Genomic DNA, 115028 nt, shown 5'->3' with positions numbered 1-115028 from the left:
TAGACCCGCCCCGCCCCAGCCGCTCGAGCCGCCGCGAACCGCCCGGCCGGGACACTCCAGCCCCCACCCGCCGCCGGGCCTCGGACTCCCAAGACCCTCGCCACTCAGCCAAACGCTACGACGAACCACCAACCCGACGCCGCGACCAGCCGTCGAAGACGCGCCGAAGAGCGAGCGATCGGTGGGATGCGGAGTCGGACCCCCATGCGGATAGAACACCGGGTGATCGCCGGGACGCACCACCCAGTGACCATTGGGACGCACCACCGAGCGACCATCGCGGCACAGCACCGAGCAATCACTTGGACACACCTCCAAACGACCAGCGGGACGACGCATCGAGCGACAGTTGGGACGTACCACCAAGCAACCAGTGGGATGGTCCACCAGCACGCTCCACCCGACCATCGGAAGCATCCCGTTACGAGCCCGGTAGCCGGATCGATCCGTCGGCCGCCAGCCGTGGCGCGTCACCGACCCGACACCGCGATCAACCACCGTTCGAACCAGGCGCACCAACACACGCCCGCCGCGCGGCCCGCGTGGATTTCCCTCGATCCGAGCCTTCAGGTGAGGGCTCGGACGAACCGTCCACAAGCCGAGGTACACAACCTGAACGACGCCGCGCCGAGTCGCCCCGCGACGAACTGGGCGCACCGACGCACGGCCGCCGCGGAACCCCTGTAGACCCACGGTGGTCGGAGCCGTCGAGCGATCGCTGGAACGAACCGCCAGCGACCCGCCTCAGGGAACAAGTGGACTATCGCCAGCCCACCGGTCGGCCCGGGGACGAAGGTTCCGGCGCACACCGGCACGTGCTATCCGGCGCGCACCCCAGCGAATCGCCTCGCCGACGGCGCGAACCGCAGGGGCGGCAGGACGAGTCACCTGACCGACGTCACCGCAGGTCATAGGCGACATCCAGAGCTAAAAAACCGAGACGAGCTGGCGTATCGCCGGGAACCCCGTGGATCTACGGCAGTCCGAGCTGTCGCCGGAGCGAACATCAATACCCGTCGGCATGCGCAATCCCGCGCACACCCCGGCGAACCGCATTGGCCGAGCGGGCGAAAACAACTGGCACAGTGGTGAACCCGGCACCGGTCTGACATCACCCAGGTCATCGGCCGTGCGGCAGTTGACGCACAGTAGCCCATCTCATCGCGGCATAGCCCACCTCATCGAGGCGGCGACAGCCCCACCTCCAGCACTCATCGGTGTTGAGGCAACTGACCGTGCAGACCAGGCGTCTCTGCAGGTCATCGGCCGAACACAGTGCAGAGTGCGTCCAGGCCACGGCAGCGGCCGAAGTCTCGTACTCGTCGGTGATGGCCAGCACAATCGCTACCTCACCCGAAGGCTTGACATTCCACATTGGAGGGTGCATCCTGATTTCACCTTCCAATGTGGAATATGGAACTAGTCGTTAGGAACTGGACATGGAAATCTCGCCTGGTACTCGGGCCTCCGATGCGGAGCGCGAGAAGGTTGTGCGGCTGCTCGGACGGCACATGGCAGACGGTCGGATCGACCTTGCCGAATACGATCAGCGCGTCGCCCGCGTCTATGAGACCGGCGTTCGCGACGATCTGCAGCTGGTCCTGTCGGATCTGCCGAAGTTGCCGAAAGAGTCTGCCGTACAGAAGAATTCGATGAATCGCTTCCCGATCTGGCAGCAGATCGAAGGCACCTCGTGGCTCGGAGTGAGCGTGCTGGTGCTCACCATCTGGGCCGCGATCTCGATCAGCGTCGGAGAATTCACCTACCCGTGGCCGATCTGGGTCATCGGCCCGTGGGGCGCCGTACTCGCCTTCCGCATGCTGGCAGGTTTCGAATCGGGCCGATTCGGACGCCACACCAACTGACACCCGCCACGGTCAGCGATCGAGCCCTGGAACCATTGCTCGATCGCTGCCCCCTCCTCGAGCCTTCGCACCTTTGCTCCCCACTTGGACCCCCGATCACTATGCGCTGACGCAGGCAAACACCCGAGAGCCCCTCTGCACCAAAGCATTCTCGACGTCGAGGGGCAGGGAGTGGGGCACTTGATCACCATGCGCTGGTGGAGGCAAACAGCGAGATACCCACTCCACCAGTACATTATCGACGACAGAGGGCGCGGGTGGGGCGGCTCGGAAAGGGACGCCGAGCGGGGCGAGTGTGGGACCGAGCTGCCTTGGACGATTACCGGGGATGGGCGACGATGAGTCCTGGGGTTGTGGTGGCGTGGAGTGGGTGGTTTTGGGGTGTATTCCGAAGATGTTGGTATGCATTGGGTTTGCGGCTTGATAATTGGTGGTATTGCGGAATGGTGAGGGCTTCAAGGGTTTTGGCCTCGCTCGTGGGTGTGCTGGTGGCCGGTTTCGCAGTTTCTGTTCTGTCTGTGTGTCCTGCTGCTGTTGCGGCGCCGCAAGTGGTCGGTGAGACGCCGCTGGACGGTTCGGTTTCGCAAGTGGACGTTTACTCCCCCGCGATGGATCGGGTGGTGAGCAACAGGGTGATTCGAGCCGCGGGTGGTCCTGCGCCGACGCTGTATCTGCTCACTGGAATCGGTGGCGGCACCGATGGCATCTCGTGGTGGGACGATACGGATGTCCGGGAGTTCTTCGCCGATAAACACGTCAACGTGGTGATGCCGATCGGCGGCGCGTACAGCTTGTACACCGACTGGCTCAACGACGATCCGGCGGTCGGCCGGAACCGGTGGCAGACCTATCTCTCCCGGGAACTTCCGGCCGTCCTCGATACCCGGCTCGGCAGCACCGGACGCAATGCGATCGCGGGTGTGTCGATGAGCGCGGGGTCGGCGGTGGATCTGGCGATCCAGGCGCGCGATGTGTACAGCGCGGTGGCGGCCTACAGCGGATGTCCGTGGACTTCGGATGCGCTCGGAGTCGCGATGGTCAGCGCGCAGGTGATCCGCGGCGGTGCCAATCCGGTGAACATGTGGGGTGAACTGGGCCAAGGGATCTGGCGGATGCACGACGCGTTCGCCAATGCGAGTGCCTTGGCAGGTAAGACGATCTACCTCTCGGCAGCCACAGGAGCCCCCGGCGCGATCGATGAAGGCGGACTAGGCTTCCCGCCGGTCGAAGCCATCGCCAGCTCGTGCACCGATGCATTCGCTGACCGGCTCAGCGAACTCGGCCTCCCCGCCATCCACGTCAACCGCCCCGAAGGCTCCCACACCTGGGGCCAGTTCGAAACCGACCTCCACGACTCCTGGCCCCACCTGGCCCGAGCCCTCGGCGCATAACCAAGCCCGCCCCGTCGCGCTGACCGATCAAGATCAGGTGGAACTGGTGGCGGGGGCTTCGCGTTTTGCCGCCGCCAGTTCCACCTGATCGCCCGTCCAGCTCCGGGGGGGGGCGAGGGTGTCGGGTGTGTGAGGGGGGATACTACGGTGGGGTGGTATGGATGCCGTCGCGGTGCCGGAGGTGGTCGACGTCGCGCCTGTGCGGGTGGGTGCGGTGGGGCGGGGTGTTTTCGGCGCGGTGGCCTTTCTCGTGGTGGTGCAGTTGGTGGTTCGGGGGTGGGTGGCGGGGAGTGGATTTTTTTATTGGGATGATCTGATTCTGGTGGGGCGGGCGGGGAGCTATTCGCTGTGGTCTGCGGACTTGCTGTTGTACAACCACGATGGGCATTTCATGCCGTTGGCGTTCGCTACGGCTTGGGTGGTGACTGCGGTTGCCCCGTTGACGTGGGCTGGGCCGGTGGTTTCGCTGGTGGTGCTGCAATTGGCGGCGTCGGTGGCGGTAGTGCGGATGCTGGTCGTGCTCATGGGGGTGCGGTGGGCGATTCTGGTGCCGCTGGGGTTCTATCTGTTTTGTCCGCTGTCGCTTCCGGCGTTCGCGTGGTGGGCTGCTGCGCTCAATGCGCTGCCGCTGCAATTCGCGCTCGCGTGGGTGATCGGTGATGCGATGCGGCTGGTCGAGACGGGGCGGCGGCGGTATGCGGTATCGGGAGTCGTGGTGCTGGGGGTGGCACTGCTGTTTTTCGAGAAGTCGGTGATCGTTCCGTTCGCCGCGTTCGCTGTTGCGGTGCTCGTTCGGCACGTCGACGGTCTCGGATCCGCGGTGGGGGGCGTGGCGCGGCGTGGGGCGGCGCTGTGGGGCGGATCCGGTGTGGTGATCGCCTGTTGGCTGGCCGGATATCTGACGGTGGTGAATGTTTCGGCGGTGCACACAAGTCCGGCGGAATTGCGCGACTTATTGCCCGGCGCAACGTCATTGGGGATTGTGCCGACGCTGTTCGGCGGACCGTGGAGTTGGGAGCGCTGGCTGCCGTCTACGCCGTGGGCGGATCCGCCGAGTTGGGCGGTCGTGGCGGCATGGGTCGCATTGTGTGCGCTGGTGCTGCTGTCGCTGCGGGCGCGGCTTCGTGTGGGACCGGTGTGGGTGACAGCGGCGGCGTACGTGCTCGTCGCGCAGTTGCCGGTCGCGCTAGCCCGCAGCGGACCGAACACCGCCGCCGAACTCATGCAGTCCCTGCGCTACTTCGCCGATATCGCCGTGGTGTTGGCCGCAGCGGGTGCGCTGATATTGCGTGCCCGACCGCGTGACCACACTCCCGAGTTGCTTCCAGATGAGCGCAGCCGCACCGCTGAATTGTTTCCCGGTCTCCGCGATCTCATACGCGTGCCGCTCCCCGGCCGAACTCCTGTGCCGTTCGCGGATTCGCGTCGCCGCACTCCAGCCGTGCGAGGGCGCATTCGTGTGCTGTTTGCCGGTCTCCACGACCGCGCCGCTGCGGTGCTTCCCGACTCGCAACACGACGCGACCAACCCTCATGACCACGCTGCGGCGGCGGCGCCCGATCCTGGAGAGGAAGCGGCTGTCCCACACGGCCAGGCTCCCGATTCGCGCGGCGTGGCGAGCACGTCACGTGGCCACGCTGCTGCGGTGCTTGCCGACTCGCAACACAACACGACCAACCCTCATGACCACGCTGCGGCGTCGCACCCCGATTCGCGCGGCGACGCAACTACGCCGCAGGACCGCGCACCCGCGTATCGGGCAGATCTGCGAGAAGACGCGACCGAGCTGGATGGGCGTGCACCCACGCCTCCTCCCGACTCGTGGGGGGACGCAGCTGTGGCACATGACCGCACCGCCGTAGTGGGTCCCGATCCGGGAGGCACTGCAACTGTGATGTGCAGTGAAGCTCCTGCGTCGGCTTGCGATTTGCGGGGCGAGATAGGGATGTCACGGGGGCGGGCTTCTGTGTTGCTTGCGGGGTCGAGCGGCCGGTTGGCCGGATGGGTTCTCGGAACAGGCAGGCGCAGAACGGTATTGGGTGGGCGCGACCAGGGTTTCATCCCTGGATCGCGGGCCGCGGCTGTGTTCGGGGTGGTATTTCTGGTCAGCAGTCTTTGGTCTACCGCGTCGTTTGTCGAGTCCTGGCGAGTTAATCCGACGAGGACGTACGTGACGAATGTGACGGGGGCGCTGGCGGGGAGTGATGGGGTGCCGTTGCTGGAGCAGGAGGTGCCGTGGGATGTGTTGAATCCGACGGCTTATCCGCAGAATTTGGTCAGTCGGGTGCTTGCGCCGGTTACGAAGCCGACCACCTTTGCTGATTCGACTTCGCGGCTGCGGATGATTACTGATAGTGGGGAAATCGTCGAGGCGGCGGTTTGGTGGAATCGCAGTATTCTGCCTGGGCCTGAGCAGGGCTGTGGGTATCGGATACGGGGGCCGCAGCCGAGTGATATTCCGCTCGACGGACCGATGCTCGAACACGAATGGACTGTGCAGCTCAACTATCTGGCCAACGAAGACGGACGGATTACCGTCTCGTTCGAACACGGCGAGCCCGTGGGCGCGCCGGTTCGCAAGGGGTTGAGCAGCGTCTACCTTCGCGTGGTCGGCAGTGGGTCCATGCTCCGAATCAGTCCTCGCACACCAGGACTCGACCTCTGCCTGGGGGTTGGGCCCGTAGGAGTTGCCTCCTACGACAACTGACGTCCGGGCACATGTGCCTATGGTCTGGTGAATTCGCAGCCTTCTCACACCCTGTAGGGAACGCATCCACTCAGCCGGAGTGAAACAACGAGTTCTTGGAGTCACGCACCCTGACGTCGGACAACTACTCGGCTTGCTCGGTCTCGGGCGTCCATTCGATGTCTACGCCGCAGCGGGTCGATTGCGCGAACGCCCGACCGCCGACGAAATCTGCGCGGCAACAATTTTCGACGCATGCGGACGCGAATACACATCCGCGCTCTATATACACATGCCGGAGCTGGGACCAACGGTATGGGAGAGCAACACGCTCGATGGCACCGACTCGATCCGCGCATGGATCGACCGCTTCGACGAGGGCACCGTCTCGGCTCATGTATGGGTCGCCACAATCGCCCTCGATCCCGACCGGAACCGGAACGTGCTCAACCGATTACGGGCGCACACATCCGATATCCGATAGATCAGATGTTGAATCCGCCACCACAGACCAGCGTCTGCGCACTGACGTAATCCGATTCCGGCAGGCACGCAGATACACCGCACCTGCCGCCTCGGCCGGTGTACCGGCGCGACCGAGCGGGATCATGTGCTCGATGGCCGCGAGCAGATCAGGATTCACACCGACCTTGATCTCCTTGCCCTGCACATCGATGGTCGAGCCACCGGCCGGGGCTTCGGTGAGCCGGGTCTTGATCATGCCGAAGGCAACGCTGTTGACGGTCACGTTGTAGCGGCCCCACTCCTTGGCGATCGCCTTGGTGAGTCCGATGATGCCCGCCTTGGCCGACGAGTAATTGGCCTGTCCGGCATTGCCGCCGGTGCCTGCCATCGAGGAAATGTTCACGACCTTGCGGCACGGCACCGGCTCACCGGCGGACTTGGCCTGCTTCACCAATCCGCTGATCACCGGCTGTGCAGCACGCAGAATCCGGAACGGCGCCTTGAGATGGACGTCGAGAATGGCGTCCCACTGTTCATCGGTCATCTTCTGAACCACCGAATCCCAGGTGTATCCCGCATTGTTGATGATGATGTCCAGCCCGCCGAACGCCTCGACGGCCGTCTGCACGAAACGTTCGGCGAAATCGTCGTCGGTGACGCTGCCGATACACGAAACCGCCTGTCCGCCCGCGGCTTCGATGGCCGCTAAGGTGTCTTTGGCCGGTTCCGCATCGAGGTCGTTGACCACTACCTTCGCGCCCTCCCCCGCCAGCTTCAGCGCGATTTCCCGCCCGATGCCGCGCCCCGAGCCGGAGACGATCGCGACCTTGTTATCCAGTGTTCCCATGGGTGCCAGAACCTTTCGCCAGTGCCGGAATATCGGATTTCAGTGTGATCCGCCGCACCGGGATTGCACCCGAAGAACTACAGAATGGCGAAGGCGACAACCAGACCGAGCGCGAAATGCGCCGCGGCAACCACGAGAACCTCGGTGGTGTAGACATCGGATGCCAGCGCCGCGCCGATATCGATGCCGAGTGCGCGCTCGATGACCCGCACCGAAATCACCTGCGCGATGATGCCGACCAACCCGTAGACGCTCGCCGCGATGAGGCCCTCGGAGAGTTTGCCCGCCGAGGCATAGGTCGCCAACACCACGATCAAGGCCATGCTGACCATGCCCGCTGCCGTGACGATGATGGCATTGGGCTTACCCGCGGCGACCAGCGCGCGCAACTTGCCGGGTGTGGTCAGATCGATGGCGTAGAAGCCGACGAGCATGAGGGCCAAGCCGACGATGGCGTAGAGAACGATGGCTCCAACGCCGGTGCCGAGCGAGTTCCAGTAACCCGATTCGAGGGCAACTGCGGTCATCGTGATCCTTCCGAGGTGAGGTCGCGTAGTTACTGCGTAATGCGGTGCGGGACAAAGGCCGAGCCGTCGTCAGTGATCAATCCGGCGGTTTCGCGAATCCCGAGTCCGGCCGCGTTGTCGCCGACGATCCAGGCACCGAGGACCGGGCGCATATCGTCGAATTCCGGCAGCGGGTCGAGCAATTGGTAGACGAAACCCTCTTCGCCGTAGACCCCGCCGGTGGCCGTCTCCAGGCCCGCGCCGACGATGGTCATATTCGCGCCCTCGCGCCCGAGCTTGGGCTTGCGAATGTATTCGGTGAGCTCATTGGGCTGATCGAGGTAGGCGGGCAACAGATTCGGGTGCCCGGGATACATCTCCCACAGGATCGCGAGGATCGCCTTATTGCTCAGCAGGGTCTTCCACAGCGGCTCGACCCACATGGTCTGCGGCAGGCTCGCGACCACGCGCTTACCGAAATCGTCGTCGAGCACCCACTCCCACGGATAGAGCTTGAAGATCGCATCGATCGGCCCTTCGGCCAGATCGACGAAACGCTCCAGCTCGCTGTCGAATCCGACCTCCTCGATCGGTAGCGCGATGGTGTCGAATCCGGCCTCGGCGGCGGTCTCCTGCATATACGCGGTGGTGACATTGTCCTCGCCGGTGGCATCCGCGCCGGACCAGGTGAAATGCAATTGCGCCGAGGGCAGGATGTCGCGCAGCTCGGTCCAGCGCTCGACCAGCTTCTCGTGCAGGGAATTCCACTGATCGCCGTCGGGGTAGAGCGCGGTGAGCCAGTGCCACTGCACAATTGCCGCCTCCAGCAGTGAGGTCGGCGTATCGGCGTTGTACTCCAACAGTTTCGCAGGGCGGCGCGCGTCGTAGCGCAGATCGAAGCGCCCATAGACGTATGGGTCATTGCGCTTCCAGGATTCCGCGATCGGCCCCCAACTCCATTCGGGCAGACCGAAATCCTTGTACCGCTCGGTGAGCACCACATGCTCGACGGCATTCAGGCACATCGAATGCAGCAGTTCGACATCGGCCTCCAACGCGAGGATCTCCGACATCTCGAACTCGTAATACACCGATTCATCCCAGTACGGCCTGGGCAGACCGCTCGCATCACGGCCGGGCGAGCCGTAGACCAGGCCCTGGCCCTCGATGATCTGCTGCCAGCCGGGCCGCGGTGTGGCGCGCACGCGTCGCATTACGAACCCCCGCTGCTCTTGCTGCTGGTACCGAGACCGCCGCGGGTGACGGTGCTGCCGCTCTTGGTCGAGATCTGAGCGCCCTTGGGCTGCACCGTGGTTCCGCCGCTCGGCGGTTTGCCGACGGTGTTGTTGCCGCCGTAGTAATAGCGGTACTGGTGCCCGTTGTAGATGAAGATCCCGTTGGTACCGGTGTACGCGCCGGTCGACCCGGATCCGACAGCGGTCGAGGCGACCTCGCAGTCGTCGTCGGGCGCGACGACCTCCTGACCGTTCTGATCGATCACGGTGCAATACGCAGTCACCTGATCGGGTTTGGTGAGCGCCCGATATGCGAGATAACCGCCACCGACCAGACCCGCGACACCGACGATGGCGACACCGCCGATGAGTACGCGCTTGCGAGTGCGCTTCTTTTGCTCGGCGGCGGCCGTAGCGGCCCGCTGCGCCTCCTCGGCGCGCTTACGTGCCTTGTCACGCGCCCGCGCCTCGGCCACCGTGGGCGGACGCGGCTGAGTGACACCGGCCTCTTGGCGCTGGATACTGCCCCTTTGCGGCGGGGTACCGAACCGCCGCGGCCCGGTGCCAGGCGGAACCGGCCCGTCCCCCGGCGCACCAGGGCCAGGGCCACCACCTGGCGAAACAGGCCCGCCGTCCGCGCCGGACCCGGCATCCGTGGAACCAGATCCGCTACCCGGCAAACCCGATCCGCCCTCCGGGCTAGACCCCGCACCCGCCGAACCAGATCCAGCACCCGCCGCACCGGAGCCGCCGCCCGGCGAACCGGCCCCAGCGCCCGCCGAACCAGATCCACCGCTAGCCGAACCAGACCCGGCATCCGCCGAACCGGACCCACTGCCAGGCGAAAGCGGTTGCGGCGGTGTGGCTTCAGAGCCTGCGTCGCCGCCGGACGCGGACGTAGACGACCCCGACTCCGGATCGGGCGCAGTCCGACCCAGGTCGTCTCCCGCCCCCGGACCTCCCGTACTCAACGATCACATCGCTCGGTCGTCGAAACCACTACCGCTCCTCGAATCCGGACAAATCTCCCCGCGCGGGCTCCCAGCTTTCCACAACAAGGTCGACCCGACCAGGAGTATCTCCAGAACGCAGAAGATCCAGCAACATTTCGCACGCGGGTCGCGGACCTTCGGCCACCACATGCACCCGACCGTCGCGGGCATTGGTGGCGCTTCCGGCCAATCCGAGCGCCAGCGCCCGCGAGCGCGTCCACCAGCGGAAGCCGACGCCCTGCACGAAGCCGTGCACCCACGCGCTGAGCCGAACCGATTCCGGCATCACGCGTCGATGGCGTCGATATCGAATGTCAGCGTGACCTTGGTGCCAGCCTTCAGCGTCCGGCCCACGGTGCAGACCTTGTCGATGGCGCGCTGCACGGTGACCAGCAGCCGCTCGCGGGCCTCCTCGTCCAATTCGCTGAGGTCCAGCTCGAATACCTCGTCGAGCTGCGGGTACACCTCGTTCTCGCGGTCGGCGTCGCCGGAGACGCGGATGGTCGCGTCGAAGGCGTCACCGAGCTTGCGCGAGAGCGGGAAGTCCGCGCTCAGTCCGGAGCAGCCCGCAAGGGCGATCTTCAGCAGCTCACCCGGGGTGAAGGCCCCTGGCACGCCCTGCGATGCGATCAATACCTCGGCCCCGCGCGAGCTGCGGCCGGTGTACGCCCTGGTCCCGGTGCGCTCGACCCACAGGGTGGTCGGCTCGGTCGCGGCGGCGGTGGTGGTGGTCGCGGATGCGGTGGTCTGGTCAGCCATGGTCACGATCCTGCCATTCTCGAAACGGAACTCTCACCCCCGCCAACGCGGCACGTGCCCGAGCCCTTCCGCGAATCGCCGGTGATCTCCCAGACATCACTCTTGGAAGCGGTACCCCATTCCGGCCTCGGTCAGCAGATGCTTCGGATTCGACGGGTCGATTTCGAGCTTGCGCCGCAACTGCGCGAGATACACCCGCAGATAATGCGTTTCGGTGGCGTACGACGGCCCCCACACCTCACGCAGCAGTTCGCGCCGCCCGACGAGTTTGCCGCGGTTGCGCACCAGCATCTCGAGCATGCCCCACTCGGTCGGGGTCAGGTGGACCGTTTCACCGTTCCTGGTGACCTTCTTCGCGCTGAGGTCGACGGTGAACGATGAGGTCACCACGACCGGATCGGTGGCATCGGTATCGGTCGCGCCGCGCCGGACCGCGGCCCGCAGCCGGGCCAGCAGCTCATCCATGCCGAACGGCTTGGTGACGTAGTCGTCCGCGCCCGCGTCCAGCGCCTCCACCTTGTCGGTCGAATCGGTGCGAGCCGAGAGCACGATCACCGGGGCGGCGGTCCAGCCGCGCAATCCAGCCAGTACCTCGATGCCGTCCATATCGGGCAGACCCAGATCCAGAATGACCACGTCGGGATGTTTGTCGGCCGCCGCGCGCAATGCCGCCGCGCCGGTCCCCGCTGTGATCACCTCATAGCCGCGCACCGACAAATTGATGCGCAGGGCGCGCACGATCTGCGGTTCGTCATCGACCACAAGCACCTTGGTCGACGGTGCTTCCTGCTTCTTGTCGGTCATTACGACTTCCTGTGCGGTCCGCGGTGTCGTTGTGCTCATCATCGGCTGCTCACCTCGGTTTCATCGGCAGGCAGGTCCACGATCATCGTCAATCCTCCGCCCGGTGTCGGTTCGGCGTGCACGGTGCCGCCCATCGCCTCGACGAAACCGCGCACCACCGACAGGCCGAGCCCGACACCCGTGGTGTTGTCACGATCGCCGAGCCGCTGGAACGGCTCGAATAATTGCTCCTCGGTGCCCGGCGGAACACCGGGACCGACATCGATCACGGCAATCGACACCCGCTCGCCGTCGTGTTCCGCGGTGACCCGCACAGGCGTATCGCGCGTCGAATGCCGCAGCGCGTTATCGATCAGATTGGCCAGCACCCGCTCGAGCAGGCCGCTGTCCGCCCGCACCGAGACCTCGCCGACCTCCACCTTCACCCGATCCATCGCCGCACGCCGCAGCCCGCGCGCACCCATCCCGACGCTCACCAGTGCCTGATGCACGACCTCGTCCATGTACACCCGACGGAACTGCGGCTGCACCACGCCGACCGCCAGGCGCGACGAGTCGAGCAGATTGCCGACCAGCGCGGTCAGCTGATCCACCGATTCCTCGATGGTTTCCAGCAGTTCGACGGTGTCCTCGGGCGAGAACTCGATGTCGTCACTGCGCAGACTGGAAACCGCGGCCTTGGCGCCGGCCAGCGGCGTGCGCAGATCATGGCTCACCGCGGACAGCAACGCCCGGCGCAATCGGTCGGCCTCGAGCAGGGCGGCGGCGGCGCTGGCCTCCTCGGCCAACCTGGACTGCCGGACCAGCCCGGCCGCCTGGTTCGCGACCGCGTTGAGCACCGGACGGTCGACCGCGGCGAGCGGCCGTCCGGCCAACAGCAGCCAGCTCGTCGCATCGCCCGCCTGAATCGCGGTCTCGGCCTCGGACGCTCGCTGCGGCGGACTCGTGCCGACCGCAGCGATCACCTCGTCGCCGAACTGCATGCTGACCGCGCGCAGTCCGTAGGTCTCGCGGACCTGCTCCAGCAGCTTGGGCAGGTCCGCACCGTGCAGCACGGCTCCGGCGAACAGGGTCAGCAATTCGGCCTGCTGGGAGGCTCGACGCGCCTGCCTGGTCTGTTTGCCTGCCACATCCACCAGCGCGGCGACCGCCACCGCGACGATCAGCAATACCACCACCGTGATGAAGCTGTCCGGTTCGGCAATGGTCAGGCTGTAGCGCGGATCGACGAAGAACCAGTTCAACAGCATGCCCGACAGCAGCGCCGAAAGTGCCGCGGGCACAACGCCACCGAGCAACGCCACCGCGACGACGCCGATGAAGAACACCGCGCTGAGCCCACCGAGCTGCAGATAGCCGTCCAGGAAAGAACAGATCACCGAGACGGCTGCCGGAACCAGCACCGCCGCGAGCCATGCGCGGATCGGCTGGCGCGGCATCAGCGAATAGCGGCGCAGCCCACGATTGGCCTCCTCGTGCGTGACCATGTGTACATCGATCTTGCCGGATGCCTGCACCACGGCGGAGCCGATCCCCTCGTCGAGCATGCGTGCCCAGCGTGAGCGCCGGGACGTGCCGAGCACCAGCTGGGTCGCGTTCACCTCGCGGGCGAATTCCAGCAGCGTATTCGGCACATCGTCACCGGTGACCGTATGCAGCGAGGCATCCAGGCTCGCGGCGAATTCCCGCAGCCGGGTCAGCCGTTCCGTCGATACTCCGGCAAGTCCGTCGCCACGCACCACGTGCAGCAGGACCAGGTCGGCGCTGGATTTGGTGGCGATACGGCTGGCCCGGCGCACCACCGTCTCCGATTCGGGACCGCCGGTCACCGCGACGACCACGCGTTCGCGCGCCTCCCACAGCTCGGTGATCTTGTGGTCGGCCCGGTATTTCGCCAGTGCCGCGTCGACCTGGTCGGCCAGCCACAGCAGCGCCAATTCGCGCAGGGCGGTGAGATTGCCGGGCCGGAAGTAGTTGCGCAGCGCCGCGTCGACCTTGTCGGCGGCGTATACGTTGCCGTGAGAAAGCCTGCGCCGCAACGCCTCCGGCGTGATATCGACCAGCTCGACCTGGTCGGCGCTGCGCACCACCGCGTCGGGCACGGTTTCCTTCTGCTGGATGCCCGTGATCTGCTCGACGACATCGTTGAGGCTCTCGAGATGCTGCACATTGACCGTCGAGATCACGTCGATGCCCGCGGCCAGCAAATCCTCGACGTCCTGCCAGCGCTTGCCGTGTTTGCTACCCGGGGCGTTGGTGTGCGCGAGTTCGTCTACCAGCACCACGGCCGGTGCGCGGCGCAGCACAGCTTCCACATCGAGCTCGGGCAGTGTCGTCCCGCGATACGCCACCATGCGCGGTGGAATCCGCTCGATGCCCGCCAGCAGTTCCGCGGTCTTGGCTCGGCCGTGTGTCTCCACTACCGCAGCTACCACGTCGCGGCCGCGTTCGAGTCGGCGATGGGCCTCGCCCAACATGGCGTAGGTCTTGCCAACCCCCGGTGCCGCACCGAGGTAGATGCGCAGTTGCCCGCGTTTCACTCGTCCATCATCGCGCGATACGGCGTGTCGCCGAAGATCCGAACCCGTTCCGTCGCGATCTCCGAATCCTGCCGCTGACCCATTATCGACAGCGCGCGAATGATCAGCGCGCAACAGACGAATCCGATGAGCACCGCGACCGTGACAGCCGACATGACGATCCTTTCACCGACCAATAGGACCCCGGTCGCGCTGGCATCCCCCGCATGGCCGGTCGATGAATTTCTACTCCCGTATCGGCGGCCTATCTGGATCTTTACGGTGTGTTGACGGGTTGACCCCCTACCTTGACGGCATCCTTTCACCCAGCGCCCGAGCCGTACCCGTAAACGAAGCGTCAATGCTCGTCGATGGGCCGCCAAGAACCCGTAAACAAGCTCCGCACCAGCTCGAATGACCGCTTGACTCGCCATGTCGCGCGCCATACCTGGAGCGCCAATGGAGGTTGTGTAAATGTCTGTCGTGGTGTTCACGGTGCTCACCGTGGCGATCTTCGCGCTACTGGGCCTGATCCAGCGTGGGGTGGAAAAGCTGTGATCGCGAACCTGATCGGTCTGGTCCTCGCCGTCCTCATCGCCGTCTTCATGGTGGCGGCGCTGCTCTTCCCCGAGAGGTTCTAGTTGAACACGACCACCGCGGGAATCGCGTTCGTCGCATCCCTGATCATCGCGCTGGCCCTGGTGCATGTGCCGCTCGGCGACTACATGTTCCGGGTGTACAACGCCGAGAAGCACTCCCGTGCCGAGCGGGTCATCTACAAAGCCATCGGTGTCCAGCCCGAGGTCGAACAGACCTGGGCCGTCTACGCGCGCAGTGTGCTGGCGTTCTCGGCGGTCAGCATTCTGTTCCTGTTCTTCCTTCAGCTGATTCAGGGCAAGCTGCCGCTGCATCTGCACGATCCGGCCACCGAGATGACCCCGGCGCTGGCCTGGAATACCGCGGTCAGCTTCGTGACGAATACGAACTGGCAGAACTACTCCGGTGAGTCGACCCAGGGGCACCTGGTGCAGATGGCCGGGCTCGCAGTGCAGAATTTCGTCTCCGCGGCCGTCGGCATCGCGGTGGCGGTCGCGCTGGTGCGCGGCTTCGCCCGCAGGCATACCGGCGATCTCGGCAACTTCTGGGTGGATCTCGTGCGCGGCACCATTCGCATCCTGCTGCCGCTGGCCTTCGTCTTCGCGATCATTCTCGTCGCCGGTGGCGCGATCCAGAACTTCCACCTGCACGATCAGGTCGCGCAGACATTGAACGGCACCGAGCAGACCATTACCGGCGGGCCGGTGGCCAGCCAGGAGGTCATCAAGGAACTCGGCACCAACGGCGGCGGCTTCTACAACGCGAACTCCGCGCATCCCTTCGAGAATCCGACGACCTGGACCAACTGGCTCGAAATCTTCCTGCTGCTGGTGATCAGCTTCTCGCTGCCGCGCACCTTCGGTCGCATGGTCGGCAGCAAGAAACAGGGCTACGCGATCGTTGCGGTAATGGGCACGATCGCGCTGATCAGCGTCACCTTGCAGAATCTCTTCCAACTGCAGCACCACGGCACGGTGCCGACCGCGATCGGCGCATCGCTCGAGGGTGTCGAAACCCGTTTCGGTGTGGCCGATTCCGCGACGTTCGCCACCACGACCACACTGACCTCCACTGGTGCGGTGGATTCGTTCCACGATTCCTACACCAGCCTCGGCGGCATGATGACGATGTTCAATATGCAGCTCGGTGAGGTCGCGCCGGGCGGTACCGGCTCGGGGCTGTACGGCATGCTGATCCTCGCGGTGATCACCGTTTTCGTCGCGGGTCTGATGGTCGGTCGCACACCGGAATATCTGGGCAAGAAGATCACGCCGCGCGAAATCAAGCTCGCCGCTTCATACTTCCTGATCAGTCCGCTGATCGTGCTGGTGGGTACGGCGGCCGCGATGGCCATGCCGGGCCAGCGCGCGGGCATGCTCAACGCCGGACCGCATGGGCTCTCGGAAGTGTTGTACGCCTTCACATCCGCGGCGAACAACAACGGTTCGGCGTTCGCGGGGCTATCCGCAAATACCGAGTGGTACAACACCGCGCTGGGCCTTGCCATGGTCTTCGGCCGCTTCCTGCCGATCATTTTCGTACTGGCACTCGCCGGTTCGCTCGCTCAGCAGGGTCAGACCCCCGAATCGATCGGCACGCTGCCGACGCACCGGCCGCAGTTCGTCGGCATGGTCGTCGGTGTGACGGTGATCCTGGTCGCGCTGACCTTCCTGCCCGCACTCGCACTCGGGCCGCTCGCCGAAGGAATCCACTGATATGTCCACTACGACAGCCGAACCGGTCCAGCACAAACGTGGCGTCCGCAAGGGTGTGCTCGATCCGAAGATGCTGCTGACCTCCATCCCGGAAGCGGTGCGAAAGCTGGATCCGCGCACCATGTGGCGCAATCCGGTGATGCTCATCGTCGAGATCGGCGCGGTCTGGTCGACGGTGCTCGCGCTGGCGAAGCCGACCTTCTTCGCCTGGGCGATCGTCGTATGGCTGTGGCTCACCGTCGTATTCGCCAATCTGGCCGAGGCGGTCGCCGAGGGACGCGGTAAGGCGCAGGCCGATACGCTGCGGAAAGCCAAGACCGACACCATGGCTCGGCGTCTGATCGACTGGTCGCCGGGTGCGCGGATCGTCGAGGAGAGCGTCGGGGCTCCGGCGCTGCAACGCGGCGACTACGTCATCGTCGAGGCGGGCCAGGTGATTCCGGGCGACGGCGATGTCGTGGAAGGCATCGCATCGGTGGACGAATCGGCCATTACCGGCGAATCCGCGCCGGTCATCCGGGAGTCCGGCGGCGACCGCTCAGCGGTCACCGGAGGTACCACCGTGCTGTCCGATCGGATCATCGTCAAGATCACCCAGGAGCCGGGCGCGAGCTTCATCGACAAGATGATCGCGCTCGTCGAGGGCGCGTCGCGGCAGAAGACGCCGAACGAGATCGCGCTGAATATCCTGCTCGCCGCGCTGACCATCATCTTCGTCTTCGCGGTTGCGACACTGCAGCCGTTGGCGATCTTCTCGAAGTCGAACAACCCTGGGGTGGCGGATACCTCGGCGCTGGACGCGCACGGTGTCACCGGCATCGTGATGGTCTCGCTGCTGGTGTGCCTGATACCGACCACCATCGGCGCGCTCCTGTCGGCCATCGGTATCGCGGGCATGGACCGCCTGGTGCAGCGCAATGTGCTGGCCATGTCCGGCCGTGCGGTCGAGGCCGCCGGTGATGTGAACACCCTGCTGCTGGACAAGACCGGCACCATCACTCTCGGCAACCGGCAGGCCTCGGAATTCGTGCCGATGCCCGGCATCTCGGATGACGAATTGGCCGATGCCGCACAACTTTCCAGCCTCGCCGATGAGACCCCCGAGGGGCGCTCCATCGTGGTCTACGCCAAGCAGGCGTTCAACAAGCGCGAACGCACGCCTGGTGAGTTGACCGGTGCGACCTGGGTGGAATTCACCGCCCAGACCCGGATGTCCGGCGTAAATCTGCAGGACGGGCACCAGTTGCGCAAGGGAGCCGCCAGCGCGGTCACAGACTGGGTTCGCGCACAAGGCGGGGAGGTCCCCGGCCATATCGGCGTGATCGTCGACGGGATCTCCGCATCCGGCGGCACCCCGCTGGTCGTCGGTGAGGTCGATGACGGAAAGGCCCGGCTGCTCGGCGTCATTCACCTGAAAGACGTTGTGAAGCAAGGCATGCGGGAGCGGTTCGACGAAATGCGCCGAATGGGCATCCGCACGGTGATGATCACCGGCGATAACCCGTTGACCGCCAAGGCGATTGCCGATGAGGCCGGTGTCGACGACTTCCTCGCCGAAGCGACGCCCGAGGACAAACTGGCGCTGATCAAGCAGGAGCAGGACGGCGGTCGCTTGGTCGCGATGACCGGTGACGGCACCAATGACGCACCGGCCCTCGCCCAAGCCGATGTGGGCGTCGCGATGAACACCGGCACCTCGGCAGCCAAGGAAGCCGGAAATATGGTCGATCTGGATTCGGATCCGACCAAGCTCATCGAAATCGTGGAGATCGGCAAACAGCTGCTCATCACCCGCGGAGCGCTGACCACCTTCTCGATCGCCAATGACATCGCGAAGTACTTCGCGATCATTCCCGCGCTGTTCGTCGCGCTGTTTCCGGGCCTCGACCTGCTGAACATCATGCGGCTGGCCAGTCCACAGTCGGCGATCCTTTCGGCGGTCATCTTCAACGCGCTGGTCATCATCGCGCTGATTCCGCTGGCGCTGCGTGGTGTGCACTACCGGCCGAGCAATGCCTCGAAACTGTTGAGCCGCAACCTGACCATCTACGGTCTCGGCGGCATCATCGCGCCGTTCATCGGCATCAAACTGATCGACCTCGTCGTCCAACTCCTCCCCGGGATGTCCTGATATGCGTATGTCGACTTGGATCCGGCAGCATCTGGCCGCGTTGCGCGCACTGCTGGTGCTCACCGCGATCACCGGAATCGTCTATCCCGTAGCGGTTTTCGTGGTCGCCCAGATTCCCGGCCTGCACGATAGGGCGGACGGGTCGCTGATCACGGTGGACGGCGAGGTCGTCGGTTCCAGCCTGATCGGACAGTCGTTCACCGATCAGGACGGCAATGCACTCGTGCAGTATTTCCAGAGCCGTCCGTCGGCGGCGGGCGACGGCTACGACCCGCTGTCCACCGCGGCGTCCAACCTCGGCCCGGAGAGCATCGTCGATACGCTCGACGCCGATCCGGCCAATGTGAAGCTGAGCCTGCTCTCGACGGTCTGCGCGCGAAGCAAGGCGGTCGGCGACCGTGAGGGGGTCGACGGCAGTCGTCCGTTCTGCACCAAGGACGGTGTCGGCGCGGTGCTTTCGGTGATCGGACCGCGCGACGCGGACGGCGAGGTCTCGCACCCGGTGCAGGTCGTGAGCGTCAACGAGGCGTGCCCGGCGAAGCCGTTCCTGGCCACGTACATGGGTGTTCAGGTCGAATGCGCCAAGCCTGGTGAGGACTACTCGGTCGGCCGGATCGTTCCGATCATCGGCGATGCCTCGACCGACACACCGGTGCCCACCGATGCGGTCACCGCCAGCGGCAGCGGTCTGGACCCGCATATCTCACCGCAATACGCGGCCCTCCAGGTCGCGCGAATCGCCAAGACCCGCAGTATCTCCGAGGATCAGGTGCGCGCACTCGTCGACGCGCACACCGAGGGCAGGACTCTCGGCTTCCTCGGTGAACCGCGTGTGAATGTGGTCGAGCTGAATCTCGATCTCGATAAGCGGTACCCGTTGCGCGGCTAGCGAACCGAGCGCTCATTCCCGAACAGGAATGGGCGCTCGGCCGATTCGTTCAGTTGTCCTCGACGCAGGCGAAGCAATACGCCGACGCGGCGAGATACTGGCGGCAGTCCGGTCCGTGGCCAGCATGCGTACTACAGATGAAGCGCGCCAGATCCAGATCGAGATCCATCGGCTCGGCACTGCAATCACGGTGCTGAGTGCTCCACAGATCCCGGCGATCCAGTGATGTCTGCATTGTGCACCTCCAGCCTGTTGGTATTCAGTGGAGAAGCGAACCAATGTCCTTACAGTGGTGGATTACCCGATCCAGCGCCGTTCATCGCGTGATCTGCCAATCGTCGGGCAGCCGCACCGTGGTGACCTGATCGCCCTCGGCCACGAGATCCACCGTCGCCGAACCCAATCGCAGATCGCTCAGCGTGACCGTGCCCCATTGCGGCGGCAGTTGCGGTCTGACGGTGAGCGTGCGCGATGGCGCGGCCGGATCCAGTCCGAGGAACGAGCGCACCAGCAATAGCGGTGCCGCGCTGGCCCACGCCTGCGGTGAACAGGACGTGGGATACGGGACCGGAACCGCGAACTGATCGCGCGGAAATCCGCAGAACAGCTCGGGCAGCCGACCACCGAAAGATGCCGCCGCATCGAGTAATCCGCCCGCCAGCCGGGTGGCGAGCTCGACCGCGCCCGGCACCTGCCGGTAGCGCAGCAGGCCCGCGACGGCGATCGCGGTATCGTGCGGCCAGACCGATCCACAGTGATAGCTCATCGGGTTGTAGGCGCGCATCGACGAGGCGAGGGTGCGCAGCCCGAAGCCGGTGTCCATTTCCGGACCGGAGAGCCGGCTGACCATTTCGGCGGCGTGCTCGTCGCTGGCGATACCGGTCCAAAGACAGTGCGCCACATTGCTTGTCAGCGCATCGACTTGCCGTTTGCGGCCGTCGAGCGCGACCGCGTACCACCCCTGCTGCGGCAGCCAGAACTGTTCGGCGAATTTGCCGCGCAGTTCGGCGGCCCGCTCACGCAGCCGGGTCGCCGCACGCTGATCGTCGAAGGCCTCGGCCAACTCCGCCCGGGACAGCAGTGCGGCATACGCATAGCCTTGCACCTCGCACAGCGCGATCGGCGCCTCAGCGAGATGTCCTGCGGCATCGTTGATTCCGTCGAAACTGTCCTTCCAACCCTGATTGATCAGCCCGCGATCGGTGGCACGGCGGTATTCGACGAAGCCGTCGCCGTCACGATCGCCGTAATCGGTGATCCACCGCACCGCGGCGTCGGCGGCGGGCAACAGTTCCCTGATCACCTCCGAATCCGCACCCCACCGATGACATTCCGCGAGCAGCATGACGAAAAGCGGTGTGGCATCGGCGGTTCCGTAATAGGTACTGCCACCGAGCACATGCCCGCTCGCGGGGCCGCGCCGCATCTCGTGCATGATCCGCCCCGGCTCCTCCTCGGTGAGCGGATCGATCCGCTGCCCTTGCAATTCGGCCAACTGCTGCAGTGTGCCCAACGCGAGATCCACTTCCAAAGGCAGCGCCATCCACGCGGTGAGCAAACTGTCGCGGCCGAACAAGGTCATGAACCAGGGCGCACCCGCGGCCACGAACGGGCGCCCCTCGCCGGATTCGTCGTGAATCTGCAACGCGCCCAAGTCGCTTTCCGAGCGGCGAAGCACCTGGGTGAGCACCGGATCCGCGGAAGTGATCTTCGTCGCGGTGTGTCGCCACGCCGCCATCTTGCGGCTCGGTGCGCTGAGCCCATGGTGCTCCCCCGGCGCCAGTGGCGCCTGGACGCGCTGATTGCCGACGGTCGGCTGGGCCACGATCTCGGTCTGCCAGCGCTCGCCGGGCAGTACGACCACCCGCCACAGCAGGGTGCCGGGCAGAACGGCGGGCTCGACAGTCGCCGAAACCGTGAGCCCGCGCACCCGATCGGTGCGGTCGTGCAACAGCAACTCGCCTTCGGCCACGGTGACCTCGGCGCGGCCGTGCGCCGCGCGGCCCTCCTTGACCGCGAACAGATCGACGAAATCCGCGTCGACATGCAATTCCAGAGTGACCGCGGTGGCCTCCCGGCCCATATTCTCCAGGGTCAGAATCTCGTGCATGCCATCGGCGATGAGGCGTTCGCGCACCAACAGCAGGGTGCTGTCGGCCTGTCCGGCCTGCGGTGGCCGGCGCAGCACGAATCTGGCGGCGAACGCCTCTGGGCTGAGCACCGACAGCGATTCGGCGGGTTTGCCGTCCACCAGCAGTTCCCAGCGGGAGATGACGCGGGCGTCGCGGAAGAACAACCCGTGCGGATGTCCCGGTTCGACATCGCCGAGCCGATTCGACAGGCAGAAGGTACCGCCCTCGACCAAGGTCACCGAATTGCCGCAACCGCCGAGACCGGTCGGCTCACCGGAATTCAACGGCGCGGGATTCGACGCGGCGCCTGCGTCTGCGGTCATACTCGTTCGCTGGCGGGAATACGGACCGGCACCGTCTCATCGAGCAGCAGTGCCGCGCGCGCATGGCGCCGCGAACGCAGGAGCTGGTGATAGACCTGCTCATACCCGCGCCCGAGCGTGCCCGCGCCGAAGTTCGCCTCGACGTGCGCACGGCACGCGGCCGGATCCAGCTGGCTCGCCTCGTGGATCGCTGCGGGCAGTTCGGAGGGATCGTCACAGATCCGACCGGTCACGCCATCGACGATGACCTCGGCAACGGCGCCGCCGCGTAGCGCGACAACCGGTGTGCCGCAGACCATCGCCTCGATCATCACCATGCCGAACGGTTCCTCCCAATCGATGGGGAACAGCAGGCATCGCGCATTCGCGAGCAGTTTGCGCTTGGCCGACGCATCCGCGAGTCCGAAAAGGTGATCGCGCTCGGTGATCAGTGGGCGCACTTGTTTCTCGAAATACGCCCGCTCGGGGGCCTCGCTGCATTTACCCGCGAGCACCAGCGGAATTCCGGCCTCGTGCGCGGCTTCCAATGCGAGATGCGTGCCCTTGGTTGCGGTGAAGCGGCCGAGAAACAGTGCGTAGTCGCCTTTTTCGGTTTGGTAGGGCCACTGGTCGACATGCAGTGCATTGTGTACGCGACCAACCCAATTCAGATCGGGCGCCAATTCGCGCTGCCGATCACTGATGGCGACCAGCGATACCTCCTGGCCCAATTCGCGGTAGTAGTGATAGCAGTCGCCCTCGTCGACCGGCCCGTGCACGGTCACCACTGTTGGTAAGCCCAATCCCATATACGCCGGGGCATTCAGTGGTCCGGCAAAAGTGTGGTCGTGCACCAGATCCACGCCGGAGGTCGCGGCGACCTGTTCGATCGCCCTGCGCACCTTCAGAGCGTGCACGACCTCAGGAAACGGCTCTCCGAGCCGTTCGGGTAGTGCGCGATCCCACACCGGAACGAATTTCGCGGTGGTGCCGGGTTCACCGGCGCCGAACAATGTCACGTCGTGCCCGCGTGCGACCAATGCGTCGACCAAATCGGCGACTACCGCCTCGACTCCGCCATAGGCCTTCGGCGGTACGTCGAAGTAGGGCGGAACAACCATCGCAATGCGGAATCGTTCGCCGACGTGATCGGTAGACAGCAAATCCGAAGCGGCAATGTGCGCCGAATTCGGCGCGATCAGACCTGCGCTCATGACCATCCTTCCAGGGACAACCTTGTGCACATCCACCCAGCACTTCGGTGCGCTGGGCGCCGAACGTGTTGGCCGCCGCGGCGGAGGTGAAGACTGGAGCCTGCACCGCCGTCCATGAAGGCTTGGTTGGCCTGGTCACGCCGATCGGCGTGAACAGGGGGGCCGCACACAGACGTACCTTATTTCTGGGTGTTCAAACCACGCAGTCCGTGTGAAATCTCAGCATTTGGGATGAAATGGCCCATTATCCGGTGTCGATATCGCGGAGATTTATCCGACTATTGACGGTTCCGAGGTGACCGGGCGAGTAAACGAATCCGGTGTCCGATTGCGCTACCGCCTCTTTATACGCATACATATAATAGACGCATGTTCGATCCCATCACTCTTGCCGCCGGGGCCGGAATCGCCGGAGTCGGCTGGGCCGTCGGGCGGTTCGGCAGGCGCTCGCCCGCTGGATCCACAGTGGCCCGGTGCGGCTGTGGTCACGACCTGGCGCTGCACGATCCGGAGGCGGGCACCTGCCATGCCGAGCTGGTCCGCAAGACGTACGGCGGGCCCGTATGGGTGCAGTGCGGTTGCCGACGCTACACCGGTCCGGTCCCGGTCGAGGATTACTTCAGCAGACCGATCATGCCCTCGGACGACTGACTCACGACTCGGCCGCCGAGGCGGGCTGCATGCGCAGCGGCACCCCGATCCGGTTCCACAGGTTGATCATCGCGGTGACCGCGACCAGACCGGCCCGCGCGCCCTCCTCGAAGTTCTTCTCCACCTCGGCCCAGATCTCGTCGCTGACACCATGTTCACCGAGTCGGGTGACCGCTTCCGCGTAGGCGAGGGCGGCTCGTTCGGCGTCGGTGAACTTCACCGACTCGCGCCAGGCATTGAGGTAGTAGATCCGCTGTTCGGTCTCGCCCGCCATCCGCGCGTCGGTGGTGTGCATATCGATGCAGAACAGGCAGCCGTTCATCTGGGAAACGCGGATCTTCACCAGCTCGCGCACCGTCGAGTCCAGCGGCCCGCGGCGGATCGCCTGCTCTGCGGCGTACCAGGCCTGGTAGATCTCGGGCGCCACCTCGGCGAGTTGCATGCGTGACATGGGTCGTCCTCTCTCGAAATCGCTTACCCGAGTAGGACGAGACAGCCGCCGAATCTGTGACAACGTCACGAAGACGGCAGGCAGCGTGCCCGATCGGGCAGCTCACCACACGGCTCGTTGCCATGCTCACGCAGCACATCCTTACCGGTCAGATCGGTCAAGAAATGCAGGAAGCTCGCGCCGAGCGAATCGCCGGGGAGTTCGCCGTAACTGTAGGCGTATTCGACGCCCCAGAACGGATAGCTGCGGTTGACGGCAGCATCGCGGCCCGGTGTTACGCCATTGATGGTGAGGGTCGTGGCTCCCGCCTTCACCGCCTCGGAGAACTCGCTGTAGCCGATCGCGCCCGGAATATCGCCGACAGCCTTCTGCATATCCTTGGTGACCTGCACATCGCAATATCTGGCCGTCGCGGGCGCGCCATCCTTGATCGCGACACAGCTGACATGCGGCCGATCGGCCTGCGGACCGCCGAGCACCCTGCGCTCCAACGTATTTCGAGTGCCCGATCCCGGTATCCGATTGACCAGTACGACCGGCAGGTCGGCACCGCCGACATCGCGCCAGTTGGTGATGCGGCCCTGATACAGATCTTGGATCTGCGCGACAGAAAGGTTGGCGACGCCGACACCCTTGTGCACGATCATGGTGAACAGCGACAGCGCCAGCGGACGGGCCAGCAGCGGTTGGTAGCCATCACCTTTCGGGCCGTCACTGATCGTGAGCAGATCGGGATCGTCCTTGCCCTCCTCGGCGAGCCGGTCGAGGCCGCGTTCGGTGCCCTCGAAGCCGAAGGTGAATTCCGCTCCGGTGCAGCGCTTCCCGTACTGTGCGGCCGCATCGCGGATGACCGGTTCGAAGGCCGACGAGCCGACCACCGTGAGTTTGCCCGCGGCACAATCCAATGGCGTCGGATCGGGCGACAGCACGGAGACCAGAAGCTGGACGACGATCACCACGACCAGAAAGGCCGTGAGCGCCACCATCACTCGCGAAATGCCGGTGCGGCTCTGGGTTTCGATGATCCTTCCACCCTTGATGCCCCCGCTCAGTACCGGATCCGCATACTCCCCCGTCCCCTCCGAACGTTGCAGAATGGCCAGGATCTTGTAGTGATCACCGCGATTGAGTGGAACCCTCGGCAGATCGATGGCACCGATATGTCCTTCGGTATCCTCGCGAACCGCGATACCCGAATCACGCCCCAGCGAATCGGCCAGACCCTCGTCACTCAGTTCGGTCACCGCCATGCCGATGATCCTGCGCTGCGAAAAGTTCAGATGCAGGCCGACCCGCCCCGCCTCGGGTGCCCGGTAGTCGTGCGTATCGATCGGTGTCGCACCGCTGTTTTCGATGCGGACCAGCACCACCGATAGATCCTTCAGCGGTGGACTCACACCTTCGTGCTCGGGGCGCAGCTGCGGCAGTACACCGGGAAAGACCGATTCGATCTCACCGGTGACCGGCGTATCCATCTGCACCCGATAGCCGATTTCCTTGCGTCCGACGAAGACGAACTCCCAGAGGAACGCGATGATCGGCACCGCGATACCGATGAGTCCGAGCACGATTTCGATCGGAAAACCACCCACCGGTGCCGCCACCCCCAAGAGATCTTTTGTGTCAACCATTCTCGAACGTCATCGGGCATCCTCCCAGATCCCGCACGAGTGTTCGGCAACAGTTAACCCGGCGGTCAGCAGCTGCCGCCGAGTCACCTCCGACCGGGTCGGCCCGCTCGCGCCGAGGCGACGATCAAACCATGTCCCCAGCTGCCGATTTCGTCCAAGCGAGCAGCTTCTCGGCTGGCCAAGTGTTGATAACCCGTTCCGCCGCAACATCATTCGCGATAGCACGCTCGCAGCCGTAACCCAGCCAATCCAACTGACCGGGGGCATGCGCATCGGTGTCGATCGAGAAATAGCACCCCATCTCGACCGCCATCCGCAGCAGTCGCGACGGCGGATCGAGCCGCTCAGGACGACTGTTGATCTCCACCGCCGTGCCATAACTCCGGCACGCCTCGAAGACAAGTTCGGCATCGAAACTCGACTCGGGCCGCAGACCCCGCTGCCCCGCGATCAGTCTGCCGGTGCAGTGGCCGAGTACATCAACATTCGGATTCGCCACCGCGTACACCATGCGCTTGGTCATCGTCTCGCTGTCGGCACGCAGATGCGAATGTACGCTGGCCACAACGATATCGAGTTCGGCGAGCAGATCGCTTTGCTGATCCAGGGTCCCGTCATCGAGGATGTCCACCTCGATCCCGGTGAGAATCCGGAACGGCGCGACTCGTTCGTTCAGCTCCGCGACCACATCCAGCTGCCGCCGCAACCGGTCCGCCGAAAGCCCGTTGGCGACGGTCAACCGTGGCGAATGATCGGTCAGCGCACAGTATTCGTGGCCGAGCGCGGCCGCGATGCCCATCATCTCCGCGATCGGACTGCCGCCGTCGGACCAGTCGGAGTGGGTGTGCAGGTCGCCGCGCAACTGGGCCCGCATGGGTTTGCCCGGTGACCCGATGGGCTGCGCGGCCTTGCGGAGCTCGCTCAAATAGTCCGGCACCGCACCGGAATACGCCTGTTCGATGACGGCGGCGGTCTTCGGCCCGATCCCCGCGATTTGTTGCCAGCTGTGCGCGGCGCGATGGGCTGCCTGGTCGTCCTCGGACAGTTGGTCAACGATATCGGCGGCCCGCCGGTACGCCTTCACCCGATGTGTCTGCGCCCGTGCGCGTTCCAACCAGAAGCCGATCTCGCGCAGCGCCTCCACCGGACCCAGAGCGTTCCCCGGATCCGGAGCGACGATCGAATCGTCTTCCGCCACGGCGGTTATCTGATCCGGCTGTACTTCACGAAGGCGACGCCGTCCTCGAACACCCGGCTGGTGATCACCCGGAAGCGGGCCGCCTCGGGCAGGCGCGCGCCGGAACCGAATAGCGAGCGGCCGCGGCCGAGTACGACCGGGTACAGCTTCAGGAAGATCTGGTCGATCTCCGGCAGCAGCTCCTGCGCCAATTCCCCACCGCCGCACAGCCAGATCCCGAGCCCGTTGTCCCGCTTCAACTCTCGCACGGTGGCGAGCGGATCGGCCGAGATCAGCTCCACCGAAGGATCCGGACTCTCCGGCAGCGTCGTCGATACGACGAACTGACGCAGATGCGAATACGGGCTGGAGGTTCCGGTCCGCACGCCGAAGTCGTGGGTCTTGCGACCCATCAGCACGGTGTCGAAGTATCGGTTGCGCTTATCGATGCCGAGGGCCTCCCGCACCTTCGTCGGCAGGGTCTCGGGGTACTGCGCGGTGATCGCCGGGCCGTGATCGCCACCGACCGGGAAGAAGTCGACCGACCCCTCCTCGGTGGCGATGAACCCGTCGATAGTCGAAGCGACGTAGTAGGTGAGCTTGCGCATAAGTCCTTCCTCCACGACCGGTCGGCTCCCGAGCCGCCTAAAAGAACGGTAGCTCGTCAACGCTGATCTTTTCGAGCGACCTGCAAGCAGTCGCTACGGAAAGCGGCGACGGGCCTTCGGTTGGCAGCGCGGGCAGGAATAGGAAGAACGATTCATGAACTTCTCCCGCACGATGGGCGCACCGCAGCGACGGCACGGTTCGTCCTCGCGGCCGTAGACCGCGAGCGAGCGTTCGAAGTAGCCGGATTGGCCGTTGACGTTGACATACAACGCGTCGAACGAAGTGCCACCGGCCGCGAGCGCCTCCCCCATCACCGTGCCGACCTCGGTGAGCAGGGTGCGCACGGCGGGTCTGGTCAGCCCGGACGCCAGCCGGTTGCCGTGGATCTTCGCCCGCCACAGCGATTCGTCGGCATAGATATTGCCGACGCCGGAGATCACGGTCTGATCCAGCAGCACCCGCTTGATCTCGGTCTGTTTGGCGCGCACCGCGGCCACCACGACCTCAGGGTCGTAGCGCGGGTCCAGCGGATCCCGGGCGATATGGGCGACAGGCTGGGGCACCGGGGTCCCGTCGACCTCGACCAACGGTGCGAGCGCCCAGCCGCCGAAGGTGCGCTGATCGACGAAGCGCAATTGCGCACCGTCGTCGAGGGTTGCGAGGATATGCGCGTGCTTCTCCACCGGAGCGTCGGCGGGCTGCACCAACATCTGCCCGCTCATACCGAGATGGACGACAAGTGAGGTGTCCGGATCGTCGAAGGTGAGCCACAGGTATTTGCCGCGCCGCTCGGCGGCGGCAACTCGCAGCCCCTTCATCCGAGCCGTCAGATCATCCGCGCCTTCGAGATGGCGGCGAACCGATCTGGGATGGCTCACCGTGACGGATTCGACCACCCGCCCGACGACATGTGCGGCGAGTCCGCGCCGGACGACCTCGACCTCGGGAAGTTCGGGCACGTCAGGCTTCGTCTGTCAGCGCCTGATAGGCGGCGCCCGCGGCCTTCTGCTCGGCTTCCTTCTTGGAGCGGCCGACGCCCTGACCGTACGGACGACCGCCGATCACGGTGGTCGCGGTGAATTCCTTGTCGTGGTCGGGACCGGTCGAGGTGATCTCGTAGCTGGGCACGCCGAGGCCACGTTCGGCGGTGAGCTCCTGCAGGCTGGTCTTCCAGTCCAGTCCGGCGCCCATCCGCGGTCCGCGCTCGAGCAGATCGGCGAACAGCCGCAGCACCACCTCACGCGCGACATCGATACCGTGCTCGAGGTGGACCGCGCCGAGCAGCGATTCCATGCCGTCGGCGAGAATGCTCGGCTTATCCCGGCCGCCGGTGAGCTCCTCGCCCTTACCGAGCAGCAGGTGCACGCCGAGCCCGCCCTCGCCGAGCCCGCGCGCCACCTCGGCGAGCGCGTGCATATTCACCACGCTCGCCCGCAGCTTGGCCAGTTCGCCCTCGGACTTGTCCGGGTGCTCGTGGTATAGCCGCTCGGTGATGCTCAGGCCGAGGACCGAGTCGCCGAGGAATTCCAGACGCTCGTTGGTCGGCAGCCCGCCGTTCTCGTACGCATACGACCGGTGCGTCAGCGCCAGCCGCAGCAGATCGGCCCGCACGTCGACGCCGAGCGCCGCGAGCAGGCTCGCATGTTCACCGGACGCGCCGGATTCGTCCTTACTGGCGGTCACGTCGATACGACAGGTCGAACGATCAGACAGCAGCGGTGACCTGGCGGCCCTTGTAGGTGCCGCAGGAGGGGCACGCGATATGCGGCAGCGTCTTCTCGCCGCAGGCGCGGTTCGGGCACGTGATCAGGGTCGGCGCGGTGGCCTTCCACTGGCTGCGCCGCGACCTGGTGTTGGAACGGGACATCCGGCGCTTCGGAACGGCCACGACTACTTCTCCTCTTGTCCTATTGCTTGCCGGTACGGCAGCACTGTCTCGGTCTTAATGGTCTGTGTTGGTTGCACCCGAATCGGGGCTGCCATTGCCGGGCGACTCGCCGGCGAACTTCGCCAACCCAGCCCAGCGAGGGTCAAGTATCTCATGCCCATGGCCGGAACCCGCAATCGCCATCCGGACACCGCATTCCGGGCACAGGCCCGTGCAGTCCGGAGTGCACAGCGGCTGCAGCGGCAGCTCCAAGCCGATCTGGTCCGTGATCACCGGTTCCAGGTCGATCTTGTCGTCGACGATGCGGTAGATCTCGTCGTCCTCGGTGGTCTGCTCGGTCGCGCTGTGCGGGTAGGCGAACAGTTCGGTGAGGTGAATTTCCACCGTTCCGGTGAACGGTTCGAGGCAGCGCGCGCACTCACCGGCCGTCGGCCCGGAGACCGTCCCGGTGACGAGCACACCCTCGGACACCGCCTGCAACTGCAGATCGAGGTCCACCTCGGCGCCCACCGGAATGGCGATCAGATCCAGCCCGATCCGCCCGTCGGTGGTGACGACGCGATGCATCTCTTTCATCGTGCCGGGGCGACGGCCCAGGCTGATGACATCCAGCACGAAACCCGCGTCCGGCGCACGGCGCGAGGCCGAACGAGGGCGCGAATCGGGACCGGAACCGGCGGACATCACGAACTCACTTCACATTCGAGGGGAAATGGGCAACCACTCCACAATACGCGAGGGCCCGGCGCGGACCCAAACCGTCAGCGACGGTAGTCGGCCGCGTAATCCGGAGCGCCCGCACCCGAGCGCAGTTGGTGACGTCCGCCGCGCACGGTCCGCAGAGTGGAGTTGAGGGTCTCCTCGAAGTCGGCGAGCCTGCTGTCGACGTAATGGTCACATTCGTCGCGCATCCGATCGGCCTCTTCGTTCGCACCGTCGATCAACCGGGCCGATTCGGCATGCGCGGCACGCACCACTTCGGTCTGCGTGACCAAGCGGTCGCGCTCGACCTCACCCTCGGCGACCGAGCGGTCATAGGAGGCCTTGCCCGCCTCGATCATCCGCTCGGATTCGATGCGGGCCCGACCGGTAACGGCCTCGAATTCGGCATTGCCGTCTGCGACGATGCGGTCGGCCTCGGCCTGTGCGGTATTCACCAGGTGGTCGGCATGCGCGCTCGCCTCGGCGACCATGCGGTCTGCGTGCGCCTTGGCGTCGGCGAGAATCCGATCAGCTTCCTCGCGGGCCGATCCGATGGTCTGGTGCGCCTGGTCGTTGGCGGTGGTCACGGTCGTCTCGGCGGTATTGCGGGCGTCGGAGACGATCTTGTCGCGATGATCGAGCACATCCTGGGCGTCGTCGAGTTCGCCGGGCAGTGCATCGCGCACGTCGTCGAGCAGTTCGAGCACATCACCGCGCGGCACGATGCAGCTGCGGGTCGGCGGGATGCCGCGTGCTTCTTCGACAATGGCGACCAGCTCGTCGAGAGCTTCGAATACGCGATACATGCTCCTACCCCACTCTCGTGCAGACCTACGGCGAAACTTTCCGCCGTCGCCCAGTGTGCCCCTCGTCACGGCTCGTGCCGAGTCCCCCACCGGTGTGTCGTGTAGGTGTCTCGTACGCCACAAAAACAAGTGGAGGATATGTCTCCACTTGGTGTTACATTTATCGGGAAGGTCGCAACAAGATCTTCTTAAGTGGATCGCAGGCCCTGACCGGGACTGTGGGGTTAGAGGAGGCCGACCGGGCGGATTGCGATGACCATCGCGGTTGTCCGTACCGAAGGCTCGTGTGGGATCGGAAAGACAATGACCGTACTGGAACTACCGCGAACGGCGGTTCTGCCGACAAGCAGCCTGTACACGCCGTGGGTGGGGCCCTACCCCGTGCTGCAGCCGGGGACGGCCGCTCGGTTCGGCCAGTTGATGCAGTATCTGCGTGGCGACCGCGCGCTGGCTCAGCTGATCCGCTTCGCCCTGGTCGGTGGTTCCAGCAATATCGCCTACGTACTGCTGTTCTTCGCGATGCACGGCGTCGGTCCCCTGGTCGCCAATATCGCGGGCTCGGTCGTGAGCACCGTGATCGCCAATGAAATGCACCGTCAGCTCACCTTCCATGCCGCGGGCCGGGTCGGCTGGTTCACCGCTCAGTGGGAGGGCGGCGGGCTCGCGCTGGTCGGACTCGGGATCACCACCGCCGCGCTGGCCGCTCTCGAACTGTGGGCACCCGGCATGGGCGGTACGTTCCAGGCCGCTGCTGTCCTGGTCATTACCGCCGCGGTCGGCGGTATGCGCTTCCTCGCCCTGCGTGGCTTGGTCTTCTGATCAACAGCCCATACAAATCCGCCCCGGTTCTTCGGAACCGGGGCGGATTTCGTTGGGGGCGTTCAGCCTTTGCGTTCGGCGAGGCGATCGAGCAGGCGCTTGTGGACGGCCGGTGGGAGCATGTCGGTGACATCGCCGCCGTAGGTCGCGACCTCCTTGACCAGTGAGCTGGACAGGAAGCTGAAGGTCGGGTTGGTGGCGATGAAGAAGGTGTCGACGCCGCTGAGCTTCTTGTTCATCTGCGCCATCTGCAGTTCGTAGCCGAAGTCGGTGGCATCACGCAGACCCTTGACGATCGCGCCGATCCCCTCCTGCTTGGCGAAATCCACCGTCAGCCCCTGCCAGGACTCGACCCGCACATTGGGCAGGTGCGCGGTGGCCTCGCGCAGCATCTCCATGCGCTCCTCCACGCTGAACATGCCCTGCTTCTTGGGATTGACCATGACGGTCACCACGACCTCGTCGAACTGAGCCGCGGCCCGCGCGAAGACGTCGATATGTCCATTGGTCACCGGGTCGAACGAGCCCGGGCACAGCGCTCCTGCCATGAACAGACGGTATCAGGAGGCCGGATCCGCACCTCGAATGCCGCGACGGCGGAGTTACTCCGGGGCGAATTCGGCTAGTTCGATACGGGTTTCACCGTATTTGCGCGCCTTGGCTGGGATATAGCCTGCGGGCCAGACGATCTCGGGTGAGCGGATGGAACGCTCCACCACGACGAGGGCCTCCGGTGCCAGCCAGTCGTGTTCGGCGAGGGCGCGCAGGTCGGCGATGACCGTCACCGTGTCGACGTCGTAGGGCGGGTCGGAGAAGACCACGTCGTACTTGCCCGCACCGCCGCCCGCCAGGACAGTGGCGACGGAGCCGATGCGGAGTTCGGCGCCCGGCAGGCCGAGGTCGGCGATATTGCCACGCACGATGGCCGCGGCCTTGCGGTCGGATTCGATGAGCATGGCGTGGGTGGCGCCGCGGGAAAGCGCTTCCAGGCCCAGGGCGCCGGATCCGGCGTAGAGGTCGAGTACGCGGACGCCGTCGAAATCGATGCGGGCGTCCAGGGCGCTGAACAGCGCCTCGCGCACCCGATCGGAGGTGGGCCGGGTACCCGCGGGCGGGACGCGTAGCCGCCGCCCGCCCGCGGTACCCGCGACGATCCGGGTCATTCGGCCGCGGACTCGCGCACCGTGAGTTCGACCAGCAGGTCACCGCCTTCGACCTGCTGCACCTTGCCGATCGCGACCCGGCCGACGATGCCCGCGCGCGGCGCGGTGATCGCGGCCTCCATCTTCATCGCCTCGATGGTGCCGACGATATCGCCCGCCGCGATCGAATCGCCTTCGGACACAGCCAGTGTCACCACACCGGCGAACGGGGCGGCGATATGGCCCGCGTTGTTCTTGTCGGCCTTCTCCGCGGCCGGGATATCGCTGGCGATGGAGCGGTCGCGCACGGCGACCGGACGCAGTTGGCCGTTCATGATGCACATGACCGTGCGCATACCGCGCTCATCGGGTTCGGAGATGGCCTCCAGTCCGATGAGCAGGGTGACGCCCTTCTCCAGTTGCACGCGGTGTTCCTCACCGCGGCGCAGTCCGTAGAAGAACTGGTTGGCCGACAGGCCCATGGTGTCGCCGTACTTTTCCCGGTGCGCGAGGAATTCGGCGGTGGGACCGGGGAAGAGCAGGCGGTTGAGTGTGGCGCGGCGCAGTTCGGAGGACCCGGCGAGTCCGGCCTCGTCAGCGGGGGTCAGCGGGGTCTCCGGCTTGGCCGGTCCGCGTCCGGCCAGTGCCCGGCTGCGGAACGGTTCGGGCCAGCCGCCCGCCGGGTTGCCGAGTTCGCCACGCAGGAAACCGATGACCGAATCCGGGATGTCGTAGCGGCCCGGATCGGCGGCGAAGCTTTCGATATCGACGCCGGTGCCGACCAGTGCGAGCGCGAGGTCGCCGACCACCTTCGAGGAGGGCGTGACCTTGACCAGTCGGCCCAGCAGCCGGTCCGCCGCAGCGTATTTCGCCTCGACCTCTTCGAAACGGTCGCCGAGGCCGAGTGCGATGGCCTGCTGACGCAGATTCGACAGCTGACCGCCCGGGATTTCGTGGGTGTACACCCGGCCGGTCGGCGCGGGCAGCCCGGATTCGAAGGGCGCGTACACCTTTCGCAGCGCCTCCCAGTACGGCTCCAGATCGCAGACGTTCTGCAGGTTGAGACCGGTGTCGAATTCGCTGTGCGCGGCAGCGGCGACGATCGCGGAAAGCGCTGGCTGACTGGTGGTTCCGGCCATGGCTGCACTCGCGCCGTCGACCGCGTCGGCACCGGCCTGCCAGGCGGCGAGGTAGGTGGCCAGCTGACCGCCGGGGGTGTCGTGGGTGTGCACGTGTACCGGCAGGTCGAAGTTGCTGCGCAGCGCGGAGACCAGGGTCGCGGCCGCCGGAGCGCGCAGCAGGCCCGCCATATCCTTGATGGCCAGCACGTGCGCGCCCGCGTCGACGATCTGCTCGGCGAGCTTGAGGTAGTAGTCGAGGGTGTAGAGGTTTTCGTCCGGGTTGGACAGGTCGCCGGTGTAGCTCATCGCGACTTCCGCGATGGCCGTACCGGTTTCGCGCACCGCGTCGATGGCCGGACGCATCTGGTCGACATTGTTGAGTGCGTCGAAGATGCGGAAGATATCAATACCGGTGTCGGTCGCTTCCTGCACGAACGCGCGCGTCACCTGCTCCGGGTACGGCGTGTAGCCGACGGTATTGCGTCCGCGCAGCAGCATCTGCAGACAGATATTCGGCACCGCCTCGCGCAGTGCGGCCAGCCGCTCCCACGGGTCCTCGAACAGGAAGCGCAGCGCCACATCGTAAGTCGCGCCGCCCCATGCCTCGATCGACAGCAGTTCCGGGGTCAGGCGCGCGACATGTCCGGCGACACCGAGCAGACCATTGGTACGTACCCGGGTGGCCAGCAGCGATTGGTGCGCGTCGCGGAAGGTGGTGTCGGTGACGCCGACGGCCTTCTGCTCACGCAGCGCCTGCGCGAAACCCTCCGGGCCCAGGCGCAGCAGCCGCTGACGGGAACCGTCCGGCGGCGGCACGCTCAGATCGATGGCGGGCAGCTTGTCGTGCGGGTACACCCTGGTCGGACGCTCGCCGTGCGGCTTGTTCACGGTGATATCGGCGAGGTAGTTCAGGATCTTGGTGCCGCGGTCGGCCGAACCGCGCAGGGTCAGCAACTGCGGGCGCTCATCGATGAACGAGGTGGTGACCCGGCCGGCCTTGAAGTCCGGATCGTCGAGCACCGCGAGCAGGAACCCGATATTGGTGGTGACGCCGCGGATGCGGAATTCCGCGAGTGCGCGGCTGGCCCTGGCCACGGCGGCGTGCAGATCGCGGCCGCGGCAGGTGAGCTTGACCAGCATCGAGTCGAAGTAGGCGCCGATCTCCGCGCCCAGGTTCGCGCCGCCGTCGAGGCGGATGCCCGCGCCGCCTGGGGTGCGGTAGGCGGTGATGCGGCCGGTGTCGGGGCGGAAGCCGTTGGCCGGATCCTCGGTGGTGATCCGGCACTGCAGGGCCGCACCACGAATGGCGACCTTGTCCTGGCTCAGACCGAGTTGATCGAGGCTCTCCCCCGCCGCGATGCGCAGCTGGGACTGCACCAGATCGACATCGGTGATCTCCTCGGTCACCGTGTGCTCGACCTGGATACGCGGGTTCATCTCGATGAAGACGTGGTTGCCGCGCTCGTCGAGCAGGAATTCGACGGTGCCCGCGCAGCTGTAGCCGATCTGGCGGGCGAAGGCCACGGCATCGTTGCAGATGCGTTCGCGCAGTGCCGGATCCAGGTTCGGGGCGGGCGCGAGCTCGATCACCTTCTGGTGGCGGCGCTGCACCGAACAGTCGCGCTCGAATAGGTGCATGACATTGCCGTGCTGGTCGGCCAGGATCTGCACCTCGATGTGGCGCGGGTTCACCACGGCCTGTTCCAGGAAGACGGTCGGATCACCGAAGGCCGACTCCGCCTCGCGGGACGCGGCCTCGATCGATTCGCGCAGCTGCGCGGGATCGGCGACCCGGCGCATGCCGCGGCCACCGCCACCCGCGACGGCCTTCACGAAGATCGGATACTCCAGCGCCTCGGATGCGGCCAGCAGCTCGTTCACATCGGCCGACGGCGCGCTGGACTTCAGCACCGGCAGACCCGCCGCCCGCGCCGCCTCGATCGCGCGGGCCTTGTTACCAGCCAGTTCGAGCACTTCGGCCGACGGACCGATGAAGGTGATGCCCTCGCGCGCACAGGCCGCCGCGAGGTCCGGGTTTTCGGACAGGAAGCCGTAACCGGGGTAAATGGCATCGGCGCCCGCGGACTTGGCCGCCTCGATGATCGCCTCTATCGACAGGTATGCCCGGACCGGGTGTCCCTCTTCGCCGATCTGGTAGGACTCCGCGGCCTTCAACCGGTGGACCGAGTTGCGGTCCTCGTACGGGAAGACGGCGACCGTCCCGATGCCGAGTTCGTAGGCCGCGCGGAAGGCGCGGATGGCGATCTCGCCACGGTTGGCAACCAAGACTTTCGAGAACATTGAACTAAGGTACCCGGCCCGGAATCGTGGTCTGACAGGGAAGTCCCATTAGCGGAATATTCACAACGAGTCCTAGCAGAGTTGCAAAGTTTTGTTCACCTCACCGACACATCTCACCGTCCGTCGCGGTCACAAGTGCGGGCGGGCGCCACTGTCGGCTCGAACGCATCTGGCGACAACTTCGCAAACGCGCGATACACCGAGTGCGGTGCAATTCGATTGTGCGGCCACCTATGCTGGTTAGCGCAGCTGGTTCGCCGTGCGTAGACGAGATGGAGCCCCGACGTCGCGTCACGGAGTCGAGTTCGCGGATCGGTGTAACCGGTGCGCGGACGAGAGGGAACCCGGTGAGAATCCGGGACTGTCCCGCAGCGGTATGCAGGAACGACCGCCGTCATCAGCACTGGGTAAATACCCGGGAAGCGACGGCCAGTAGGTGAGCCCCGTACGGGGTCGGCCAGAAGGCCCGTGCCCGCAAGTCCGAAGACCTGCCAGCCGTGTCGGATACGCCGTATCCGGCGGCCACCGCCTCGTGGATTGGGCGCGCGGACCTCTGTGCGATTGTCGGGCTCCATCGGTGCGCCGGCACGTCATTCGGTCTCCGCTAGCTCGTAGGGCGATGGTCTTCGATCTCAGCACTGGAGAAATTCGTGACTGTTACGCATAACCCGTTCACCGCGACGGTTCTCGGTCTCCCGCGGGTGGGGCCGCACCGTGAGCTCAAGCGCGCCACCGAATCCTACTGGGCCGGACGCATCGACGCGGAGCGACTGCACGCGATCGCCCGCGACCTGCGGCGCGCTCAACTGACCGAATTACAAAGCGCCGGAATGGATTCCATCCCCATCGGCACCTTCTCCTATTACGACCAGGTGCTCGATACCGCAGTACTGCTCGGCGCGCTGCCGCCCCGGGTGGCCGGAATCGCCGATCCGCTGGATCGCTATTTCGCGGCGGCACGCGGCACCGACACGGTCGAACCTCTGGAGATGACCAAATGGTTCGATACCAATTACCACTATCTGGTGCCGGAAATCGGTCCGGAGACGGTGTTCTCGCTGGATCCGGCCAAGGTGCTGGACGAGCTGCGGGAGGCGCTCGCACTGGGGGTTCCTGCGCGACCGGTGGTGGTCGGACCCGTCACCTTCCTGAAGCTGGCGAAGGCGGCCGGCGGTGCGGCACTGGATCGCCTCGACGAGTTGGTGCCGCTCTATCGGGAGCTGTTGCGGCTGCTGGCCGTGGCGGGCGCGGAATGGGTACAACTCGACGAGCCGATCTTGGTCACCGATCTGACCGCTGACGAGGTCGAACTCGTGCGGCGGACCTACACTGAACTGTCGGCCACGACGGATCGCCCCGCGCTGCTGGTCGCCACGTACTTCGGCAGGCCAGGTGCGGCGTTGAGCGGCTTGGCCGAGACCGAAATCGAAGGTATCGCACTGGATTTCACGGTAGACGCCGATCTGTCCGGTGCGCCGGCGCTGGCGAACAAGCTACTGGTGGCGGGTGTGGTCGACGGCCGAAATGTCTGGCGGGCCGATCTGGAAAAGGCTTTGGCGACGCTCGGCACGCTGCTGGGATGCGCGAAATCCGTTGCGGTGTCGAGTTCCTGCTCATTGCTGCACGTGCCGTACACCTTGGCGAACGAAACCGGCCTCGACGAGCGGCTGCGTTCGTGGTTGGCGTTCGGTGCGGAGAAGGTCGCCGAGGTGCGGTTGCTCGCGACCGGACTGAGTGCGGGACCCGAGGCGATCGCCGACGAATTGGCCACGGTCCGTGCCGCCCTCGCCACCAGGCGCACCGATCCTCGGTTGGACAATTCGCAGGTGCGGGCGCGGCTGGCCACGCTCGGTGCGGATGCGACTCGGCGGGCACCCGCGCAACAGCGACGGGCATTGCAAGCCGAGCGGCTGCGGTTGCCATCGCTGCCGACCACGACGATCGGCTCGTATCCGCAGACCTCGGCGATCCGGCTGGCGCGTGCGGCACTGCGCAAGGGCGAGATCGACCAGGCCGAGTATGTGCGACGGATGCGGTCCGAGATCGCGGATGTCATCGCGTTGCAGGAGCAGCTGGGCCTGGATGTACTGGTGCACGGCGAGCCGGAGCGCAATGACATGGTGCAGTACTTCGCCGAGCAATTCGACGGATTCGCCGCCACCGAAGCGGGCTGGGTGCAGTCCTACGGCACCCGTTGCGTGCGGCCGCCGATTCTGTTCGGCGATGTGGCGCGGCCCGCGCCGATGACCGTGGACTGGATCGGCTACGCGCAATCGTTGACCGATAAGCCGGTCAAGGGCATGCTGACCGGCCCGGTGACGATTCTGGCCTGGTCGTTCGTCCGCGATGATCAACCGCTGGCGGATTCGGCACGTCAAGTGGCGCTGGCGATCCGGGACGAGACTGTCGATCTACAGGCCGCGGGCATTCGGATCATCCAGGTCGACGAGCCCGCGCTGCGGGAACTGCTGCCGCTGCGCGCGGCCGATCAGGGCGAGTACCTGGAATGGTCGGTCGGCGCTTTCCGGTTGGCGACCTCCGGGGTATCGGATGCCACGCAGATCCACACCCATCTCTGCTATTCGGAGTTCGGTGAGGTCATCGATGCGATCGCCGGATTGGATGCCGATGTGACCTCGATCGAGGCGGCGCGCTCGCATATGGAGGTGCTCGACGATTTGAATGCCGCAGGCTTCGATCTCGGTGTCGGACCGGGTGTGTACGACATCCACTCACCGCGGGTGCCGAGCGTGGAGGAGATCACCTCCGCCCTGCGCGCCGCACTGAAGGCCGTTCCCGCCGAACGGCTTTGGGTCAATCCGGATTGTGGATTGAAGACACGTGGACCAGTCGAGGTCGAGGCGTCACTGCGCAATCTGGTCGCTGCTGCGGCAGCGGTGCGCTAAGCGGATAGTGCGCTCGTCCTCTCGAGGCGGGGGCGAGCGCATCTGCCCGGGTTCGCGCCATCTGGCAGGCCCCCAAAGCCCGCGCAGCCTGATAGCGCGGTGTGTTCACCGCGCTATCAGGCTGCATATCAATGAGATTCGGCCCCGGGGAAAGGCCGGAGCCGACGGCGCGGCGTGTACCTCTCACAACTTTCGCCGTTGCGGACCATCGGCCGCAGGCGCGACCGTGCGCTCAGTCCCCGCCGCCAGGCCGTATGACATTCCGAGCAACGATCCATGCGTAACCCCTCCTCATACGTCGCCATCAGATATCACCCCCGATGTCCTATTCGACGCATGGCCGACCGATTCGGTTCCGCCGATTCCCTCGACTATTCGGCCTCGGTTCCGAATGCGCGATTGATGGCGGCCATATCGAAGTAGTCGCGCCAGGCGGTGATGGCGCCGTCGGCGACCTCGAAGACGCCCACTACCGGCAGCGGTGTGTCTTTGCCCAGGCCACGCAGGATATCGGTGCGTTCGTTCATGACAATATTCCCGGCGGCGACCTGGTGGTGCACGTCGAATTCGATGGATTCGAAGGTGCTGAGGAAACCGGCGATGAAATCGCGGATGGCAGCGCGACCGTTGATGGGTTCCATCGGAATGTTGTGGTAGACGGCGTCTTCGGCGAAGAAGGCGCTGATCCGGTCCGGGTCGGGATCGGCCCAGCTGCGGCACATGGCGGTGACGATTTCGTCGGGGCTCGGCATTCGGTTCGCTCGCTTCCTTGCGCAGATGCGATCGGGCACATCGGTCGATTCGATCGCCCCGATTACACCAAACAATTGCTTGGTTGCGCCAGGATCAGCCCTGGCCCAGCAGTTCGCGCTGCGGCACCCCGACGTATTCGGACAGCGGACGGATCAGGGCATTGGCGGCGGACTGCTCGATGATGTGAGCGGTCCAGCCGGTGATGCGACTCAGCACGAAGATCGGCGTGAACATCTCGATGTCGAAGCCCATCAGGTAGTAGGCGGGTCCGGCCGGGAAGTCGAGGTTGGGTTCGATGCCGGTGGCCTCGGCCATGGCCTGCTCCAATGCGGTGTACATGCGCAACCAGCGCTGGCCACCGGTCACCTGTACGACGTGGTCCAGAGCCTCGCGCATCGTCGGCACCCGCGAGTCGCCGTTCTTGTACACGCGATGCCCGAACCCCATGACCTTCTGTTTGCCGGACAGCTTGGCGCGCAACCACTCCGCTGCCAGTTCGGGCTCACCGATCTCCAGCATCGTGCGCATGACGGCCTCGTTGGCACCGCCGTGCAGCGGACCCTTGAGGGCACCGATCGCGGCGGTGATCGCACTGTACATATCCGACCGGGTCGAGGTGACCACACGCGCGGCGAAGGTGGATGCGTTGAAACTGTGCTCCGCGTAGAGGATCAGCGAAATCTCGAAGGCGCGCACAATGCGCGGATCCGGCACCTTGCCGAAGCACATGTTCAGGAAGTTCTCGGCGAAGCCCAGATGTGAATGCGGCGCAATAGGATCCAGTCCACGACGGCGGCGCATGTCAGCGGCGACGACCGTGGGCAACACCGCGGTGAGCCGTAACACCTTCGCCAGCAATGCCCGATCACCTTGTCCGGCATCGAGTTCCGCATCCTCCGCGCCGAGGTAGCTGACCACGGTCCGGACCACGTCCATCGGATGACAGTTCTGCGGCATCTTCTCGATGAGCGACAGGATCGAGCGATCGATGCGTCGCTGGGCGCGTTCACGCTGACACAACAGTTGGAGTTGGGCGGCGTCGGGGAGTTCGCCGTACCACAGCAGATAGGCAACCTCCTCGAAACCGCAGTGCCGGGCCAGATCCTGCACGGTATAGCCGCGATAGGTCAGCGAATTCGTCTCGGGCACAACCTTGGAGATGCTGGTGGTATCGACCACCACCCCGGCCAGGCCCTTCTTGATTTCAGTCATCGGTCAACTCGCTCACTCCTCCGCCTCGCTGGCGCTCGGCTCCGTCGTGCGCCAAGCGCGCTGTGCTTATGGTTCGCTCGCTACGCTCGCTCACGGTGAAATTGAAGATTCCGGAATCGAAGTCGTTGTACTGCTGGTAGTCGAGTAATTCGTAGAGTCGCGCCCGATGCTGCATCTCACCGACCAGCCCGGATTGCGTTCCGGTGGCGGCGATTTCACGCAGGCCGCGCTCTACCGCGAACATCGCCAAGCGCAGCGTGGTCACCGGATAGATGACGGCGTTGTAGCCGAGATCCGCCAGGATTGGAGCCGATAGCAACTCCGACTTGCCGAATTCGGTCATATTCGCAAGCAGTGGAATATCCACCGCCGCACGGAACTTCGCGAATTCGGAGGCATCGGCGAGTGCCTCGGTGAAGATGAGGTCGGCACCCGCGGCGGCATACGCCTCAGCCCGATCGATCGCCGCATCCAGGCCCTCGGTCCCGCGCGCATCGGTGCGCGCGCAGACGACGAAGTTCGGGTCCCGGCGGGCCGAGACCGCGGCACGCAACCGACGGACCATCTCGTCTACCGGAACCACGGCTTTGCCGTCGAGATGCCCACAGCGCTTGGGATTGACCTGGTCTTCGATATGGCAGCCCGCGAGCCCGGCATCTTCCAGCAGGGTCACCGTGCGCGCCGCGTTCATCGGCTCGCCGAAGCCGGTATCGGCATCGATCAGCACCGGCAGGTCCGTCACCCGCGCGATCTGCTGTCCCCGAGCAGTCACCTCGGTGAGGGTGGTCAGGCCGATATCCGGCAATGCGAGTTCGGCAGATACCACTGCGCCGGAGACATAGACGCCCTCGAAGCCGAGCTCCTGAATCAGCTTGGCCACCAACGGGTTGAAGGCTCCCGGCCAGCGCTGGATTTGCCCGGAGGCCAACCCGGCGCGCAGTGCCACACGTTTGTCGGCAGCGCTCGTGGCGGCGGCGAGCAGTCCGGTCATCGCGACCACCGTCCTAGGCTGTGCACATGACCGAAGATCGTCCCCTGCGCTATCGTCTGATCACCAGCGTCGACGACGCCACCTTCTGCGAACGGATCAGCGGCCTGCTCGATCAGGGCTACCGGCTGCACGGATCGCCCGCCGTCACCTTCAACGGCACCGATGTGATCGCCGCACAGGCGCTGATCTGGGGCGAAGGGTAGCGCCGACATCAGAAGATCCCCGCGCGCACTTGCGGTGCCCGCCGCATAACCTCGGGCGAAACCGTGAACGTCAGCTGATCCAGTTCCCCGGGGGCCAACTCCGGCGTGCGCTGCACCATGTCGAGGAAACGGTCCTGCTCCGCGGGTTCGATCACGCCCTCGGCCAGCGTGCGGAACTTCGCGATATACTGCTCGCGCGCGAACGGCCGCGCACCCAGCGGATGTGCATCCGCCACGGCGAGCTCATCGACAATCGTCTCGCCACTCTTCAGCGTCACGACCGCCCGTGCCCCGAAGGCCTTTTCGTTCGGATCGGTGGCGTGGTAGCGGCGCGTCCATTCCGGATCCTCGACCGTCGAGATCTTGCGCCACAGCGCGACGGTATCCGCCCGACGTGCGCGCTCGGGCGCATAGGACCGCTCATGATGCCAGCCGCCGTCCTGTAGCGCGACCGCGAATATATAAGGAACGGAATGGTCGAGAGTCTCGCGGCTGGCGTGCGGATCGAACTTCTGCGGATCACCGGACCCCGTGCCGATGACCACGTGCGTGTGATGGCTGGTATGCAGCACGATGGTGGCGATCTGATCGAGATCGCCGATGCGCACCCGCATTCGGCGCGCGAGATCGATGGGCGCTTGGCTCTGGTACTCGGCCGAATGCTCTTTGGTGTAGCTGTCGAGAATGGCCCGCTTCGCCTCGCCTGGGCTCGGCAGCGGCACCTGATATTCCGCTTCCGGCCCACCGAGCAACCACGCGATGACGCCGTCCGCCCCCTCCCAGATCGGTGCGGGCGCACCCTCGCCGCGCATGGCCCGATCGACTGCCTCCACCGCCATCTTCCCGGCGAATGCGGGGGCATACGCCTTCCAGCTGGAGATCTCGCCCTTGCGCGACTGCCGGGTGGCGGTGGTGGTGTGCAGCGCCTGCCCGATCGCCTGATAGATCGTCTCGGTGTCCAGGCCCAGTAGCGTCCCGATGCCCGCGGCGGCCGATGGACCGAGATGTGCGACGTGATCGATCTTGTGTTCGTGCAGGCAGATTCCGCGCACCAGGTCGATCTGGATCTCGTAACCGGTGGCAAGGCCGCGGATCAACGCGGCGCCACCGCGACCGGTGTGCTGGGCGACGGCGAGGATCGGCGGAATATTGTCGCCCGGATGGGAGTACTCGGCGGCGAGAAAGGTGTCGTGAAAGTCGAGTTCGCGCACCGCGACTCCGTTCGCCCACGCGGCCCACTCCGGTGACACCCGGCGCTGCGGCGGCAAGCCGAAAACCGTGGCGCCCGACCGACGCGCATCCGGCTGTGCGAGTGCCTGCGCCCGCGCATTCGTCACGGGGCGGCGGACCAGCGCGGCCGCCGCGACGGCGGCATTGTCGATGATCCGGTTCACGATCATCGCGCTGACCTCAGCGGTCACCTCGACCGGATCCGCGGCGACCTCGGCAATTCTGGTGGCCAAATGTTCTGTGCGCGGAAAGTCCGCGGCGGCGGCGCGGGCGCGTACGATGTGGGTTTTCATCCATCCTCCGGTTCCAGACGGGCCAGCGGCCCTACTTCGCACGCTACGCAGGATTGATCTTCGGCAAAATCCCTTGCAATAGCAGATTTCTGCGGGCGAGAATCCTCCATTTTGCGATGATTGCGAATTCCGAGGGCTACCATCTTGCGGTGCGCAAGATGTACGCGGGCGCCCGACTGAGACGGTTGCGCGAGGAACGGCGAATGACCCAGGCGGCACTGGCGAAATCCCTGGATCTATCGCCCAGCTACCTGAACCAGCTCGAGCGCGACCAGCGACCGCTCACCATTCCGGTGCTGCTGAAGCTCAACTCCACCTTCGACCTCGACGTGCAATTCTTCGCGGCCGACTCCGATGCCCGGCTGGTCTCGGATCTGCACGAGGTGCTCGTCGATGCGGCGGGCGGTGACAGCGCGCCACTGACCGAGGTGGAGGAACTGGCGACGCGACTGCCGGAGGTCTCCCGAATCGTCGTCGCGATGCATCGGCGATTACGCGCGGCGACAGATCAACTCGATCTGCTCTCCGCACGGGTGGCCGCGCCGACGGGCGCACCCGGCGTGCCCATGCCGTACGAGGATGTGCGGGATTTCTTCTACGACCACCACAATCACATCGCGCAACTCGATCATGCGGCCGAACAGCTCTTCGAGGAGTGCGGCCTGAGCATCGGGTCACTCGATCGGCAACTCGCGAGAGTGGCCGAGGAGCGCGCCGGGGTCACCGTGCTGGTGCGCGGTGACGGCGCGGATCCGTCCATCCCGAAACGGCATTACGATCCGGACAGCCGCACGCTGACGCTGGCGCGGCGGCTGCGTCCCGGGCAGCGCGCATTTCAAATAGCCACGACCCTCGGTTTTCTGCTGTACGGCAAGGATCTGGATGCCGTACTCGCCGAAACACCGTCGCTCACCGGCGAATCCAGGACGTTGGCGCGCATCGGGTTGGCAAATTACTTCGCGGGCGCGCTGGTGCTGCCGTACGGCCGCTTTCTGCGGTCGGCCGAGGAACTGCGCTACGACATCGATCTGCTCAGTCTGCGTTTCGAGGTCGGCTTCGAGACCATCTGCCACCGGTTGAGCACCCTGCAGCGGCAGGGGCAGCGCGGCGTTCCGTTCTTCCTGGTGCGCACCGACCGGGCGGGCAATATCTCGAAACGCCAGTCCGCCACGGCATTCCATTTCTCGCGGGTCGGGGGCAGCTGCCCGCTGTGGGTGGTGCACGAGGCATTCGCCAATCCTGGTCGCATCCTGACCCAGATGGCGGCGATGCCCGATGGCCGACGCTACCTCTGGATCGCCCGCACCGCGCTGGCGGGACCCCACGGATTCAGCACAGCGACAAAGGATTTCGCGATCGGTCTGGGTTGCGATATCGAATACGCCGACCGGCTCGTCTATTCGAACGGCCTACACCTCGACAGTCCGGCCGCAGCGGTGCCGATCGGCGCGGGCTGCAAGGTCTGCGAGCGCCCCTCCTGCCCACAGCGCGCCTTCCCTCAGATCGGCAGCCCCCTCGCAGTCACTGAGCACATCAGCACGGATCTGCCCTACCCCCGAGTCCTGCGCTAGTTCCGGACAATTGATCACCGTGCGCTGGTGCAGGCAATCGTCGAGAAGGCCACTCATCAGCGCATTCTCGATCAGGACTTCGCGAGGTATTCGAGGCGTTCGGCGTCTACGGCGGCGTGCATCATGGTGGCCAGGCCTGGGTGGTGGTGTAGGCCCGGATCGGATTCGACCAGTTGGCGGGCGAGGTCTTGGGCTGCGGTGATGACTTCGAGGTCGTCGAGTAGGGAGAGCAGGCGCAGGGAGCGGGCGGTGCCGGATTGGGCGGCGCCGAGGACGTCGCCTTCGCGGCGTTGGCGCAGGTCGAGGACGGCGAGTTCGAAGCCGTCCGTAGTGGCGGCGACGGCGTCGAGGCGGGCCATGGCGGTGCCGGTCGGGCCCGCGTCGGTGATGAGCAGGCACAGGCCGGGGTGTTTGCCGCGGCCGATGCGGCCGCGCAACTGATGCAGCTGGCTGACACCGAAGCGGTCCGCGTCCACGATGACCATGACGGTCGCATTCGGCACGTCGACGCCGACCTCCACGACCGTGGTGCAGACGAGCACATCGATATCGCCATCGTTGAATGCACGCATCACCTGGTCTTTTTCATCGGTCGGGAGCCTGCCGTGCAGCAGGCCGACCCGGACGCTCGCGAGCGGACCGGTGCGCAGCATGTCGAAGACCTCGAGGGCGGCGGCCGTGGTCGGGCCTTCCTTCTCCTCTGCCTTACCCGGCTTCTTGCCGCTGCGGCTCTTGCCGTTCTCCTCGTCGTCACCGATGCGCGAGCACACCACATAGGCCTGCCGACCGGCGCCGACCTCCTCGAGGATGCGCTCCCAGGCCCGATCGACCCAGTTCGGATGCTGTTTGCGCGGCACCACCTTCGACACGATCGGCGAACGGCCGCGCGGCAGCTGGGTGAGGGTCGAGGTCTCGAGATCACCGAGGGTGGTCATGGCGATGGTCCGGGGAATCGGGGTCGCGGTCATGACGAGCAGATGCGGACTGGTGCCGGACTTCGCCTTGGCGCGCAACGCATCCCGCTGTTCGACACCGAACCGATGTTGTTCGTCGACGATCACCATGCCGAGATCGAAGAACTCCACCGCGTCCTGGATGAGCGCGTGCGTGCCGATCACGATGCCCGCCTCGCCGGTGACCGCATCGAGTAGCGCGGCCTTCTTCGCCGACGCCGACATCGAGCCGGTCACCAGCACAACCTTGGTCGCGTTGTCGGCGGCGCCGAGTTCACCGGCGGTTCCGAGATCGCCCAGCATGGCACGCAGCGACCGATAGTGTTGGGCAGCAAGGACTTCCGTGGGCGCGAGCAACGCGCACTGCTGACCGGCGTCGACCACCTGCAGCATGGCGTGCAGTGCGACGATGGTCTTGCCCGAACCCACCTCCCCCTGCAGTAGCCGGTGCATCGGATGACTGCGCGCGAGATCGTCGGAGATCTCCGCGATCACCTGCTGCTGCCCCTCGGTCAGTTCGAAGGGCAGGCGGGTATCGAAAGCCGCTGCGATACCGTCGGATCGGGGCGGACACGGCCGGGCCGTTCGCGCCTCCGCGTCGTGTCGCCGCTCGGCGAGGACCAGTTGCAGGGCCAGCGCCTCGTCGAAACGCAAACGCTCCCGGGCCTGTTCGATATCGGACTTGTGTTCGGGCAGGTGGATCAGGCGCAGCGCGTCGGAGATCTTCATCAGCGCGCGGTCGTCGCGCAGCGCGCTCGGCAGCGGATCGTCGATCGGGTCGAGCTGGTCGAGTACCTGCCGGACGCAGGCGAGCAGATCCCAGCTCTGCACTTTCGCGGTCGCCGGGTATACCGGGATGTACTCCCGTTCGAAGAACGAGACATCCACTCCCCCTTTACCTTTCGCGCTCTGCGCCAATCCGCGCAAGGCGCCCCCGCCGCGCACCGAGGTGAGGTTCTCGATCGAATCCTCTTCCTTCTCGGGCAGGATCAGATAGTCGGGATGTGAGAGGTTCCAGCGGTCCGGGCGCCACCAGTGCACGGTGCCCGACATCATGGCCCGGACTCCTTCGCGGACAAGGTAACTCACCTTGTCTCCGTTGAAGAAGGTGATATCGATCGGGGCGACCGAACCGGTGTCGAGGGCCACCTTGAGCAGTCGCCCCCTGCGGTTCTTCATCGGGCGCAGTTCGGTTTTGGTCACCCGGCCGATGACGGTGATGTGCGCGCCCTCTTCCGGCTGCTCCTGGGTGAGCGGTTGGCCCTGGGTGGCGTAGCGCAATGGGTAGTGCCGCAACAGATCCTCGACGGTGTGCATGTCGAAGGCATCGGCGAGCGGCTCGGCCGCCTTCACGCCGAGCAGGTGGTCCAGCCGATCGCTGAGTGTCGCCATATCCCTATTCCACCCCTATCTGCACCAGATCCGCTTGCTGCCCACCGGAATACACACTCACCTCGACGCCGGGGAAGCCGTTCGCGATATGCGCGGCCAGTTCGTCCGCGAGTTCGTCGGGGGCCGCCACACCCATCAGCAGGGTGACCAGCTCACCACCGAAGGCGAGCATCCGGTCGAGCAGGGTCCTGCCAGCGGTCGGCACATCCCGGTCGATCACCACGACATCGTGACCGACCAGCCCCAGCCCATCACCGGCCTCGCAGGTGCCGACCATGGTGAGCGCCCGTTCTGTCGCGGCACGCAATGATCCCCAGCGGGTCGCGGCCGCCGCTTCCGACATGGCGAACGCGTCGTCCACCGCGATCCGGCCGCAATCGTGCACCGCCAGCGCCGCCAACCCTTGCACCATGGACCCGCTCGGCAACAACAAGACGTCCCGATGCGCGTCACGAGCCGCAACACCGACCGCAACCAACTCGTGCGCGGGCAGCGCACCATTCGGCAGCACCAACACCTCCCGATTCGGCAGCCGCCGAATCGCCGCAAGCAGCGCCGCACTGGTCACCGGCCCGTCCCCACCGAGCACCACCGCGCCCCCGGCCTCGAACAGCGCTGCGGCGCCATCCCCCGATGCGACGGCCAGGACAGCGCGGTCTGCGGGACCGTCGTGATCGGGACCGATGGGCGCGGTTGTGCCGGATCCGATGGTCGTGCCGAGAGCCTCAGCACGCGCGGGTGTATCAGTGCGACCAACGCCTCCAAGCTGCACGGCGGCATCAGCGCGACCCGCAGCATCGGCGGCGACCCCATCAAGGCGACCAGCACCAATACGCGTAGTCGCGGCAACACGACCCGGCTGCGCGACGGCATCGGCCTGACCCACAACGTCGGCGGCGACCCCATCAGAGCGACCAGCACCAATACGCGTGGTCGTGGCAGCGCACCCGGGCTGCACGAGGGCATCAGCGCGACCCGCAGGGGCTACATCGCGGTGCCCAGCATCATCAGTACGTGCGGGCGCGATCGCGCGTTCGGCGCCACCAGGCTGCGCTGCGACACCGGTGCGATCCGCGGCATCGGCGGGGGCTGCGTCACGGCGCCCGACAACCTCGGCGCGGTCGGCAAAGTCGGCGTGCGGGAATCTGCCCGAGTGCGCGGCCGCGTCGTAGTGCGCGGGTATCGGGCGGGCGGTGACGGTGAAGCTTTCGATGCGGATGGCGCTCAGGGTGCCGGTGGCGATTCCTGCTTCTACGGCGGCGCCCGCGTCGGCGCAGTGGACGTGCGCGGACCAGGAGCCCGCGCCGTCGCCGACGACCACCACTGAGTCGCCGAGGTCGGCGAGGCGATCGCGGAGGCGGGCGATTCGTCGGTCGTCGGTGTCGGAGAGGAGGTACATCACCTCGAAGTGGGGTTCGGCACTGTTCAGAGGTTCGGCACAGGTGCCGCGCGGTTCGGTGTCGGTTCGCGGTGCGGAATCGGCATGCGCAGGGACGGTGGCGCGATCGACACGCGACTCGAATGCGAATTCGCCGCGCGCGTACTCCGGTCGATCGGGTGTCCGGCCGAGGGTGACCGCGACCAGACTGTCGAGCAGCACGACCAACCCGCGCGCGCCCGCATCGACAACACCCGCCTCGCGCAGCACGCCGAGCTGGGCAGGCGTATCGCCGAGCGCCTCGGCAGCACCGTCGGCCGCCGCCACCGCCACCTCGGCCAGGGCTGATCCCGGAGAGGCCGCGGCACATTCCGCTGCCCGCTCCAGGACGGTCAGGATCGTCCCCTCGACGGGCACACTCAACGATTCCCGAACCAGCGCCGATGCCGTTGCCAGCGCGTCACGCAACGTCTGGCCCGTCAGCGGACCCCCGCGCGCCGCCTCGGCGATCCCCCGCAACACCTGCGACAAGATGATCCCGGAATTCCCACGGGCCCCGAGCGTCGCCCCGCGCGCCATCGCCGCGGCCACATCGTGCGTCGAGAGCGCGTCCGGTTCGAGATACCCGTCCACGGTTCCACCCGACGGCGCTGCGCTGAAGCCATTCCGCGAGCTGCCCCGCCCGGCAAGATCAAGCGAGTCGGGGCGATCAAGGCCATTCCGGGCGATAACCCGATCCGTGAACTCCCCGGGCGACTCCGCCGCGGGTTGCGACACCGCGACCCCGCTGTCCGCTCCGGCGTCCGATATCGCCCCATTCCCGACCGCCCCGGCATCCGCAGCAAAACCACCGACCGCCTCGGCATCCACTGCATGACCGTCGGCCGCGAAACCGTCCGATTGCTCGGACCCGCGCGCCGAGATCACCGCGGCATCCGCGGCCTGCATGGCCGCTCGCATGGTGGCGAGCATGTTCGTACCCGTGTCGGCGTCGGCGATGGGGAAGACGTTGAGGGCGTTGATCTCCTCGCGGCGCTGTCGCAGGCCTTCGAGGCAGATGCGGCCCCAGCGCAGCAGGGCCGTGCCGTTCAGTTCATTCGGACCGGCAACGGCAGGCAGACCCGCGTCAGGGCCGTCGCCCATCATGTCCCGCACTCCGGGCACCGCCACCTCTCTCCGCGATCGTTCACACCGCCGTGCCACCCGCACCCAAGCGACTGCTGGCAGATCGCTCGAAAGGTTCTGCCACCGTTGGCCAGGTTAGCTGGCGATACCGACAGTCGATCGGCGACACCGATCCACTACCATCGGGTGTGCCCACGGGTCGTCGGTTCATGACCCGGTTTGGTGGATCAGGGCGCCGCCAGCTACCCTTGCAGGGTTGCCTAGCGCGGCCGAGAGGGTTCGCGCTGGCCGACATCAGTCGGCAGGGCATTAAGACATTGTTTCCGGACATGCTGCCGACGTGCGGCGGTCCCCACATGACATGAAGGAGTTCGCGACTATGGCTGCCGTCTGCGACGTCTGCGCCAAGGGCCCCGGCTTCGGGAAGTCGGTCTCGCACTCGCACCGGCGTACCAACCGTCGTTGGAACCCGAACATCCAGACCGTGCGCGCACAGGTCGCGCCGGGCAACACCCGCCGCATGAACGTGTGCACCTCCTGCCTGAAGGCGGGCAAGGTCGTTCGCGGCTGATTTTCCAGAGACCGACATACGCCCCGACGCCACCAGGCGGTCGGGGCGTAGTCATCTGCGGACCCTGGTCATCGGCGATCGCCCTCGGCAACGATGGTTTCTATGACCCAGCCCGCCTGGCGCATAGCCCCGCTCACCGCCGAATACGTCCACGGCCTCGCCGAATGCCATATCGTCTGCTGGCGTGAGGCCTATCGCGGCCTGGTCCCCGACCACATCCTGGATGCGTTCGAGGTCGACCGCCGCGCGGAGCAATGGGAACGCGTCCGGGTCCGCAACCCGGGCAGCGCCTATGTCGCCCTCGTCGACGACGAGGTGATCGGCTTCTCGTGTGCGAGCGCGTCACGCGACGAATCACCGGTCACCCCAACCGAACTCAATGCCCTCTACGTCCGCGCCGCCTGGTACGGCACCGGCGTCGCCCACGACCTCATCCGCGCCGCCGTCCGACCCGACATTCCGTGCTCTCTCTGGGTCTTCGAGAAGAACCCACGCGCCCAGGCCTTTTACCGCAAACACGGCTTCGAACTCGACGGCACCAGCCGCATCGAGGCCTTCACCCCCGCCATCGAAGTCCGCATGGTCCGCCTCTGACCGGAAGACGGCTCGGGGCGGGGAGCTAATGTGCTGGTCATGACTTCCACGCAGACCGAGTACGTCACCGTCGTCGACGGCGTACTACAGATCACCATCTCGACCGCCGCGAACGGCACTTCCCTGGACTTCGCAGGCGTCAACGCGGGCACCGAGGCATTGCGGTCGGCCGACCGCGAGATCGGAGCCGTCCTGCTGACGGGCGCCGGGCCGAACTTCTCCGCGGGTGGCAATGTGCGTGGTTTCGCGGCGGCCGAGGATCGGGCCGGTCATATCTACGGCCTCGCCACGGATCTGCACGAATTCGTGCGCGCGCTCGACGAGACCATCGTGCCCGTCGTCGCCGGGGTGCAGGGGTGGGCCGCCGGTGCCGGGATGAGCCTGGTGTGCGCGGCGGATATCGCGATCGGCGGCCCGAGCACCAAGCTGCGCCCGGCGTATCCGGGCATCGCGTTGAGCCCGGACGGCGGCATGTCGTGGACGCTGCCGCGGATCGTCGGCGCCGGACGCGCCCGCGAAATCCTGCTCACCGACGCGATTCTCGACGCCGAAACGGCGGTGCGACTCGGCATCCTGAGTCGGCTCGTCGATGACGAGCAGGTGCGGGCCGAGGCACTGGATGTGGCCCGAACCCTCTCCACCGGACCGCGATCCGCCTACGCGAGCATCAAATCGCTACTGGCACGGTCGAATTCGTCGACGCTGAGCGACCAGCTCGACTACGAGCGCGATGCCATCAGCGCCGCGGCGAACAGCCCGGCCGGACGTGAGGGCGTGGATGCCTTCGTCGAGAAGCGCAAGCCCGACTACCGGAACCGGTAGCTAACCACGCACCTGGAGCACGAATTTCGCGACCGCGTCGGTGAACGAATCGTTGTCGTCACCGGCTGCGGTATGCGCCGCGCCGCCGATCTCGACCAACTGCGCATGCGGCACCAGTGCCTGGAATTCGGCGGCGCCTTCCGGCGTCACCACATCGGATTGCATGCCGCGCACCAGCAGCACGGGAATGGTGAGGGCGCGCGCGGCGGCCTCGAGCTGCTGCACCATCTCGCTCGGATCCTCGACGCGGTGGGTGAGCATATCCGGATCCCAATGCCAGTACCAGCGGCCGTCGCGCTGGCGCAGATTGCGCAGCAGGCCGTCGGTGTTCTTGGGCCGTGGCCGGTGCGGCATATATTCCGCGACCGCGTCGGCGACCTGCTCGAGGCTGTCGAAGCCGTCGCGATGCTTGCCGAGGAAGTCGATCACCCGCGCGACACCGGCGGGTTCGGGACGGGTGACGATGTCGACGAGCACCAGGGCGGTGATCGGCGCGCCGCCCGGATCCGCGGTAGTCAGCAGGCCGGTCATCCCGCCCATGCTCGCGCCGACCACGACCGCGGGGGTGGCCAGCTGTTCGAGGACCGCGACCAGGTCGGCGACCATCGTGGCGCGCCGGTAATCGGCGTTCGGCGACCATTCGCTGTCGCCGTGGCCGCGCGCGTCCAGCGTGACGACCCGCATCCCGGCGGCGGCCAGCTTCGCACCGGTCTGCTTCCACGAGTGCCTGGTCTGACCACCACCGTGCAGAAACAGGACGAGCGGGCCGTCCGCCGGGCCGAACTGGTCGGCGGCCAGCTCGATCCCATCCGAACCGCGCAGCCGCAGCCGGATCGGATCGAGAAGGTTGTTCGCATTACTCACGATCCGAGGATCGCACAGTTACCGCTGGGGCTCGTGCGAGCCCCGGTCAATGAGACCTCAGCAGTCCCACTTGCCCTGCGCGCTGATGGTGTTCTGCAGCAGGCACGCGACCTTGGCATTCACCGAGGACGAGATGGTCGAGGAGCCATTGGAGGTGAATTCCTCGCCGACCGGAGCGGCGGTCTTCGGCGCGGAGGTCTCCGTGGCGGGCTCGAGCGGCAACCCGGCCGCATTCGCCGCCGCACTGCCGCCGGCCAGGGCCGCGCACAGGGCCAGCGTGGCGGTGGTGCCGCGCAGTGCGCCGCGAACGGTCTTGTTCTGCATGTAATTGTGCTCCTCTACTGTGTTTTAACCTCGACGCCCGAGATCTAGGGCAGGCGCCAGTCAACAGGCTCGGCACCCAATTCGTCGAGTAGTTCATTCACTCGTGAGAAGGGTCGCGAACCAAAAAAGCCGCGCGAGGCCGACAGTGGTGACGGGTGCACGGATTCGATATAGGGCACCTCGGCCGCGGCCAGCTGCGGTTTCAGTGTCTGCGCGTCCCGACCCCACAGGATCGCGACCAGCGGTTCGTCCCTGGCCACCAGCGCACGAATCGCCTGATCGGTCACCGCCTCCCAGCCTTTGCCGCGGTGCGAGGCGGGCTGTCCCGGCGAAACCGTCAGTACTCGGTTCAGCAGCAGTACGCCCTGATCCGACCACGGGCTCAGGTCGCCATTGGACGGAGTCTCGTGGCCGAGGTCTTTACTGTATTCGGCGAAGATATTGGCGAGGCTGCGCGGCACCGGCGAAACATCCGGGGCGACAGAGAAACTCAGGCCCATCGGATGTCCGGGCGTCGGATACGGATCCTGGCCGACGATGAGCACGCGCACCGCGTCGAACGGGCGTTGGAAGGCGCGCAGCACATTCTCACCGGCAGGTAGATATCCGCGGCCCGCCGCGTTCTCCGCGCGCAGGAATTCGCCCATCGCCGAGATCTGTTCGGCAACCGGTTCGAGAGCCTTCGCCCAACCCGGATCCATGATTTCCATCAGTGGTTTCGCGCCCATGACCGCACAACCTATCGTGGCTCGGGCTCGGATGCCGAGTCCACCCCGCTGAACGATTCCCAGCCCCCACTGCCCGGATGCCGCACACCGTCGACGGTGATGCCGTGACCTGCCAGCACCCGTCCGATCGGCACCCAGCCGGGCGGCAAATCCCGGTGCGCGGGCCACGTTCCGACGAACGCGTGATCCTCGCCGCCGGTCAGAATCCATTGGGCCGCATCGGTATCCAGACGCCGCGCGATCGTCGCCAGAGCCGGATCACGCAATGTCTTCGATTGGATATCGATGGCGACGCCGGACGCCTCGGCGATATGGCCCAGATCCGCGAGCAATCCGTCCGAAATGTCGGTTAGCGCGGTGGGTATCGCGGGCAATTCGGAGTTGTCCACTTCGGCAGCGGAATCGGCGACAACAGCGAGCACAGCCGAATAGGGCGGCTGTGGGACCCGATGGGCCGCAAGCACTTCGGCGAAGAGTTCGTCTGCCGGATCGAATCCGGCGGTCAGCACGGCCAACCCGGCTGCGGACCAGCCCAGGCGACCAACCACCGCGACCGTATCCCCCACGCGTGCACCGGCTCTGGTGATCGGCGCGCGGCCGTCCAGATCGCCGAAAGCGGTTACCGAGATGACCAGCTGCGGGCTGCGCACCACATCGCCGCCCGCGATGGAACCGCCCGCGCGGCGCGCCTCGGCCCACATCCCGTCGGTGAGCCCATCCACCAGCTCGAGCGGCGTATCGGCCGGACAGCCGAACGCCACCACGAATGCGGTCGGCACCGCACCCATAGCGACCACGTCGGCGGCATTCTGCGCGATGGCCTTGCGCCCGACATCGCGCGGACCAGACCAGTCGAGCCGGAAATGTCGATCCTGGATCAACATGTCGGTGGTGACCACGAAACGGCCGTCCGGCGCGGCCACCAGGGCGGCGTCGTCACCGGGGCCGAGCAGCACGCCTGGCGCCTGCACCCGCCCCGAGTTGATCCGCTCGATCAGCGCGAACTCCCCCAGCTCACGCACTGTCTTCGGCCGTGTGCTGTCGCTGATGACCTGGCCCCTTCCCGGCGTCGTGCTGGCTGAAATCGCCCCGAGGGTACCCTTTCCAAGGCAATCGAGTACTACCAGGCCGGAGCGCGGCATCCATCTCCCAGGTGACCGGGCCCCGCCAGCGCGAACAGGAAGGACCGGTGAGCATGGCGGCGGATTCGTCGGACCGCGATTCGTCGGAGGCGGAGTCGTCCAAGACCGAGCTGTCGAAAGGGACGGCCGATTCCGCGGCGGACAGCGCTACGGCGCAACCCACGTCCACCGTCGATCACAGCGGAGCCGAGAGCCCATCCCCAGCGGCCCATGCCGAGCCCGAGCCAGCCTCCGCCGGTGCCGAACCCGCCGAGCCCGAACCAGCCTCAACCGGTGCCGCCGAAGCCGAGACCACTGGCTCCCCAACAGCTTCAAACGGTGCCGCCGACACCGAAACCGCGGACTCCGTAGCAGCCTCAACCGTTACCGACGACGCTGAGCCCGCCACAGCTTCAACCGATGCCGCTAACGCCGAGCCCGCCGACACCGCAACCGCGGCCGCCGGTACCGAACCCGTAACCCCCGACAGCACCGAACCCGCCGACGAGCCCGCGACCGAATCCAGCGGCTATCCGCCCGCGCTGATCGCGACCGCGGTCGCACTCCCGGTCGTGCTGGTAGTCGCCGTTCTGGTCGCCGCGGTCCTTGCCCTACGCGCACCGACCGAACGCGAACCGCTGGTTCTCGGTCCGGTTCCCGCACCCGCGGCAGATGGTCCGGCGTGCGCCGCGCTGCTGCCCGCATTGCCGGTCGATCTCGGCGACTACTCCAAATCCACGCTGGTGGAACCGGCTCCCCCCGCGACTCGCGCCTGGCAGCGTAAGGACGGCGGCGACGCCATTGTGCTGCGCTGCGGTTTGGAGCGACCGTTGGAGTTCAACCGCGCCTCCCCGCTGCAGATCGTCAATGGCGTGCAATGGTTCGAGGTCCGCGATGCGGCCGCCAAGGCGAGCACCTGGTTCGCCGTCGACCGCGCGACCTATATCGCGCTGACCGTCCCCGACGGATCCGGACCGACTCCGCTACAAGGAGTTTCGGACACGATCACGGCCAACATACCGGCCCAGCCGATCGATCCCGGCCCGCTGCCGAACTGACGTTCACCCCCCGCGTCGTTGCGCCGCGCCCTGTGTACGTGCGATGCCGCGGGTCCAGCCCAAAAGGTCGAGCATCGCTCACCGCAATCCGGTACCCCGGGCGAGCGCCGTTTCGATCAGCGTGGAAACCAGTGCCCGGTAGTCGATTCCGGTCGCCTCCCACATCCGCGGATACATCGAGATCGAGGTGAAGCCGGGCATCGTATTGATCTCATTGATCACCGGCCCCTCGGCTGTGACGAAGAAGTCCACCCGCGCCAACCCTTGGCAGTCGAGCGCTTTGAATGCCCGCACCGCGAGTTCCCTGACGCTGTCGGATACTTCGTCGTCCAGTTTCGCCGGAACATCGAATTCGCAGACATCGTCGAGGTATTTGGTGTCGAAGTCGTAGAACTCCGGCGCCGCGGCATCGGCGTCGGGCATCCGGATCTCGGCGACCACACTGGCCTCGACCCGCCCGTCCGGAAATTCCAGCACGCCGCATTCGACTTCCCGCCCGACAATGCCCGCCTCCACGATCACCTTCGGATCGTGTTCGCGCGCCGTCGCGATCGCCGCGTCCAACTCGCGCCAATCGGTGACCTTGGTGATGCCGATCGAGGAGCCACCGCGCGCCGGTTTGACGAATACCGGCAGGCCGAGCAGCGCGCGATCATCCGCATCGAGCGTGTCGGTCCCGCGCCGCAGCACCAACTGCCGCCCGATCGGCAGCCCCTCCGCGGCGAGCAGTTTCTTGGTGAATTCCTTATCCATGCCCGCGGCGCTGGCCAGCACTCCGGGCCCGACATACGGCACCCCGGCCAATTCGAGCATGCCCTGCAGCGTGCCGTCCTCACCGAACGGACCATGCAGAATCGGGAAGACCACATCGACCGAACCGAGTGCCGCACTCGGATCATCGAGCGCGACCAACGAGCCGGACCGGCTCGGATCGGCGGCCAGCGTGAGCGCGGTGCCACTGCTGTCCACAGCGGGCAGCGCGTTGTCCTTGAATCCGAGCGACGCCACCTCCGAACCACCGAGCACCCAGGCGCCGTCGAGGGTGATGCCGATGGGCACGGCCTCGTACTTTTCCGGATCGAGGTTGCGCAGCACGCTGCCGGCCGACACACACGAGACGGCGTGCTCGTTACTGCGCCCGCCGAACACCACAGCAACCCTGATCCGGTTCGTCATGAACGGAACCGTACCCGTTATGGGTGCCGAACCAACCTCGTGCCCGTGCGGTTACAGCGTTCGCCCCTATTCCGGTTTGATCCGCCGACCCAGCAGATTGTCGACCGCCTCGCGTACCGAAACGCCCTCATGACATACCTGGTGCACCCCCGTGGTCAGCGGCATCTCGACATCGTGCGCCGCGGCCAGCGCCCGCACCGATGTGCACGACTTCACACCCTCGGCGACCTGACCATGTGTCGCCTCCTGGGCCGCCTCCATGGACCCGCCCGCCCCGAGCACATGCCCGAACGACCGGTTGCGCGACAGCGGCGAGGTACAGGTGGCGACCAGATCGCCGACTCCGGCCAGTCCGGCCAATGTGACCGGCTCCGCGCCGAGTGCGACCCCGAGCCGGATGATCTCGGCCAGCCCACGGGTGATCAGGCTGGCAATCGAATTGTCGCCCAACCCCATTCCCGAGGCGATGCCGCAGGCGAGCGCGATGACGTTCTTGCAGGCGCCACCGATCTCGCAGCCGATCACATCGGTATTGGTGTAGGGCCGGAAGTAGCCGTTCGCGCAGACCCGCTGCAGTGCGACGGCCCGCGCGGCATCGGTGCAGGCGATCACGGTGGCCGCGGGCTGCTCGGCGGCGATCTCCTTGGCCAGATTCGGACCGGACAGCACCGCGATCCGGCTCTCGTCGGCACCGGTGACTTCACCGATGACCTGACTCATCCGCAGCAGCGTACCGGTCTCGATGCCCTTGGCCAGGCTCAGCAGCGCGGCATCCGGCCCGATCGAGTCCCGCCACGTCTCGAGATTCGCGCGCAGGGATTGGGACGGAACCGCGAGCACCACGATTTCGGCGCCGTCGAGCGCCTCGGCGTGGTCGTGGGTGGCCCGCACGCTGGGTAGTTGCACATCGGGCAGATAGAACGGATTGCGATGTTCCGTGGCCAGGGCCTTGGCCACCTCGGGCCGCCTGGCCCAGATCGTGACGTCGGTTCCCGCGTCCGCCAACACCTTCGCGAACGCGGTCCCCCATGATCCCGCGCCCAGCACTGCCGCCCTCGTCATCTGCCCAATATGCCACGGAACCACTCATGGAAGGATTAGCAGCATGCGTCCGCATGCGTTGCACGCCGTGATCGCGGTCAAGAGCCTCGATCGGGCCAAGAGCCGTCTGGCCGATCGGCTGCGCCCGGAACACCGGGCCCGGCTGGTGCTCGCCATGCTCGCCGACACTGTGTCCGCCGCCGTGGCGGTTCCGCAGATCGCGTCGGTCACCGTGGTGACCCCGGATCCGGTCGTCGCCGAGCTGGCGCGCACACTCGGCGCGGTAGTGCATCCCGAACCCCGCCGCGAGGTGATCGACGCGACCGATCCGGACGGCCTGAACACCGCGCTCACCGACGCGGCCACCGCATTGCGACACCGGCACGGTCCGATCGAGCTGCTGGCCCTGCAGGCGGATCTGCCCGCCCTGCGCCCCGACGAACTCGCGGACATGCTGACCACCGCGCCGGTCGGCGTTCGTTCGGTCATCGTCGACCACGCGGGCAGCGGCACGGCCGCGTTATTGGTTCGCGATACCGTCGCCCCGCTGGACCCGCGCTTCGGTCCCGGCTCGGCGCGTCGGCACATCGAAGCGGGTGCGGTCGACCTGCACGGTGACTGGCCCGGATTGCGGCTCGACGTCGATACCGCCGACGATCTGGACCGCGCCGTCGAGCTCGGCGCGGGCGATTCGACAGGTGCTGTGCTGCACGACATCGGCTGGCCGATTCACGTTCACGAGCGGGTACGCCGGGTGTGCTAGCCGGTCGCCACATGAGGCGTGATACGCACGGCAATGATGGTGTCGGGCTGCACACGGCCCGGTTGGTAGGGGATGATCGTTGACGTGAGTGAGCGAAGCAAGCTATTCCGGAACCAGCGTGCGTCGCGCATGTCGGTGCCGCGTGCCAGCGAGGCGCGGGCATGAGCGATATCGAAACCGTCAAGCAACAGGTGCTGCCGACCACACTGCCCGCCGCGACACCACCGGCCGAGGACGGCCACGCCCAGCGGTTGCCACGTGATCGCTACCTGAACCGCGAACTCAGTTGGCTCGACTTCAACACCCGAGTTCTCGCACTTGCCGAGGACGCATCGCTGCCATTGTTGGAGCGCGCGAAATTCCTTGCGATCTTCGCCTCCAATCTGGACGAGTTCTATATGGTCCGCGTCGCAGGTCTCAAACGCCGTGCGGAGACCGGACTTTCGGTGCGTTCGGCCGACGGCCGTTCGCCCACCGAACAATTGGAGCTGATCGCGGCGCGCGCCCAGGAGATCGCCGACCGGCACGCGCGCGTCTTCCTCGACTCGGTATTGCCTTCACTGACCGCCGAGGGCATTGCCGTCATCGACTGGTCCGATCTGGATGACGATGAGCGCCAGCGCCTCTCGGCCTACTTCCAGGATCAGGTTTTTCCGGTACTCACCCCGCTCGCGGTGGATCCGGCGCACCCGTTCCCCTATATCAGCGGCCTGAGTCTCAACCTCGCGGTGACGGTGAAGGATGCCTCCACCGGCGGCGAGCATTTCGCCCGCGTCAAGGTGCCCGATAACGTCGATCGCTTCGTGCGAGTGCGGCGCACCGATTCCGGGACCCCGGTCGCGGCCTTCCTGCCGATGGAGGCATTGATCGCCGCGCACCTCGATCTGCTGTTCCCGGGTATGAAGGTCGTCGAACACCACTCGTTCCGGATCACCCGCAATGCCGATTTCGAGGTCGACGAGGATCGCGACGAGGATCTGCTGCAGGCATTGGAGCGGGAACTCGCTCGCCGCCGCTTCGGGTCGCCGGTCCGACTAGAGGTCTCCGACGACATGACCGAGCACATGCTCGATCTGCTGCTGCGCGAGCTCGAGGTCGATCCCGGCGATGTGATCCAGGTGCCCGGCCTGCTGGACTTGTCCTGCCTGTGGCAGGTGTACGGCGTGGACCGGCCCAATCTCAAGGACGCGCCGTATGTGCCCGCGACGCCGCCCGCGTTCGGCGAGCGGGAAACCCCGCGCAATGTCTTCCAGGCGCTGCGCGAGGGCGATGTGCTGGTGCACCACCCCTACGACTCGTTCTCCACCAGCGTGCAGCGTTTCATCGAACAGGCCGCCGCCGACCCGCAGGTGCTCGCGATCAAACAGACCCTGTACCGAACCTCCGGTGACTCCCCGATCGTGAACGCGCTCATCGACGCGGCCGAGGCGGGTAAACAGGTCGTCGCGCTGGTCGAGATCAAGGCCCGCTTCGACGAACAGGCCAATATCAAATGGGCCCGGGCGCTGGAACAGGCGGGCGTGCATGTGGTCTACGGCCTCATCGGCCTCAAGACGCACTGCAAGACCTGCCTGGTAGTGCGTCGCGAGGGTTCGACCATCCGCCGCTACTGCCATATCGGCACCGGCAACTACAACCCGAAGACCGCACGCCTCTACGAGGATGTCGGGTTGCTCACCGCCGCACCGGAAATCGGCGCAGATCTGACCGATCTGTTCAATTCGCTGACCGGTTACTCGCGAAAGGCCAACTACCGCAACCTGCTTGTCGCACCGCAGGGTGTGCGCGCCGGAATCATCGAGCGGATCCAGCGCGAGATCGAACTGGCGCGCCAAGGCGTCCCGGCGCGAATCCGGATAAAGGCCAATGCAATTGTCGACGAGCAAGTCATCGACGCGCTCTACCGAGCTTCTCAGGCCGGTATACCGGTGCAGATCGTGGTGCGTGGCATCTGCGGTCTGCGACCCGGTGTCGAGGGGATGAGCGAGAACATCGAGGTGCGCTCGATTCTCGGTCGCTTCCTGGAACATTCGCGGATCATGCACTTCCAGGCCCAGGACCAATACTGGATCGGCAGCGCCGACATGATGCACCGGAATCTGGACCGGCGCGTGGAAGTCATGGCACAGGTGAAGGATCCGAAGCTGTGCGAGCAGCTGGGCTCGGTCTTCGACTCGGCGCTGTATCCGACGACGCGCTGCTGGGTACTCCAAGCCGACGGCAGCTGGCAGGCCTCACCCGACGGCGCCGATAGCAACGGCGTCGAGGTACGTGACCACCAGCAATTCATGATGCGAGTACGGAGACCGGATCAGCCGTGAACGAGCGGCAGCGAGTGAACCTTCAACACAGCGCGCAATCGCGCACGACGAAGCCGAGCACCTTCGAGGCGCAGTCGTGAGTGGTACGACGGGATACGAGATGGACGGCGGGCCGTTCTGGGATCCTCGGGTAACAGCCAACATTCACGCCGCAGGTGCGGTGTTGTGGCGTAGAACGTCCGCTGAATCCGGCGCCATCGAGATCGCCGTGGTGCACCGCCCCAAGTATCAGGATTGGTCGCTGCCGAAAGGCAAACTCGATCCGGGCGAGACACCGGTGCTCGCCGCCGTGCGCGAGGTCGGCGAGGAAACCGGCCTCGACTGCCGGCTCGGCCGCTACCTCGGGCACGTCACGTATCCGATTCCCGGACATCGGAAACTCAAGCGGGTGGACTATTGGGCCGCCGAGGTTTCCGGCGGTGAATTCAGCGCCAATTCCGAGGTCGATGCGCTGTCCTGGTACACCTTGGACCGGGTGATGGACCAATTGTCGTATCCGATGGACCGCCAGGTGATGCGCGCCTTCAACCGCCTGCCCGCCGCCACCAGCACGCTGGTTGTGGTGCGGCACGCCAAGGCTGGCAGCAGGAACCGATTCGACGGCCCGGACGACCAGCGCCCACTGGAGCGAGCCGGTCGGGCCCAAGCCGATGCGTTGGTCCCGAATCTGCTGGCATTCGGTGCGTCCGAGATCTTTTCGGCCGATCCACTGCGCTGTGTCCAGACGATGGAACCACTTGCGGAGAAACTCGGCACGACCATCGGCATCGAACCGGATTTCTCCGAAACCGCTTATGCCGCAGCGCCGGACAAGGCTCGACAACGCGCCCTATCACTCGTGTCGGATCGTGCGGTGCGCGTTCTTTGCAGTCAGGGCAAGGTAATTCCCGATCTGCTGCAGTGGTGGGCCGAACGGGACGGCATCACACTGCCGTCGGCGCGCAACCGCAAGGGCAGTGTGTGGGTGCTGTCGTTCGTCTCGGGTCGACTGGTCGCCGCCGACCACCTCGACCGGTCACTCTCCGACGCCATCGTCAAGCCCTGACGCCGCAGACGAGTCCTCACGCAGCGAAGGGACCACAACCGTCACACGGTCGCTTCTCGACACCAGATCCCGACGCAGACAGCCGAAACGGCCCCGAGGCGAACCTCGGGGCCGTTTCGAGTCGGTTTGCCGGTGATTCCGCCTAGCGGAGCCGAATCACCCGGCGGCAGTGCACCTTCAGCGTCAGCGCGCGCGACGTGCCGGAGCCTTCTTGGCCGCGGACTTCTTCGCGGGCGCCTTCTTCGCGACCGTCTTCTTGGCGGCGGTGGTGGTCTTCTTGGCCGCCGTCGTCGCCTTCTTGGCCGCAGTCGTCGTCTTCTTGGCGACGGTCTTCTTTGCGGGTGCCTTCTTGGCCGCCGTCTTGGTGGCAGTTGCCTTGCGCGCCGTTGTCTTTGCCGGGGCCTTCTTGGCCGCCGTCTTCTTCGCGGGCGCCTTGGTGGCGGTCGTCTTCTTGGCGGCGGCCTTCTTGGCCGCCGTCTTCTTCGCGGCCGCCTTCTTGGCTGCCACCGGTGCATTCGCGCCGCGCTTTACCGCAGGGCCGCTCGCGGTCAGCTTCTGCTTACCCGCAATGACGGCTTTGAACTGCGCGCCCGGACGGAACGCCGGCACCGAAGTGGGCTTCACCTTCACGGTTTCGCCGGTACGCGGGTTCCGCGCGACACGAGCCGCACGCTTACGCTGTTCGAACACACCGAATCCGGTGATTGTGACGCTCTGACCCTTGTGCACCGCACGCACGATGGTGTCGACCACATGCTCGACTGCCGCGGTGGCCGTGCGCCTGTCCGTACCCAACTTTTCGGTCAGAACGTCGATCAGTTCCGCCTTGTTCATTGAATCCTCCGCAGACTAATGGCCCGTCGTCGGACCGACTAGGTACCACGGTAAACCCACTTTGGGCAAGAGTCTATGTGCCACGCCAAAATTCATGTGGTTTAGCACACGTCCAGCTACCGCCCCAAGGCGAACTCAGCTATCGCTACCGGGTGATTACGCCTGCGAAATATGCGCCGGAAGGGTTGTGGGTTTCCAACTTGGCCTTGCCTTTTCGAACTCGCCGATGACGTCACTACGCCGGAGTGTCAGCCCGATGTCGTCCAATCCTTCGAGCAGACGCCACCGTGTGTAGTCATCAATATCGAACGGCAACACGACGGTTCCAGCCGTCACCGTGCGCGCCTCGAGGTCTACTACCAATTCGAGACCCGGCTGTTCCTCGAGCAACTTCCAGAGCATTTCGACATCGTTCTGTGACATCTGCGCGGCCAACAGTCCGCCCTTGCCCGCATTGCCGCGGAAGATGTCGGCGAAGCGTGACGAGATGACGACGCGAAAGCCGTAGTCCGACAGCGCCCATACCGCGTGTTCGCGCGAGGATCCGGTACCGAAGTCCGGACCGGCCACCAGCACACTGCCCCGGTTAAAGGGTTCGGTGTTCAGAATGAAGTCCGGATCCGATCGCCATGCTGCGAACAGTCCGTCCTCGAATCCCGTTCGCGTCACCCGCTTCAGGTACACGGCCGGAATGATCTGATCGGTGTCGACATTGGATCGGCGCAGCGGCACTCCGATCCCCTTGTGCACGGTGAAGGCTTCCATTTGCTGATTCTCCTGGGTCATTAGACGATTTGGGCTGATCGTTTCGAGCGACCTGCAAGCAGTCGCTACGGCAGTCGTTTCGAGCGACCTGCAAGCACTCGCTACGGCAGTCGTTTCGAGCGACCTGCAAGCAGTCGCTAGCGGGCGGAACACGAATCGGCGTGGACACAACGGCGTCCGCGCGCCGATCAGTCCAGATCCGCAGGCGAGGACAGGGTGCCGCGGACCGCCGTTGCGGCCGCTACGAGGGGGGAAACCAGGTGTGTACGGCCACCTTTGCCCTGCCGACCCTCGAAGTTACGGTTCGAAGTCGAAGCACAGCGCTGACCCGGCGCGAGCTGATCGGGATTCATTCCCAGGCACATCGAGCAGCCCGCCTGACGCCATTCGGCGCCCGCCGCGGTGAAAATCTCGCCCAGTCCTTCTTTTTCCGCCTGGGCGCGCACCCGCATAGATCCCGGTACAACCAGCATTCGCACCCCGTCGGCGACGCGGCGTCCCTTCAAAATCCCGGCCACCGCACGCAAATCCTCGATGCGCCCGTTGGTGCACGAACCGACGAATACGGCGTCGACCGATACATCACGAAGTGGAGTACCCGGCTCCAAATCCATGTATCGCAACGCTTTCTCCGCGGACTCGCGTGCCGTCTCGTCGGTAATCCGCGCGGGATCGGGCACCTGTTCGCCCAGTGGCGCACCCTGTCCGGGGTTGGTACCCCAGGTGACGAACGGGCTCAGTGCGGCGGCGTCGATGTGCACCTCGGCATCGAAACCGGCGCCCTCATCGGTCTTCAGCGCCTCCCAGGCGGCCACTGCGGCATCCCAGTCGGCTCCCTGCGGCGCGTGCGGGCGGCCTTTGAGGAATTCATAGGTGGTTTCGTCAGGAGCGATCATGCCGGCCCGCGCGCCCGCCTCGATCGACATGTTGCAGATCGTCATTCGCGCCTCCATCGACATGGCGCGAATGGCTTCGCCGCGATACTCGAGCACATAGCCCTGACCACCGCCGGTACCGATCTGGGCGATGACGGCCAGAATCAGGTCCTTACTCGTGACACCGGGCGGCAATTGGCCGTCCACGGTGATCGCCATGGTCTTGAACGGGCGCAGCGAGAGCGTCTGCGTGGCAAGGACGTGCTCGACCTCACTGGTGCCGATGCCCATGGCCAGCGCGCCGAACGCGCCGTGGGTGGAGGTGTGGCTATCGCCGCACACCACCGTCATCCCCGGCTGGGTCAAACCCAATTGCGGCCCGACGACGTGCACGATGCCCTGATCCAGGTCCCCCATCGGATGCAGGCGCACACCGAATTCCGTGCAATTGTGGCGCAGCGTCTCGACCTGGGTGCGCGAAACAGGGTCGGCGATCGGCTTATCGATATCGATCGTCGGGACGTTGTGGTCCTCGGTCGCGATGGTGAGATCGGGACGGCGCACCGGACGGCCCGCGGCGCGGAGTCCGTCGAAGGCCTGCGGGCTGGTCACCTCGTGTACGAGGTGCAGATCGATGTAGATCAGATCGGGCTCCCGCGAGGCGCCCTCGCCCGCTCCGCGGGCGACGACATGCTGCTCCCACACCTTCTCGGCCAGTGTGCGGCGCTCGGCCATTCTCGATCACCTTTCCGACGAGCAACCGAGGTACGCGATCCGGGCTGAGGCGCGCTCACGGCTGCACAAGTTTTTTGGCTGTTCCGACGCGTCCGGAGCGAGCAGACCCTTAAGTGGCTTTCTCAGTATCCGAGACGCTAATATCGTTCCATGAGACAGCATAGCGGTATCGGCGTCCTCGACAAAGCGGTGTCAGTGTTATATGCCGTCGCGGAGCACCCATGCGGTCTCAACGAACTGTGCACCCGCACCGGACTGCCGCGGGCCACCGCCCATCGCCTGGCCGTCGGGCTCGAGGTGCACCGGCTGCTCGCCCGCGACAACAACGGTCTGTGGCGGCCCGGACCGGCGCTCGCCGAACTCGCCGCCGGGGCCACCGATCCACTGCACGAGGCCGCCGCGGCCATTCTCCCGCGCTTGCGCGAGATCACCGGCGAGAGCGTCCAGATCTACTGCAGAGACGGCAATGCGCGGGTCTGCATCGCCGCCCTGGAACCGCCCGTCGGCCTGCGCGACACCGTGCCGATCGGGGCGCGCCTGCCGCTCACCGCCGGTTCGGCGGCCAAGGTGCTGGTCGCCTGGGCGGATTCGGAACTGCAGCGCATCATCCTGGCCGATGCGGTATTCGGTGAGCGGGCGCTGGCCGAGGTCCGCAAGCGCGGCTGGGCCCAGAGCGCCGCTGAGCGGGCCAGCGGTGTGGCCAGCGTCTCCGCACCCGTGCGCGACGCCGCGGGCCACGTCATCGCGGCGGTCTCGGTGTCGGGCCCGATCGATCGCATGGGCCGCAGACCGGGCGCCCGCTGGGCGGCCGACCTGGTCGCCGCCGCGGAAGCACTCCACAAGAGGCTGTAACACGTTCTAGTTTCGAACCTCTAAAGTTGGTGCGCATGGGAGTGAACCAACGGGCGCAGATCGTCATGTCCGACGCCGAGATTTCCGAATTCCTGCAGCGCAGCCGCATCGCGACGCTGGCCACCATCGGCCCGAACGGTGCGCCGCACCTGACCGCGATGTGGTACGCGCTCATCGACGGCGAGATCTGGTTCGAGACCAAGGCCAAGTCGCAAAAGGCAGTCAACCTGGGCCGCGACCCCCGCGTGACCTGCATGGTCGAGGCAGGCCAGACCTACGACCAGTTGCGCGGCGTCTCGATCGAAGGCCACGCCGAGATCATCGATGATCCGGACAAGCTCTTCGCCGTCGGCGAGAGCGTCTGGGAGCGCTACACCGGCCCCTACAGCGAAGAAGTCCGCCCGCTCGTCGAGCAGATGCTCAACAAGCGCATAGCGGTCCGCGTAGTCCCGGATCGCCTCCGCAGCTGGGACCACCGCAAACTCGGCCTCCCCCAACTCCCCCTCGGCGGCACCACCGCCCAGCCCCTCGACTGATCGCGCCACGCGGGCAAAATCCGACTGACACGCCGGGTGCGGCACAGTAGCGTCAACCCTGATCGACCCGAATCGGCAGCGCGGCGACGCCCGATTGGCGCGCCACCCGGCCGCGACGACGAGGAGCAGACATGGCGGAAGCAGACAGTTCCAACGGCAAGGCGGCACCGAGCACCGAAGACGTCAAACGCAAGTTCAAGGAAGCCCTGGAGCGCAAGAACCAGCACCACGCCAAGTCGAACGACCACCTCGACGGCCGCTCCAAGGCAACCTCCCCCCACAGCAACGCCAGCCACAAGCGAGAGTTCCGCCGCAAGAGCGGATAGGCCCACCGCCAAGGCCCTCCAGCGAACCGCTGGAGGGCCTTTTGGTACCCCGAAACTCGCCACCGACTCGGCCACCTCCGGTAATCCGGCCACCCGGGTGACGGGTGCACGCTGCATGGGGCATCGACCGCATGCCCGCACCCGCACCACGGCAGCGCCTGCCAGATCCCCAGCGCGGCCCGCACACCGCTTCGCGCGAGTGCGAATGGCCAAACAGTGACATGCCACGACAAAGCGCCCAGCACCACCAAGGAAACAGCGCACCCATGCCCAACGGCACCCCGACCTGCTGTTCCGGGGCAAAGCCCCCGGCCGGACTCGGGGGTCCGGGGGCGAAGCCCTCCGGGTGGGGGTGTGGGGGTTTCACCCCCGCAAGACAATGCGAAGCAGAAAAAGGCCCATGCTCTCCATGAGCATGGGCCTTCCATTCTGCGTAGCCCCGACGGGATTCGAACCCGCGCTACCGCCTTGAGAGGGCGGCGTCCTAGGCCGCTAGACGACGGGGCCAGGACTCGATCTCCCACATTTCAGCGGGTGACCTTTCCGGTTGATCTTTCGATCAGTGGAAGCTCGGTTAGCTTAGCCGACCGAAGCTCGGCGACCAAATCGCCGGATGCTGAACAACTTTCGGTCGCGCGCCGAGAGAAGAACAACATTTCCGCTGGGGTACCAGGACTCGAACCTAGAATGGCTGAACCAGAATCAGCTGTGTTGCCAATTACACCATACCCCAATGACCAGGACGTTCGACCTCGTGTCCGGCTGACCCGAGGCCCTGTTCCGAGCCGAGAAGTAGAGTACCAAACCGCATACGGTCTACTACAAATCGGCTGGTCAACGCCCTGTTTTTCGGTCAAAGGCGGATTTCAGGCCGGTGCCGTCCAGTCCCGCGCCGAGCGCAGCCGAGCCAGGCTCGTCTCGCGGCCGAGCAGCTCCAGCGATTCGTACAGCGGCGGGCTGATATGCGAACCCGTCACTGCCACTCGCACTGGTGCGAACGCCTTACGCGGTTTGAGCCCCAGATCATCGATGAGCGCGGTTTTGAGCGCATCCTCGATAGCGGGAGTGGTCCAGGCCGTCAGCGGCTCCAGCGCGGCAATGGCGGCGTCCAATACCGAGGTGGCTTCGGAACCGAGGTTCTTCGCCCCCGCCGCCGGATCAATCGCGAACTCTTCCGCGGGCGCGAACAAGAAACGCAGCAGATCCCACGCATCGGACAACACCACGATCCGGGTTTGCACAAGTTCGGCGGCCGCGGCGAACAACTTGTCGTCGATGTCGGCACCGATCTCGCCGTGTTCGGTGAGGAACTCACGCAAGCGGTGCGTGAAATCACCCGGCTCCAGCAATCGGATGTGTTCGGCGTTGAGCGCGTCCGCCTTCTTCTGATCGAAACGGGCCGGATTCGAATTCACTTTCGAGATATCGAACGCCGCCACCATCTCGGCCATCGAGAAAACATCGCGATCATCCGCGATGCCCCAGCCGAGTAGCGCCAGGTAATTCAGCAAACCCTCCGGGATGAATCCCCTATCCCGATGGACGAACAGATTCGACTCCGGATCGCGCTTGGACAACTTCTTGTTGCCCTGCCCCATCACGAACGGCAGATGACCGAACTCCGGAGTGAACTCCGCGACACCGATCCGGCGCATAGCCGCATAGAGCGCGATTTGGCGCGGAGTGGACGAGAGAATGTCCTCACCGCGCAACACATGGGTGATCTTCATCAATGCGTCGTCGACCGGGTTAACCAGCGTATAGAGCGGATCGCCATTACCGCGTGTGAGTGCGAAATCGGGCACGGTACCCGCTTTGAAGGTGGTTTCACCGCGCACGAGATCGTGCCAGGTGATGTCTTCGTCGGGCATTCGGAGCCGGATTACCGCCGGGCGTCCGGCGGCCCGATGGGCTTCGATCTCCTCGGGGGTGAGATCGCGGTCGTAGTTGTCGTAGCCGAGTTTCGGATCGCGGCCCGCGGCCCGATGACGCTCCTCGACTTCCTCGGCCGTGGAGAAGGATTCGTACGCTTCACCGGCCGCCAGCAAATTCCGCACGACTTCCATATGCAACTCGCGTCGCTGCGATTGCCGATAGGGCGCATAGGGCCCGCCGACCTCCGGCCCCTCGTCCCAGGTGAGGCCGAGCCAGCGCAGCGCGTCCAGGATCGCACCGTATGATTCTTCGGAATCGCGTGCGGCATCGGTATCTTCGATGCGGAAGACGAACTTGCCGCCGGTGTGGCGAGCGTACGCCCAATTGAACAGCGCCGTCCGGACCAGGCCGACATGCGGCGTTCCGGTCGGTGACGGGCAGAAGCGGACCCGTACTTCAGTCATGGCTCTCTTTCGACTAGCGCTTGGCGGCAACAGGATTGGTGAGGGTTCCGATGCCCTCGACGGTCACGGAGACGTTCTGCCCGGCCCGCAGCGGGCCGACGCCCTCCGGGGTACCGGTGAGCAGCACATCGCCGGGCAGCAGCGTCATCACCGTGGTCACCCATTCGATGAACTTCGGAATATCGTGCAGCAGAAGCGAAGTGCGGCTGCGCTGGCGGACCTCGCCGTCGACTTGGGTGACGATCTCCAGATCCGAAGGGTCGAGCGAGGTTTCGATCCACGGGCCGAGCGGGCAGAAAGTGTCGTAGCCCTTGCCCCGGGTCCACTGGCCGTCGTGTTTCTGCTGATCGCGCGCGGTCACATCGTTGGCGACGGTGTAACCGAGCACCACGTCGAGTGCGCGGGCGGCGGGCACGTCCTTGCACGGACGGCCGATGACGATCGCGAGCTCGCCCTCGTAGTCGACCTGGGATGAGCTGGGCGGCAATACGATCGACGCGTTCGGGCCGATGATCGAGGTGCTCGGCTTCATGAAGATCACCGGATCCGCCGGTGCGACCCCGCCCATTTCGGCCGCGTGCGCGGCGTAGTTCTTACCGATGCAGACCACCTTGCTGGCCAGAATCGGCGCGAGCAGGCGCACATCGGCCAGCGGCCAACTCCGCCCGGTGAATGTCGGAGTACCGAACGGATGTTCCGCGATCTCCTTGGCGACGCTCTCGCTCCCCTCCCCTTCGATGCTGACGAAAGCGACTCCATCGGGACTGGCGATTCGACCTAGACGCATGCACCGCAGTCTATCGACCGCCCTCGACCTGCTCGAACGCGCCCGACCGAGCGGTCCGGAACCGCGCGCGGCGACGGGTTCGACGGCTCGCGATGTGAGCAGTTCGACAGAACCACAGCGGAATCCGCTTGCCCACTGGGTGTACGGTGAGACGCGATGTTCACACAATGAGAACTCATTCCCATATTTTGAGATTCCGAGGTGAGGCCGATGGCTACGACCGTGACGCAGATGCGCGACGTCCGACGGTGGTCCATGCTCGGCCTCGGCGTGTTCGCACAGGCCTCCAGCGCCGTCTTCATCCACGGGGTTCCATTTCTTTTGCCCGCGCTGACGGCCAGTGGCATGCCACTGGCTACCGCGGGTCTGCTCGTGGCCATGCCGACGGTCGGCCTGGTATGCACCCTGATCGCCTGGGGATATGTTGTGGACCGGATCGGCGAGCACAAGGTGCTGGTCGGCGGACCACTGCTGGTATTCGGCGCGGGCGTCGCGGCGGCTACCGTCACCGACCACGTGCTGCTCGGCGTATTGCTGTTCCTGGGCGGCGTCGGCGCGGCGAGTACCAACGGGGCAAGCGGCCGGGTGATCGTCGGCTGGTTTCCGCCGCAGCGGCGCGGACTGGCCATGGGTATTCGACAGACCGCGCAGCCCATCGGCGTCGGCATCGGCGCGCTCAGCATTCCGGCCGTCGCGGCCGCGCACGGGGTCTCCGCGGCCGTTCTGGTGCCCGCGGCAATGGCGGGCGTCGCCGCACTGGGCTGCCTGATCGGGATCGTCGATCCGCCACGGCCCGCGGGCGCGGCGGCGGATCGAGCCAACCCGTATCGCGGTGATTCAACGCTGTGGCGCATCCATGCGGTGTCGGTGCTGCTGTGCATTCCCCAAGGGACCGTATGGACTTTCGCACTATTGTGGTTGCACAGTGACGTTGGCTGGTCGCTGCCCGTGGCGGGCGCTCTGGTGACCGGAACCCAATTCCTCGGCGCCATAGGACGAATCGGCGCGGGCACGTGGTCCGATCGCGTCGGCAGCCGACTGGGACCGCTGCGCACCGTCGCGATCGCCGCCGTAATCTCCATGGGCGCCTTGGCTTCGGCCGCATGGACGCACGCGTGGTGGGCCGCGATTCCGCTGCTGATCGCCGCATCGGTCATCACGGTCTCCGATAACGGTCTGGCGTTCACCGCGGTCGCCGAAATCGCCGGACCATTCTGGAGTGGACGCGGACTCGGCATCCAGAACACCGGCCAGAACCTCGCAATGGCCGCCATACCACCGGTTTTCGGCGCGCTGATCACCGCCAGCGGTTTCCCCGCCGCATATCTGTTGGCCGCCACGCTGGCGATGGCGGCGGTTCCGTTGGTCCCCACTGATCGACGATCTGAATAACTGCCCCTTAGGAATTCGCGCCCGCTCCGGTTCGCCGGGGCGGGCGCGATGCATCTGCGTCGGGGCCGCCTCCGGAGGGAATCACGGATTCAGATCGCGCTGCGCCGCAGGATCGAAGCCGATCCGAGGAGACGTTATCCGCCCGATCGTCGACCGAAGGGCGCCGAAATCTGGCCGGTCCTAGCAATAGGCGCCATCCCCTAGGCCAAGCAATGGATTCACACCTCCAACCAACGATGTAAATCCAGCCTTGACAAGGCTGTGGCGTCAAGCCAGGCTTTACATATGTCCAATGAACAGCAGCGCGTAGACCCGCAGGACGAGCGGGCGATGCTCGGAAAGTTGTTGTCCGCCAATGCGGAACTGGTCGTGGGCGTGCTGGGCCCGGAGGAGGGCAGGCCCAGCGTGCCGGTGCTCGCCGCGCTCACGGCGACCCGAAATCTCAGTCGACTCGTCGACGACATCCTGCACACCCTGGCCCGGCAGGCCCGCGAAGAAGGCCACACCTGGGCCGAAATCGGCGATCTCCTCGGCACCTCCCGCCAAGCGGCATTCCAACGCTTCAGCGGCCCGATGCCCCCGATGGGCCCGTTCCCCACACCCCCGATTCCGCCCACACCCCCGATGCCGCCCAACCCTCCCATTCCCCCGACACCACCGGGATTCCCCACCCCGCCGCACATGCCACCCAGCCCACCCCCGATGCCCAACCCACCCGACATGCCAAAGCCTCCGACCCCACCGACCCGTTGATCCCTGTTTCACCGAATCCCCTTACGACAAAGGAGATAATCGTGCCCCCAAGACTTCATCCCCCACCCGCCCGACGCACCGACACCGCCGAGCCCCGCGGCATCGCCCAACTGGCAGCCACCCAACCTTTCAACCCGACGCACAATCACAATCCACCGATGAGCAGCTGACCGAGCTAGGACCAGCGGTTGCCGAATCCGTCAGTGCGGCAGCCACTGTCGTCGAACAGCAGCATCGAGCGGTCGCCGGTGTGGTGTTCGATGCCATCAAGCCGATCGCCGAGCCCGCGGCGCAAGTCCACGAGGGCATCGCGGTCGCCATCCACGGCTCGATTCGCGGCAGGGCCACGGCGGTCGGCAGCGCGCTGACCGAGCGGGAATAGGTCAGATCTCGATCAAGGCGGCCGGATCGAAACTCACCCGAAACGGTGGATCGGCTCGGATCGCCGCGGTGAACACGGTTCCTGCGGTCACCGTTGGATGGGCGCGAAAAGCGCCGTCCGCGAGCAGCATTCGGTGGATCCGGACCTCCGGATGATGCTCGACTATCCAGTACTGCGGAATCTCGATGGCCGCGTACTCGCGAACCTTCCTGACCCGATCGGTGCGTTCGCTGCCGTCGCCCGGCGCAACGATCTCCACGGCGAGCAGCACCTCCGTGCCGGAGAGCAGCCTGGGCATTTCGGCGATAATCGCCGCCCGCGCAACATCTCTCGGGATCACCACGATATCGGGCTTGCGAATGCCGCTGGGCGTGTTGACTTCCCAACCACCGCCGATACATACGTGCACGGCGGCCCCACCGGCCGCGATATCGATGAGCCGCCCGAGCCGCTGCACCACGAAATCGTGGCGCGCACCGCCCGCGACCGCGATCAACCAGCCGTCCTCGAGCTCGAACCCCTTACCGCCGTACGGTAAACGATGCAGATCCACATCGGTATACGGTCCCCGACGCTCGCTCATCGGACTCCCTCGCGTTCCTGCGAAGCCGAAAGGCCCGCACTCGAACTCGCTCGAGCGCGGGCCATCAGGCAGAACAGGTCAGACCGCCGCGGCGATCCGATCTCCGATCTCGACGGTCGAGGCCGCGCCGCCGCGCGACACGAGATCCTTGGCGACCGCCGCTTCGATGCGAGCGGCACCTTCGGTGTTTCCGAGGTGGTTGAGCAGCAACGACACCGACAGAATCGCGGCGGTCGGATCGGCCTTGGACTGCCCCGCGATATCGGGGGCACTGCCGTGCACCGGCTCGAACATGCTCGGGTTGGTTCCGGAGGCGTCGATATTGCCGCTGGCCGCCAGGCCGATTCCGCCGCTCACCGCGGCCGCGAGGTCGGTGATGATGTCGCCGAAGAGGTTGTCGGTGACGATCACATCGAAGCGGCCCGGGTCATTGACCATGTGGATGGTGGCGGCATCGATGTGCTGGTAGGCGGTCTGCACCTCCGGGAACTCCGCCGCGACCTCGTCGACTGTGCGCTGCCACAGCGAACCGGCGAAGGTCAGCACATTGTTCTTGTGCACCAGCGTCAGGTGCTTGCGCCGGGCCTGCGCCTTGGCGAAGGCGTAGCGGACTACGCGCTCGATGCCGAAGCGGGTGTTGGTGCTGACCTCGGTGGCGACTTCGTGTGGGGTCTCCACCCGGATCGCGCCGCCGGTGCCGGTGTAGGGGCCCTCGGTGCCCTCGCGCACGACCACGAAGTCGATATCCGGATTGCCCGCGAGCGGACTGGTCACGCCCGGGTACAGCTTCGACGGACGCAGGTTGACGTGATGATCCAGCGCGAACCGGGTGCGCAGCAACAGTCCGCGCTCGAGCACACCGCTGGGCACCGACGGGTCGCCGATCGCGCCGAGCAGGATCGCATCGTGCTGCTTCAGCTCCGGCAGCACCGAATCCGGCAGAATCTCACCGGTCGCGTGGTAGCGCCGTGCGCCGAGGTCGTATTCGGTCTTCTCGACGCCCGGCTGCACCACGTCGAGCACCTTGAGCGCCTCCGCGATGACCTCGGGGCCGATCCCATCACCAGCGATAACAGCAAGCTTCATAACAACAAGGCTCCGTTCAGTATTGCCGACCGCCACGGTACTTCGTCCCGCACCGCACGCCGCTGCCGGGCAGGCAGCGCAGCCCGGCAGTCACGGTGCGCGGCGTGACATGTCATGCCCGGCACAGGTGACGGCGCCGCGCACGCTCGACGTACGCGGCGCCGGTAGTGGTCAGAACAGGTCGACCAGGACGATCTTGGCCGCACCGACGGATTCGGCGATCGCGGCCTGGACGTCGGCGGGGACTTCGCGGGCCACACGTAGAACCACGGTCGCGCCCTCCTTGTCGACATCCTGGCTCAGCTGCGCGGCGAGGATGTCGATGTCGGCCGCACCGAGCTTGGTGCCGATCTTGCCGAGCGCGCCCGGCTTGTCCTCGTAGTTCAGCACGGCCAGGTTCAGGCCTTCGGCGCGCATGTCGTAGTTGCGGCCGTTGATGTTGACGATCTTCTGCACCTGCTGCGGCTCGGTCAGCGTGCCCGCCACATTCAGCGTGCTGCCGTCGCCGAAGACCGCGCGCAGGTCGACGACGCTGCGGTGGCTCGGGCTCTCCGAAACCTTGGTGACCTCGGCGGTGATGCCGCGGTCCTTGGCCAGCGCGGGGGCGTTGACGAAGGTGACCTGGTCCTCGACCAGCGCGGAGAAGATGCCGCGCAACGCCGAAAGCTCCAGCACCGCAACATCTTGCGCGGCCAGCTCGCCACGCACCTGCACCTCGACGCTGACCGGCAGCTCATTGGACACCGCACCGAGCAGGTGGCCCTGCTTGCGCACGATCTCCAGCCACGGCGCGACCTCGTCGCCGACGGTGCCACCGGTGACATTCACCGCACCCGGCACGAATTCACCGGCCAGGGCCAGCAGCACGGACTTGGCGACATCGGTGCCCGCGCGGTCCTGCGCCTCGGCGGTGGACGCACCCAGGTGCGGGGTCACCACAACCTGCGGCAGGTCGAACAGCGGGCTGTCGGTGCACGGCTCGGTGTCGAATACATCCAGACCGGCGGCGCGCACGTGACCCGACTTGATCGCGTCGGCGAGCGCCTGCTCGTCGACCAGCCCACCGCGTGCGGCGTTGACGATGATGACGCCCGGCTTGGTCTTGGCGATGGCTTCCTTGCCGATGATGCCCTTGGTCTCCGGGGTCTTCGGCAGATGCACCGAGATCAGATCGGCGCGCTCGAGCAGCTCGTCCAGGGGCAGCAGTTCGATGCCGAGCTGGGCGGCGCGGGCCGGGGAGACGTAGGGGTCGTAGGCGATCACCTTGGTCTCGAAGGCGGCGAGACGCGCGGCGAAGAGCTGGCCGATACGACCGAGGCCGACCACACCGACGGTCTTGTCGAAGATCTCGACACCGTTGAACTTGCTGCGCGCCCAGGTGCGCTCGCGCAGGGTGGCGTCGGCGGCCGGGATCTGGCGGGCCGCGGCCAACAGCAGCGTGACGGCGTGCTCGGCGGCGGTGTGGATGTTGGAGGTGGGCGCGTTGACCACCATGACGCCGCGCTCGGTGGCGGCGGGCACATCGACATTGTCGAGGCCGACGCCGGCGCGGGCGACGATCTTCAGGTTCTTCCCGGCCTCGAGCACTTCGGCGTCGACGGTGGTCGCCGAGCGGACGAGGAGGGCATCCGCCTCGGGCACCGCGGCCAGCAGCGCGGGACGGTCGGGGCCGTCGACCCAGCGGACCTCGACACCGTCACCGAGCGCGTCGACGGTCGACTGGGCGAGCTTGTCGGCGATCAGAACAACAGGGCGGCCTGCTTGGCTCACTGTGGGGTACTCCTGGGAGGAAAGGGGGTCGGCAATTACCGCGCACCAGCTTAGTTGGCCGGAATCGGTCGCGGCCTACCCCCCGGTAGGCGGGTGCCTCAACATGAAGGAAGGCCCCGCACCAACGGTGCGAGGCCTTCCCTCGTCGTACGCCGTCACCGCGGCGTCCACGCGGTCGAAACCATCGACCGAGACAGCGCTATCAGCCGCCGAACGAACCCGTCCACAGGGTGTTGAAAATACCGTGCAGAGCAGCGCTACCGGTGGAGAACAGGCCGTCCAGAGCCGCGGAACCGGTGTCGATGATAACGGGGATCATGAAATTTCCTCTTCGTCGAAAACAAATCCAGTCGAACTGGCTGACACATGGCACATCGGGGCATACACAAATACGGTTACGAAATTCCGACATATTGTGACGCAGACTACATATTGCATTTCATTGTGATCTGGACAACCGACCAGCACGCCTCTGATCAGGCCATATGCGCATGAACGCAGGTCGGAAGCATCTTTTAGAGCTGTAATTATCTCCGCAAAGGAAGCTTTCTGAGAGAACTCTGAGAAAATATGCGACATCCACCGAGATCTATCCGAGATAGGCCCGGTGGAACCCCGGCAACTTTCGGACACAGCAGACCGCACTGCCGCAATATCGCGAGTCAGCGGTATTAGTCGCCGCGATACATCAGATACGGGCGCGCCAAGATCAGCGCGACAGCAAGCATGGCGCTACCGAAATACACCGGGAGCAGATGCACGAACGCGGTGTAGTGGATGAAGAAGTGGATGACCAGCGCACTGGCCGAACCAGCGACGGCCGCACCGAGCAGCGTCCACCACACCCACGCCTCCCCCTGTCGCCAACCCCACAGTCCCAGTAGCACGATCGCCACCGCCGTCGCCATCAGCGCGCCGCCGAAGCCGGCCCGGTCGTGCGCGATGAACGGCAGCAGGTGCGCGTTGGCGGATTCCAGCGTGGCCGCATCGGTGTGCATGAACACGAGATCCGTCGGCACGAATACGAAGGTCAGTCCGACGGTCGAGATGACGACGCCGCCGATGAATACACCCACCCCGGTCGCGAGCAGCAGCAGCTGGCCCACGAGCGCACGCCGCCTGATCCACTCGGGGCACTCTCGCGGCACCGTCCAATACGGCGTGGTCGGCTTGCGCCACACCGCGAGCAGGAACATCGGGAACAGCACCACTGCCGCGGTGACGTGCAGTGGCTCGACGAAGCCGATCACCAGGAAGTAGAACAGCGTCGGAAATCCGATCAGGCCGGAGAGCAGATACGCGTTGCGGGCCCAGACGCGGCCCAGCCGTATGCCGCCCCAGGCCAGGCCGGTGTACAGCACGCCGATCGCGATCATATTGCCCGCCATGGTGATTCGATCGTGCTGCAGGAAATGCACCAGGTGGTGGTTGATTTCGTGCAGTCCGTCCACGTCCGTGCCGAGGTAGTCGCGGTCGTACCAGAGCAGTACGGGCCCCAAAGTGATTGCCGCCGCTCCGATTCCGGCGACGATCATGCCGATGCCGACCAGTAGGCCCCAGCACCACGCGGGCCAGCGGCGTGGGTCCAGCGGAACCTCGCGCAGGGTCGGTGGCGCCGGTGCGGTCGGTTGCGCGGCCTCGATGACGCGGTTGAACCAGCCGGGTCCGGCGGCGATCAGCACCGCGGGGGTCGCGAGCACGGTGGCGGCGCAGTCGGCCAGGGCCGTCAGCGCGGCGGCGATATCGGGTTCGGTCAGGTAGTGCCGATCGGCGGGTTCGCCGACGATCACCTGATCGACGTGCGGCTCCAGTTCCGCGCCCACCTCGGGGTCGTCGACGAGCGCGATGACCCGGCACCGGCGATCCACGGCGGCGGCACGCACTGCCGCGATATCGTCCCGGCCCACCGGCCCGACCTCGACGATCGCAGCGCCCTGCACCGGCAGCACCCGGATGGCATGCCGCGCGACCTGAACCGGAACCCGTGCACCGAATCGCTCAGCCCATTCGGCGGGCAACCGCGGATGGTCGAAAACGCGCTCGATCGCCCGCCCGCCGCCCGGCAGCGCGATCAAACCCGACAGCAACCGCAAGGCCAATAGTTGCGCGCGACGCTCCCCGACCAGGGCATTCGCCATCGGGCGCAACGGGTGATAAGTCCAGTCCGGCACGACGCTCATCGTCACACACCCGCAGTCGTCGCGGCAGTACGAAAACGGCTGGTCCGCTATGTCGGAGCCGAACTACGATCACCGATCATGTCCCTGCGCGCGATTCCGGCTTCGATGGACCCGATGGTGGTCGGGTCGATCGATGCCGAACTCGATCGGATCGAGCACGCGCATCGGGTGTCGGTGCCGCTGGCCATCGAAAGCGGCAGCCGGGCTTGGGGATTCCCATCGCCCGATTCCGACTACGACTGCCGGTTCGTCTATCTCGCGCATATGGACACCTACCTGTCGCCATGGCGGACAAGGGATGTCATCGAGACGCCGCTGGTCGGCCTGCTCGATGTGAACGGCTGGGATCTGGCCAAGGCGCTGCGGCTGCTGGTGAACGGCAACGCGGTGCTGATCGAATGGTTGATGTCGCCGATCGTGTACCGCGGCGACGATCGATTCCGTACCGAATTGCGTACGGTGGCGGCGGAAGTCGCCGATCGCAACCAGGTGGCCCGGCATTACCTGCATCTGGGCAGCAGGCAGTGGGCGCTGTTCGAGCACCATCGGTCCCTGAAGAAGGTGTTCTATGCACTGCGGCCCGCGATGGCCTTGCGTTGGCTGCGTGAGCATCCCGATGCGGCGGTGGCACCGATGCATCTGCCTTCGCTGCTGGAGCAGTGCGAGTTGCCCGGCGAGCTGGTATCGGCGATCGCCGAGCTGACCGAGCTGAAGTCGCGAACCCGTGAAATGGGTAGCGGGGCAGTGCCGGTCCCGATCGCGGAGTTCATCGCGGCCGAATTCGACCGTGCGGCAGCTGCTTTCCCGAAGACGCGCGACCGGGACATGGATCGGGCTCGCGCGGTGACCGCCGACTTCTTCCGCCAGGAAGTCCTGGCCGCTGCAGAAGGGCTGTAGCCAGCTCTACATCACTCGGCGACCGCGGCAGCGTAGGCGCGCGCCAACCGGTCGGTGGCGGTCGGGGCATCCGGATCGGGACGCGGAATCCCGAGGTGCGACTCGCGCAGTTCGTCCATGAACTCGGCCCAGAGCTGCGGCCCGCCCTCCTCGAGGAGTTCGGCGCGTACGCGCAGGCGTTTCGTCGTCGGGCGGTGCCGGAGCCCCCATGCGCCCAACTGCGCCATGATCGGCACCAGTTGGATCGCGGGCTCGGTGAGCCGGTACTCGGCCTTCTGACCGGGACGGGTGTCCTCACGACTGAGCAGTCCGGCCGCGACGAGGCGCTTGAGCCGGTCGGAAAGGATATTGGACGCGATCCTCTCCTCCGATCCGGCCAGCAGCTCGCGGAAGTGGCGGCGATTGCCGAACATCACGTCACGCAGCACCAGCAGCGTCCACCGATCGCCGATCACCTCGATGGTCGCGTTGATCGGGCAGCCCGAACGTCCCTCGTCGCGCATGCGGCGCTCCTTCCGTCGACATTGCTGCTTGCATTCTACAACCAGTTGCGCTTAGCTTGTACACAAGCAGTTGCAAAATGCAATCAGATTGGAAGAGAGAATCATGGCCAAGTTGCGCGTACACAACATCGCGATATCGCTCGACGGCTACATCGCCGGACCGAATCAGGGACCCGAGAATCCGCTCGGCGAGGGCGGGCTGCGGCTGCACGACTGGGTGTGGGCCACGCGCTACGCACATCAGATAGACGGCGCGAACACCGGCGAGACCGGCGTGGACAACGATTTCATGGTCGCGGGCGATGCCGGTATCGGCGCAACCATCATGGGGCGCAACATGTTCGGCCCGATCCGCGGCCCGTGGGCCGATCACGAATGGCAGGGTTGGTGGGGCGACAACCCGCCCTACCACCACGACACCTTCGTGATGACCCATCACACGCGACCATCGCTGCCGATGACGGGTGGCACGACGTTCCATTTCGTGAACGAAGCGCCGGAAGAGGTTCTGCGCCAAGCATTCAAGGCCGCGGACGGTCAGGATGTGCGGCTCGCGGGCGGCTCATCGGCGATCCGGCAGTTCCTGCGCGCCGGTCTGGTGGACGAGATGCATCTCGCGGTAGTCCCGCTTCTGCTCGGCGCGGGCGAGCGACTCTACGACGATCTCGGCACCCTGCCGGGCTACCAGATCAGCTCAGTACTGCAATCCCCCGCGGTCACCCATGTCACCTTCACCAGGAGCGCCTGAATATCCCCCGAAAACGACGAGAGGCCCGCACCCCCTGCCGGGTGCGAGCCTCCTAAGTCACGCTTGATCAGATAGCGCGGACGTCCTGGGCCTGCGGGCCCTTCTGGCCCTGGCCGATCTCGAACTCCACGCGCTGGCCCTCTTCGAGGGACCGGAAACCCGAGCCGGAAACGGCCGAGTAATGCACGAAGACGTCAGGGCCGCCTCCGTCTTGAGCGATAAAGCCGAAGCCCTTCTCGCTGTTGAACCACTTCACACTGCCTTGAGCCATGTTCTTTACTTCTTACTTCCTGTTGATGAGCCGAGCAGATCACTTCGATGAGCCCGATCTCTCGATCAACAATGCCATCATCCGACGAATTCGGCCACATCCAGCAGTGGTAACTGTGAGCAAGCCGACGTTGGCGCAGCGCTGTAGTGACGGACGCAACACCGGTTGCGAAGGACTGGCTATCCGGATCACAAAGCGCTCGCCGCGCATAGATCGGCCGGTCAGCGCACACTTTCGGCTACCCGCGCGAACACTGCCGGAATCCCAGCAACTACACCGGATACAGACGCCGGACCGAAGCTAAGAATTCGCAAAGAAAATGCGCGACTTCGGTCTTGGATGTGCACTAAGTGGTCGGTTTTCAGTTATGCGACCGTGACCAAGTGTGCCACACGATCGTCATAAAGATGGAATTTCAGGCCTGACTACTCCGCGGATTCGGCTCTGTTCAGGTAGCGCACCTGCACCGCCTTGGCCTCGTCGTACGCCGCGCGGCCCGCCAGCTGCTCCGGCACACCGACCTCCCACCACGCGCCCGCATCGGTCCAGGCGGACGGCTGGGTGCGCACGACCACCACGGCCGGACGGGATTCGCTCAATGCCGCCGCCCTGGCCCGCGCGTATGCGCCGCGGAACTCGGTCAGATCGGTCGCGGTGAATACCGCGCAGCCCAATGATCTTGCGTGGCTCGCGAAGTCGACGCGGGGCGGTTGTGGGTGGTTGGTGCGACAGTCGGCGTAGAAGTTGTTGAAGGGGTCACCGCCCTGTCCCTCCTGGAGCCGGGCGATCACCGCGTAGCCGTCGTTGTCGCAGACGACCGCGACGAACCGGTGGCCCGCGAAGGCCGCGGAGAACAGTTCGGAATTGAGCATCAGATAGGAGCCGTCGCCGAGCATGGTGGTGACCAGGCCGTGCACATGCGCCATGGCCGCACCCCAGGCGCCCGCGAGTTCATAGCCCATGCAGGAGAAACCGTACTCGACGTCCATGGTTGGCACGGTGCCGGTGGCCCGCCAACCGCCGATCAGCTCGCCGGGCATACCGCCCGCGGCGGTCATGACGTAGTCGTCCGGTGCGCTCAATTCGTTGACGACGCCGACGATTTGGGCATAACTCGGGGTACCCGGGGTAGGCGCGCGCAGCTTGTCGATGTGAGCGTCCCAGGTGGTCCGCAGTCCTTCCGCGCGGTCGGACCACGCGGCATCGACCTGCCAATTGACAAGGAGCGCAGCCAATTCCGATACCGAAACGGCGGCGTCACCCACGACCGCGAGCGCGCCGTGCTTCACCGCGTCGAACCGGGCGGTGTTGATGGTGATCAACCGGACGTCGGGCGCGAAGACGGTCCAGGACGCCGTGGTGAAGTCCTGTAGTCGGGTGCCGATGGCCAACACCAGATCCGCCTGTGCGGCAAGGGCATTGGCCGATCCGGAGCCGGTCACGCCGAGCGGACCAGCGTACAGCTCGTGGTCGTGCGGTACGAGAGTGCGGCCAGCCGTCGTTTCTGCTATCGGAATCTCGTGCCGCTCCGCGAATTCCAGTATCAGCCGACCCGCACCCGAATAACGCACACCGCCGCCGAGGACCAGCAGCGGACGTCGGGCCGATCGCAGTGCCCGTGCCGCCTCGGCCACCACCCGCGAGTCCGGGCGCGAACGCGTGATTCGGTGCACGACCGGCTCGAACAGGGTATCCGGGAAGTCGTAGGTCTCGGCCTGGACGTCCTGTGGCAGTGCCAGTGTCACCGGGCCCACATCGGCCGCATCGGTCAGTACGCGGGCCGCCTGGGGCAGGGTTGCGATGAGTTGTTCCGGGCGGGTGATGCGGTCGAAGTAGCGGCTCACGGCGCGGAATGCGTCGTTGACGGTAATGGTCGGGTCACCGAAGTGTTCGACCTGTTGCAGCACCGGATCCGGTGCGCGGCTGACGAAGGTATCGCCCGGAAGCAGCAGCAGCGGAAGACGATTCGCGTGGGCGACGCCAGCCGCGGTCACCATATTCAGCGCGCCGGGACCGATCGAGGACGTCGCGATTCCGACCTGACGGCGGTGAGTCGCCTTGGCCAGACCGATCGCCGCCAGGGCCATCCCCTGTTCGGTGTGCCCGCGCCAGACCGGGATTTCATCGCGACGCTCGGACAGGGCGGTGCCGAGGCCGAGCACATTGCCGTGCCCGAATATCGCGAATGTGGCCGGGAACAACGGTACTTCGCGCCCGTCGAAGGTCTCCGAATGCTGGGCGACCAGCCAGCCGACCAGTGCCTGCGCCGTTGTCAGCTTCACGGCGTCACCACGCGTTGCAATTCGTGCTCCAGCGCGTCCAATTCGGCGCCACCGGCCATTTGCCGGGTCAGCTCCGGCAGGTCGATCTCCGACTTCTCGTACGAGCCGAGCATCGCACCGCGTTTGAGCAGCAGGAAGCGGTCGCCGACCGGATAGGCGTGATGCGGGTTGTGGGTGATGAGAATGACTCCGAGCCCACGATCCCGCGCCTGCACGACGTATTTCAGTACGACACCGGCCTGTTTCACGCCGAGTGCCGCGGTCGGTTCGTCGAGGATGAGCACCCTGGCCCCGTAGTGCACCGCCCTGGCGATCGCGATGCACTGGCGTTGTCCGCCCGACAGCGTGCCCACCGGCTGTTCCATATCGCGGATCTCGATACCCATGTCCGCCAACGCCTCTCGTGCGATATCGCGGCCCTTGCGACGGTCCAGCAGCCGCAGCGGACCGTATCCGACCGTCGGTTCGGAGCCGAGTACGAAATTGCGCCAGACACTCATCAGCGGCACCACCGCGAGATCCTGGTAGACGGTCGCGATGCCGTGGTCCAAAGCCGCACGGGGCGAGGACAATCGAGTCGGCTGGCCGTCCAGCTTCAGTTCCCCGCGATCGTGCTGATGCACACCGGCGAGAATCTTGATCAGCGTCGACTTGCCCGCACCGTTGTCGCCGAGGATGCAGGTGACCTGTCCCGCATTCACCACGGTCGAGACGTCGCGCAGCGCGACGACACCGCCGTAGCTTTTGCCGATATCGATTGCTTCGATCAATGGTGTCGTCATCGCCGTACCCTTTCGGCTCGCTTCTTGAATATGTTGTTGACCAACACCGCGGCCAGCAGCAGCACGCCGAGGAACAGCATGAACCAGTCGCTGTCCCATCCGGCGAAGACGATGCCCTGTCGCGCCATGCCGAAGATCAGCGCACCGATCGCGGCGCCGATCGCCGAACCGAATCCACCGGTCAGCAGGCAGCCGCCGACCACCGCCGCGATGATGTAGTGCAGTTCCAGCCCGACGCCCTGATTCGCCTGCACGCTGGAGAACCGGAGAATGCTGCAGGATCCGACGACCCATCCGGCGAAGGCGGTGGTCATGAAGAGCAGGATCTTCGTCCGATCGGCCGGGACGCCGACGGCCCGCGCACTTGGTAGCGCACCGCCCACCGCGAAGATCCAGTTGCCGAACTTGGTGCGCACCAGGACAAGTGCGGCGATCGCGGTGAGCGCCACCCACCACACGACCGATGCCTGCAGATGGGTATCGCCGATATCGAGTGTCGAGGCGAAGACCCAACCGGCCGAGTTGTATCCGTCGGCGCCGCGAATGCCAGACACCTGAACAGTTCCGGTGACCAGGCGGGTCACGCCGAGATCGAGGCCTTGTAGCGCAAGGAAAGTGCCGAGGGTGACGATGAAACTCGGCAACCCCGTTCGCATCACGAGCCAGCCGTTGAACGCACCGACCGTGAGCGCGAACAGCAGCGAAACCAAGAGCGCGAGCCAGACATTCCAACCCGCGTGCACCGCGAGCAATGCGGTGACCAGTGCGGTGGAAGCAGTCATGACACCGGCGGACAGGTCGAATTCGCCGCCGATCATCAGTAGCGCCACCGCGACCGCCATGATGCCGAGCGTGGACGAATCGTCCAGCCAGGTCGCGATGCCGAGCGGGCTGAGGAAGCGGTCGGTAATGATCGAGAAGAATACGAAGACGAGTGCGGCGCCGAGCAGTGCGCCGATCTCCGGTCGCACCACCATCCGCTGGAAGAGCGACGGTCCGTCCGGTGGAGTACTCGGAGTGACCTCGGAAGTTTTTGTGGCAATAGTCATTTCATCCACTCCCTCAGCGCATGCCCAGTGCCACGCGGGCCGCCACGGCCTCGACATTGTTCTTGTCGACGAAGGCGGGACCCGTCTGCACCGGTGCGCCACCACCGACCGAGTTCAGATTCGTCCGGTACAACTGCAGCAGGACAATCGGCAGATAGCCCTGCTCGTACTGCTGCTGGTCCACGGCGAACAGCAGCTTGCCCGCCCGAATCGCCTCGACCACATCGGTATTCAGGTCGAAGGTCGCGACCGTCGCGGACGATTGCGATTCCTTCACTCCGTCCACCGCGCGGGCGGCGACCTGTGAATTCAGCGTCAGCACGGCGTCGATGGACCTATCCGCCTCCAGCGCGCCCTTGATGCGGGACTGGGCGTCGGTGGGATTGTTGATGTCCACCTGCAGCGTGGTGCCGTTGCCGAAGGCCTTCGTCGCGCCGTCACAGCGCTGATTGGCCCCGATATTGCCCGCCTCGTGGATCACGCACAGCAGCTTCTTGCGGCCTGCGTCGGCGAGGCGCTTACCCGCGGACTGTCCGGCCAACGTTTCGCTCTGTCCCACATGGCCGATCGCACCGAACTTGGCGCTCTCGCTCTCGCCCGAGTTGATGGTCACCACCGGAATGCCCGCCGCCACTGCCTTTTCGATCGAGGGCCGCAATGCCTCTGGATTCGCCATTGACACGACGAGACCGTCTACGCCCTGTGCGACGGCGTTATCGATGAGTTTGGCCTGCTGGCCGGGATCGCCCGAGGAGTTGTATTCGACGCGGACGCCGAGGTCCTTGCCCGCTGCCTCCGCGCCGTTCTTGACGACATTCCAGAAGGCGTCGCCGGGGCTGCCGTGCGTCACGACCGCGACGGAGCCCAATTTGCCATGGGCGACCGGGGATTGGGTCGGCGCTGGGACGTCCGCGCCCGGACCGGTACACGCGGCGAGGAGGGTGGCCGCGGCCAGCCACGGCAGTACGCGGCGGGATCGCCGCCACCATGCCGTGCGTATTTCGAGCGACATCGTTGTCATCACTTCCCATCTAGATTCGGGCCCAAGGGGATCGGGGTGAGCCCAGCGCGGCACCTATGCCCGCAAGGTGGATCAGACTGCGGGCGGCGTCGCGGCTCGGCTGTTCTGCCGAATCGTCGGGGCGCAATGCCGTGTCCTGTTCGATGACATACCAGCCGCGGTAGCCCGCGGCGTGCACGCTGCGCACCAGGGCCTCGATGTCGATATCGCCCTCGCCGAGCGGAACGTAGATGCCGCGACGGACGGCATCGCTGTATTCCATTGCGCCGCCGCGCACTCGGTCGGCGATGGCTTTGCGCACATCCTTGAGATGGATATGTCCGATGCGTTCTGGACAGCGCTGTGCGAGGCGCACCGGATCGGTGCCGCCGATGAGCAGGTGGCCGGTGTCCAAGCAGAGGTCGAGATCGGAATCGGCGAGGAACCGGTCGACTTCGGCTTCGCTCTCGACGTAGGTGCCGACATGGGGATGCAGGGTGGTGCGCAGTCCGAATTCGGCGGCGAGATCCCGGATGGCGGCGGCGGTTTCGATCAGGGTCCGCCACTCTTCGTCGGAAAGTGCTTGGCGCGTGTCGTATCCGTCGAGGCCGGTCGCGGCCGCGAGGACGATCACCTCCGCGCCCGTCGCGGCGAACAGCGCGGCGTTCTCGCGGGCGTTCTCGATTGCTTGCTCCGGGGCACGGTGCAGCGGGAGGGCCAGGAAGCCACCGACCGAGGTGATGTCGAAATCAGCTAGCAGCGACCGCAATTCGGCTGGATTGCGCGGTAGGTAGCCGGGTGGGCCCAGTTCCGTCGCGGCGATGCCGAGCCCGGCCATCTCGGTGAGAACGGTTCGCGCGTCGAGCACATGACCCCAGCCGGGGACTTCGCAGACTCCCCAGGAGATCGGCGCGGCCGCGATGCGCAGCGGATAGCGGGGTTGGGTCATCCGAGCTCTCCGACCTTCGGTGTCGATCGACGTATGGCGCTATTGGAGCGCTCCAACTATGTAACGTAGGTCATACTGTGTCAAGTACTGCACCGGTCGCTGTTTTATCGCTGCTACCTGCGAAAATTGGCGCTTCCAGCGGAAATACCGGGCGCTCGCGGTGGCAAAATTGTCGGATTAGAGCGCTCTATTGATTAGCCTTGGCCGACCTTGTAACGTCCGACACTGCAGGAGGACGGTGGGATGCGGAACGGAGGCGATATGGCTCGACCGACCATGGAGGATGTCGCCGCCCGCGCCGGGGTGTCCCGCGCGCTGGTCTCCCTCGTCATGCGCAACTCCCCCAAGGTCAGCGAACATCGGCGCCGCGCGGTGCTGGCGGCCGCGAAGGATCTCGGCTATCAGCCGCACATCATGGCTCGGTCCCTGGCCAGCCGGACCTCCAACATCATCGGCGTCATGGTCTCCGACCTGCACAATGCGTTCTTCGCCGATGTGGTGGAGGGTATGGACGCGGCCGCGCAGGACGCGGGCGTGGAGTTGATCCTCAATACCGGACGCCGAAGCGCCGCCCGTGAGCGCACCGCGCTGGAGAGCCTGCTGTCCTTCCACCCCGGCGGCATCATTCTGCTCTCACCCGTACTGCCGGTGGCGGCCATCCGCGACGCCGCCGAGAAGTGCCCGATCGTGCTCATTTCGCGCAGCTCCACCATTGCCGACGTCGATACCGTCAATGACGACGGCGAGCTCGGCGCCGCACTCGCCGTGGATCATCTGGTTTCGCTCGGCCACCGCCGGATCGTGCATCTCGACGGCGGCGGCGCCTTCACCGCGGCCTCGCGCCGTCGCGGCTACCGCGCCGCAATGGCGCGAAATGGGTTGGAGCCCATGATCATCGCCAGCGAGCACACGGACTCCGGTGGTATCGCCGCGATCCAGAAGCTGCTGAACCTTTTCTCCCGCGACAACTTTCCCACCGCACTGGTGTGCGGCAACGACTTCAACGCCGTCGGTGCGATGTCGGCACTGGAAGAGGCCGAGCTCTCGGTGCCGCGGGATGTTTCGGTCGTCGGCTACGACAACACCTCACTGGCCGCGCTGCGACATGTTTCCTTGACCACCATCGATCAACCGCGCATTCAGATGGGCCGCTTGGCAATCGAAGCGCTCATCGAACGGCTGCGCGACGGTCGCACCGAACCGGTGCGCCGCCGTTTGGAACCCGCCCTGGTCGTGCGTGCGACGACCGCGGCACCACGCGACTGAACCGCTATTTCACCCGAAGGAGAGCCGATGACATCTGCACTCACCATGGGCCTGGCCGGTGTCGGCCGTATCGGCACCTCCCATGCCGAAACGCTGAAACACCTGCCCGGTGTCGACACCGTCATCGTCGCGGATGCCGACGCCGAACGCGCCTATGCCGCCGCGGGAAAGCTGGGTGTGGAAGCGGTCGCCGACATCGATGTCCTGCTCGCCTCTCCCCTCGACGGCCTGATCATCGCCACGGCTACCGACTCCCACCCCGAACTCATCACCCGCGCCGTCGACGCGGGCATCCCCGTCTTCTGCGAAAAGCCGGTAGCCGCCGACATTCAGGGCACCCTCGACGTCATCGCCCACCTCGAGAACTCCACCGTCCCAGTCCAAATCGGCTTCCAACGCCGCTTCGACGCAGGCTACCGCGCCGCCCGCGATGCCATCGCCTCCGGTTCCCTCGGCTGGCTGCACACATTGCGTGCCACCACCCTCGACCCCGCTCCCCCACCGGCCGAATATGTTGGACGTTCCGGCGGGTTGTACCGCGACTGCGGGGTTCACGATTTCGACATAATCCGCTGGGTTACTGGGCGCGAGGTGGTCGAGGTCTATGCGACCGGCGCCAACCGCGGCGAGGAATTCTTCACCGCCGCGGGCGATGTGGATACCGCCGCGGTCTTACTGCGCCTGGACGACAACACTTTGGCAACCGTCTCGCTCAGTCGCTACAACGGCGCAGGCTACGACGTTCGCCTCGAAGCCCTCGGCTCCCTCGGAAATGCCGTCGTCGGGTTGGACGACCGGGCACCGTTGACTTCCGTCGAACCCGAATACGTCCCTTCGAGTTTGCCCGCATACCCCGGATTCATGGAACGGTTCCGTCGGGCGTACACCGATGAACTCGCGGCGTTCTTATCGGTCGTGTCTGGCCAACTCGCCAGCCCCTGCACACCTGCCGACGCACTCGAAGCGTTCTATATCGCTGAGGCATGCGAACTTTCGCGACACGAAAATCGGCCAGTTGCGGTGACCGAAGTACGCCGCTGACAGGTCCGCGTCGTCTGCGTCGCACTGGGCACCCCAACTGAATCGACAATCACCGGGAATCCCTGGCGGCATCGTCCGAGCAGGACCTCCACCAGTTCCCGGTGACGTTGATCCGGCTAGGCGCTCGCGCGGCAACCTCACCGAGCGGCGCTGCAGCAACACCGTCCTCGGCTCGGGTCGCGTGCAATTCGGTGCTCCAGCTGCCGCCGTCGCGCAGCAGCGAACGGCCGGACACACCACTCGACGAGTACGTGCAATGGAAACTGGCCATACGCATTACACAAACCGAGCGGTTGACGACTCCGCCGTCGGACCGGGATGCCGCAGCGCTACCACCTGATTCGAATCCTCGTACAGGATCTCCCCTAGACGAGTAAGTCCGAAGTCCCCGTGATGCCCGGACATGGCGGAGGGCGTCGAAGATCATTGTGTGACGAACGATCTGGACGCCCTCCTGACCGCACTGTACGTGAAGATCGATGATGAGTTGACCGGACCGCGGTGGACTGGGCGGCCTCCGGTGTTGACCGATTCGGAACTGGTGTGCCTGGCGGTGGCGCAGTCGCTGCTGGGGTTTACCTCCGAGGCGCACTGGCTGCGGTATGCCCGCAAGCATTTGACCGGCATGTTTCCGTATCTGCCGCAGCAGTCCGGCTACAACAAGCGGCTTCGGGCGGCTCTGGGCTTGGTCAAGCGGGTCGTTCGGATGCTGGCGCGGTCGAGTGATTTCTGGCTCGATGACTGCTGGATCGTGGACTCGACCCCGATACCGTGCGGGATGTCCCGACCCACAGTGGCGCGCTCGGAGCTGGCCGGGTGGGCCGGTTACGGCTACTGCGCGTCGCATTCACGGTTCTACTGGGGTTTGAAACTGTATCTGGTGTGTACCCCGGCGGGGATGCCGATCATGTGGGCCTTAGCAGACCCGAAAATCGGTGAACGCGAGGTGCTTTCGGCGATGCTCGAGGTCGACGCGGTCGTGGCGGGTGAGCACGACGGGATTCTGTTGATCTGCGACAAGGGTTTCGCGGGCCGTGATTTCGAGACACTGCTGGGCGAGTACGGGATCACCATGCTGCGGCCATCCCGCAAGGATGAGAAGGCCCGTTACGGTGAACCGCTGCTGAAGAAGGTGCGGCAGTTGATCGAGTCGGTCAACGACACCCTCAAAGGGCAACTCGACCTGGAAGACCACGGCGGACGCTCCTGCCAGGGCGTCGCGATCCGCGTCGCCCAACGCGTGCTGGCGATGGCCGCCGCGATCTGGCACAACCACACGATCGCCGCACCGGTCACCCGCTCACTGATCGCCTACGACCACTGACCAGGCTTCGGACTTACTCGTCTAGCGCACCGGAATCCAACCGCACCCACCTGACGCCATGCGCGTCAAGGATCGCGAGATACCCCTCCACCCGCGCGATCATCCCCACAGCCGCCGCCTTGAACCACGACGCCGCTCCTGGATGAACCGCACGGTCGTAGATCCCAGGATCCACCTCACTCGGATCAACAAGATTCGCGTTGTACCAATCATTGTTGACCCGCCGAAACCGCTCCTGCTCCCCCGTCAGCACCCCCGCCCGCGCCAATCCATTGACCAGCCCGAACACACCCGGATGCCGACCATGCCGGTTCGCCTCCGCAGCTTCGAACCGCACAAACCGACGCCCGCTCACGAACCTGTTGTACCGCAAAGATGTCAGACCCTACTGCAACACTTCTCGTGGTCAGCGCGACCACTCACTGACCTCTGGAAACCGACATCCTCGGGGGATCTCATGCCATTCGCCGCACTCACCACCATCTCGATCCTCTGCATCACGGCCGCAGCCACCGCCTTGACCGCATCCGTGGCCACCGACTCTCTCGCCACCAAAGCCACCCAAGCCGCCAAATCCTGCTTCATCGGCGACAACCTCCCCACCGACGCCTACTTCACCACCCGCTCCCGCTCCACCCGCCTCTCCCAAATCTCCACCCGCCTAATGACTTCCGGCGTCCTGCTCCTGCTACTCGGAGTGGTCACCTTCGCCCTGGCCGCCTGGCAGCACAAACACACCGGCCACTGAAGCTCCCCGTGATGCAGCAGTAGGCCCGGTTTCGATCGAGTTCGTCGACGGCAACCTTGGCCGATCCCTGGGCGGCAGAGTGCCACTCCTGACCCCGAGACCCAATCGCGCGCACCCGTAGAACTCGTTTCGCCTGCACCCTATCTCGGAATTGCGACACCTACCTGACGGTAGGAGCCTTTCCAGATCGCCAGTCATCGATCCGTTTGCGAATACTCGCCACCATAGGGAGCGTGTCGATTTCACCCGTATCGAACCAGGCCACTTCCGTAGATTCATCGGACACACGGATAGTTCCGCTGAGTGGCCGCCCGAGGAGACATATCGAAAACTCTTGTCGCACTTCACCATTATCGTAGGCAAACACATGGTCGGGGTTCGTGTAGGTGCCGACGATCCCAGTTATTTCGATATCGATGCCGGTCTCTTCTTTGGTCTCCCGGATACCGCACCCCGCGAGCGATTCGCCCAGTTCCATCTTTCCCCCCGGCAATGCCCACATCTCGTTGTCCACGCGGCGCTGCAGCAGGATCTGACCGGTGTCGTTGACTACGACGACCGAAGCCGCGGGCACCAGGCTATTCGCTTTGGGCGCATTGGGATCGTTCTCGTAATCACGTCGTGCCATGCTCGATCGCCTCCCAAATATCGCGGCCTCGGGACCACAACTCTTCGACATGATCGGAGAACCGGTCGAACATGCCGTCGTCTTGCTCACGTCTGAGATGGAACATCGGCGAGTCATGGCCGACTCGTCTCGCGAGAATCGGCGTCATGATCATGTCGTCATCGAACCGAAAAACCGACAGGTTGACGTGCCCGTTCGTGAAACGCCCCGCGATGCCGTCCACTCCTCGCAGCTTGTGTAGTTCGCCGATCGTCACCGCGATACGCGTCGACAATGTAAGTGGGACATTCTCTTCGCGCTCGCGAGCTCGGGTTACGTCATCATTCGGGTCACCGATCAGGAAGCGAATGCGACAACCGTTCGCGGCTTTGCGGCGAAGGATATCGGCCAGATTGGCTTGTTCCAGCCACAAGAAGTAGTTCGTGTAGCCCGCAAACGTCAGCTCACGGCTAGCTTTGGTGATCAACGATCGCCACAGCGCGGCCGGTGCGGCGGATCGGTAGGGAAAGACTTGAACGACTTCGCGATCCGGCCCGGTCTTCAGAGTTAGGCGCACAGCCGAAGGCCACAAGACTGCCTCCTCAGCTTCTAGAACTTCGCATACCGCCCAACGGTGACGAGCGTGCGGTACGCGCATGGGGTTTGCCAACCACCGATTAACCGTTTTCGTGTCGACTTCACATCTTTCGGCGAGCTGCTGTTCGGTGATCTTGGCCTTCGCCATGGCCTGTCGCAAAGCATGGTTCACGGTACGCCTCCTTCCGCCCTCCGGACAGCAGGGACTTTATCGTGAAGCGTCCCAAACGTCCCCGAAACGCAGTAGGAACGCCCCCGCAACTGATCGACGCTGAAGACGTGCCCGAGAGTCGCGCCGACAGCAGTTCCCCGGCAGTGAGCCAAGACTGCTGTCGTCGCCTGCACCACACGACAACAGATGCCAGAAGGGGAGGGTGCGATGAGTAGCGAACTGCCGCAACGCATTCGGGGTAAATACTGCGTACCGCCACGAATGATCGACCTGCCCCCAGTCGAACTCGTCACGCGCGTTGCCGCCGCCGTCGAACGATGGGCGGCCCAGCCAGCTCAGCGCCGAGGTGACGTGAGCTCGGGTATCGGATGCCATGAACGTGAGGCCTGATCATGCAGCAAACCGCATTGCGGACCACGCAAACCCGAGATGGACACAAGGTTGCGGTATGGCAGCTGATCGGGCTTACTCCCCGCATCCTCCGGGTCCAGCTGATTTCCGAAACTTTCACAGCACATCGCCTGCCATCCAAGACACGGCTCCCACGCGCGCAACCAGGAACAATACTGTTCGATGCCTACCCCGATCTGACCGACGCGCGACAGCTGCTTCCCAAACATAGTGATCTGTGGGACGCCCTTCAGCATGACTACTGGGCAGCGCTACTCAATCCGGCCGCTATCAGCCGCAGAACGCCGGGCGCCTAGATCGGATGCCCGAGTTTCCTTGTCCACCAAACGAAATCCCGCCCTCTGTAAAGGCACTGCTTGCCATGTTCCACGAGGACACCGTCGAGAAACTGCAACAGGCCCCCTCGAACAGCCGACCGATACTCCATCGGGCGGACGGTTCGCGGTGTGAGGTCGGCGAGGATGGCTGGCCGACCCACAGCGACGACACGGACGAAGACAACTAATCGCCGTCGCGCCACTCAGAACTGCTGCGGGCGTATCTCGTATACCTCGACATCGACGCCCTACACCTATCCGGAGGACACATCCAATGACTGCCGCCGCTTTGATGAACTGGTCGCCCCGGCGACGCTTGATGCCGCATGTCGAGGTGGTCATTGTCCGAGATCCCAATGGACCAACCGAAGCACAGGTATTCGTCAACGGAGTCGAGCACGAAGCAACCATATTCAACATCGACGCAGGTGCTGGATGGGATTGGAGCGACTGGAAGGAAATCAGAGAATCAAACCTCTCGGCTGCGTCTCCGATAATTCGAACTATCTTGCTGACCGCGTAGGAAAATCCGCCCGGCGGCAAGTACGTCGAACGCGACAACGATGTCGACTGGCTTGACGATCTCCCTCCAAACTCCTTGCGATAGACACTTTCCTGCAGATGAGTGCCGACCGATTCGGTGGTGAAATCAGACAGTAGTGAAAGGAGGTCGCTTGGGTCCAAATGGAGTCGCGGACCAAGGGCGAGGCAGCTCTGGAATGAGCCACGCACGACCAGCGGGATTCTTAGCGACTACTTATGGAGGATCGTGCGTACCAGCGTGTCGATCGTCTTCAGCAGGGCGTTCGGAGGCAGAGAGAGATCGAGCGCGTGGCAGTGGATAGTGATGTTGCAGGTCTTGATGGCGTGTTCGACTGCAGGCTCGTTGCCCTTGGCGTAGATCAGGTGGCCCTCTTTCAAACCGAGAACGGAGCAGTAAGCCAGCATCTGATAGAGGTCGGCTTCGGGAAAGCCCTTCGGCTTCTCGGCCTTGTACTTCGCGTCCACGACCGCCAGCGGGTCGCCATCAGCGTTGCACCAGACTAGGTCCGGGATGAACTTGATCCTCGACGCCGCATCCATGTAATGATCTTTTTGGGTCTTCGGATATCCCCCGAACTGCTGCATCGCCATACTGATCGCGCCGGTGACGAAGTCCTCGTAGATCTTCCACATATCGAATACGAAGCCGGAGACAGCGAGAGGCCCGTGCTGCTGGCCGAACGAACTATTGTCGAGGATTACTTCGGACAGCCGGAGAATATCGTGGTAGCGCAGGTTGAGCCGGTTCAATCCGTACGCTGGTCTTCGTTCACGAGGTGAAACGATCGTTATCTCGTCCAGGATCGCTCGTATGCGACTGAGCTGCTGCCGCGCACCGATGCCGATATCCGGCATGCTGAGCAGGCGTAACGCGGCGAGCAGGATGACCCGATTCTCCGGAATATCCGCCGTGAAGTCGTCGTACTCGACGGCGATCGGGACCGGCAAGCCATAGTTTCTGGTGATCTGCTCCTGGAATCGAACCCGCCCACGTACCACCGACAGCGAGTCCGCAGTAGAGCGGTAGCCGCGCAACAACCCACGCCCGTAAGCATCGGATGCCAAGCGGACAAACGATTCCGCGACCGCCGGAAAGAGTCCGTCGGCCTTAGCGAGTCGGACGAACTCGTCTCGCCAGATCGCAGGGTTCGAACTGTATCCGATGAAGAACAGAATACGATTCAGCTCGGCGATCTTCGGACGCACGTTGATCTGTACGCCGCTCAACCGGACCGAACCAACCTTTTGTCCGGGTTTGATTCTGTACCTACCTCGCGAGATAGGAGTTATCCCAGCAATTTTGACGCGGCGGAGGGCTTCATACTGATCTTCCGAAAGATCGATCATTCCTGGCCGACCATGCTCGACAAGATCGACTGTGAGTATCACGGTTGAGTGTCCGGTTCAGCTTCTTGGGAAGCCACGCGCTGTTCGATCTTGGCCAAAGCATATTCATCGTGCACGTCGATGTCGGTGTTGAAGTGATACTCCTCCATGAGCGGTAGAACAGTGGTGCGCCATGCGATGTCCATCCCGATCTTGGAAGTGACGCCTCGACGCATGAAATACGAAGGGCCGATCTTGAAGTCTTCATCGGCGATAGATTCGTTCAGCTCATCCACGATGTCGGCGATCACTTCGTTCTCCCCATGGTCTTTCAGCCAGTTCCGCAGCACGCTCCTTATCGGTTCCTTCGACGGGTGCAAATGCACAAAGGCGAAACGCCTGCGCATCGCCGAATCGACCAGCGCGACAGAGCGATCGGCTCGGTTCATCGTTCCGATGATCAGCACGTTCTTCGGCAGGCTGAACATTTCAACCTTGTCGGAGTAGAGCAGATTTATGCTCTCATCCCGATATTCCAGCAGATAGTAGAGTTCGCCGAAGATCTTCGATAGATTCCCCCGGTTGACCTCGTCGATGATGAGGACATACAGATTCTCTGGATCTTTCCGCGCAGTAGCAGCCAGTTGGCGCAGCGGGCCCCGGTGGATGTCGTACGCGATCTGACCGTTCTCTGTTTCGACCGGACGGAACCCCTCGAAGAAGTCTTCATACGAATACGAAGGGTGGAACTGCACCATCTTGACATGCTCTGCACCGGCCAGATGCTTCGCGATAGCCTTTGCGAGATAGGTCTTTCCGGTGCCCGGCGGACCATAGAAGATCAGTTGCGGTCGGTCCTGGAGCAGGTCGATGCACTCCTGCAGCCACTCTTTCGGCATGTACAACTGCGCGGCGAGCTCGTCGGTGGCATCAGGGAATTCGGGCTCGATGTGGGCCTCGGCATCGATTGCAGGTTGATCCTCCACGACGGCAGCGTGCCTGGGCCGCCAAGCAAACCCGAACGCCGCGCTCAATATGGAGATCAGCTCCGCGGCATTCTGGCGGTTGAGCTGAATCGACTGACTGCTCTTAGAGCGTGTCTCACGTCGCTGTTTTCCCGGCTTTCGCGAGTTTCTTGTAGCAGGTCAGTGTGGCGGCGAGGGTGAGGAAGCCGAGGTAGTGGGTGGCCTTGCGGTCGTATCGGATCGAGAGCCGGTGGTAGCCGAACAGCCAGGCGATCGACCGTTCGATGACCCAACGGTGGCGGCCGAGTTTCTTGCTGGATTCGATGCCCTTGCGAGCGATGCGGACGGTAATTCCCCTGTCTCGCACCCATTTTCGTAGTTCGACATGGTCGTATGCCTTGTCGGCGTGCAGTTTGGTGGGTTTGCGTCGCCGCGGTCCGCGTCGGGACTTGATCGCGGGGACGGCTTTGACGAGAGGTTTGAGCGCGTCGGCGTCGTTGGTGTTGGCGGCCGATATCGCCACCGACAGCGGCAGGCCGGCACGGTCGGACATCACGTGGATCTTCGAGCCGGCCTTGCCCCGGTCGACGGGGTTCGGGCCGGTCATGGATCCCCTTTTTTCGCCCTGACCGATGCCCCGTCCAGGACCGCGCGTGACCAGTCGATCAAGCCTTGGCTGCCCAGTTCGTCGAGGACCGCCCGATGCAGGCGCCGCCACAGACCGGCCTCGGTCCACGCCGTGAACCGGCGATGCGCGGTGGGCACCGTGACCCCGAACGACGGTGGCAGATACCGCCAAGCGCATCCGCTGGTCAGCACGAACACTATCGCGGTGAACACCGCCCGATCATCCATCGGCGCGGTACCCCCACCCTGCGGGCGCGCCTCGAACCGCGGAATCAGCGGTTCAGTCAACGCCCACAACTCATCCGGCACCAGGCGCCGCGAAAGTTCGTCCACCACAACATGATCACAGGATCAGACCCAGATCCACGTGAGACACGCTCTTAGGTGGAGACTCGCGCTGTTCGGATCCGAACGTCGACAGGTGGACCAGGGTTGCACCGTCAGGATCCTCGATCACCTTGTACTGACAGCTAACGGCGTCCTCGAGCTTGTGCGCTCGAACGTTCTGGGTACTGGGAACAATCTCGCGAATACGGGCCATCTGTCAGCTCTCCCCTAACTACCTCGCCGAACCCCATCATTGCCGCGGTCGGAGCAAAGCGTGCGCGCACCGACCGCCGACTCTCGCGCGCACAAGATCCGCGCAACGCACGGGCCAGGTGATGCGGTAGCACCCGAGTCAGAATAGCGCTCGACTCACACACAATTCCTGAGAAGACGCGGGAAGCGATAGGCGCGGTCGGTCATCGAAGGATCCGACACTCGACTCGGCTGGGGCACGTTCATAGTTGACGGCTGACGTACGTCTCGCCCAAGCCGCGCGGCAAGTCTTCGCGGTCAATGGATCGGATGCCAGCCTGAGAACTCTGGTGATCACCGTCGACCCGATGACTATGGATTCGGACCAGTTGGCCGAGCAGTTGTGGGGCAGCGCTGAAGATCATGGCAGGTCACAGGGGACGGAGGCGGATTATGGCGGTGCCGCGGGATAGGGCTGCGCGGAGGGTGGGGAGGTTTACGGTGCCGTCGGGGTTGAGGTGGATTTTGGCGAAGCGGCCGTGGGTTGGGTTTTGGGTGAGGATTTCGCGGTAGAGGGTGGCGGCTTGGGGTTCGTCGGTGATGACCTCGTGGGTGGCTTGGAGGGTGGTGCCGCGCAGGAGGATTCGGACGGGGACGCCCGGAATCAGGTTGTGGCGCCAGTTGGCGGCGGTGCCGATGAGGAGGTGGCCTTCGTGTTCGGCGTAGCCGACGGGGTTGGCGTATTCGCGGCCGGTTTTGCGGCCGGAGACGGTGATGATGATGAGTCGTTTGCTGAGTAGGGGGTGCAGTGGGGAGCGGAGGATGAAGCGGACGATGGCGTCGCCGGTGCGTTGGATTCGGGATTGGGTGGTGGGGGTTTTTGTGCTGGTCATGGGGGTTGCTCCGCTTTTCGGATAATTACTGAGTAGATACTCAGAAAATACGCCCCGGGTGGGGCATACTGCAAGGGCTGATCGGTGTGAAGAGGAGGTTGCGGTGGCGAAAGCTGCGGATGGAGCGCGGGCGACGCGCGGGCAGCGGGGGCGGCCTTCGACGGGGGTGCGCGAGTCGGTCGTGGTTGCGGCGCAGGAGATTTTGCTGGAGGCGGGGGTGGCTCGGTTGTCCACGAAGGAGGTTGCGAAGCGGGCGGGGGTGGCCGAGTCGAGCATTTTTTATCACTTCGGCGATCGAATGGGGCTGTTGCAGGCGGTGATTCAGCGGCATTTGCGGCCGGTGAAGGACGTGCTCGGGGAGGTCGATGAGGAGCCGGGGTTGCGGGCGGGGCTGGTAGCGCTTGTCGAGGCGTTGGAGGAGTTCTTTCTGGATGCCATCCCGGTAATGGCTGCGGTGCAGTCGGATGTGGAGTTGCGCGCGAAGTTTGCGGAGCGCAGCCGGGAGTTGGATATCGGGCCGCATCGTGCGGTCGACGCGGTTGTCGCGCACCTGTCGATACAGCACGCCGACCAGCGGGTTCCCGGCACGGTGGATCTGCGAGCCGCCGCCCTGCTGCTGGTCGGCGCGGCGCACCAACGAGCATTACAGCGTCATCTGAGCCCGCCCGACGTGATCGCGGCGCTGCCGACGACAGAGTCCATTGTCGATACGGTTATGCCGATCCTCGGCTGACACCGCCGGGCAAGCGGTTACGGCATACCCTCCGTCGCCACGGTCATGTCCGCTCTCGGAGCGGCAAGCTGGCAGTAGCCGAGCGATCACCCCGGCCAACTACCTGACGTTGCGACAATGTGCATGGCTATTCCGCTCGGCATACACCTCATCGGAGCGCTCGAGCTGGCAGTAGCCGACCGATCACCTCAGCCAACTGCCTGACGTCACGACATTGTGCATGGCTATTCCGCTCGGCATACACCTCATCGGAGCGCTCGAGCTGGCAGTAGCCGACCGATCACCTCAGCCAACTGCCTGACGTTGCGGCATTCGTGCATGGTTATCCGCTCGGCATACACCTGGGCGGCGGAGTCGCCGGTGGACCAGGAGCGGGCGGGTTCGGGGTTGAGCCAGTAGGCGTGTTTGGCTCGATCCGACATTGCTTGCAGGGCAGGGATATTGGGGTCGGTGCGGTTGGTGCGGGCGTCGCCGAGGATCAAGAGGGAGGTGCGGGGGCCTAGGGCGTCGAGGTAGTTGTCGACGAAGCCCTGGAATGCCTCGCCGTAGTTGCTGCTGCCGAAGCGGGCGACGTTGGTATGGAGGATGATTCGCGCGGCCAGGTCGGGAGTCGGGGGTTCGCCAGGGGTGAAGTGGGCGGTGATTTCGTCGCAGGTGTCGATGAAGCCGAAGCTGCGGACCCTGCTGAATTGGTCCTGCAGTGCTTGGACGAGTTGCAGGGTGAATTCAGCGAAACCCGTTACGGAGCCGGATAAGTCGGCGAGTACGACCAGGTCGGGACGGCCGTGTTTGCGAGCGCGAAGAACCGGGTCGATCGGCACTCCGCCGGTGGCCATGGATCGACGCAAGGTGCGGCGCATATCGATCTGGCCGCGGACCGCCTTGCGCCGGCGCGCGGCGAGGCGGGTGGCGAGTTTGCGGGCCAAAGGATTTACCAGGCGGCGCATTTCGGCGAGGTCCTGAGTGCGGGCGCCGAGGAAGTCGACCTGGTCGGTGCTGGATTCGACGCCGCGGCGGGCGATGTACTCGGTGCCACGGAGTTGGGCGGAGCGCAGGCGCGCCTCGGTTTGGACGGCGGTGCGGAATTCGCGGAGGCGGCGGTCGGCTTCGATGGTGCGGACGGTGGTGTCGAGATCAGTGCCCATGCTCTCGACGATGCGATCGGTAAGTTCTTCTGGCCGTAGGGATTTCATGGTCAGATAGGAAGACCAGCCCGCACCAGATGCGGTGGTGACCGGGCGTATGGGCTCGCCAGCGCCGACTCCCCCATAGCCACCAAGTGCGGTGAGTGCCTGCCGGGCGAGTTCGGTGACGGCAGCACGGTCGTCTCGAGCGAGTGCGTCCACCAGGCGGTCGCGTAGATCGTCGATGGATTCGGTCGCCGACTGGGTTGCCGGTTGCTCGGCAGTGAGGAAGTAGAGATCGAAGAGCTGATCGAAGACGGCGCGCTGGCAGTTGCGGCGCAGCAAGCAGGCGGCCATGCCGGAGCGCAGGCGGTTGCGGTCGGATAGGCCGAGCGCGAGCATTGCCTCGGCGGCGTCGATGGTTTCGCTCGGGCCCGCGGAGATGCCGTGGTCACGCAGTAAACCGACGAACTCGACCAAACGATCGGTCATAGTGCCGGCGGGCTGCTCAGGGCTGCGCCGCGCGGGTGACGTCACCACTCGGTCCCCTCCCTCGGCAGCCGCACCCATTGTCGGGATCCCGAGCCGTTGCCTCGAAAGGTGCTGATGCCGAGATACGGCGTGGCAGTTGATATATCGTCGCACCGCACGCAGAGCGGTTCTCCACTACACGCGCCCGCCCGCGTCCGTCGGCCCGATCGGCGCCGACCCGCCTCGCCCACCTGCCCCACGCGTCGGCGAGATCCGCACTCGTCGCAGACGCCCGCAAAAGATTTGGATAAACGGTGCGGCAGTTGATGGGCGGCACATTCATGCGCCGTGCATCGCATGCACCTCCATTCGGGCGCGACTCGGATCGCGGCGGCCGCGATCATGACGACCTGCGTTCGTGTAGATCGGCTGCCGGAAGCTCGAGGCGATCGATGGCCGTGCGATGGTCGGCTTGGTATTTGAGCAGTACGCCGAGGGTGGATCGGACGATGGTGCCGGATAGGTTTCGGGCACCAAGAGCTACGAGAGTTCTTGCCCAGTCGACGGTTTCGGCGATCGAGGGCGGTTTGCGGAGGGCGAGCTCGCGGAGGGCGGCGACGGTTCGTACTACCGGCTCCCCCAGAGTCTCATCGAGCTCGGGGACCTTCATGCGGACGATCGCGCGCTCCAATTCCGCTGTCGGATAGTCGATGTGGAGGTAGAGGCAACGGCGTTTCAGCGCTTCGGAGAGGTCGCGGTTGGCGTTCGAGGTGACGATGACGAAGGGCTTGCGGACGGCGGTCACGGTGCCGAGTTCGGGGATGCTGACCTGATAGTCGCCGAGGACCTCGAGCAGCAGTCCTTCGAGCTCGATATCGGCCTTGTCGAGTTCATCGATGAGCAGCACGGTCGGATGCGGATTCCGGATCGCGGCCAGTAGCGGGCGTTGCAGCAGGAATTCTTCGGTGAAGACGTGGTCGCGGGTGCTGTCCCAGCTCACGTTGTCGGTGGCGGTGATCCGCAGCAATTGCTTGGCGTGATTCCACTCGTAGAGCGCGCGGGCCTCGTCGATGCCCTCGTAGCACTGCAGGCGCACGAGGTCGGAGGCGGTGGCGGCGGCGATCGCCTTGGCCAGCTCGGTCTTGCCGACACCCGCGGGACCCTCGATCAGCAGGGGCTTGCCCAGGTGACCGGCAAGGAACACCGCGGTGGCGATGTCGGTGGAGGGCAGGTATCCGGCGCCGGTGAGCCGCCGCGTCACCTCGTCGACCGAGCCAAAGAACTTACTCATCGGTAACAGTCTAGAACCAGCGGATTTCCGCGACGCCCCTGAGGCCGACCCCCACCGCATGGGGGACTCGTCATACCAAATGATGAATCTTCCTGAAATCGTGTTCGCACCATTGCCATCCGACCGGTCGCGGCCGAGTGTGGACGTGCAAATCGTTGCGTCGCCGGGCATCCCCCGCATCCGGCGAGCAACGACGGCGTCCCCGCGGACGCGCAGATAGAAAGGAACCACGGTGTTCTCGAGAACGACTCCCCGCCGATTCACCCGAGTGGCCATGGCCTGCGCCCTCGCCGCAGTCCCGCTGACCGCACTGGCCATACCCGCCTCGGCCGACCCGGCCACCAGCGAACCCGGCGTGACCGAGGTGCGGCACCCGCACAACAACGATTGGGATTGCGACCGCCCCGGCTTCTTCGACGACTGGAGCCACAGCCCCGGCCGTTGGGACGACTGCGATCTCCCGGGCCGCTGGAACGACCCGTGGCGATTCCCCCGCCACCTGTTCCCCCGCGGCACATTCGGCAGCAGCTGATCGAGAGCAGACGGCCCGGCACCACAGGCGCCGGGCCGTTGTCATCCCGACCAACCTTCCGCCCGCCCCCGCAACACCGCCTATCTCTCCAACACCAGCCTGGCAGCCGTCGCATACCCCGTGCGTATCACGCAGAAGCTAGCGGCTATTCCGTCACATCAACGTCACACGCCGGGGATCAAATCGCCTTCGGGTGGGCACGATTGCGCGGCAGTCGTCGACATAGCAGCGAGCCCTGGATCGCGGCCAAAATTCGCGGCAATTCGGCGATAGGCTCCATGCGTTGCGCGAAGTGCTTACTGGATGTGCGACGACCATGGCGCTGCTGGACTCGCGTCCGCACGCGCCCGAGATGCTATGCCGGTAATCGACTTCCGGTCGATCCGGCTAAGGGACACCCCCTACTCCGGCCTCATCGCGGCTCATACTTTCGACTGAAATAACCCCGAATCCCGCTGCGGCAGGAGATTTTTCGGCGCACGCACGTAAGAGTGGAAGAATGACAATGACGCCCCGCTGGATGCTGGCCCAGGTGGCCGTGGCCGCCGCTCTCATCGCTGTCCCCTTGACCGCCTCGGCAATTCCGGCGTCGGCCGCGCCCGCAACAGGTTCCGCCGGATCGGACGACTGTGAAGCACCCGAACACCGAGACGAGTGCGAACAGGCGTGGCGGTACGAGCAAGAGCGGCGGGACAGGGAGGCCCGCGAATGGGCGCACAACCTGAACAACCCGGCGAACCCCATGAGCCCGCTCAACCCCAACAATCCGGCCAACCCGAACAGCCCGCTCAACCCGAACAACCAGCACAGACCGAGCACCAACTAGCCCGCGCCGCGGTGGTCCGGCCTCAGCCGGTCCGGACCACCGCAACGGGAAGTCGCACCCCGGGCCAGCCGCTACAACCCGTCACGGCATCGGCACCCGGAAATGGTTGGGCTCGGCATCGGCGGGCACATCACTCGCCTGCGTGAACCGCTCCACCTCGGCCCGCAATTCGATGAGATGCCGCGCATGCGCATCGAGCGCCTCATCCTCCGCGGAAACCGGAACCCATTGGCGCACCGGCCGCGCCTTACCGTTCTCCTCGACCGCGACGACAACCGCGAGACCGTGCGCGGCGAGCGCCGGTTCATCGGAATGCGTATCCGTCGACGTCACGTGCACGCTGACGTGCATACTCCGCGGCCCGGTGTAAATCAGCCGCGCACTCACCTCGACAATGTGCCCGATGACAATCGGCCGGTAGAACCGGATCCCGCCGAAGTACGACGTAATCACATGCTGCCCAACCCAATCGGCACCGCAGATATACGCGGCCTCATCGATCCACTGCATGGTGCGACCGCCGTGCACCTTGCCACCCCAGTTGATATCCGAAGGCGCGGCCAGGAATCGCAAAATCGACGTCGGCGCTGTACCCGCCGCTGTGTACTGCTGCGCCGCCATCGCCTCCTCGATCCGCTTCCGAACCGAAACCCGCGCTCGCGCTTGCCGATGCCGCTCGAGTTCCAGAATCGATGTCGGATTCCATTGCGGCACTTCGACGGTCCGCCGGTTGTCGTCGATCGCGACGAAGATCGTCAGGCACTGCGCCGTCTGCACCGGCTTGCGTCGCGTGGGATCGGTCGAATAGACGCTGACGAGAATATGCATGCTGGTGCGCCCGGTGTGCACGAGATTCGCGTGCAGTTCGACCAATTCACCGACCGCGATCGGACGGTCCAGGTGAATATTGCCGACGTAGGCGGTAACGCAGTAGCAACCGCTCCACTGAGCCGCCGCCGCATAGGCGACCTTGTCGATCCATTCGAGTAGCTTGCCGCCGTCGACCGAACCGGCGATGCCCGCGTCGGCCGGTTTGACGAGAAAGCGGTGGATGGCCTCAGCACGTTGACCGGCCGTCGCCGGGCTCGGTACGGAAGCGGGGACAAGTGTGGTGGATGAGATGCTCACGACTCGCGATCTGTTCGGCAGAAATGGTTCCGACTCCGATGTCCCCGAAGACGATAGGCAACCGCGCCGCTACGGGCGAGTAGCCGGCTCCGCCGATGCGGCTGTCAGTGAACGTGTCCGGCGCAAGCGAGCGGAGATGCGGCGACGCCTGGTCCGAGGTTTGGCGTTGACGAGGCTGATATCACCGCCGTAGTGGGCGAGGACACGGCGGTCCATGACCGCGCGCCAGATCGGCGGGACGGCGGCCAACAGGATCATGCTCGCATAGCCGGCAGGTAGCTGCGGTGCCTGCTCCGAGCTGCGCAGGGTCTGGTAGCGGCGCCCCGGATTCGCGTGGTGGTCGCTGTGGCGTTGTAGATGGAACAGGAATATGTTCGTGACCAGACGGTCACTGTTCCAGCTGTCACGCGGGGAGCAGCGCGCGTAGTTGCCATTGCGACCGCGTGGGCGAAGCAGTCCGTAGTGCTCGACGTAGTTCACCGTCTCCAGCAGCCCGGCGCCGATCAGCGCCTGCAACGCCAGAAACGGGATCACCGCGGGCCCGAAGAGGACGATCAGCGTGCCGAATAGCGCAACACTCATCGACCAAGCCTGCAGCAGATGATTGTCCAAGCAGAACCAGCGCTTTCCCTTGCGGGAAAGGCGTTCACGCTCCAGAACCAGAGCCGAGCGGAAGCCGCCGATCATAGTGCGCGGCAGGAACTCCCACAGTGATTCGCCGAATCGGGCACTGGCCGGATCTTCCGGCGTCGCGACGCGCACGTGATGGCCGCGGTTGTGCTCGACGAAGAAGTGCCCGTATCCCGATTGCGCCAGTGCGATTTTCGCCAGCCAGCGTTCGAGATGCTCGACTCGGTGGCCGAGTTCGTGGGCGGCGTTGATTCCGATGCCCGATACGAACCCGAGCGTCACGGCAAGCCCCAGCTTGTCGGATATGCTCAGCGCCGGTCTGGCCCAGAGATATCCGGCGATGAGCAGGCCGATGAACTGTAGCGGCAGGAAAAGGTAAGTGCACCAACGGTAGAAGCGATCGTTGGACAAGGACTCGTAATCCTCGTCGCGCGGATTGCTCCCGTCATTCCCGATCGCCCAGTCCAGCAGCGGGATCACCACCAGCACGATGATCGGACCGATCCACCAGAATATTTCGAGGCCGGTATGGACCACGAGTTGTGAAGGAAGTACGGCGCAAGTCGGAGCGATCAACCCCAGTATCCACAGATACCGTTTGGGGTCGCGTCTTTCCGTGTTCTCGAAGATCGACATAGGTGCCTCGGGCCTCCAACAGAACAACACTGACAGGGGGTGGGGCCGCCGAAATCCGTTGCGGTAAAACTGTCGCTCCAGAATAGCTGTGCCCGCGCAGACTGCCAGCAATCTGTCGAAAACCACCTTCTGACCTAACGAATTTCCTGAGCCGAGAGGTGCATCGTCGCCGCGGTCGGGAGAATCGCACGCGGTACTCGATCAGCACACCGGCGGCGGGTTCGGCCTGGAACCGACCCGCCGCCGGAGCATTATGCACCGAAAATCACCGTGCTACGGCAGCGCCGCGCAGTTGGATGGAGCGGGCAGACCCGCGAGCCGATCGGTCAACCATTGCTGCGAGGACACCAGTGACGGGAAGAAGGCGATCACGTGGGTGCCCACGAGTCCGGATGCGGGGGGAATTTCGGCGTTCGATTCCAGCTGAACGGGCACTCCGCCACCACACCAACCGGCGGCCACGTCACGCACCGGCACAAATGGCGCTCCCTGGTCGTTGATGGCCGAGGCGGCAAGTACCGGAATGGCCGGCGCGCGTGTGCCGATTCGCTGCTCGGCGAATGCCGACTGCAACGCCGGGGACCGATCGATGACGGCCGTCAGCGGTTCACCGCTGGTGGTCCACTCCGACGTATTCCCGTGCTCCTGGGCAAGTCCGACCGGGACCGCGCATTTGCCAAGGGATTCCTGCAGGATCGCCTTGCCGAGGTCGTTGAGTTCGGCGTCCAACACCGGGCGAGTTTCCGGGTAGTCGGCGGCAATGCCGTTGAGTATCCAGGCGATCGACGGTGCGAAATCGGCGCGGCCGTCGTTGTAGCCGATGAAGTATTCATCGTCCACCACCGGCCCACCGATGTAGGCGCCGCGCACATTCAGATCGGGGGCGTAGCTCGATTGCAGTTCAGCCGCGCCGGCGGAGGCCATACCGCCCTGCGAATACCCGTAGAGAATGACCGGCGTGCCGGGGTTGAGGCCGGAGCCGGGCAATTGCAGCGCGGCGCGCGCGGAGTCCAGTACCGCGTAGGCCTGCGCTTTCCGGTTCAGATAGTCGTGCACATCGGGCGTGCCGAGGCCGTGATAGTCGGTCACCACTACCGCGATACCACGGTTGAGCAGCGAACGGATTGCCACCAGATCGTATTCGAAGATTATGTCCAATGGCGGCTGGGCCTGGACGATCTGCGTCATCAGCTTCGAGGGCGCACATTGATCGCCCTGTCCCTTGGTACCGCCCGCGTACGCGACCAGCGGCCGCTCACCCGGGCCGGTCCACGGCACGCTCGGCTGCAGATACGTGCCCACAACCGCGGTTCGCGCATCATGGGTATCACTGCTGACGTACATGAGCCGCGTCGCCGCTGCGGGGACCAATCCCGGCTGCCCGGGTGCCGACATCGCCACCGCCGCCGGTTCGGCGCGAACGATGGTGCCCGGCCCGTCCGGAAGCGATGGCGGCGGAAGGTAGAAATCGGCCTCTGCGACCGGTTGCTCCCCGGCCGGTTGCGTCCATGCATGTGGAGCAGTGACAGTACCGCCGCCGACAACAATGAGGGTTCCCGTCAAAGCTGCGGCCAATCCAAATATTCGGCTGCGCACGATTTCTGATCCTTCCTGCGATTTTGGGAGTACCCATGGCATCTAGAATCGGATAGAGAGGTTATCTCCAGGAAGATCGGTTTTCCGTGAATCCCGACCAGAAACGCCGATCCGCGATACCCTCGAATCCCGCAAACACCGAGGTCCACTTCGGCGTCGGCCCGAAACGACAGTGGCCCACCCCGACGAATCGGGATGGGCCGCTGTGCTGTTCGCGCGTATTACGCGGTTTCGGTGATCGGCCGGTCGACCCAGCTCATCAGGCCGCGCAGCTTGGCGCCGGTGACCTCGATCGGGTGCTCGGCGTTGGCCTTGCGCAGCGCCTCGAGCTCCTTGTTGCCGCCCTCGACGTTGGCGACGAGGCGCTTGACGAAGGTACCGTCCTGGATGTCGCGCAGGATGTCCTGCATGCGCTTCTTGGTGTCGGCGTCGATGACCCGCGGACCCGACAGGTAGCCACCGAATTCGGCGGTGTCGGAGACCGAGTAGTTCATGCGGGCGATGCCGCCCTCGTACATCAGGTCGACGATGAGCTTGAGCTCGTGCAGCACCTCGAAGTACGCCATCTCCGGCGCGTAGCCCGCCTCGACCATGACCTCGAAACCGGTCTTGACCAGCTCTTCGGTACCACCGCAGAGCACGGCCTGCTCACCGAACAGGTCGGTCTCGGTCTCTTCCTTGAAGGTGGTCTTGATGACGCCGGCGCGGGTGCCGCCGATGCCCTTGGCGTAGGACAGCGCCAGCGCCTGGCCCTCACCCTTCGGGTCCTGCTCGACCGCGATGAGGGCCGGAACGCCCTTGCCGTCGACGAACTGGCGACGCACCAGGTGGCCCGGGCCCTTCGGCGCGACCATGCCGATGGTCACGTTGGCCGGCGGCTTGATCAGGCCGAAGTGGATGTTGAGGCCGTGGCCGAAGAACAGCGCGTCGCCGTCCTTCAGGTTGGGCTCGATGTCGTTGGTGAAGATCGACGCCTGGGCGGTGTCGGGGGCCAGCACCATGATCACGTCGGCCCACGCGGAAACCTCCGCCGGGGTGCCGACGGTCAGGCCCGCCTCTTCGGCCTTCGGCCGCGACTTCGAACCCTCAGCGAGGCCGACGCGGACCTCGACGCCGGAGTCGCGCAGGCTCAGCGAGTGCGCGTGGCCCTGGCTGCCGTAGCCGATGACAGCGACCTTGCGGCCCTGGATGATCGACAGGTCGGCGTCGTCGTCGTAGAACATCTCGACTGCCACTGTAGGTTCCCTTCTTGTTCTTCTTGTCGAAAGTTGTTTAGTTTCAAGCGGTTCAGCAGGCCAGCCCGCTTTTGGGCTGGCCCGAAGAACACAGCGCGGCCACCGCGGCGAGCGTCAGCGAGTCGCTGTGATCGACTTGGGTCCGCGGCCGACGGCCACCACACCGGACTGCACGATCTCCCGGATGCCATACGGCTCGAGCATCCGCAGCAGCGCGTCGAGCTTGGACCGGGTTCCGGTCGCCTCGACGGTGAGCGCATCCGGCGAGACGTCGATCACCTTCGCCCGGAAGAGCGTAACCGCCTCGATGACCTGGGTCCGCACGCTGGCGTCCGCACGCACCTTCACCAGGATCAGTTCGCGGGCGACCGAGGTGTCGGCGTCCTGCTCCACGATCTTGATGACGTTGACCAGCTTGTTGAGCTGCTTGGTGACCTGCTCGAGCGGCAGATCCTCGACCGTGACGACGATGGTCATGCGCGAGATCTCCGGGATCTCGGTGCCGCCGACCGCCAGCGATTCGATATTGAAGCCGCGGCGGGAGAACAGCGCCGCGACCCGTGCCAGCACGCCCGGCTTATCCTCCACCAGCACGCTGAGGGTGTGAGTCGTACTCACTGTTCGGTCCCCTTGCTCTTGTCGTGCGACATCGCCTCGTGGATGACGGCGGGCTCGGCGGCCTGCTCGTCCTCGTCGAAGAGTGGGCGGATGCCGCGCGCGGCCATGATCTCGTCGTTGCTGGTGCCCGCGGCGACCATCGGCCACACCTGGGCGTCCTTGCCGACGATGAAGTCGATCACCACGGGACGGTCGTTGATGGACTGCGCCTCGCGGATCGCGGCCTCCACGTCTTCCTCGCGCTCGACCCGGATGCCGTGGCAGCCGAGGGCTTCGGCGAGTTTGACGAAATCGGGGATGCGCAGGGTGTGCGTGCCCAGATCGGTGTTGGAGTAGCGCTCCTCGTAGAACAGGGTCTGCCACTGGCGGACCATGCCGAGGTTGCCGTTGTTGATCAGCGCGACCTTGATCGGCACGCCCTCGACGGCGCAGGTGGCCAACTCCTGGTTGGTCATCTGGAAGCAGCCGTCACCGTCGACCGCCCAGACCTCTTTGTCCGGCGCGCCCATCTTGGCGCCCATGGCGGCCGGGACGGCGTAGCCCATGGTGCCGAGACCACCGGAATTCAGCCAGGTGCGCGGCTTTTCGTACTTGATGAACTGCGCGGCCCACATCTGGTGCTGACCGACGCCCGCACAGTAGATGGCGTCGGGTCCGGCCAGGCGGCCCAGCGCATCGATGACGAATTCCGGCGACAGCGAGCCGTCACTCGGCGTCGTCCAGCCGAGCGGGTAACTCTTGCGGATGCCGTCGAGGTACTGCCACCAATCGGTGAAGTCCAGCTTCGGCGCGCCGGAGGGGTCGGCCTTCAGCGTTTCGATCAGTTCGACGATCACCTCGCGGCAGTCGCCGACGATCGGGACGTCGGCGTGCCGGTTCTTACCGATCTCGGCCGGGTCGATATCGGCGTGGATGATTTTCGCGTCGGGCGCGAAGGAGTCCAGCTGACCGGTGACGCGGTCGTCGAAACGCGCGCCGAGGGTGATCAGCAGATCGGACTTCTGCAGGGCGGCCACGGCGCCGACGGTGCCGTGCATGCCCGGCATGCCCATGTTGAGCTGGTGACTGTCCGGGAAAGCACCACGTGCCATCAGGGTGGTGACCACCGGGATGCCGGTCAGTTCGGCCAGCTCCAGCAGCTGGGGCGAGGCGTCGGCCTTGATCACGCCGCCGCCGACGTAGAGCACCGGCTGCTTGGACTCCAGGATCATCCGCGCGGCCTCGCGCACCTGCTTACCGTGCGGTTTGGTCACCGGACGGTAGCCGGGCAGCCGCATCTCCGGCGGCCAGCTGAAGGTGGTCTGCGCCTGCAGCACGTCCTTCGGAATGTCGACCAGCACCGCGCCCGGACGACCGGACGAGGCCAGGTAGAAGGCCTCCGCGATCATGCGCGGGATGTCGATGCCATCGGTGATGAGGAAGTTGTGCTTGGTGATCGGCATGGTGATGCCGGAGATATCGGCTTCCTGGAATGCGTCGGTGCCGATCAGGCCGCGCCCGACCTGGCCGGTGATGGCGACGATCGGAACCGAGTCCATCTGCGCGTCGGCGATCGGGGTGACCAGGTTGGTCGCGCCCGGACCGGAGGTGGCCATGCAGACGCCGACCTTGCCGGTGGCCTGCGCATAACCGGTGGCCGCGTGGCCCGCGCCCTGCTCGTGCCGGACGAGGACGTGACGGACCTTGGTGGAATCGAAGAGCGGGTCGTAGACCGGGAGAATCGCGCCGCCGGGAATGCCGAATACCGTGTCGACGCCGAGCTCCTCGAGGGAGCGGACGACGGACTGCGCGCCGGTGACCCGCTCGGGCGGGACCTGGCGGCGGTTCGCCGCGTTGGTCGGACCGCCAGCGGGCGCGGCCTGCTGATTCGCCGAAGGCGCCGGCCTGCGGGCCGAGGGCCCGGGCCGTGCGGTTGGTGCACTCACCGTCTTCGTTCCTAACTGTTCGTACTAGACCCCGGACAACTGTGCTTGCACGTGGTGCCTTGCGAAGCGGCCACATGCCAGGACTTTTGTCCCGAACACAAAAAAGCCCCCGACAGCGCATGGCTGTTCGAGGGTGGCGCGTCGCAACGCGAGCTGACGTATTCGACTCAGGTAGTCAGGCTCAACGCTGGACGCGCCGGCCGATTACGAGCAACTCGTTTCGATTCACGCGCATGACGGTATGTGTGCGCGAGTCGATCAGTCAAACAGGTCTCATTATGTGAGACCGAGCGGGTGCTCGAGTCCGTTCACCATGATGCGAGGATGGTGGTGTGTCATCACCGCATCAGTCCGTGCCACCGGCTAAATCGTCCCACACGCCCGCGGCGGGATCGGAGACGGGTAGTTCGCCGGAACCCACCGAGCCGACGCAGACGGCGCAGGTCATCCGCATTACGCAGATGGCCCACCTCGGTGTGCTCGTACTGCTGTTCTGTGTCTTCTTCGCCTTCGTCGGCTGGCCGATCGGACTGTGGTGGCTGCTACTGCTCCCGGTCGCGGCGGTGCTGTGGATCGAACGCACGCGCACCACAGTGTCCGAGGACGGGCTGGATCTGCGCACGGTTTTCGGTTCGCGGCACCTCGACTGGACACAGGTCGCGGGGGTCGGCATTCCGAAGCGCGGGTTCGTGCGTGCCCATCTCACCGATGACACCGAGGTGAAGCTGCCCGCGGTCAGCTATGACCGGTTGCGTGATCTGATCCGCGCGTCGAACGGCCGGATTCCGGATCTGTTCGCGGCGGAGGCAGCGGCACGGGAGGCGGAGTACGAGGCGCGCAAGAGCGAGGACGAGGCGAAGTCGACCAAGGCCGGGATCGAAGCAGCCGAAGCCGAAGCCAAGGCGGAAGCGACCAAGACCGAGGCCAACGCGGAAGCGGCCGAAGCCGAGGTGGAAGAGGCCAGCACCGACGTCGAAGCACCTGCCACCGAAATCGCGGCGCGCGACTCCGACACCGACGCGCGCGACTCCGACGCGTAACGATCGACGTGCGCGACTCCGACGACTGGCGGTTCACCAGCGGCGGGGATAGGACCGCCGCCGGGTAGGCTCGCTGCCGGATGCGCGATCCGGTGACCGCGTCGGACGAACAATCCCCGCCCGCACGCACCGGACCAGTGGATACCGACGGTGCCGGAACCGACACGGCCGATGACACCGTCCGCGCCGACGACCACCCTCGCGGCGACACCATCCCGAACCACACACCGATGGCGATCAGTGCCGTCGACCGCCCCGAAATCCCCGCCGCGCGCAGGAGTAACGTGGTCGGTCGCTGAATTCGCTCACTGAGCGAACTCCGCGCAGTCGCACATCAGCCCCCGCGACCTCCCGAGGATTTACATGCCACCGCTTCGTTCACGGACAACCACCATCGGCCGCAATGCCGCGGGCGCGCGCGCACTCTGGCGCGCCACCGGTATGACCGACACCGACTTCGGTAAGCCGATCGTCGCCATCGCGAACTCCTACACGCAGTTCGTGCCGGGCCACGTGCATCTGAAGAACGTCGGTGAGATCGTCGCGGACGCGGTGCGCGCCGCGGGCGGTGTACCGCGGGAGTTCCACACCATCGCGGTCGACGACGGCATCGCGATGGGCCACGGCGGCATGCTCTACTCGCTGCCCTCGCGTGAAATCATCGCCGATTCGGTCGAATACATGGCGAACGCGCACACCGCCGACGCGCTGGTGTGCATCTCCAACTGCGACAAGATCACGCCCGGCATGCTCAATGCCGCTATGCGCCTGAACATCCCGGCCGTCTTCGTTTCCGGCGGGCCGATGGAGGCCGGTAAGGCCGTGGTCGTCGGCGGTGTCGCACAGGCGCCGACCGATCTGATCACCGCGATCGCGGCCAGCGCCAATATGAATGTCAGCGAGGAAGGCCTGTCCGAGGTCGAGCGCAGCGCGTGTCCGACCTGCGGCTCCTGCTCGGGCATGTTCACCGCGAATTCGATGAACTGCCTCACCGAGGCGCTCGGACTCGCCTTGCCCGGCAACGGATCCACGCTGGCCACCCATGCCGCCCGGCACGCGCTTTTCGAGCGGGCGGGCACCGTAATCGTCGATATCGCGAATCGCTGGTACCGCGAGGACGACGCGTCGGTGCTGCCGCGGAATGTGGCCAATGCCAAGGCCTTCCGCAATGCGATGGCGCTGGACGTGGCGATGGGCGGTTCCACCAATACGGTGCTGCACACCCTGGCCGCCGCGCAGGAGGGTGAGATCGACTTCGATCTGTCGACCATCGAGGAGACCAGCCGCCGGGTGCCGACGCTGTCCAAGGTCTCCCCCAACTCGGACTACCACATGGAGGATGTGCACCGGGCCGGTGGCATTCCGGCCATCCTCGGCGAGCTGCGCCGGGCCGGACTGCTGGAGACCGACGTCACCACGGTGCACACCAAGAGCTTCGACGAATGGCTCGACACCTGGGATATCCGCTCCGGCAAGGCATCCGAGGAAGCCATCGAACTGTTCCATGCCGCACCGGGCGGGGTACGCACGACCGAGCCGTTCTCCACGAGCAACCGGTGGTCGTCGCTGGACACCGATGCCGCTGGCGGTTGCATCCGTGATCTCGAGCACGCCTATACCAAGGAGGGTGGCCTGGTCGTGCTGCGCGGGAATATCGCGCCCGACGGCGCGGTGCTCAAGACCGCCGGTATCGATGAGGAGCTGTTCACCTTCCAGGGTCCGGCCGTGGTGGTGGAGTCGCAGGAGGAGGCCGTTTCGGCGATCCTCGGCAAGAAGATCAAGCCGGGCGATGTGATCGTGGTCCGCTACGAGGGTCCCGCGGGCGGCCCCGGTATGCAGGAAATGCTGCACCCCACCGCATTCCTGAAGGGCGCCGGTCTCGGCAAGGAGTGCGCACTGATCACCGATGGTCGCTTCTCCGGCGGCACCTCCGGTCTGTCGATCGGCCACATGTCGCCCGAGGCCGCCAGTGGCGGCGCCATCGGCCTGATCGAGAACGGCGACCAGATCCGCATCGACGTCACCACCCGCACCCTCGAGGTGCTCGTCGACGATGCCGTGCTGGCCGAACGCCGCGCGAAAATGGAAGCGTCCGAACGGCCTTGGCAGCCGGTCGATCGGGTGCGTCCGGTGACCACCGCCCTGCGCGCCTACGCCGCACTCGCGACGTCCGCCGACAAGGGTGCCGTGCGGCGCGTGCCGTAATTACCCGACGGCGTCCCTCGTGCTTGCATGAGGGACGCCGTTTGCATTCCATCCCAACGCGATTGCGTCCGACCACTGCTGGCTCGACGCTCCGCCGCAGGAGACATGCACTTGCGTCGACCTCGAATCGGCGCGGCGGTGCCGTTGCGAGTGACACGGCTTACGTTCCGACAACATCGCCGTCGAACAGCGGCCCGACTACGGGCACAGTCGGCGATCGCGGA

At 65.3% G+C, this 115028-nt stretch carries 103 protein-coding genes, 2 tRNA genes, 1 pseudogene and 1 riboswitch; of the genes and pseudogenes, 37 read left to right on the top strand and 69 right to left on the bottom strand.

The annotated features are described in order from the left end of the window. The first annotated feature begins 1439 nt into the window (after positions 1–1439). The 4 genes from ACQPZ2_RS12225 (at position 1440) to ACQPZ2_RS12210 (ending at position 6426) form a co-directional block, all read left to right on the top strand. Positions 1440–1865: a DUF1707 SHOCT-like domain-containing protein gene (locus ACQPZ2_RS12225; protein ID WP_433525635.1), complete on the top strand. Its 426-nt coding sequence runs from the start codon at positions 1440–1442 to the stop codon at positions 1863–1865. A 446-nt stretch (positions 1866–2311) separates the two neighbouring features. Then, positions 2312–3256, top strand: coding sequence for an alpha/beta hydrolase (locus tag ACQPZ2_RS12220; protein WP_433527400.1), 945 nt, complete (start codon positions 2312–2314; stop codon positions 3254–3256). Positions 3257–3413: 157 nt separating this feature from the next. Beyond that, the gene (locus ACQPZ2_RS12215) at positions 3414–5963 is read left to right on the top strand and encodes a hypothetical protein (RefSeq protein WP_433525634.1); all 2550 of its coding nucleotides are present in this window, start codon (positions 3414–3416) and stop codon (positions 5961–5963) included. Between the two features lie 79 nt (positions 5964–6042). Continuing rightward, entirely contained in the window at positions 6043–6426 is a 384-nt protein-coding gene (locus ACQPZ2_RS12210; protein WP_433525633.1) for a hypothetical protein, read from the top strand. Position 6427: 1 nt separating this feature from the next. Here the strand turns inward: ACQPZ2_RS12210 and ACQPZ2_RS12205 are convergent. From ACQPZ2_RS12205 to ACQPZ2_RS12165, 9 genes and pseudogenes are all read right to left on the bottom strand, one after another. Next, positions 6428–7254: pseudogene (locus tag ACQPZ2_RS12205) on the bottom strand (SDR family NAD(P)-dependent oxidoreductase). A 77-nt stretch (positions 7255–7331) separates the two neighbouring features. Then, positions 7332–7781: a DUF350 domain-containing protein gene (locus ACQPZ2_RS12200; protein ID WP_063042863.1), complete on the bottom strand. Its 450-nt coding sequence runs from the start codon at positions 7779–7781 to the stop codon at positions 7332–7334. A gap of 29 nt (positions 7782–7810) precedes the next feature. After that, on the bottom strand, positions 7811–8974 hold the full coding sequence (locus tag ACQPZ2_RS12195; protein ID WP_433525632.1) for a glutathionylspermidine synthase family protein: 1164 nt from the start codon (positions 8972–8974) through the stop codon (positions 7811–7813). Beyond that, positions 8974–9471: a hypothetical protein gene (locus ACQPZ2_RS12190; RefSeq protein ID WP_245721000.1), complete on the bottom strand. Its 498-nt coding sequence runs from the start codon at positions 9469–9471 to the stop codon at positions 8974–8976. Before ACQPZ2_RS12190 ends, ACQPZ2_RS12195 begins: the two co-directional genes overlap by 1 nt. A 523-nt stretch (positions 9472–9994) precedes the next feature. Further along, positions 9995–10273, bottom strand: a complete 279-nt coding sequence (locus ACQPZ2_RS12185; protein ID WP_063042866.1) for an acylphosphatase — start codon at positions 10271–10273, stop codon at positions 9995–9997. Then, positions 10273–10746: an OsmC family protein gene (locus tag ACQPZ2_RS12180; RefSeq protein ID WP_433525631.1), complete on the bottom strand. Its 474-nt coding sequence runs from the start codon at positions 10744–10746 to the stop codon at positions 10273–10275. Before ACQPZ2_RS12180 ends, ACQPZ2_RS12185 begins: the two co-directional genes overlap by 1 nt. A gap of 96 nt (positions 10747–10842) precedes the next feature. Continuing rightward, complete coding sequence (locus tag ACQPZ2_RS12175; protein ID WP_063042916.1) at positions 10843–11550, bottom strand: response regulator; 708 nt, start codon at positions 11548–11550, stop codon at positions 10843–10845. A gap of 38 nt (positions 11551–11588) precedes the next feature. Beyond that, positions 11589–14090, bottom strand: coding sequence for an ATP-binding protein (locus ACQPZ2_RS12170; protein WP_433525630.1), 2502 nt, complete (start codon positions 14088–14090; stop codon positions 11589–11591). Beyond that, positions 14087–14245, bottom strand: coding sequence for a hypothetical protein (locus tag ACQPZ2_RS12165; RefSeq protein ID WP_327101156.1), 159 nt, complete (start codon positions 14243–14245; stop codon positions 14087–14089). The genes ACQPZ2_RS12170 and ACQPZ2_RS12165 overlap by 4 nt, the downstream gene beginning before the upstream one ends. A 465-nt stretch (positions 14246–14710) precedes the next feature. Between ACQPZ2_RS12165 and kdpA the strand changes: the two genes are divergently transcribed. From kdpA to ACQPZ2_RS12150, 3 genes are read left to right on the top strand one after another with little or no spacing between them, the layout of a single operon-like run. Then, positions 14711–16381, top strand: coding sequence for a potassium-transporting ATPase subunit KdpA (gene kdpA, locus ACQPZ2_RS12160; protein ID WP_433525629.1), 1671 nt, complete (start codon positions 14711–14713; stop codon positions 16379–16381). Position 16382: 1 nt separating this feature from the next. After that, a complete protein-coding gene (gene kdpB / locus ACQPZ2_RS12155) occupies positions 16383–18512 on the top strand; it encodes a potassium-transporting ATPase subunit KdpB (protein ID WP_433525628.1) in 2130 nt (709 codons plus the stop codon). A gap of 1 nt (position 18513) precedes the next feature. Continuing rightward, positions 18514–19401 carry a potassium-transporting ATPase subunit C gene (locus tag ACQPZ2_RS12150; RefSeq protein ID WP_433525627.1) on the top strand — a complete coding sequence of 296 codons (888 nt, stop codon included), beginning with the start codon at positions 18514–18516 and terminating at the stop codon, positions 19399–19401. Between the two features lie 49 nt (positions 19402–19450). Here ACQPZ2_RS12150 and ACQPZ2_RS12145 read toward each other — a convergent pair whose 3' ends face one another. The 3 genes from ACQPZ2_RS12145 to ACQPZ2_RS12135 form a co-directional block, all read right to left on the bottom strand. Beyond that, positions 19451–19636, bottom strand: coding sequence for a hypothetical protein (locus ACQPZ2_RS12145; protein ID WP_387289187.1), 186 nt, complete (start codon positions 19634–19636; stop codon positions 19451–19453). A gap of 81 nt (positions 19637–19717) precedes the next feature. Beyond that, positions 19718–21856, bottom strand: a complete 2139-nt coding sequence (locus ACQPZ2_RS12140; protein ID WP_433525626.1) for an amylo-alpha-1,6-glucosidase — start codon at positions 21854–21856, stop codon at positions 19718–19720. Next, on the bottom strand, positions 21853–23049 hold the full coding sequence (locus ACQPZ2_RS12135) for a glycosyltransferase family 4 protein (RefSeq protein WP_433525625.1): 1197 nt from the start codon (positions 23047–23049) through the stop codon (positions 21853–21855). Before ACQPZ2_RS12135 ends, ACQPZ2_RS12140 begins: the two co-directional genes overlap by 4 nt. 369 nt (positions 23050–23418) lie before the next feature. Between ACQPZ2_RS12135 and ACQPZ2_RS12130 the strand changes: the two genes are divergently transcribed. After that, positions 23419–23700, top strand: coding sequence for a hypothetical protein (locus ACQPZ2_RS12130; protein ID WP_433525624.1), 282 nt, complete (start codon positions 23419–23421; stop codon positions 23698–23700). A 1-nt stretch (position 23701) separates the two neighbouring features. Here ACQPZ2_RS12130 and ACQPZ2_RS12125 read toward each other — a convergent pair whose 3' ends face one another. The 9 genes from ACQPZ2_RS12125 to ACQPZ2_RS12085 form a co-directional block, all read right to left on the bottom strand. Then, entirely contained in the window at positions 23702–24151 is a 450-nt protein-coding gene (locus ACQPZ2_RS12125) for a carboxymuconolactone decarboxylase family protein (protein WP_433525623.1), read from the bottom strand. A gap of 65 nt (positions 24152–24216) precedes the next feature. Further along, positions 24217–25782 carry a PstS family phosphate ABC transporter substrate-binding protein gene (locus ACQPZ2_RS12120; RefSeq protein ID WP_433525622.1) on the bottom strand — a complete coding sequence of 522 codons (1566 nt, stop codon included), beginning with the start codon at positions 25780–25782 and terminating at the stop codon, positions 24217–24219. Positions 25783–25906: 124 nt separating this feature from the next. Continuing rightward, the gene (locus ACQPZ2_RS12115) at positions 25907–26935 is read right to left on the bottom strand and encodes a PHP domain-containing protein (protein WP_433527399.1); all 1029 of its coding nucleotides are present in this window, start codon (positions 26933–26935) and stop codon (positions 25907–25909) included. A 50-nt stretch (positions 26936–26985) separates the two neighbouring features. Then, positions 26986–27567, bottom strand: a complete 582-nt coding sequence (locus ACQPZ2_RS12110) for a dihydrofolate reductase family protein (RefSeq protein WP_063042875.1) — start codon at positions 27565–27567, stop codon at positions 26986–26988. A 93-nt stretch (positions 27568–27660) separates the two neighbouring features. Further along, positions 27661–28527 carry a bifunctional DNA-formamidopyrimidine glycosylase/DNA-(apurinic or apyrimidinic site) lyase gene (mutM, locus tag ACQPZ2_RS12105; RefSeq protein ID WP_433525621.1) on the bottom strand — a complete coding sequence of 289 codons (867 nt, stop codon included), beginning with the start codon at positions 28525–28527 and terminating at the stop codon, positions 27661–27663. Between the two features lies 1 nt (position 28528). After that, entirely contained in the window at positions 28529–29251 is a 723-nt protein-coding gene (rnc, locus tag ACQPZ2_RS12100) for a ribonuclease III (protein WP_433525620.1), read from the bottom strand. A gap of 22 nt (positions 29252–29273) precedes the next feature. Beyond that, entirely contained in the window at positions 29274–29456 is a 183-nt protein-coding gene (rpmF, locus tag ACQPZ2_RS12095; protein ID WP_014987105.1) for a 50S ribosomal protein L32, read from the bottom strand. Between the two features lie 54 nt (positions 29457–29510). After that, positions 29511–30140 carry a YceD family protein gene (locus ACQPZ2_RS12090; RefSeq protein WP_433525619.1) on the bottom strand — a complete coding sequence of 210 codons (630 nt, stop codon included), beginning with the start codon at positions 30138–30140 and terminating at the stop codon, positions 29511–29513. Positions 30141–30217: 77 nt separating this feature from the next. Then, a complete protein-coding gene (locus ACQPZ2_RS12085; protein ID WP_433525618.1) occupies positions 30218–30964 on the bottom strand; it encodes a DivIVA domain-containing protein in 747 nt (248 codons plus the stop codon). A gap of 303 nt (positions 30965–31267) precedes the next feature. Here ACQPZ2_RS12085 and ACQPZ2_RS12080 point away from each other — a divergent pair, with 303 nt between their 5' ends. Next, complete coding sequence (locus tag ACQPZ2_RS12080; protein WP_433525617.1) at positions 31268–31783, top strand: GtrA family protein; 516 nt, start codon at positions 31268–31270, stop codon at positions 31781–31783. 62 nt (positions 31784–31845) lie between these two features. Here ACQPZ2_RS12080 and coaD read toward each other — a convergent pair whose 3' ends face one another. The 3 genes from coaD to ACQPZ2_RS12065 are packed head-to-tail and all read right to left on the bottom strand — an operon-like array spanning position 31846 to position 36347. After that, the gene (coaD, locus tag ACQPZ2_RS12075; RefSeq protein ID WP_433525616.1) at positions 31846–32331 is read right to left on the bottom strand and encodes a pantetheine-phosphate adenylyltransferase; all 486 of its coding nucleotides are present in this window, start codon (positions 32329–32331) and stop codon (positions 31846–31848) included. A 54-nt stretch (positions 32332–32385) separates the two neighbouring features. After that, the gene (rsmD, locus tag ACQPZ2_RS12070; protein ID WP_433525615.1) at positions 32386–32946 is read right to left on the bottom strand and encodes a 16S rRNA (guanine(966)-N(2))-methyltransferase RsmD; all 561 of its coding nucleotides are present in this window, start codon (positions 32944–32946) and stop codon (positions 32386–32388) included. Beyond that, complete coding sequence (locus ACQPZ2_RS12065) at positions 32943–36347, bottom strand: pyruvate carboxylase (RefSeq protein WP_433525614.1); 3405 nt, start codon at positions 36345–36347, stop codon at positions 32943–32945. The genes rsmD and ACQPZ2_RS12065 overlap by 4 nt, the downstream gene beginning before the upstream one ends. A gap of 305 nt (positions 36348–36652) precedes the next feature. Then, positions 36653–36857: riboswitch (cobalamin riboswitch) on the top strand. Between the two features lie 140 nt (positions 36858–36997). On the opposite strand from ACQPZ2_RS12065, the gene metE reads away from it, so the two are divergent. Then, complete coding sequence (metE, locus tag ACQPZ2_RS12060) at positions 36998–39253, top strand: 5-methyltetrahydropteroyltriglutamate--homocysteine S-methyltransferase (protein WP_433525613.1); 2256 nt, start codon at positions 36998–37000, stop codon at positions 39251–39253. Positions 39254–39624: 371 nt separating this feature from the next. Here metE and ACQPZ2_RS12055 read toward each other — a convergent pair whose 3' ends face one another. From ACQPZ2_RS12055 to prpB, 3 genes are all read right to left on the bottom strand, one after another. Continuing rightward, positions 39625–40005, bottom strand: coding sequence for a nuclear transport factor 2 family protein (locus ACQPZ2_RS12055; RefSeq protein ID WP_433525612.1), 381 nt, complete (start codon positions 40003–40005; stop codon positions 39625–39627). A 94-nt stretch (positions 40006–40099) separates the two neighbouring features. After that, on the bottom strand, positions 40100–41218 hold the full coding sequence (locus ACQPZ2_RS12050) for a bifunctional 2-methylcitrate synthase/citrate synthase (RefSeq protein ID WP_433525611.1): 1119 nt from the start codon (positions 41216–41218) through the stop codon (positions 40100–40102). Then, on the bottom strand, positions 41211–42209 hold the full coding sequence (gene prpB / locus ACQPZ2_RS12045) for a methylisocitrate lyase (RefSeq protein ID WP_433525610.1): 999 nt from the start codon (positions 42207–42209) through the stop codon (positions 41211–41213). The genes ACQPZ2_RS12050 and prpB overlap by 8 nt, the downstream gene beginning before the upstream one ends. A 26-nt stretch (positions 42210–42235) precedes the next feature. On the opposite strand from prpB, the gene ACQPZ2_RS12040 reads away from it, so the two are divergent. Then, positions 42236–42412: a DUF1737 domain-containing protein gene (locus ACQPZ2_RS12040; protein WP_433525609.1), complete on the top strand. Its 177-nt coding sequence runs from the start codon at positions 42236–42238 to the stop codon at positions 42410–42412. 8 nt (positions 42413–42420) lie between these two features. Here the strand turns inward: ACQPZ2_RS12040 and prpD are convergent, their stop codons facing one another. Then, positions 42421–43935 (bottom strand): 2-methylcitrate dehydratase PrpD, encoded by a 1515-nt coding sequence (prpD, locus tag ACQPZ2_RS12035; protein WP_433525608.1) that lies wholly within the window; start codon positions 43933–43935, stop codon positions 42421–42423. A 149-nt stretch (positions 43936–44084) separates the two neighbouring features. Between prpD and ACQPZ2_RS12030 the strand changes: the two genes are divergently transcribed. Further along, positions 44085–45506, top strand: coding sequence for a short-chain fatty acyl-CoA regulator family protein (locus ACQPZ2_RS12030; protein ID WP_174566235.1), 1422 nt, complete (start codon positions 44085–44087; stop codon positions 45504–45506). 71 nt (positions 45507–45577) lie between these two features. Here the strand turns inward: ACQPZ2_RS12030 and recG are convergent, their stop codons facing one another. Both recG and ACQPZ2_RS12020 read right to left on the bottom strand, forming a co-directional pair. Beyond that, complete coding sequence (gene recG, locus ACQPZ2_RS12025; RefSeq protein ID WP_433525607.1) at positions 45578–47851, bottom strand: ATP-dependent DNA helicase RecG; 2274 nt, start codon at positions 47849–47851, stop codon at positions 45578–45580. A gap of 4 nt (positions 47852–47855) precedes the next feature. Further along, entirely contained in the window at positions 47856–50399 is a 2544-nt protein-coding gene (locus ACQPZ2_RS12020) for a DAK2 domain-containing protein (protein WP_433525606.1), read from the bottom strand. Positions 50400–50733: 334 nt separating this feature from the next. Here ACQPZ2_RS12020 and rpmB point away from each other — a divergent pair, with 334 nt between their 5' ends. From rpmB to ACQPZ2_RS12005, 3 genes are all read left to right on the top strand, one after another. Then, entirely contained in the window at positions 50734–50925 is a 192-nt protein-coding gene (rpmB, locus tag ACQPZ2_RS12015) for a 50S ribosomal protein L28 (protein WP_011210730.1), read from the top strand. Positions 50926–51027: 102 nt separating this feature from the next. After that, complete coding sequence (locus tag ACQPZ2_RS12010) at positions 51028–51519, top strand: N-acetyltransferase family protein (protein ID WP_433525605.1); 492 nt, start codon at positions 51028–51030, stop codon at positions 51517–51519. A 39-nt stretch (positions 51520–51558) separates the two neighbouring features. Continuing rightward, a complete protein-coding gene (locus ACQPZ2_RS12005) occupies positions 51559–52341 on the top strand; it encodes an enoyl-CoA hydratase/isomerase family protein (RefSeq protein ID WP_433525604.1) in 783 nt (260 codons plus the stop codon). Here the strand turns inward: ACQPZ2_RS12005 and ACQPZ2_RS12000 are convergent, their stop codons facing one another. Genes ACQPZ2_RS12000 through ACQPZ2_RS11985 form a run of 4 tightly spaced genes read right to left on the bottom strand, consistent with a single transcriptional unit; the run spans position 52342 to position 55279 of the window. Further along, positions 52342–53205, bottom strand: a complete 864-nt coding sequence (locus ACQPZ2_RS12000) for an alpha/beta fold hydrolase (protein WP_433525603.1) — start codon at positions 53203–53205, stop codon at positions 52342–52344. 57 nt (positions 53206–53262) lie between these two features. Beyond that, positions 53263–53529: a hypothetical protein gene (locus ACQPZ2_RS11995; RefSeq protein WP_040693471.1), complete on the bottom strand. Its 267-nt coding sequence runs from the start codon at positions 53527–53529 to the stop codon at positions 53263–53265. Between the two features lie 44 nt (positions 53530–53573). Further along, positions 53574–54257 (bottom strand): uracil-DNA glycosylase, encoded by a 684-nt coding sequence (locus ACQPZ2_RS11990; protein ID WP_433525602.1) that lies wholly within the window; start codon positions 54255–54257, stop codon positions 53574–53576. An 11-nt stretch (positions 54258–54268) separates the two neighbouring features. Beyond that, the gene (locus ACQPZ2_RS11985) at positions 54269–55279 is read right to left on the bottom strand and encodes a thiamine-phosphate kinase (RefSeq protein ID WP_433525601.1); all 1011 of its coding nucleotides are present in this window, start codon (positions 55277–55279) and stop codon (positions 54269–54271) included. A gap of 173 nt (positions 55280–55452) precedes the next feature. Between ACQPZ2_RS11985 and ACQPZ2_RS11980 the strand changes: the two genes are divergently transcribed. After that, a complete protein-coding gene (locus tag ACQPZ2_RS11980; RefSeq protein ID WP_433527398.1) occupies positions 55453–56436 on the top strand; it encodes a DUF3515 family protein in 984 nt (327 codons plus the stop codon). Positions 56437–56514: 78 nt separating this feature from the next. Here ACQPZ2_RS11980 and ACQPZ2_RS11975 read toward each other — a convergent pair whose 3' ends face one another. Then, a complete protein-coding gene (locus ACQPZ2_RS11975) occupies positions 56515–57612 on the bottom strand; it encodes a D-alanine--D-alanine ligase family protein (RefSeq protein WP_063042894.1) in 1098 nt (365 codons plus the stop codon). 66 nt (positions 57613–57678) lie between these two features. Continuing rightward, the gene (locus ACQPZ2_RS11970) at positions 57679–58674 is read right to left on the bottom strand and encodes an NAD(P)H-dependent glycerol-3-phosphate dehydrogenase (protein WP_063042895.1); all 996 of its coding nucleotides are present in this window, start codon (positions 58672–58674) and stop codon (positions 57679–57681) included. Positions 58675–58717: 43 nt separating this feature from the next. Here ACQPZ2_RS11970 and cofC point away from each other — a divergent pair, with 43 nt between their 5' ends. From cofC to ACQPZ2_RS11955, 3 genes are all read left to right on the top strand, one after another. Beyond that, positions 58718–59416: a 2-phospho-L-lactate guanylyltransferase gene (gene cofC / locus ACQPZ2_RS11965; protein ID WP_433525600.1), complete on the top strand. Its 699-nt coding sequence runs from the start codon at positions 58718–58720 to the stop codon at positions 59414–59416. A 161-nt stretch (positions 59417–59577) separates the two neighbouring features. Then, positions 59578–61737 (top strand): RNA degradosome polyphosphate kinase, encoded by a 2160-nt coding sequence (locus ACQPZ2_RS11960; RefSeq protein WP_433525599.1) that lies wholly within the window; start codon positions 59578–59580, stop codon positions 61735–61737. 100 nt (positions 61738–61837) lie between these two features. Beyond that, positions 61838–62782, top strand: coding sequence for an NUDIX hydrolase (locus ACQPZ2_RS11955; protein ID WP_433527397.1), 945 nt, complete (start codon positions 61838–61840; stop codon positions 62780–62782). 183 nt (positions 62783–62965) lie between these two features. On the opposite strand, the gene ACQPZ2_RS11950 is transcribed toward ACQPZ2_RS11955, so the two are convergent. The 3 genes from ACQPZ2_RS11950 to leuC all read right to left on the bottom strand — a co-directional run bounded on the left by ACQPZ2_RS11950 (position 62966) and on the right by leuC (position 65991). Beyond that, positions 62966–63616: an HU family DNA-binding protein gene (locus tag ACQPZ2_RS11950; RefSeq protein WP_433525598.1), complete on the bottom strand. Its 651-nt coding sequence runs from the start codon at positions 63614–63616 to the stop codon at positions 62966–62968. Between the two features lie 156 nt (positions 63617–63772). Beyond that, the gene (gene leuD, locus ACQPZ2_RS11945) at positions 63773–64381 is read right to left on the bottom strand and encodes a 3-isopropylmalate dehydratase small subunit (RefSeq protein ID WP_063042925.1); all 609 of its coding nucleotides are present in this window, start codon (positions 64379–64381) and stop codon (positions 63773–63775) included. 188 nt (positions 64382–64569) lie between these two features. Continuing rightward, complete coding sequence (gene leuC, locus ACQPZ2_RS11940; protein WP_433525597.1) at positions 64570–65991, bottom strand: 3-isopropylmalate dehydratase large subunit; 1422 nt, start codon at positions 65989–65991, stop codon at positions 64570–64572. A 150-nt stretch (positions 65992–66141) separates the two neighbouring features. Between leuC and ACQPZ2_RS11935 the strand changes: the two genes are divergently transcribed. The 3 genes from ACQPZ2_RS11935 (at position 66142) to ACQPZ2_RS11925 (ending at position 67705) form a co-directional block, all read left to right on the top strand. Beyond that, positions 66142–66843 (top strand): IclR family transcriptional regulator, encoded by a 702-nt coding sequence (locus ACQPZ2_RS11935; RefSeq protein ID WP_433525596.1) that lies wholly within the window; start codon positions 66142–66144, stop codon positions 66841–66843. 35 nt (positions 66844–66878) lie between these two features. Next, entirely contained in the window at positions 66879–67379 is a 501-nt protein-coding gene (locus tag ACQPZ2_RS11930; RefSeq protein ID WP_433525595.1) for a pyridoxamine 5'-phosphate oxidase family protein, read from the top strand. Positions 67380–67510: 131 nt separating this feature from the next. Further along, positions 67511–67705 carry a DUF5302 domain-containing protein gene (locus tag ACQPZ2_RS11925; protein ID WP_433525594.1) on the top strand — a complete coding sequence of 65 codons (195 nt, stop codon included), beginning with the start codon at positions 67511–67513 and terminating at the stop codon, positions 67703–67705. A 434-nt stretch (positions 67706–68139) separates the two neighbouring features. Here the strand turns inward: ACQPZ2_RS11925 and ACQPZ2_RS11920 are convergent. The 4 genes from ACQPZ2_RS11920 to ACQPZ2_RS11905 all read right to left on the bottom strand — a co-directional run bounded on the left by ACQPZ2_RS11920 (position 68140) and on the right by ACQPZ2_RS11905 (position 70831). Continuing rightward, positions 68140–68212, bottom strand: a tRNA-Glu gene (locus ACQPZ2_RS11920). Positions 68213–68366: 154 nt separating this feature from the next. Further along, positions 68367–68438, bottom strand: a tRNA-Gln gene (locus tag ACQPZ2_RS11915). A 133-nt stretch (positions 68439–68571) separates the two neighbouring features. Beyond that, positions 68572–70044 (bottom strand): glutamate--tRNA ligase, encoded by a 1473-nt coding sequence (gene gltX / locus ACQPZ2_RS11910; RefSeq protein ID WP_433525593.1) that lies wholly within the window; start codon positions 70042–70044, stop codon positions 68572–68574. Positions 70045–70057: 13 nt separating this feature from the next. Continuing rightward, positions 70058–70831, bottom strand: coding sequence for a fumarylacetoacetate hydrolase family protein (locus ACQPZ2_RS11905; protein ID WP_433525592.1), 774 nt, complete (start codon positions 70829–70831; stop codon positions 70058–70060). A 210-nt stretch (positions 70832–71041) separates the two neighbouring features. On the opposite strand from ACQPZ2_RS11905, the gene ACQPZ2_RS11900 reads away from it, so the two are divergent. From ACQPZ2_RS11900 to ACQPZ2_RS11890, 3 genes are all read left to right on the top strand, one after another. Continuing rightward, on the top strand, positions 71042–72223 hold the full coding sequence (locus ACQPZ2_RS11900) for an MFS transporter (protein ID WP_433525591.1): 1182 nt from the start codon (positions 71042–71044) through the stop codon (positions 72221–72223). 285 nt (positions 72224–72508) lie between these two features. Next, positions 72509–72976, top strand: coding sequence for a hypothetical protein (locus tag ACQPZ2_RS11895; protein ID WP_433525590.1), 468 nt, complete (start codon positions 72509–72511; stop codon positions 72974–72976). A gap of 250 nt (positions 72977–73226) precedes the next feature. Then, positions 73227–73358 (top strand): hypothetical protein, encoded by a 132-nt coding sequence (locus ACQPZ2_RS11890; protein WP_433525589.1) that lies wholly within the window; start codon positions 73227–73229, stop codon positions 73356–73358. Between the two features lies 1 nt (position 73359). On the opposite strand, the gene ACQPZ2_RS11885 is transcribed toward ACQPZ2_RS11890, so the two are convergent. The 4 genes from ACQPZ2_RS11885 to ACQPZ2_RS11870 all read right to left on the bottom strand — a co-directional run bounded on the left by ACQPZ2_RS11885 (position 73360) and on the right by ACQPZ2_RS11870 (position 78968). Beyond that, the gene (locus tag ACQPZ2_RS11885) at positions 73360–73941 is read right to left on the bottom strand and encodes a Uma2 family endonuclease (RefSeq protein WP_433525588.1); all 582 of its coding nucleotides are present in this window, start codon (positions 73939–73941) and stop codon (positions 73360–73362) included. A 78-nt stretch (positions 73942–74019) separates the two neighbouring features. Beyond that, positions 74020–75027: a 3-isopropylmalate dehydrogenase gene (locus ACQPZ2_RS11880; RefSeq protein ID WP_063042911.1), complete on the bottom strand. Its 1008-nt coding sequence runs from the start codon at positions 75025–75027 to the stop codon at positions 74020–74022. Positions 75028–75198: 171 nt separating this feature from the next. Beyond that, positions 75199–76797, bottom strand: coding sequence for a phosphoglycerate dehydrogenase (gene serA, locus ACQPZ2_RS11875; protein ID WP_063042912.1), 1599 nt, complete (start codon positions 76795–76797; stop codon positions 75199–75201). 671 nt (positions 76798–77468) lie between these two features. Further along, complete coding sequence (locus ACQPZ2_RS11870) at positions 77469–78968, bottom strand: hypothetical protein (protein ID WP_433527396.1); 1500 nt, start codon at positions 78966–78968, stop codon at positions 77469–77471. A gap of 87 nt (positions 78969–79055) precedes the next feature. Here ACQPZ2_RS11870 and ACQPZ2_RS11865 point away from each other — a divergent pair, with 87 nt between their 5' ends. Then, on the top strand, positions 79056–79874 hold the full coding sequence (locus tag ACQPZ2_RS11865) for a nucleotidyltransferase domain-containing protein (RefSeq protein WP_433525587.1): 819 nt from the start codon (positions 79056–79058) through the stop codon (positions 79872–79874). Between the two features lie 11 nt (positions 79875–79885). Here the strand turns inward: ACQPZ2_RS11865 and ACQPZ2_RS11860 are convergent, their stop codons facing one another. Continuing rightward, positions 79886–80377 carry a winged helix-turn-helix transcriptional regulator gene (locus tag ACQPZ2_RS11860; protein ID WP_433525586.1) on the bottom strand — a complete coding sequence of 164 codons (492 nt, stop codon included), beginning with the start codon at positions 80375–80377 and terminating at the stop codon, positions 79886–79888. Positions 80378–80480: 103 nt separating this feature from the next. Between ACQPZ2_RS11860 and ACQPZ2_RS11855 the strand changes: the two genes are divergently transcribed. Continuing rightward, positions 80481–81125 carry a dihydrofolate reductase family protein gene (locus ACQPZ2_RS11855; RefSeq protein ID WP_433525585.1) on the top strand — a complete coding sequence of 215 codons (645 nt, stop codon included), beginning with the start codon at positions 80481–80483 and terminating at the stop codon, positions 81123–81125. Positions 81126–81192: 67 nt separating this feature from the next. Here ACQPZ2_RS11855 and ACQPZ2_RS11850 read toward each other — a convergent pair whose 3' ends face one another. The 6 genes from ACQPZ2_RS11850 to ACQPZ2_RS11825 all read right to left on the bottom strand — a co-directional run bounded on the left by ACQPZ2_RS11850 (position 81193) and on the right by ACQPZ2_RS11825 (position 87458). Beyond that, complete coding sequence (locus tag ACQPZ2_RS11850) at positions 81193–81396, bottom strand: cold-shock protein (RefSeq protein ID WP_040693519.1); 204 nt, start codon at positions 81394–81396, stop codon at positions 81193–81195. 425 nt (positions 81397–81821) lie between these two features. Further along, a complete protein-coding gene (gene iolD, locus ACQPZ2_RS11845) occupies positions 81822–83678 on the bottom strand; it encodes a 3D-(3,5/4)-trihydroxycyclohexane-1,2-dione acylhydrolase (decyclizing) (RefSeq protein ID WP_433525584.1) in 1857 nt (618 codons plus the stop codon). After that, positions 83675–84460, bottom strand: coding sequence for an ATP-binding cassette domain-containing protein (locus ACQPZ2_RS11840; protein WP_433525583.1), 786 nt, complete (start codon positions 84458–84460; stop codon positions 83675–83677). The genes iolD and ACQPZ2_RS11840 overlap by 4 nt, the downstream gene beginning before the upstream one ends. Then, positions 84457–85509 carry an ABC transporter permease gene (locus ACQPZ2_RS11835; RefSeq protein WP_433525582.1) on the bottom strand — a complete coding sequence of 351 codons (1053 nt, stop codon included), beginning with the start codon at positions 85507–85509 and terminating at the stop codon, positions 84457–84459. The genes ACQPZ2_RS11840 and ACQPZ2_RS11835 overlap by 4 nt, the downstream gene beginning before the upstream one ends. 13 nt (positions 85510–85522) lie before the next feature. Next, positions 85523–86530, bottom strand: coding sequence for a sugar ABC transporter substrate-binding protein (locus ACQPZ2_RS11830; RefSeq protein ID WP_433525581.1), 1008 nt, complete (start codon positions 86528–86530; stop codon positions 85523–85525). A 10-nt stretch (positions 86531–86540) separates the two neighbouring features. Next, positions 86541–87458, bottom strand: coding sequence for a TIM barrel protein (locus tag ACQPZ2_RS11825; RefSeq protein ID WP_433525580.1), 918 nt, complete (start codon positions 87456–87458; stop codon positions 86541–86543). A gap of 261 nt (positions 87459–87719) precedes the next feature. Between ACQPZ2_RS11825 and ACQPZ2_RS11820 the strand changes: the two genes are divergently transcribed. The 3 genes from ACQPZ2_RS11820 (at position 87720) to ACQPZ2_RS11810 (ending at position 91089) form a co-directional block, all read left to right on the top strand. Beyond that, on the top strand, positions 87720–88724 hold the full coding sequence (locus ACQPZ2_RS11820; protein ID WP_433525579.1) for a LacI family DNA-binding transcriptional regulator: 1005 nt from the start codon (positions 87720–87722) through the stop codon (positions 88722–88724). A 27-nt stretch (positions 88725–88751) separates the two neighbouring features. Then, the gene (locus ACQPZ2_RS11815) at positions 88752–89765 is read left to right on the top strand and encodes a Gfo/Idh/MocA family protein (RefSeq protein ID WP_433525578.1); all 1014 of its coding nucleotides are present in this window, start codon (positions 88752–88754) and stop codon (positions 89763–89765) included. 430 nt (positions 89766–90195) lie between these two features. Then, positions 90196–91089, top strand: coding sequence for an IS982 family transposase (locus ACQPZ2_RS11810; protein ID WP_433523587.1), 894 nt, complete (start codon positions 90196–90198; stop codon positions 91087–91089). A 13-nt stretch (positions 91090–91102) separates the two neighbouring features. On the opposite strand, the gene ACQPZ2_RS11805 is transcribed toward ACQPZ2_RS11810, so the two are convergent. Continuing rightward, positions 91103–91426: a hypothetical protein gene (locus ACQPZ2_RS11805; RefSeq protein ID WP_433525577.1), complete on the bottom strand. Its 324-nt coding sequence runs from the start codon at positions 91424–91426 to the stop codon at positions 91103–91105. A gap of 120 nt (positions 91427–91546) precedes the next feature. Between ACQPZ2_RS11805 and ACQPZ2_RS11800 the strand changes: the two genes are divergently transcribed. Next, positions 91547–91837, top strand: a complete 291-nt coding sequence (locus ACQPZ2_RS11800; protein WP_433525576.1) for a hypothetical protein — start codon at positions 91547–91549, stop codon at positions 91835–91837. Between the two features lie 160 nt (positions 91838–91997). On the opposite strand, the gene ACQPZ2_RS11795 is transcribed toward ACQPZ2_RS11800, so the two are convergent. The 6 genes from ACQPZ2_RS11795 to ACQPZ2_RS11770 form a co-directional block, all read right to left on the bottom strand. Next, entirely contained in the window at positions 91998–92465 is a 468-nt protein-coding gene (locus tag ACQPZ2_RS11795; protein ID WP_433525575.1) for an NUDIX domain-containing protein, read from the bottom strand. Further along, positions 92452–93213: a hypothetical protein gene (locus ACQPZ2_RS11790; RefSeq protein WP_433525574.1), complete on the bottom strand. Its 762-nt coding sequence runs from the start codon at positions 93211–93213 to the stop codon at positions 92452–92454. Before ACQPZ2_RS11790 ends, ACQPZ2_RS11795 begins: the two co-directional genes overlap by 14 nt. A 1481-nt stretch (positions 93214–94694) precedes the next feature. Further along, entirely contained in the window at positions 94695–95831 is a 1137-nt protein-coding gene (locus tag ACQPZ2_RS11785; RefSeq protein ID WP_433525573.1) for an McrC family protein, read from the bottom strand. A gap of 38 nt (positions 95832–95869) precedes the next feature. Next, entirely contained in the window at positions 95870–96796 is a 927-nt protein-coding gene (locus ACQPZ2_RS11780) for an McrB family protein (protein WP_433525572.1), read from the bottom strand. A gap of 115 nt (positions 96797–96911) precedes the next feature. Next, positions 96912–97738 (bottom strand): IS5 family transposase gene (locus tag ACQPZ2_RS11775; RefSeq protein ID WP_433520531.1). Its coding sequence is split into 2 segments (ribosomal slippage): positions 96912–97388 and positions 97391–97738, totalling 825 coding nucleotides; the frame shifts between segments, so codons are not numbered across the junction. Between the two features lie 614 nt (positions 97739–98352). Beyond that, positions 98353–98814 carry a nitroreductase/quinone reductase family protein gene (locus ACQPZ2_RS11770; RefSeq protein WP_433525571.1) on the bottom strand — a complete coding sequence of 154 codons (462 nt, stop codon included), beginning with the start codon at positions 98812–98814 and terminating at the stop codon, positions 98353–98355. 103 nt (positions 98815–98917) lie between these two features. Between ACQPZ2_RS11770 and ACQPZ2_RS11765 the strand changes: the two genes are divergently transcribed. Beyond that, complete coding sequence (locus ACQPZ2_RS11765; protein ID WP_433525570.1) at positions 98918–99547, top strand: TetR/AcrR family transcriptional regulator; 630 nt, start codon at positions 98918–98920, stop codon at positions 99545–99547. 245 nt (positions 99548–99792) lie between these two features. On the opposite strand, the gene ACQPZ2_RS11760 is transcribed toward ACQPZ2_RS11765, so the two are convergent. Together ACQPZ2_RS11760 and ACQPZ2_RS11755 are read right to left on the bottom strand one after the other, a co-directional pair. Next, positions 99793–101163, bottom strand: a complete 1371-nt coding sequence (locus ACQPZ2_RS11760) for a vWA domain-containing protein (protein ID WP_433525569.1) — start codon at positions 101161–101163, stop codon at positions 99793–99795. 379 nt (positions 101164–101542) lie between these two features. Then, entirely contained in the window at positions 101543–102433 is an 891-nt protein-coding gene (locus tag ACQPZ2_RS11755) for an AAA family ATPase (RefSeq protein WP_433525568.1), read from the bottom strand. Positions 102434–102665: 232 nt separating this feature from the next. Between ACQPZ2_RS11755 and ACQPZ2_RS11750 the strand changes: the two genes are divergently transcribed. Both ACQPZ2_RS11750 and ACQPZ2_RS11745 read left to right on the top strand, forming a co-directional pair. After that, a complete protein-coding gene (locus ACQPZ2_RS11750) occupies positions 102666–102965 on the top strand; it encodes a hypothetical protein (protein WP_433525567.1) in 300 nt (99 codons plus the stop codon). A gap of 499 nt (positions 102966–103464) precedes the next feature. After that, the gene (locus ACQPZ2_RS11745; RefSeq protein WP_433525566.1) at positions 103465–103791 is read left to right on the top strand and encodes a hypothetical protein; all 327 of its coding nucleotides are present in this window, start codon (positions 103465–103467) and stop codon (positions 103789–103791) included. Positions 103792–103872: 81 nt separating this feature from the next. Here the strand turns inward: ACQPZ2_RS11745 and ACQPZ2_RS11740 are convergent, their stop codons facing one another. The 6 genes from ACQPZ2_RS11740 to ACQPZ2_RS11715 all read right to left on the bottom strand — a co-directional run bounded on the left by ACQPZ2_RS11740 (position 103873) and on the right by ACQPZ2_RS11715 (position 111559). Next, positions 103873–104919, bottom strand: coding sequence for an acyl-CoA thioesterase (locus ACQPZ2_RS11740; RefSeq protein ID WP_433525565.1), 1047 nt, complete (start codon positions 104917–104919; stop codon positions 103873–103875). A gap of 69 nt (positions 104920–104988) precedes the next feature. After that, complete coding sequence (locus ACQPZ2_RS11735; RefSeq protein ID WP_433525564.1) at positions 104989–106185, bottom strand: alkane 1-monooxygenase; 1197 nt, start codon at positions 106183–106185, stop codon at positions 104989–104991. 273 nt (positions 106186–106458) lie between these two features. Beyond that, positions 106459–107781, bottom strand: coding sequence for a lipase family protein (locus ACQPZ2_RS11730; RefSeq protein ID WP_433525563.1), 1323 nt, complete (start codon positions 107779–107781; stop codon positions 106459–106461). A gap of 221 nt (positions 107782–108002) precedes the next feature. Further along, positions 108003–109004 carry a ketol-acid reductoisomerase gene (gene ilvC / locus ACQPZ2_RS11725; protein ID WP_174566238.1) on the bottom strand — a complete coding sequence of 334 codons (1002 nt, stop codon included), beginning with the start codon at positions 109002–109004 and terminating at the stop codon, positions 108003–108005. A 126-nt stretch (positions 109005–109130) separates the two neighbouring features. Beyond that, positions 109131–109634 (bottom strand): acetolactate synthase small subunit, encoded by a 504-nt coding sequence (gene ilvN, locus ACQPZ2_RS11720; protein WP_040693551.1) that lies wholly within the window; start codon positions 109632–109634, stop codon positions 109131–109133. Continuing rightward, positions 109631–111559, bottom strand: a complete 1929-nt coding sequence (locus tag ACQPZ2_RS11715; protein WP_433525562.1) for an acetolactate synthase large subunit — start codon at positions 111557–111559, stop codon at positions 109631–109633. The genes ilvN and ACQPZ2_RS11715 overlap by 4 nt, the downstream gene beginning before the upstream one ends. Before the next feature lie 332 nt (positions 111560–111891). Here ACQPZ2_RS11715 and ACQPZ2_RS11710 point away from each other — a divergent pair, with 332 nt between their 5' ends. From ACQPZ2_RS11710 to ilvD, 3 genes are all read left to right on the top strand, one after another. Next, positions 111892–112599, top strand: a complete 708-nt coding sequence (locus ACQPZ2_RS11710; RefSeq protein WP_433525561.1) for a PH domain-containing protein — start codon at positions 111892–111894, stop codon at positions 112597–112599. An 80-nt stretch (positions 112600–112679) separates the two neighbouring features. Continuing rightward, positions 112680–112898 carry a hypothetical protein gene (locus ACQPZ2_RS11705; RefSeq protein ID WP_433525560.1) on the top strand — a complete coding sequence of 73 codons (219 nt, stop codon included), beginning with the start codon at positions 112680–112682 and terminating at the stop codon, positions 112896–112898. Between the two features lie 64 nt (positions 112899–112962). After that, a complete protein-coding gene (ilvD, locus tag ACQPZ2_RS11700) occupies positions 112963–114804 on the top strand; it encodes a dihydroxy-acid dehydratase (RefSeq protein ID WP_433525559.1) in 1842 nt (613 codons plus the stop codon). The last annotated feature ends 224 nt before the right edge of the window (positions 114805–115028 follow it).

The sequence above is a fragment of the Nocardia pseudovaccinii genome, assembly GCF_050942345.1.
Classification (GTDB): domain Bacteria; phylum Actinomycetota; class Actinomycetes; order Mycobacteriales; family Mycobacteriaceae; genus Nocardia; species Nocardia pseudovaccinii.
Note: the sequence above shows the minus strand (reverse complement) of the source record. Positions and strands in the feature narration are given on the sequence as shown.

Bases quoted from the DNA above. Each gene is read 5' to 3' on its own strand.
- ACQPZ2_RS12225 (WP_433525635.1), top strand. From the start codon at position 1,440: ATGGAAATCTCGCCTGGTACTCGGGCCTCCGATGCGGAGCGCGAGAAG.
- ACQPZ2_RS12215 (WP_433525634.1), top strand. From the start codon at position 3,414: ATGGATGCCGTCGCGGTGCCGGAGGTGGTCGACGTCGCGCCTGTGCGG.
- ACQPZ2_RS12200 (WP_063042863.1), bottom strand. From the start codon at position 7,781: ATGACCGCAGTTGCCCTCGAATCGGGTTACTGGAACTCGCTCGGCACC.
- ACQPZ2_RS12195 (WP_433525632.1), bottom strand. From the start codon at position 8,974: ATGCGACGCGTGCGCGCCACACCGCGGCCCGGCTGGCAGCAGATCATC.
- ACQPZ2_RS12185 (WP_063042866.1), bottom strand. From the start codon at position 10,273: ATGCCGGAATCGGTTCGGCTCAGCGCGTGGGTGCACGGCTTCGTGCAG.
- ACQPZ2_RS12180 (WP_433525631.1), bottom strand. From the start codon at position 10,746: ATGGCTGACCAGACCACCGCATCCGCGACCACCACCACCGCCGCCGCG.
- ACQPZ2_RS12175 (WP_063042916.1), bottom strand. From the start codon at position 11,550: ATGACCGACAAGAAGCAGGAAGCACCGTCGACCAAGGTGCTTGTGGTC.
- ACQPZ2_RS12165 (WP_327101156.1), bottom strand. From the start codon at position 14,245: ATGTCGGCTGTCACGGTCGCGGTGCTCATCGGATTCGTCTGTTGCGCG.
- kdpB (WP_433525628.1), top strand. From the start codon at position 16,383: ATGTCCACTACGACAGCCGAACCGGTCCAGCACAAACGTGGCGTCCGC.
- ACQPZ2_RS12150 (WP_433525627.1), top strand. From the start codon at position 18,514: ATGCGTATGTCGACTTGGATCCGGCAGCATCTGGCCGCGTTGCGCGCA.
- ACQPZ2_RS12145 (WP_387289187.1), bottom strand. From the start codon at position 19,636: ATGCAGACATCACTGGATCGCCGGGATCTGTGGAGCACTCAGCACCGT.
- ACQPZ2_RS12140 (WP_433525626.1), bottom strand. From the start codon at position 21,856: ATGACCGCAGACGCAGGCGCCGCGTCGAATCCCGCGCCGTTGAATTCC.
- ACQPZ2_RS12135 (WP_433525625.1), bottom strand. From the start codon at position 23,049: ATGAGCGCAGGTCTGATCGCGCCGAATTCGGCGCACATTGCCGCTTCG.
- ACQPZ2_RS12130 (WP_433525624.1), top strand. From the start codon at position 23,419: ATGTTCGATCCCATCACTCTTGCCGCCGGGGCCGGAATCGCCGGAGTC.
- ACQPZ2_RS12125 (WP_433525623.1), bottom strand. From the start codon at position 24,151: ATGTCACGCATGCAACTCGCCGAGGTGGCGCCCGAGATCTACCAGGCC.
- ACQPZ2_RS12120 (WP_433525622.1), bottom strand. From the start codon at position 25,782: ATGGTTGACACAAAAGATCTCTTGGGGGTGGCGGCACCGGTGGGTGGT.
- ACQPZ2_RS12110 (WP_063042875.1), bottom strand. From the start codon at position 27,567: ATGCGCAAGCTCACCTACTACGTCGCTTCGACTATCGACGGGTTCATC.
- ACQPZ2_RS12090 (WP_433525619.1), bottom strand. From the start codon at position 30,140: ATGTCCGCCGGTTCCGGTCCCGATTCGCGCCCTCGTTCGGCCTCGCGC.
- ACQPZ2_RS12085 (WP_433525618.1), bottom strand. From the start codon at position 30,964: ATGTATCGCGTATTCGAAGCTCTCGACGAGCTGGTCGCCATTGTCGAA.
- ACQPZ2_RS12080 (WP_433525617.1), top strand. From the start codon at position 31,268: ATGACCGTACTGGAACTACCGCGAACGGCGGTTCTGCCGACAAGCAGC.
- coaD (WP_433525616.1), bottom strand. From the start codon at position 32,331: ATGGCAGGAGCGCTGTGCCCGGGCTCGTTCGACCCGGTGACCAATGGA.
- rsmD (WP_433525615.1), bottom strand. From the start codon at position 32,946: ATGACCCGGATCGTCGCGGGTACCGCGGGCGGGCGGCGGCTACGCGTC.
- ACQPZ2_RS12065 (WP_433525614.1), bottom strand. From the start codon at position 36,347: ATGTTCTCGAAAGTCTTGGTTGCCAACCGTGGCGAGATCGCCATCCGC.
- ACQPZ2_RS12055 (WP_433525612.1), bottom strand. From the start codon at position 40,005: ATGCCGAGCCCCGACGAAATCGTCACCGCCATGTGCCGCAGCTGGGCC.
- ACQPZ2_RS12050 (WP_433525611.1), bottom strand. From the start codon at position 41,218: ATGACTGAAATCAAGAAGGGCCTGGCCGGGGTGGTGGTCGATACCACC.
- prpB (WP_433525610.1), bottom strand. From the start codon at position 42,209: ATGACCGGACTGCTCGCCGCCGCCACGAGCGCTGCCGACAAACGTGTG.
- ACQPZ2_RS12040 (WP_433525609.1), top strand. From the start codon at position 42,236: ATGACCGAAGATCGTCCCCTGCGCTATCGTCTGATCACCAGCGTCGAC.
- prpD (WP_433525608.1), bottom strand. From the start codon at position 43,935: ATGAAAACCCACATCGTACGCGCCCGCGCCGCCGCCGCGGACTTTCCG.
- recG (WP_433525607.1), bottom strand. From the start codon at position 47,851: ATGGCGACACTCAGCGATCGGCTGGACCACCTGCTCGGCGTGAAGGCG.
- rpmB (WP_011210730.1), top strand. From the start codon at position 50,734: ATGGCTGCCGTCTGCGACGTCTGCGCCAAGGGCCCCGGCTTCGGGAAG.
- ACQPZ2_RS12010 (WP_433525605.1), top strand. From the start codon at position 51,028: ATGACCCAGCCCGCCTGGCGCATAGCCCCGCTCACCGCCGAATACGTC.
- ACQPZ2_RS12005 (WP_433525604.1), top strand. From the start codon at position 51,559: ATGACTTCCACGCAGACCGAGTACGTCACCGTCGTCGACGGCGTACTA.
- ACQPZ2_RS11995 (WP_040693471.1), bottom strand. From the start codon at position 53,529: ATGCAGAACAAGACCGTTCGCGGCGCACTGCGCGGCACCACCGCCACG.
- ACQPZ2_RS11990 (WP_433525602.1), bottom strand. From the start codon at position 54,257: ATGGGCGCGAAACCACTGATGGAAATCATGGATCCGGGTTGGGCGAAG.
- ACQPZ2_RS11980 (WP_433527398.1), top strand. From the start codon at position 55,453: ATGGCGGCGGATTCGTCGGACCGCGATTCGTCGGAGGCGGAGTCGTCC.
- ACQPZ2_RS11975 (WP_063042894.1), bottom strand. From the start codon at position 57,612: ATGACGAACCGGATCAGGGTTGCTGTGGTGTTCGGCGGGCGCAGTAAC.
- ACQPZ2_RS11970 (WP_063042895.1), bottom strand. From the start codon at position 58,674: ATGACGAGGGCGGCAGTGCTGGGCGCGGGATCATGGGGGACCGCGTTC.
- cofC (WP_433525600.1), top strand. From the start codon at position 58,718: ATGCGTCCGCATGCGTTGCACGCCGTGATCGCGGTCAAGAGCCTCGAT.
- ACQPZ2_RS11960 (WP_433525599.1), top strand. From the start codon at position 59,578: ATGAGCGATATCGAAACCGTCAAGCAACAGGTGCTGCCGACCACACTG.
- ACQPZ2_RS11955 (WP_433527397.1), top strand. From the start codon at position 61,838: ATGGACGGCGGGCCGTTCTGGGATCCTCGGGTAACAGCCAACATTCAC.
- ACQPZ2_RS11950 (WP_433525598.1), bottom strand. From the start codon at position 63,616: ATGAACAAGGCGGAACTGATCGACGTTCTGACCGAAAAGTTGGGTACG.
- leuD (WP_063042925.1), bottom strand. From the start codon at position 64,381: ATGGAAGCCTTCACCGTGCACAAGGGGATCGGAGTGCCGCTGCGCCGA.
- leuC (WP_433525597.1), bottom strand. From the start codon at position 65,991: ATGGCCGAGCGCCGCACACTGGCCGAGAAGGTGTGGGAGCAGCATGTC.
- ACQPZ2_RS11935 (WP_433525596.1), top strand. From the start codon at position 66,142: ATGAGACAGCATAGCGGTATCGGCGTCCTCGACAAAGCGGTGTCAGTG.
- ACQPZ2_RS11930 (WP_433525595.1), top strand. From the start codon at position 66,879: ATGGGAGTGAACCAACGGGCGCAGATCGTCATGTCCGACGCCGAGATT.
- ACQPZ2_RS11925 (WP_433525594.1), top strand. From the start codon at position 67,511: ATGGCGGAAGCAGACAGTTCCAACGGCAAGGCGGCACCGAGCACCGAA.
- gltX (WP_433525593.1), bottom strand. From the start codon at position 70,044: ATGACTGAAGTACGGGTCCGCTTCTGCCCGTCACCGACCGGAACGCCG.
- ACQPZ2_RS11905 (WP_433525592.1), bottom strand. From the start codon at position 70,831: ATGCGTCTAGGTCGAATCGCCAGTCCCGATGGAGTCGCTTTCGTCAGC.
- ACQPZ2_RS11900 (WP_433525591.1), top strand. From the start codon at position 71,042: ATGGCTACGACCGTGACGCAGATGCGCGACGTCCGACGGTGGTCCATG.
- ACQPZ2_RS11895 (WP_433525590.1), top strand. From the start codon at position 72,509: ATGTCCAATGAACAGCAGCGCGTAGACCCGCAGGACGAGCGGGCGATG.
- ACQPZ2_RS11885 (WP_433525588.1), bottom strand. From the start codon at position 73,941: ATGAGCGAGCGTCGGGGACCGTATACCGATGTGGATCTGCATCGTTTA.
- ACQPZ2_RS11880 (WP_063042911.1), bottom strand. From the start codon at position 75,027: ATGAAGCTTGCTGTTATCGCTGGTGATGGGATCGGCCCCGAGGTCATC.
- ACQPZ2_RS11865 (WP_433525587.1), top strand. From the start codon at position 79,056: ATGTCCCTGCGCGCGATTCCGGCTTCGATGGACCCGATGGTGGTCGGG.
- ACQPZ2_RS11860 (WP_433525586.1), bottom strand. From the start codon at position 80,377: ATGCGCGACGAGGGACGTTCGGGCTGCCCGATCAACGCGACCATCGAG.
- ACQPZ2_RS11855 (WP_433525585.1), top strand. From the start codon at position 80,481: ATGGCCAAGTTGCGCGTACACAACATCGCGATATCGCTCGACGGCTAC.
- ACQPZ2_RS11850 (WP_040693519.1), bottom strand. From the start codon at position 81,396: ATGGCTCAAGGCAGTGTGAAGTGGTTCAACAGCGAGAAGGGCTTCGGC.
- ACQPZ2_RS11840 (WP_433525583.1), bottom strand. From the start codon at position 84,460: ATGACGACACCATTGATCGAAGCAATCGATATCGGCAAAAGCTACGGC.
- ACQPZ2_RS11835 (WP_433525582.1), bottom strand. From the start codon at position 85,509: ATGACTATTGCCACAAAAACTTCCGAGGTCACTCCGAGTACTCCACCG.
- ACQPZ2_RS11830 (WP_433525581.1), bottom strand. From the start codon at position 86,530: ATGACAACGATGTCGCTCGAAATACGCACGGCATGGTGGCGGCGATCC.
- ACQPZ2_RS11825 (WP_433525580.1), bottom strand. From the start codon at position 87,458: ATGACCCAACCCCGCTATCCGCTGCGCATCGCGGCCGCGCCGATCTCC.
- ACQPZ2_RS11820 (WP_433525579.1), top strand. From the start codon at position 87,720: ATGGCTCGACCGACCATGGAGGATGTCGCCGCCCGCGCCGGGGTGTCC.
- ACQPZ2_RS11815 (WP_433525578.1), top strand. From the start codon at position 88,752: ATGACATCTGCACTCACCATGGGCCTGGCCGGTGTCGGCCGTATCGGC.
- ACQPZ2_RS11800 (WP_433525576.1), top strand. From the start codon at position 91,547: ATGCCATTCGCCGCACTCACCACCATCTCGATCCTCTGCATCACGGCC.
- ACQPZ2_RS11795 (WP_433525575.1), bottom strand. From the start codon at position 92,465: ATGGCACGACGTGATTACGAGAACGATCCCAATGCGCCCAAAGCGAAT.
- ACQPZ2_RS11785 (WP_433525573.1), bottom strand. From the start codon at position 95,831: ATGATCGATCTTTCGGAAGATCAGTATGAAGCCCTCCGCCGCGTCAAA.
- ACQPZ2_RS11770 (WP_433525571.1), bottom strand. From the start codon at position 98,814: ATGACCAGCACAAAAACCCCCACCACCCAATCCCGAATCCAACGCACC.
- ACQPZ2_RS11760 (WP_433525569.1), bottom strand. From the start codon at position 101,163: ATGACCGATCGTTTGGTCGAGTTCGTCGGTTTACTGCGTGACCACGGC.
- ACQPZ2_RS11755 (WP_433525568.1), bottom strand. From the start codon at position 102,433: ATGAGTAAGTTCTTTGGCTCGGTCGACGAGGTGACGCGGCGGCTCACC.
- ACQPZ2_RS11745 (WP_433525566.1), top strand. From the start codon at position 103,465: ATGACAATGACGCCCCGCTGGATGCTGGCCCAGGTGGCCGTGGCCGCC.
- ACQPZ2_RS11735 (WP_433525564.1), bottom strand. From the start codon at position 106,185: ATGTCGATCTTCGAGAACACGGAAAGACGCGACCCCAAACGGTATCTG.
- ilvC (WP_174566238.1), bottom strand. From the start codon at position 109,004: ATGTTCTACGACGACGACGCCGACCTGTCGATCATCCAGGGCCGCAAG.
- ACQPZ2_RS11705 (WP_433525560.1), top strand. From the start codon at position 112,680: ATGCGCGATCCGGTGACCGCGTCGGACGAACAATCCCCGCCCGCACGC.
- ilvD (WP_433525559.1), top strand. From the start codon at position 112,963: ATGCCACCGCTTCGTTCACGGACAACCACCATCGGCCGCAATGCCGCG.